This window comes from Streptomyces sp. NPDC110618 (genome assembly GCF_055657065.1).
The window spans coordinates 1-112,163 of record NZ_JBVKBN010000004.1; the positions used below are offsets into that span (position 1 = coordinate 1).

General features: G+C 70.3%; 107 protein-coding genes, 1 tRNA gene, 1 pseudogene and 1 riboswitch (1 of these 110 running past the window's edge). Of the genes and pseudogenes, 72 read left to right on the forward strand and 37 right to left on the reverse strand.

Annotation, left to right across the window (positions count from 1 at the left end):
* On the forward strand, positions 1-171 hold a 171-nt coding region (locus ACZ7L7_RS08760; protein ID WP_472075601.1), incomplete at its 5' end, for an IS3 family transposase.
* Positions 172-211: 40 nt separating this feature from the next.
* Here the strand turns inward: ACZ7L7_RS08760 and ACZ7L7_RS08765 are convergent.
* The gene (locus ACZ7L7_RS08765; RefSeq protein WP_472075372.1) at positions 212-901 is read right to left on the reverse strand and encodes a hypothetical protein; all 690 of its coding nucleotides are present in this window, start codon (positions 899-901) and stop codon (positions 212-214) included.
* Entirely contained in the window at positions 892-1,539 is a 648-nt protein-coding gene (locus tag ACZ7L7_RS08770) for a hypothetical protein (RefSeq protein ID WP_472075374.1), read from the reverse strand. Before ACZ7L7_RS08770 ends, ACZ7L7_RS08765 begins: the two co-directional genes overlap by 10 nt.
* 293 nt (positions 1,540-1,832) lie before the next feature.
* Between ACZ7L7_RS08770 and ACZ7L7_RS08775 the strand changes: the two genes are divergently transcribed.
* Positions 1,833-3,206 (forward strand): FG-GAP and VCBS repeat-containing protein, encoded by a 1,374-nt coding sequence (locus ACZ7L7_RS08775; RefSeq protein WP_285515954.1) that lies wholly within the window; start codon positions 1,833-1,835, stop codon positions 3,204-3,206.
* Here ACZ7L7_RS08775 and ACZ7L7_RS08780 read toward each other — a convergent pair.
* A complete protein-coding gene (locus ACZ7L7_RS08780; protein ID WP_453598912.1) occupies positions 3,170-3,442 on the reverse strand; it encodes a DUF397 domain-containing protein in 273 nt (90 codons plus the stop codon). The two genes, ACZ7L7_RS08775 and ACZ7L7_RS08780, sit on opposite strands and share 37 nt — an antisense overlap.
* On the reverse strand, positions 3,439-4,269 hold the full coding sequence (locus tag ACZ7L7_RS08785) for a helix-turn-helix domain-containing protein (protein ID WP_107406409.1): 831 nt from the start codon (positions 4,267-4,269) through the stop codon (positions 3,439-3,441). Before ACZ7L7_RS08785 ends, ACZ7L7_RS08780 begins: the two co-directional genes overlap by 4 nt.
* Positions 4,270-4,384: 115 nt before the next feature.
* Here ACZ7L7_RS08785 and ACZ7L7_RS08790 point away from each other — a divergent pair, with 115 nt between their 5' ends.
* Together ACZ7L7_RS08790 and kstD are read left to right on the forward strand one after the other, a co-directional pair.
* Complete coding sequence (locus tag ACZ7L7_RS08790; RefSeq protein WP_261719171.1) at positions 4,385-4,882, forward strand: ATP-binding protein; 498 nt, start codon at positions 4,385-4,387, stop codon at positions 4,880-4,882.
* On the forward strand, positions 4,879-6,639 hold the full coding sequence (kstD, locus tag ACZ7L7_RS08795) for a 3-oxosteroid 1-dehydrogenase (protein ID WP_472075376.1): 1,761 nt from the start codon (positions 4,879-4,881) through the stop codon (positions 6,637-6,639). The genes ACZ7L7_RS08790 and kstD overlap by 4 nt, the downstream gene beginning before the upstream one ends.
* A 4-nt stretch (positions 6,640-6,643) precedes the next feature.
* On the opposite strand, the gene ACZ7L7_RS08800 is transcribed toward kstD, so the two are convergent.
* Both ACZ7L7_RS08800 and ACZ7L7_RS08805 read right to left on the reverse strand, forming a co-directional pair.
* Positions 6,644-7,408 carry a DUF899 family protein gene (locus ACZ7L7_RS08800; protein WP_472075378.1) on the reverse strand — a complete coding sequence of 255 codons (765 nt, stop codon included), beginning with the start codon at positions 7,406-7,408 and terminating at the stop codon, positions 6,644-6,646.
* 180 nt (positions 7,409-7,588) lie between these two features.
* Positions 7,589-7,792 (reverse strand): cold-shock protein, encoded by a 204-nt coding sequence (locus tag ACZ7L7_RS08805; RefSeq protein WP_093718378.1) that lies wholly within the window; start codon positions 7,790-7,792, stop codon positions 7,589-7,591.
* Between the two features lie 286 nt (positions 7,793-8,078).
* Here ACZ7L7_RS08805 and ACZ7L7_RS08810 point away from each other — a divergent pair, with 286 nt between their 5' ends.
* Both ACZ7L7_RS08810 and ACZ7L7_RS08815 read left to right on the forward strand, forming a co-directional pair.
* On the forward strand, positions 8,079-8,927 hold the full coding sequence (locus ACZ7L7_RS08810; protein WP_471428444.1) for a menaquinone biosynthetic enzyme MqnA/MqnD family protein: 849 nt from the start codon (positions 8,079-8,081) through the stop codon (positions 8,925-8,927).
* A gap of 148 nt (positions 8,928-9,075) precedes the next feature.
* Positions 9,076-10,755, forward strand: coding sequence for a serine/threonine-protein kinase (locus tag ACZ7L7_RS08815; RefSeq protein WP_285515948.1), 1,680 nt, complete (start codon positions 9,076-9,078; stop codon positions 10,753-10,755).
* A gap of 12 nt (positions 10,756-10,767) precedes the next feature.
* Here ACZ7L7_RS08815 and ACZ7L7_RS08820 read toward each other — a convergent pair whose 3' ends face one another.
* On the reverse strand, positions 10,768-15,441 hold the full coding sequence (locus ACZ7L7_RS08820; protein WP_472075380.1) for an FtsK/SpoIIIE domain-containing protein: 4,674 nt from the start codon (positions 15,439-15,441) through the stop codon (positions 10,768-10,770).
* 357 nt (positions 15,442-15,798) lie between these two features.
* Between ACZ7L7_RS08820 and ACZ7L7_RS08825 the strand changes: the two genes are divergently transcribed.
* Positions 15,799-16,101, forward strand: a complete 303-nt coding sequence (locus ACZ7L7_RS08825; RefSeq protein ID WP_285515946.1) for a WXG100 family type VII secretion target — start codon at positions 15,799-15,801, stop codon at positions 16,099-16,101.
* A 76-nt stretch (positions 16,102-16,177) separates the two neighbouring features.
* On the opposite strand, the gene ACZ7L7_RS08830 is transcribed toward ACZ7L7_RS08825, so the two are convergent.
* The gene (locus ACZ7L7_RS08830) at positions 16,178-16,870 is read right to left on the reverse strand and encodes a hypothetical protein (RefSeq protein ID WP_472075382.1); all 693 of its coding nucleotides are present in this window, start codon (positions 16,868-16,870) and stop codon (positions 16,178-16,180) included.
* Positions 16,871-16,925: 55 nt separating this feature from the next.
* On the opposite strand from ACZ7L7_RS08830, the gene ACZ7L7_RS08835 reads away from it, so the two are divergent.
* On the forward strand, positions 16,926-17,720 hold the full coding sequence (locus ACZ7L7_RS08835; protein WP_472075384.1) for a hypothetical protein: 795 nt from the start codon (positions 16,926-16,928) through the stop codon (positions 17,718-17,720).
* Here ACZ7L7_RS08835 and ACZ7L7_RS08840 read toward each other — a convergent pair.
* The 6 genes from ACZ7L7_RS08840 to ACZ7L7_RS08865 form a co-directional block, all read right to left on the reverse strand.
* Positions 17,683-18,309, reverse strand: a complete 627-nt coding sequence (locus tag ACZ7L7_RS08840) for a hypothetical protein (protein WP_472075386.1) — start codon at positions 18,307-18,309, stop codon at positions 17,683-17,685. The genes ACZ7L7_RS08835 and ACZ7L7_RS08840 overlap by 38 nt on opposite strands.
* Positions 18,310-18,330: 21 nt before the next feature.
* On the reverse strand, positions 18,331-19,425 hold the full coding sequence (locus tag ACZ7L7_RS08845) for a hypothetical protein (RefSeq protein ID WP_472075388.1): 1,095 nt from the start codon (positions 19,423-19,425) through the stop codon (positions 18,331-18,333).
* Positions 19,416-20,087, reverse strand: coding sequence for a hypothetical protein (locus ACZ7L7_RS08850; protein ID WP_471591790.1), 672 nt, complete (start codon positions 20,085-20,087; stop codon positions 19,416-19,418). Before ACZ7L7_RS08850 ends, ACZ7L7_RS08845 begins: the two co-directional genes overlap by 10 nt.
* Positions 20,088-20,258: 171 nt before the next feature.
* A complete protein-coding gene (locus ACZ7L7_RS08855; protein ID WP_285515938.1) occupies positions 20,259-21,506 on the reverse strand; it encodes a hypothetical protein in 1,248 nt (415 codons plus the stop codon).
* Positions 21,496-23,529 (reverse strand): hypothetical protein, encoded by a 2,034-nt coding sequence (locus ACZ7L7_RS08860; RefSeq protein ID WP_472075390.1) that lies wholly within the window; start codon positions 23,527-23,529, stop codon positions 21,496-21,498. The genes ACZ7L7_RS08855 and ACZ7L7_RS08860 overlap by 11 nt, the downstream gene beginning before the upstream one ends.
* Positions 23,530-23,558: 29 nt before the next feature.
* Positions 23,559-23,942 (reverse strand): hypothetical protein, encoded by a 384-nt coding sequence (locus ACZ7L7_RS08865; RefSeq protein ID WP_472075392.1) that lies wholly within the window; start codon positions 23,940-23,942, stop codon positions 23,559-23,561.
* Positions 23,943-24,472: 530 nt separating this feature from the next.
* Here ACZ7L7_RS08865 and ACZ7L7_RS08870 point away from each other — a divergent pair.
* The 9 genes from ACZ7L7_RS08870 to ACZ7L7_RS08910 all read left to right on the forward strand — a co-directional run bounded on the left by ACZ7L7_RS08870 (position 24,473) and on the right by ACZ7L7_RS08910 (position 30,954).
* Positions 24,473-25,213 carry a CpaB family protein gene (locus ACZ7L7_RS08870; RefSeq protein ID WP_471591787.1) on the forward strand — a complete coding sequence of 247 codons (741 nt, stop codon included), beginning with the start codon at positions 24,473-24,475 and terminating at the stop codon, positions 25,211-25,213.
* Positions 25,214-25,232: 19 nt separating this feature from the next.
* The gene (locus ACZ7L7_RS08875; RefSeq protein WP_285516842.1) at positions 25,233-26,066 is read left to right on the forward strand and encodes a hypothetical protein; all 834 of its coding nucleotides are present in this window, start codon (positions 25,233-25,235) and stop codon (positions 26,064-26,066) included.
* Entirely contained in the window at positions 26,063-27,370 is a 1,308-nt protein-coding gene (locus tag ACZ7L7_RS08880) for a CpaF family protein (RefSeq protein ID WP_472075394.1), read from the forward strand. Before ACZ7L7_RS08875 ends, ACZ7L7_RS08880 begins: the two co-directional genes overlap by 4 nt.
* Before the next feature lie 4 nt (positions 27,371-27,374).
* Positions 27,375-28,349 carry a type II secretion system F family protein gene (locus ACZ7L7_RS08885; RefSeq protein ID WP_471428462.1) on the forward strand — a complete coding sequence of 325 codons (975 nt, stop codon included), beginning with the start codon at positions 27,375-27,377 and terminating at the stop codon, positions 28,347-28,349.
* On the forward strand, positions 28,346-29,272 hold the full coding sequence (locus tag ACZ7L7_RS08890) for a type II secretion system F family protein (RefSeq protein ID WP_471428464.1): 927 nt from the start codon (positions 28,346-28,348) through the stop codon (positions 29,270-29,272). Before ACZ7L7_RS08885 ends, ACZ7L7_RS08890 begins: the two co-directional genes overlap by 4 nt.
* Before the next feature lie 32 nt (positions 29,273-29,304).
* A complete protein-coding gene (locus ACZ7L7_RS08895) occupies positions 29,305-29,556 on the forward strand; it encodes a hypothetical protein (RefSeq protein WP_176711617.1) in 252 nt (83 codons plus the stop codon).
* 32 nt (positions 29,557-29,588) lie between these two features.
* Positions 29,589-30,035, forward strand: a complete 447-nt coding sequence (locus ACZ7L7_RS08900; RefSeq protein WP_453598962.1) for a TadE family protein — start codon at positions 29,589-29,591, stop codon at positions 30,033-30,035.
* A gap of 71 nt (positions 30,036-30,106) precedes the next feature.
* Positions 30,107-30,508, forward strand: a complete 402-nt coding sequence (locus tag ACZ7L7_RS08905; protein WP_285516844.1) for a TadE/TadG family type IV pilus assembly protein — start codon at positions 30,107-30,109, stop codon at positions 30,506-30,508.
* A 29-nt stretch (positions 30,509-30,537) separates the two neighbouring features.
* Positions 30,538-30,954 (forward strand): TadE/TadG family type IV pilus assembly protein, encoded by a 417-nt coding sequence (locus tag ACZ7L7_RS08910; protein ID WP_093718468.1) that lies wholly within the window; start codon positions 30,538-30,540, stop codon positions 30,952-30,954.
* Between the two features lie 16 nt (positions 30,955-30,970).
* Here the strand turns inward: ACZ7L7_RS08910 and ACZ7L7_RS08915 are convergent, their stop codons facing one another.
* On the reverse strand, positions 30,971-31,318 hold the full coding sequence (locus ACZ7L7_RS08915) for a hypothetical protein (RefSeq protein ID WP_471428466.1): 348 nt from the start codon (positions 31,316-31,318) through the stop codon (positions 30,971-30,973).
* Between the two features lie 72 nt (positions 31,319-31,390).
* Between ACZ7L7_RS08915 and ACZ7L7_RS08920 the strand changes: the two genes are divergently transcribed.
* From ACZ7L7_RS08920 to ACZ7L7_RS08985, 14 genes are all read left to right on the forward strand, one after another.
* Positions 31,391-32,038 carry a hypothetical protein gene (locus tag ACZ7L7_RS08920; RefSeq protein WP_471428468.1) on the forward strand — a complete coding sequence of 216 codons (648 nt, stop codon included), beginning with the start codon at positions 31,391-31,393 and terminating at the stop codon, positions 32,036-32,038.
* Between the two features lie 140 nt (positions 32,039-32,178).
* Complete coding sequence (locus tag ACZ7L7_RS08925) at positions 32,179-36,747, forward strand: RHS repeat-associated core domain-containing protein (protein WP_472075397.1); 4,569 nt, start codon at positions 32,179-32,181, stop codon at positions 36,745-36,747.
* A gap of 7 nt (positions 36,748-36,754) precedes the next feature.
* Entirely contained in the window at positions 36,755-37,300 is a 546-nt protein-coding gene (locus tag ACZ7L7_RS08930) for a barstar family protein (RefSeq protein WP_285516834.1), read from the forward strand.
* 16 nt (positions 37,301-37,316) lie between these two features.
* Positions 37,317-37,643, forward strand: coding sequence for a hypothetical protein (locus ACZ7L7_RS08935; RefSeq protein ID WP_453598972.1), 327 nt, complete (start codon positions 37,317-37,319; stop codon positions 37,641-37,643).
* Between the two features lie 21 nt (positions 37,644-37,664).
* Positions 37,665-37,847, forward strand: coding sequence for a hypothetical protein (locus tag ACZ7L7_RS08940; protein WP_453598975.1), 183 nt, complete (start codon positions 37,665-37,667; stop codon positions 37,845-37,847).
* Positions 37,844-38,458 (forward strand): hypothetical protein, encoded by a 615-nt coding sequence (locus tag ACZ7L7_RS08945; protein ID WP_285516832.1) that lies wholly within the window; start codon positions 37,844-37,846, stop codon positions 38,456-38,458. Before ACZ7L7_RS08940 ends, ACZ7L7_RS08945 begins: the two co-directional genes overlap by 4 nt.
* 115 nt (positions 38,459-38,573) lie before the next feature.
* Positions 38,574-39,023, forward strand: a complete 450-nt coding sequence (locus tag ACZ7L7_RS08950) for a hypothetical protein (protein WP_285516831.1) — start codon at positions 38,574-38,576, stop codon at positions 39,021-39,023.
* 168 nt (positions 39,024-39,191) lie between these two features.
* A complete protein-coding gene (locus ACZ7L7_RS08955) occupies positions 39,192-39,641 on the forward strand; it encodes a hypothetical protein (protein WP_285516830.1) in 450 nt (149 codons plus the stop codon).
* 23 nt (positions 39,642-39,664) lie between these two features.
* Positions 39,665-40,108: an SUKH-3 domain-containing protein gene (locus tag ACZ7L7_RS08960; RefSeq protein WP_285516829.1), complete on the forward strand. Its 444-nt coding sequence runs from the start codon at positions 39,665-39,667 to the stop codon at positions 40,106-40,108.
* 432 nt (positions 40,109-40,540) lie between these two features.
* Positions 40,541-43,483 (forward strand): BTAD domain-containing putative transcriptional regulator, encoded by a 2,943-nt coding sequence (locus ACZ7L7_RS08965; protein WP_472075401.1) that lies wholly within the window; start codon positions 40,541-40,543, stop codon positions 43,481-43,483.
* Complete coding sequence (locus ACZ7L7_RS08970) at positions 43,480-44,217, forward strand: prepilin peptidase (protein ID WP_285510704.1); 738 nt, start codon at positions 43,480-43,482, stop codon at positions 44,215-44,217. The genes ACZ7L7_RS08965 and ACZ7L7_RS08970 overlap by 4 nt, the downstream gene beginning before the upstream one ends.
* A 122-nt stretch (positions 44,218-44,339) precedes the next feature.
* Positions 44,340-45,539, forward strand: coding sequence for a cyclic dehypoxanthinyl futalosine synthase (gene mqnC / locus ACZ7L7_RS08975; protein WP_472075403.1), 1,200 nt, complete (start codon positions 44,340-44,342; stop codon positions 45,537-45,539).
* Positions 45,540-46,175 carry an imidazolonepropionase-like domain-containing protein gene (locus tag ACZ7L7_RS08980; RefSeq protein WP_472075405.1) on the forward strand — a complete coding sequence of 212 codons (636 nt, stop codon included), beginning with the start codon at positions 45,540-45,542 and terminating at the stop codon, positions 46,173-46,175.
* 41 nt (positions 46,176-46,216) lie between these two features.
* Positions 46,217-46,912 carry a demethylmenaquinone methyltransferase gene (locus ACZ7L7_RS08985; protein ID WP_453598987.1) on the forward strand — a complete coding sequence of 232 codons (696 nt, stop codon included), beginning with the start codon at positions 46,217-46,219 and terminating at the stop codon, positions 46,910-46,912.
* Between the two features lie 16 nt (positions 46,913-46,928).
* On the opposite strand, the gene ACZ7L7_RS08990 is transcribed toward ACZ7L7_RS08985, so the two are convergent.
* Positions 46,929-47,252 carry a PASTA domain-containing protein gene (locus tag ACZ7L7_RS08990; protein ID WP_285510700.1) on the reverse strand — a complete coding sequence of 108 codons (324 nt, stop codon included), beginning with the start codon at positions 47,250-47,252 and terminating at the stop codon, positions 46,929-46,931.
* A 133-nt stretch (positions 47,253-47,385) separates the two neighbouring features.
* Positions 47,386-47,907 carry a GNAT family N-acetyltransferase gene (locus ACZ7L7_RS08995; RefSeq protein WP_471428487.1) on the reverse strand — a complete coding sequence of 174 codons (522 nt, stop codon included), beginning with the start codon at positions 47,905-47,907 and terminating at the stop codon, positions 47,386-47,388.
* A gap of 46 nt (positions 47,908-47,953) precedes the next feature.
* On the opposite strand from ACZ7L7_RS08995, the gene ACZ7L7_RS09000 reads away from it, so the two are divergent.
* Positions 47,954-49,294 carry a geranylgeranyl reductase family protein gene (locus ACZ7L7_RS09000; RefSeq protein ID WP_471428489.1) on the forward strand — a complete coding sequence of 447 codons (1,341 nt, stop codon included), beginning with the start codon at positions 47,954-47,956 and terminating at the stop codon, positions 49,292-49,294.
* Positions 49,295-49,387: 93 nt separating this feature from the next.
* Here ACZ7L7_RS09000 and def read toward each other — a convergent pair whose 3' ends face one another.
* Together def and ACZ7L7_RS09010 are read right to left on the reverse strand one after the other, a co-directional pair.
* On the reverse strand, positions 49,388-50,014 hold the full coding sequence (gene def, locus ACZ7L7_RS09005; RefSeq protein ID WP_285510697.1) for a peptide deformylase: 627 nt from the start codon (positions 50,012-50,014) through the stop codon (positions 49,388-49,390).
* Between the two features lie 149 nt (positions 50,015-50,163).
* A complete protein-coding gene (locus ACZ7L7_RS09010) occupies positions 50,164-51,000 on the reverse strand; it encodes a C40 family peptidase (protein WP_285510696.1) in 837 nt (278 codons plus the stop codon).
* Between the two features lie 764 nt (positions 51,001-51,764).
* On the opposite strand from ACZ7L7_RS09010, the gene ACZ7L7_RS09015 reads away from it, so the two are divergent.
* The 14 genes from ACZ7L7_RS09015 to nuoN are packed head-to-tail and all read left to right on the forward strand — an operon-like array spanning position 51,765 to position 67,680.
* Positions 51,765-52,124 (forward strand): NADH-quinone oxidoreductase subunit A, encoded by a 360-nt coding sequence (locus ACZ7L7_RS09015; RefSeq protein WP_003974383.1) that lies wholly within the window; start codon positions 51,765-51,767, stop codon positions 52,122-52,124.
* 14 nt (positions 52,125-52,138) lie between these two features.
* Positions 52,139-52,693, forward strand: a complete 555-nt coding sequence (locus ACZ7L7_RS09020; protein ID WP_007383964.1) for a NuoB/complex I 20 kDa subunit family protein — start codon at positions 52,139-52,141, stop codon at positions 52,691-52,693.
* Entirely contained in the window at positions 52,690-53,424 is a 735-nt protein-coding gene (locus ACZ7L7_RS09025; RefSeq protein ID WP_285510695.1) for an NADH-quinone oxidoreductase subunit C, read from the forward strand. The genes ACZ7L7_RS09020 and ACZ7L7_RS09025 overlap by 4 nt, the downstream gene beginning before the upstream one ends.
* Entirely contained in the window at positions 53,421-54,743 is a 1,323-nt protein-coding gene (locus ACZ7L7_RS09030; RefSeq protein ID WP_471428492.1) for an NADH-quinone oxidoreductase subunit D, read from the forward strand. Before ACZ7L7_RS09025 ends, ACZ7L7_RS09030 begins: the two co-directional genes overlap by 4 nt.
* A complete protein-coding gene (nuoE, locus tag ACZ7L7_RS09035) occupies positions 54,740-55,612 on the forward strand; it encodes an NADH-quinone oxidoreductase subunit NuoE (RefSeq protein WP_285510694.1) in 873 nt (290 codons plus the stop codon). The genes ACZ7L7_RS09030 and nuoE overlap by 4 nt, the downstream gene beginning before the upstream one ends.
* Complete coding sequence (nuoF, locus tag ACZ7L7_RS09040) at positions 55,612-56,961, forward strand: NADH-quinone oxidoreductase subunit NuoF (RefSeq protein WP_453598999.1); 1,350 nt, start codon at positions 55,612-55,614, stop codon at positions 56,959-56,961. The genes nuoE and nuoF overlap by 1 nt, the downstream gene beginning before the upstream one ends.
* Positions 56,958-59,462 (forward strand): NADH-quinone oxidoreductase subunit G, encoded by a 2,505-nt coding sequence (locus ACZ7L7_RS09045; RefSeq protein WP_453599002.1) that lies wholly within the window; start codon positions 56,958-56,960, stop codon positions 59,460-59,462. Before nuoF ends, ACZ7L7_RS09045 begins: the two co-directional genes overlap by 4 nt.
* A complete protein-coding gene (gene nuoH, locus ACZ7L7_RS09050; RefSeq protein WP_471428499.1) occupies positions 59,459-60,823 on the forward strand; it encodes an NADH-quinone oxidoreductase subunit NuoH in 1,365 nt (454 codons plus the stop codon). Before ACZ7L7_RS09045 ends, nuoH begins: the two co-directional genes overlap by 4 nt.
* Entirely contained in the window at positions 60,816-61,418 is a 603-nt protein-coding gene (gene nuoI / locus ACZ7L7_RS09055) for an NADH-quinone oxidoreductase subunit NuoI (protein WP_285510690.1), read from the forward strand. Before nuoH ends, nuoI begins: the two co-directional genes overlap by 8 nt.
* The gene (locus tag ACZ7L7_RS09060) at positions 61,415-62,233 is read left to right on the forward strand and encodes an NADH-quinone oxidoreductase subunit J (protein WP_472075410.1); all 819 of its coding nucleotides are present in this window, start codon (positions 61,415-61,417) and stop codon (positions 62,231-62,233) included. The genes nuoI and ACZ7L7_RS09060 overlap by 4 nt, the downstream gene beginning before the upstream one ends.
* On the forward strand, positions 62,230-62,529 hold the full coding sequence (gene nuoK, locus ACZ7L7_RS09065) for an NADH-quinone oxidoreductase subunit NuoK (RefSeq protein ID WP_015658544.1): 300 nt from the start codon (positions 62,230-62,232) through the stop codon (positions 62,527-62,529). The genes ACZ7L7_RS09060 and nuoK (ACZ7L7_RS09065) overlap by 4 nt, the downstream gene beginning before the upstream one ends.
* A 14-nt stretch (positions 62,530-62,543) precedes the next feature.
* Positions 62,544-64,457, forward strand: coding sequence for an NADH-quinone oxidoreductase subunit L (nuoL, locus tag ACZ7L7_RS09070; protein ID WP_472075412.1), 1,914 nt, complete (start codon positions 62,544-62,546; stop codon positions 64,455-64,457).
* A gap of 5 nt (positions 64,458-64,462) precedes the next feature.
* A complete protein-coding gene (locus ACZ7L7_RS09075; protein WP_453599011.1) occupies positions 64,463-66,034 on the forward strand; it encodes an NADH-quinone oxidoreductase subunit M in 1,572 nt (523 codons plus the stop codon).
* Positions 66,031-67,680 (forward strand): NADH-quinone oxidoreductase subunit NuoN, encoded by a 1,650-nt coding sequence (gene nuoN, locus ACZ7L7_RS09080; protein WP_472075414.1) that lies wholly within the window; start codon positions 66,031-66,033, stop codon positions 67,678-67,680. The genes ACZ7L7_RS09075 and nuoN overlap by 4 nt, the downstream gene beginning before the upstream one ends.
* A 145-nt stretch (positions 67,681-67,825) precedes the next feature.
* Here nuoN and ACZ7L7_RS09085 read toward each other — a convergent pair whose 3' ends face one another.
* Entirely contained in the window at positions 67,826-68,308 is a 483-nt protein-coding gene (locus tag ACZ7L7_RS09085; RefSeq protein ID WP_285510685.1) for a hypothetical protein, read from the reverse strand.
* Between the two features lie 264 nt (positions 68,309-68,572).
* On the opposite strand from ACZ7L7_RS09085, the gene recQ reads away from it, so the two are divergent.
* Positions 68,573-70,555: a DNA helicase RecQ gene (recQ, locus tag ACZ7L7_RS09090; protein ID WP_285510743.1), complete on the forward strand. Its 1,983-nt coding sequence runs from the start codon at positions 68,573-68,575 to the stop codon at positions 70,553-70,555.
* Between the two features lie 374 nt (positions 70,556-70,929).
* Here recQ and ACZ7L7_RS09095 read toward each other — a convergent pair whose 3' ends face one another.
* The 3 genes from ACZ7L7_RS09095 to ACZ7L7_RS09105 form a co-directional block, all read right to left on the reverse strand.
* Positions 70,930-71,868, reverse strand: coding sequence for a M56 family metallopeptidase (locus tag ACZ7L7_RS09095; protein ID WP_285510684.1), 939 nt, complete (start codon positions 71,866-71,868; stop codon positions 70,930-70,932).
* Between the two features lie 248 nt (positions 71,869-72,116).
* The gene (fahA, locus tag ACZ7L7_RS09100) at positions 72,117-73,334 is read right to left on the reverse strand and encodes a fumarylacetoacetase (RefSeq protein ID WP_285510683.1); all 1,218 of its coding nucleotides are present in this window, start codon (positions 73,332-73,334) and stop codon (positions 72,117-72,119) included.
* 100 nt (positions 73,335-73,434) lie between these two features.
* Entirely contained in the window at positions 73,435-74,061 is a 627-nt protein-coding gene (locus ACZ7L7_RS09105; protein ID WP_471591778.1) for a hypothetical protein, read from the reverse strand.
* A 146-nt stretch (positions 74,062-74,207) separates the two neighbouring features.
* Between ACZ7L7_RS09105 and ACZ7L7_RS09110 the strand changes: the two genes are divergently transcribed.
* On the forward strand, positions 74,208-75,029 hold the full coding sequence (locus ACZ7L7_RS09110; RefSeq protein ID WP_285510681.1) for an HAD family hydrolase: 822 nt from the start codon (positions 74,208-74,210) through the stop codon (positions 75,027-75,029).
* Positions 75,030-75,047: 18 nt separating this feature from the next.
* Here the strand turns inward: ACZ7L7_RS09110 and ACZ7L7_RS09115 are convergent, their stop codons facing one another.
* Positions 75,048-75,521 (reverse strand): transglycosylase SLT domain-containing protein, encoded by a 474-nt coding sequence (locus ACZ7L7_RS09115; protein ID WP_285510680.1) that lies wholly within the window; start codon positions 75,519-75,521, stop codon positions 75,048-75,050.
* Positions 75,522-75,524: 3 nt separating this feature from the next.
* Positions 75,525-75,719: riboswitch (cyclic di-AMP (ydaO/yuaA leader) on the reverse strand.
* A 693-nt stretch (positions 75,720-76,412) separates the two neighbouring features.
* Between ACZ7L7_RS09115 and ACZ7L7_RS09120 the strand changes: the two genes are divergently transcribed.
* The 4 genes from ACZ7L7_RS09120 to ACZ7L7_RS09135 all read left to right on the forward strand — a co-directional run bounded on the left by ACZ7L7_RS09120 (position 76,413) and on the right by ACZ7L7_RS09135 (position 81,054).
* Positions 76,413-77,423, forward strand: a complete 1,011-nt coding sequence (locus tag ACZ7L7_RS09120) for a polyprenyl synthetase family protein (protein ID WP_453599026.1) — start codon at positions 76,413-76,415, stop codon at positions 77,421-77,423.
* 500 nt (positions 77,424-77,923) lie between these two features.
* A complete protein-coding gene (locus ACZ7L7_RS09125; RefSeq protein ID WP_285510678.1) occupies positions 77,924-79,132 on the forward strand; it encodes a LolA family protein in 1,209 nt (402 codons plus the stop codon).
* 10 nt (positions 79,133-79,142) lie between these two features.
* Positions 79,143-80,114: an ABC transporter ATP-binding protein gene (locus tag ACZ7L7_RS09130; protein ID WP_472075417.1), complete on the forward strand. Its 972-nt coding sequence runs from the start codon at positions 79,143-79,145 to the stop codon at positions 80,112-80,114.
* The gene (locus ACZ7L7_RS09135) at positions 80,101-81,054 is read left to right on the forward strand and encodes an ABC transporter permease (protein ID WP_472075419.1); all 954 of its coding nucleotides are present in this window, start codon (positions 80,101-80,103) and stop codon (positions 81,052-81,054) included. The genes ACZ7L7_RS09130 and ACZ7L7_RS09135 overlap by 14 nt, the downstream gene beginning before the upstream one ends.
* 27 nt (positions 81,055-81,081) lie before the next feature.
* Here the strand turns inward: ACZ7L7_RS09135 and ACZ7L7_RS09140 are convergent, their stop codons facing one another.
* Positions 81,082-81,663, reverse strand: a complete 582-nt coding sequence (locus ACZ7L7_RS09140; protein ID WP_453599036.1) for a flavodoxin family protein — start codon at positions 81,661-81,663, stop codon at positions 81,082-81,084.
* Between the two features lie 232 nt (positions 81,664-81,895).
* On the opposite strand from ACZ7L7_RS09140, the gene ACZ7L7_RS09145 reads away from it, so the two are divergent.
* Positions 81,896-82,966 carry a tetratricopeptide repeat protein gene (locus tag ACZ7L7_RS09145; RefSeq protein WP_285510674.1) on the forward strand — a complete coding sequence of 357 codons (1,071 nt, stop codon included), beginning with the start codon at positions 81,896-81,898 and terminating at the stop codon, positions 82,964-82,966.
* 35 nt (positions 82,967-83,001) lie between these two features.
* On the opposite strand, the gene ACZ7L7_RS09150 is transcribed toward ACZ7L7_RS09145, so the two are convergent.
* A complete protein-coding gene (locus ACZ7L7_RS09150; protein ID WP_453599042.1) occupies positions 83,002-83,484 on the reverse strand; it encodes a VOC family protein in 483 nt (160 codons plus the stop codon).
* Between the two features lie 164 nt (positions 83,485-83,648).
* On the opposite strand from ACZ7L7_RS09150, the pseudogene ACZ7L7_RS09155 reads away from it, so the two are divergent.
* A pseudogene (locus tag ACZ7L7_RS09155) lies at positions 83,649-84,851 on the forward strand (MFS transporter); the annotation flags it as partial.
* Positions 84,852-84,883: 32 nt separating this feature from the next.
* Here the strand turns inward: ACZ7L7_RS09155 and rarD are convergent.
* Together rarD and ACZ7L7_RS09165 are read right to left on the reverse strand one after the other, a co-directional pair.
* Positions 84,884-85,834 (reverse strand): EamA family transporter RarD, encoded by a 951-nt coding sequence (gene rarD, locus ACZ7L7_RS09160; RefSeq protein WP_453599134.1) that lies wholly within the window; start codon positions 85,832-85,834, stop codon positions 84,884-84,886.
* Positions 85,835-86,001: 167 nt separating this feature from the next.
* Positions 86,002-86,856, reverse strand: a complete 855-nt coding sequence (locus tag ACZ7L7_RS09165; protein ID WP_285510671.1) for an SDR family oxidoreductase — start codon at positions 86,854-86,856, stop codon at positions 86,002-86,004.
* A gap of 88 nt (positions 86,857-86,944) precedes the next feature.
* Here ACZ7L7_RS09165 and ACZ7L7_RS09170 point away from each other — a divergent pair, with 88 nt between their 5' ends.
* Positions 86,945-87,352: a winged helix-turn-helix transcriptional regulator gene (locus tag ACZ7L7_RS09170; protein ID WP_285510670.1), complete on the forward strand. Its 408-nt coding sequence runs from the start codon at positions 86,945-86,947 to the stop codon at positions 87,350-87,352.
* Positions 87,353-87,414: 62 nt separating this feature from the next.
* Here ACZ7L7_RS09170 and ACZ7L7_RS09175 read toward each other — a convergent pair whose 3' ends face one another.
* The 5 genes from ACZ7L7_RS09175 to ACZ7L7_RS09195 form a co-directional block, all read right to left on the reverse strand.
* The gene (locus ACZ7L7_RS09175; protein ID WP_285510669.1) at positions 87,415-88,494 is read right to left on the reverse strand and encodes a 2-oxoacid:ferredoxin oxidoreductase subunit beta; all 1,080 of its coding nucleotides are present in this window, start codon (positions 88,492-88,494) and stop codon (positions 87,415-87,417) included.
* Positions 88,487-90,415, reverse strand: a complete 1,929-nt coding sequence (locus tag ACZ7L7_RS09180; protein WP_472075422.1) for a 2-oxoacid:acceptor oxidoreductase subunit alpha — start codon at positions 90,413-90,415, stop codon at positions 88,487-88,489. The genes ACZ7L7_RS09175 and ACZ7L7_RS09180 overlap by 8 nt, the downstream gene beginning before the upstream one ends.
* Positions 90,416-90,672: 257 nt before the next feature.
* Positions 90,673-91,332 (reverse strand): response regulator transcription factor, encoded by a 660-nt coding sequence (locus ACZ7L7_RS09185; protein ID WP_285435592.1) that lies wholly within the window; start codon positions 91,330-91,332, stop codon positions 90,673-90,675.
* Between the two features lie 225 nt (positions 91,333-91,557).
* Positions 91,558-92,886 carry a sensor histidine kinase gene (locus ACZ7L7_RS09190; RefSeq protein ID WP_472075424.1) on the reverse strand — a complete coding sequence of 443 codons (1,329 nt, stop codon included), beginning with the start codon at positions 92,884-92,886 and terminating at the stop codon, positions 91,558-91,560.
* 225 nt (positions 92,887-93,111) lie between these two features.
* Complete coding sequence (locus ACZ7L7_RS09195; protein ID WP_453599052.1) at positions 93,112-94,332, reverse strand: sensor histidine kinase; 1,221 nt, start codon at positions 94,330-94,332, stop codon at positions 93,112-93,114.
* A 191-nt stretch (positions 94,333-94,523) separates the two neighbouring features.
* On the opposite strand from ACZ7L7_RS09195, the gene ACZ7L7_RS09200 reads away from it, so the two are divergent.
* From ACZ7L7_RS09200 to ACZ7L7_RS09265, 14 genes are all read left to right on the forward strand, one after another.
* The gene (locus ACZ7L7_RS09200; RefSeq protein WP_453599055.1) at positions 94,524-94,943 is read left to right on the forward strand and encodes an NADH-quinone oxidoreductase subunit A; all 420 of its coding nucleotides are present in this window, start codon (positions 94,524-94,526) and stop codon (positions 94,941-94,943) included.
* Entirely contained in the window at positions 94,934-95,536 is a 603-nt protein-coding gene (locus ACZ7L7_RS09205; RefSeq protein WP_285510664.1) for an NADH-quinone oxidoreductase subunit B, read from the forward strand. Before ACZ7L7_RS09200 ends, ACZ7L7_RS09205 begins: the two co-directional genes overlap by 10 nt.
* Positions 95,533-96,960, forward strand: coding sequence for an NADH-quinone oxidoreductase subunit C (locus ACZ7L7_RS09210; RefSeq protein ID WP_472075427.1), 1,428 nt, complete (start codon positions 95,533-95,535; stop codon positions 96,958-96,960). The genes ACZ7L7_RS09205 and ACZ7L7_RS09210 overlap by 4 nt, the downstream gene beginning before the upstream one ends.
* Complete coding sequence (locus ACZ7L7_RS09215; protein ID WP_093718458.1) at positions 96,957-97,925, forward strand: complex I subunit 1/NuoH family protein; 969 nt, start codon at positions 96,957-96,959, stop codon at positions 97,923-97,925. Before ACZ7L7_RS09210 ends, ACZ7L7_RS09215 begins: the two co-directional genes overlap by 4 nt.
* A gap of 2 nt (positions 97,926-97,927) precedes the next feature.
* Complete coding sequence (locus ACZ7L7_RS09220; protein WP_453599062.1) at positions 97,928-98,479, forward strand: NuoI/complex I 23 kDa subunit family protein; 552 nt, start codon at positions 97,928-97,930, stop codon at positions 98,477-98,479.
* The gene (locus tag ACZ7L7_RS09225; protein ID WP_453599065.1) at positions 98,476-99,084 is read left to right on the forward strand and encodes an NADH-quinone oxidoreductase subunit J family protein; all 609 of its coding nucleotides are present in this window, start codon (positions 98,476-98,478) and stop codon (positions 99,082-99,084) included. The genes ACZ7L7_RS09220 and ACZ7L7_RS09225 overlap by 4 nt, the downstream gene beginning before the upstream one ends.
* On the forward strand, positions 99,084-99,482 hold the full coding sequence (gene nuoK / locus ACZ7L7_RS09230) for an NADH-quinone oxidoreductase subunit NuoK (RefSeq protein WP_453599068.1): 399 nt from the start codon (positions 99,084-99,086) through the stop codon (positions 99,480-99,482). The genes ACZ7L7_RS09225 and nuoK (ACZ7L7_RS09230) overlap by 1 nt, the downstream gene beginning before the upstream one ends.
* Positions 99,479-101,473, forward strand: coding sequence for an NADH-quinone oxidoreductase subunit 5 family protein (locus ACZ7L7_RS09235; RefSeq protein ID WP_285510659.1), 1,995 nt, complete (start codon positions 99,479-99,481; stop codon positions 101,471-101,473). The genes nuoK (ACZ7L7_RS09230) and ACZ7L7_RS09235 overlap by 4 nt, the downstream gene beginning before the upstream one ends.
* A gap of 6 nt (positions 101,474-101,479) precedes the next feature.
* Positions 101,480-103,054 carry a complex I subunit 4 family protein gene (locus tag ACZ7L7_RS09240; protein WP_285510658.1) on the forward strand — a complete coding sequence of 525 codons (1,575 nt, stop codon included), beginning with the start codon at positions 101,480-101,482 and terminating at the stop codon, positions 103,052-103,054.
* A complete protein-coding gene (locus ACZ7L7_RS09245) occupies positions 103,051-104,568 on the forward strand; it encodes an NADH-quinone oxidoreductase subunit N (protein WP_285510657.1) in 1,518 nt (505 codons plus the stop codon). Before ACZ7L7_RS09240 ends, ACZ7L7_RS09245 begins: the two co-directional genes overlap by 4 nt.
* Before the next feature lie 111 nt (positions 104,569-104,679).
* Positions 104,680-105,795 (forward strand): hypothetical protein, encoded by a 1,116-nt coding sequence (locus ACZ7L7_RS09250; RefSeq protein WP_472075604.1) that lies wholly within the window; start codon positions 104,680-104,682, stop codon positions 105,793-105,795.
* Between the two features lie 228 nt (positions 105,796-106,023).
* Positions 106,024-106,887, forward strand: coding sequence for a zinc metalloprotease HtpX (gene htpX, locus ACZ7L7_RS09255; RefSeq protein WP_285510656.1), 864 nt, complete (start codon positions 106,024-106,026; stop codon positions 106,885-106,887).
* Positions 106,884-107,282 (forward strand): YccF domain-containing protein, encoded by a 399-nt coding sequence (locus ACZ7L7_RS09260; protein WP_285510655.1) that lies wholly within the window; start codon positions 106,884-106,886, stop codon positions 107,280-107,282. Before htpX ends, ACZ7L7_RS09260 begins: the two co-directional genes overlap by 4 nt.
* 88 nt (positions 107,283-107,370) lie before the next feature.
* A complete protein-coding gene (locus ACZ7L7_RS09265) occupies positions 107,371-107,931 on the forward strand; it encodes an SMI1/KNR4 family protein (protein ID WP_285510654.1) in 561 nt (186 codons plus the stop codon).
* Between the two features lie 10 nt (positions 107,932-107,941).
* Here ACZ7L7_RS09265 and ACZ7L7_RS09270 read toward each other — a convergent pair whose 3' ends face one another.
* Complete coding sequence (locus ACZ7L7_RS09270; protein WP_472075431.1) at positions 107,942-109,189, reverse strand: APC family permease; 1,248 nt, start codon at positions 109,187-109,189, stop codon at positions 107,942-107,944.
* A gap of 155 nt (positions 109,190-109,344) precedes the next feature.
* Between ACZ7L7_RS09270 and ACZ7L7_RS09275 the strand changes: the two genes are divergently transcribed.
* The gene (locus ACZ7L7_RS09275; protein WP_285510652.1) at positions 109,345-109,611 is read left to right on the forward strand and encodes a GlsB/YeaQ/YmgE family stress response membrane protein; all 267 of its coding nucleotides are present in this window, start codon (positions 109,345-109,347) and stop codon (positions 109,609-109,611) included.
* 97 nt (positions 109,612-109,708) lie between these two features.
* On the opposite strand, the gene ACZ7L7_RS09280 is transcribed toward ACZ7L7_RS09275, so the two are convergent.
* Positions 109,709-110,197 carry a YajQ family cyclic di-GMP-binding protein gene (locus ACZ7L7_RS09280; RefSeq protein ID WP_285510651.1) on the reverse strand — a complete coding sequence of 163 codons (489 nt, stop codon included), beginning with the start codon at positions 110,195-110,197 and terminating at the stop codon, positions 109,709-109,711.
* Positions 110,198-110,422: 225 nt separating this feature from the next.
* On the opposite strand from ACZ7L7_RS09280, the gene ACZ7L7_RS09285 reads away from it, so the two are divergent.
* Together ACZ7L7_RS09285 and ACZ7L7_RS09290 are read left to right on the forward strand one after the other, a co-directional pair.
* Positions 110,423-110,504 (forward strand) — tRNA-Tyr (locus ACZ7L7_RS09285).
* Positions 110,505-110,589: 85 nt separating this feature from the next.
* Positions 110,590-110,802 carry a hypothetical protein gene (locus ACZ7L7_RS09290; protein WP_285510634.1) on the forward strand — a complete coding sequence of 71 codons (213 nt, stop codon included), beginning with the start codon at positions 110,590-110,592 and terminating at the stop codon, positions 110,800-110,802.
* Positions 110,803-110,809: 7 nt separating this feature from the next.
* Here ACZ7L7_RS09290 and ACZ7L7_RS09295 read toward each other — a convergent pair whose 3' ends face one another.
* Together ACZ7L7_RS09295 and ACZ7L7_RS09300 are read right to left on the reverse strand one after the other, a co-directional pair.
* Complete coding sequence (locus tag ACZ7L7_RS09295) at positions 110,810-111,466, reverse strand: SDR family oxidoreductase (RefSeq protein WP_285510633.1); 657 nt, start codon at positions 111,464-111,466, stop codon at positions 110,810-110,812.
* A 441-nt stretch (positions 111,467-111,907) separates the two neighbouring features.
* Positions 111,908-112,163 carry the 3' end of an amidohydrolase family protein gene (locus ACZ7L7_RS09300; RefSeq protein WP_472075434.1) on the reverse strand. 1,001 nt of this gene lie beyond the right edge of the window, so 256 of the gene's 1,257 nt are visible here — the last part of the coding sequence; its start codon lies off the right edge, out of view; it ends in the stop codon at positions 111,908-111,910.

The window sequence follows — 112,163 nt, forward strand, 5'->3', positions numbered from 1 at the left end:
AAGAACGAGCGCGTATCGCGTGTGACTTACCTGACCCGCGAGGCGGCCCGGCAGGACATCACCCGCTACATCGAATTCTGGTACAATCGCAAACGACTCCATTCGGCCGTGGGTTACCGCCCTCCGCGCGAAGTCCACGCCGAGTACGAGAAGTTGCGAATCGCCGCATGAAATAGACGGTCAGAAGCCTGTCCGGAAAACGTGAGGCCCCTCACACCCAGGTGGGCAGGTTCACCGTGGACCGGGCCGCGGGCTTCAGCTCGACCTCGGTCGCGGGAACGTTGATCTTGTCGTAGGCGTAGGCGGCGAGGACGTCGGGGGTGGGCGCGTGATCGTCGTCGGGCAGGGTGTTGGCGTCCTGCCAGAACAGGTTGCGCTCGCAGTCGTACGACCTTGGGTCGTTCTCCCGGTCCTTGTTGATCACCCCGCGCCAGAACATGCCGCCCTGGCCCAGGTTGTAGTCCTCGTACCCCTCTCCGTCGATCTGGGCCTTGCCCTTCTCGTAGTGGTCCACCATCAGCTGCTCTCCCCAGCTGAGCGTGGGAGTGACCGGTACCAGGTCGCCGCCGGCTTTGAGCCGTTCGACGGCGTCCTTGAGATGCTGAGGCGTGGCGACGGGCTCGTACCAGCACGCCGGGGGCTCCCAGTCGGGGTCCACGGGTGCGAGCGGTTTGACGGAGTTGCCGGACTTGCCGCCGCCGACCTGAGTGACCTTGATGCGGGTGGTCGTCGCAGACGCCGTGAGGGTGCTTCCGGACGCGCTGCCTGAGGGGCCGCCGGTCGGCGGTGCCTGGCTGTCGTTGCCACCAATGGCGTGCGCCGTCGTGCAGGACAGGGCGAGGGTTGTGACGGTGGCTGCCAGGAGCGTGCATGCCTTGGCCGGGAAGCGCATCAACGGCACGCCCCGGGGACGGTCGTCAGGGAGACGGTCTTCCATACACCCTGAGCGTTCTCGTGCAGGCGGACGCGGTACTGGATCAGCGATTCGGGCTTGTCCGGTGTGCTGACGACCTTGCCGGTCTTGCGGTTCTTCGTGGAGGCCTTCCGTTCGTCGACGCAGTAGAACAGCACGCCGGAACCGGTGTCGTTGATGTGGACCTGGGCGTCGAAGACCCTCACCGTGCCGACGAGGCTATCGTCCTCATCGGTGAACTGTCTGATCCACTTGCGAGCACTGTCCAGCGTGGCGTCCGAGTTGTAGAAGGCGACCGCCTCCGACTCCGGCTTCCCCTCGATGATCGCCGCGTACTTGGAACGCAGCTCCTCACGGCCGTCGTTCAGGATGGCCTGCAGTTTGGGATCGCTCTTCGTCCACCCCTCGAACTCCGCCTGGAACTCATCGGGCAGCGTGATTTCGGGCCGCTTCGCACCCCCCTGTGCTGCCGATGCGGAAGGGCTCGCCGAGGCTGTGTTGCCGCCCTTGTCCGCTCCCTTGATGCCGTCCGAGGACGAGTCGTCGTCGCTCCCGCAGGCGGACAACGACAGAGCTGCTGCAACGGCCAGTGCGGTGGCTGACGGCAAGGTGTGGCGGCGTTTCACGGACGACTCCCGGTGGGGCGAGAATTCTCAAGTGTTGCCAACGCTATCGAGAGAAGCTTGGGTGACACCAACCGGGTTTGCGTAGAACGCGCTCTCCTGAACTGGGCGAAGCGGCAGACAAGTTGCGGGAAGTTCAGGGCTTCAGCGTGCTGTGTTTCGAATCGCAACCGATGCTGTGATCAGAGCCATACGGTCTGAAGTCACCGTGGCCTGGCGGCCTCGGACAGCCCTACAACCTTCGGCCGTCTCCGTGAGTCTCCTCCTCGCCAATCTTTGATCATCGCAGGAGACGCATGTTCACGCGCAGAACCGTGCGCCTGGCGCTCGCCACGGCCACCGCCGCTTCCCTCACCGGCGGGATGCTCGCCCTCTCTACGGGCACCGCGCAGGCGGCCACCCCGGCGAAGTACGCGGACGACTTCAACGGCGACGGGTACCGCGACTTCGCCCAGGCCTCTCCCGACGGCAAGGTCGTCGTCACGTACGGCACCTCCAAGGGGCCCGGCACCAAGACCAAGACCTTCACCCAGGCCACCGCCGGTGTCCCCGGCACCGCGGGCGACGCCGGCGGGTACGTCGACGCCTTCGGTGACGACGTCGCCGCCGCCGACTTCAACCGCGACGGTTACGCCGACCTCGCCGTCGCCGACTTCACCGAGAAGGTCAGCGGCAAGGTGTCCTCCGGCGCTGTCACCATCCTCTGGGGCTCCAAGTCCGGGCTCACCGGCACCGGTGCCGTCCGGCTCAAGGTCACCGCCGGCTCCCACCGTGCCTTCGGCAAGCAGATCGAGGCCGGTGACTTCAATGGCGACGGCAAGACCGACCTCGCCGTCGCCAACGGCAACGACACCGTCTACATCTACCGCGGCGGCTTCAGCAAGTCCGGTACCACCGGCTCGGTCACCAAGCTCACGACCCCGGCCCTCCTCGAACCGGCCGCCCTGGTCTCCGGCAAGGTCACCAAGGACAAGGCCGCCGACCTCTTCCTCGTCGGCGCGGGCTACCACAACAACAGGGCGACCTCGGACGTCTGGTTCATTCGCGGCGGCTCCACCATCAAGTCGGGCAAGGTCACCACCTTCAACAGCACCAGCCCGAACTACCGCGCTTCCGGAGTCGTCGCCGACTTCGACAAGGACGGATACGGCGACCTCGCCATCGGCGACCTGGAGTACAACAAGGCGGCCGGTTCCGTCGTCGTCTGGCGCGGCGGCAGCACCGGCCCCACCACCAAGTACCGCCTCAGCCAGTCCACTTCCGGCGTCGCCACCGCCGCCACCAAGGGCGACGGCTTCGGCTACGGCCTCTCCGCCGCCGACACCAACGGCGACGGCTACCCCGACCTCGCCGTCGGCGTCCCCTGGGAGACCGTCGGCGGCAAGGAGGCAGCCGGTGGCGTCCACATCCTCCGCGGCAGCAAGTCCGGGCTCACCGGCAGCAAGTCCCAGTGGTTCACCCGGTCCACCGCCGGTGTCCCCGGCAGTGTGACCGAGTACGGCATGTTCGGTGAGCTCGTCCGCCTCCGCGACATCGACCGCGACGGGGACAAGGACCTGCTGGTGTCGTCCAACTACTACAGCCCGAGCGTGCTGCTGCCGGGGACCAGCGGGGGCGTGACCGCGACCGGCGCCTACGAGGTCAACGTCGTGGCGTCGTTCCAGCCGTAGCCCAACTCCGAGTCCAGGAAAGCGGACCAGGCGGCGGGGGCGAGGGTGACTCGGGGGCCCGTGGGGTTCTTGGAGTCGCGGACGTGGATGTCGGTCACTCCTTGAGCGACCTCTACGCACTCGCCGCCCTCGCCGTCGCTGTAGCTGGACTTGCGCCAGGCGTAGGCGACTTCGAGGCACTCGCCGCCCTCGCCGCTGCTGTAGCTGGACTTGAACCAAGTGAGCTTGCCCGTCATAGCTCCTCCAGCTTGCTCTCGATCAACTTCCTTGTCTCCGCGGGGGAGAGTGCCATTGCTCGCATGATCCCATAGCGGTCCGCGATCTTCCTGACCTCTTCGGGATCGACGATCAACCGTGGATGCCCCTGAGTTTCGGTGTACGCCACCTGCCCGTGCCCCTTGGGCGTCAGCAGGTTGAACGCGCTGTCCAGGTTGGGGTGTTCCTCCATCGTCGTAGGCATCACTTGGATCTCAACGTTCTGCATCTGACCGACCTGGAGGATGCGCCGAAGCTGTTCCGCGTGCACACGCCGCCCGCCGATGGGCCGGTCCAGTACGTGTTCCTCAAGGACGTAGCTGACAATCGGGGCAGGCCAGCGCTCGAAGACCTGCTGCCGTGAGAGTCGGTCCGCGACCCGCTTCTCGATGGTTGCCTCATCGAGGAACGGCCGACGCTTGCCGAAGACCGTCCTCGCGTGCTCCTCGGTCTGCAACAGCCCCGGCACCCCGTTGTTGGCATAGAAGTGCAGCTCAACCGCCTCCGCCTCCAACCCCGCATAGTTCCGGTACCACTCCGGATGCCGAGTCCTCGCCTTCGACATCTCCTCCCTGACCTCGGGGACAACTTCCCTCAACAGGCCCCCGGCGTCGAGGAGTTCTTCGGCCTTCTCCAGGAGGTCGGGCTGTGGGGTCCGTACGCCGCGTTCCATCGCGGAGATGGCGTCGGGGCCGTAGTTCACCAGCGCCCCGAACTCCTTCTGCGTGAGCCCTTTCCGCTCGCGCAGGATCTTCAGTTGCTTGCCGATGACGATGAACAGTCCCGACGTGCCGTTGGTGTCGCTCATGCCGCACCCTCCCGTCCGACAACCCCGCACATGACACTCGACGCAGCCGTACGGACACGGAGCGTCGACGGTTCGCTCCTGGTCAGGGTAGGGAGAAGCCGCCACTCTCGGTGACGTGAACGCCGAAATCATCACCCCCACTGCTGAACTGGCCCGGCGGATCAGCGCCACCCCACGGGGCGCCCGGCTGGCCCGTCATCTGGCCACGCAACAGCTCGGCGTCTGGGGGTTTCCCCATGACAGCCAGGTCAGCGTGACCGTGCAGCACATCGTGGCGGAGTTGGCCGCCAATGCCGTTATTCATGGCCGGGTCCCCGGCCGCGCCTTCGAGCTGCGGCTGATGCTGCTGGCGGAGGACACGCTGCGTATCGAGGTGAGCGATGCGCGGGGCGAACGGAAACTGCGGTACGTGACCGACGTGGAGGGCGAGAACGGGCGAGGGCTGGTCATCGTGACGCTGCTCGCGCGGACCTGGGGCGTCGCGGAGCGGGACGTGGGCAAGACGGTCTGGGCCGAGGTCGGCCTTGACTTCACAAGACCGTCGCGCGACATTCCCACTTCTGACACCTCGTCAGAGTTACCTGTGCCGGGACGCTGGAGCGCCATGCCATGACCAGGAACGCCTCGCCCACCCGCAGACGGGTCCTCACCACCGCCGCCGCCACGACCGCGGCCGTCGCCCTGAGCCAACCGCGCGCCTCCGCCGCCGACTTACCCCTCCTCGGCACCTACGACGTGGTGGTCGTCGGCTCCGGTGCCGCCGGGATGACCGCCGCCCTCACCGCCGCCGGGCACGGCCTGAGCTGCGTGGTCGTGGAGAAGGCGCCGACCTTCGGCGGCTCGGCGGCCCGGTCGGGGGCCGGGATCTGGATACCCAACAACTCCGTGATCCTCGCGGCCGGGGTGCCGGACACCCCGGCGAAGGCCGCCGCCTACCTCGCCGCCGTGGTCGGGCCGGACGTCTCCGCCGAGCGGCAGGCCGCCTTCCTCGGCAACGGGCCCGCCATGCTGTCGTACGTCATGGACCGCAGTCCGCTGCGGTTCCGGTTCATGGAGGGGTACAGCGACTACTACCCGGAGCTTCCGGGGGGTCTGCCGGGCGGGCGGTCGGTCGAGCCCGATCAGCTCGACGGGAACGTCCTCGGCGCCGAACTGGCGCGGCTGAACCCGCCGTACATGCCCGTCCCGGCCGGGATGGTGGTCTTCAGCGCCGACTACAAGTGGCTGACCCTCGCCGCCGTGAACCCCAAGGGTGCCGCCGTGGCCGCCGCCTGTCTCGCGCGGGGCGTGAAGGCGGCGGCGCTGGGGCAGAAGCCGCTGACCATGGGGCAGTCCCTGGCGGCCGGGCTGCGGGCGGGGCTGGCGTCGGCCGGGGTTCCGGTGCGGCTGAACACCCCGCTCACCGACCTCCATGTCGAGGGCGGGACCGTGACCGGTGCCGTGGTCACCCGCGACGGCTCGGCACCCGGTCTCGTCCGGGCCCGCAAGGGCGTGATCATCGGCTCCGGCGGCTTCGAGCACAACGCGGCCATGCGCGCCGCGTACCAGCGCCAGCCGCTCGGCACCGAGTGGACCGTGGGCGCGAAGGAGAACACCGGGGACGGCATCCGCGCGGGCCGGCGCGTGGGCGGTTCGCTGACGCTGATGGACGACGCCTGGTGGGGGCCGGCTATACCGCTGCCCGGGGAGCCGTACTTCTGCCTCGCCGAGCGCACCCTGCCCGGCGGTCTGCTGGTCAACGCCGCGGGCGCCCGGTTCGTCAACGAGGCGGCGCCGTACAGCGACGTCGTGCACACCATGTACGACCAGCACCCGACGAACCCCGCGATCCCGGCCTGGCTGATCGTCGACCAGAACTACCGCAACCGCTACCTCTTCCGGGACGTCGCCCCGACCCTCCCCTTCCCGGACTCCTGGTACTCCTCCGGCGCCGCCCACAAGGCATGGAGCTGGGACGCCCTGGCCCGCTCGATCGGCGTGCCGCCGGCGGCCCTGCGCGCGACCGTGGACCGCTTCAACTCCCAGGCCCTGCGCGGAAAGGACCCCGACCACCACCGCGGCGACAGCGCCTACGACCACTACTACACCGACCCCGCCGTCCTCCCGAACTCCTGCCTCGCCCCGCTCTGGCTGCCCCCGTTCCACGCCTTCCGGATCGTGCCCGGCGACCTCGGCACCAAGGGCGGCCTGCGTACCGACCCTCAGGCGCGGGTGCTGCGCGAGGACGACACGCCGATCCCGGGGCTGTACGCGGCGGGCAACGCCAGCGCGGCCGTCATGGGGCACAGCTACGCGGGCGCGGGCTCCACGATCGGCCCGGCGATGACGTTCGGCTACATCGCGGCCCGGCACATAGCGGCGACCCGCTAGCGGGCTAGTGGCAGTGGCTCTGCCGCCCCAGGGTCTCCACCGGGGTCGCGCCGGGGCGGCTCCACTGCGGTACGGGGCGGCTGGTGGGGCCCCAGGTGGCGGTGCCGTCCGCGTCCGTACGCCAGGACCAGCACGGCACGTCCCCCTCGGGCCAGCCGTCCGGCTTGTCCTCCCATGCCTCGCCGCGGCCGTAGGGGGTCAGGTCGAGCAGGCCGAGGGAGCTGTTCACGCGCTCGTTGCCGCGGCCGGTCGTGGAGTAGGTGACGAAGGCGCGGTCGCCGTCACGCAGGAAGCAGGAGAGGTAGCCCATCTCGCCGCCGACCGGCGGGGGCACGTCCCGTACCGAGTACCAGGGCTGGGTGTAGCCCATGAAGTCGGCGTACGCGGCCACCTCCGGCCACGGGCCGGTGGTCAGGAAGGCGAAGGAGACACCCCGGGCGTTGAGGTACACGGCGTCCTTCAGGTGCCAGGCGGTGGTGGTGCAGCCCTCGCACTGGCCCTGCGGCGGGGCGCCGTCGTACCACATGTGCTGGTAGACGACGAGCTCGTCGCGCCCCTGGAAGAGGTCCAGGAACGGCACCGGCCCCTCGGCCCCGGTCACCTCCACGGTCGCGTCGAACTCCACCATCGGCAGCCGGCGCCGGGCCGCCGCGATCGCGTCGCCCTCACGGGTGTGGGCCTTCTCCCGGACCAGCAGCTCCTCCCGGGCGGCCCGCCAGGTGTCCAGGTCGACGACGGGCGGACGGCCGGGCTGCGGGGTGGTCGTCATGGTGTCCTCCGGGCGGTCTCGTCACGTGGGGCGCCGGTCGCGTGTCGCCCCGGGAGTACAGACCCGGCCGCCCGGCGAAACTCATTGCCGCACGTCGTGAGAGAAAGGCAGGAGCCCCGCCGCCTTGCGGCGCGGGGCTCCTTGGGTACTGCTCTCAGGTCCGGATCAGAGACGGTTGTCTCAGAGCGCGGTGACGTTCTCCGCCTGCGGGCCCTTCGGGCCCTGGGTCACGTCGAAGGAGACCGCCTGGTTCTCCTCCAGCGAACGGAAGCCGTTCGCGTTGATCGCGGAGTAGTGGACGAAGACGTCGGGGCCGCCGCCCTCCTGGGCGATGAAGCCAAAGCCCTTTTCGGCGTTGAACCACTTAACGGTTCCGGTAGCCATAAGCCCTCCTTGGGCTCAAAAGGGTTGCCCTGCTCCAGAACCTGCAAGTGTGAAAGCTAACGCCGCACTGCATACGTCTGAAAACGACTAGAGCCCGCGGTCACATGCTCCGCAGGCTCTGTACTGCAAGGGAAACCAAACTGCAACTTGCGGCGAGCCTAGCACGCAGGCAGCCGAAAGCAATAGAGGTCAAGATCACGTCACCCGGATGTTTGAAGATCCAGAAAATCGGGTTGACGCCGGGGTCGGAGTCTGCAGCGTACTCCTCAGGGTCTAGCCTCGCGATGTGGACAATTCTCGCACCCGGCCGCGCGTCGGCCACATCCAGTTCCTGAACTGCCTGCCCCTGTACTGGGGGCTCGCGAGAACGGGCACGCTCCTCGACTTCGAGCTGACGAAGGACACCCCGGAGAAGCTCAGCGAACAGCTGGTGCAGGGAGATCTCGACATCGGGCCCATCACCCTGGTCGAGTTCCTCAAGAACGCCGACGACCTTGTCGCCTTTCCCGACATCGCTGTCGGCTGCGACGGCCCGGTCATGTCGTGCGTGATCGTCTCGCAGGTCCCGCTGGAGCGGCTGGACGGCGCCCGTGTCGCCCTCGGCTCCACCTCCCGCACCTCCGTGCGCCTGGCCCAGCTCCTGCTGGCCGACCGCTTCGGGGTACGGCCGGACTACTACACGTGTCCGCCCGACCTCAGCCTGATGATGCAGGAGGCGGACGCGGCCGTACTGATCGGTGACGCGGCGCTGCGGGCGAACCTGCACGACGGCCCCCGGTTCGGCCTCCAGGTGCACGACCTCGGCGCGCTGTGGAAGGAGTGGACGGGCCTGCCGTTCGTCTTCGCCGTCTGGGCCGCCCGCCGGGACTACCTGGAGCGCGAGCCGCTGATCACCCGCCAGGTGCACGAGGCGTTCCTCGCCTCCCGCAACCTCTCCCTGGAGGAGGTCGGCAAGGTCGCCGAGCAGGCGGCCCGCTGGGAGGCCTTCGACGAGGCGGTTCTGGAGCGCTACTTCACCACGCTCGACTTCCGCTTCGGGGCGCCGCAACTGGAGGCGGTCGCGGAGTTCGCGCGCCGGGTGGGGCCCACGACGGGTTTCGCGGCGGACGTGAAGGTGGACCTGCTCCAGCCGTAGAGGCTCCGGGTGTGAGCGGGCCGCCGCTTCGGATGCGGACGCCTCGGCCGCAGACGCTCCGGCCGTGAGCGGGCAGCTTTCCGCTGTGAGCGTGCCCAGGCCGTAGTCTGCTAGCAGTCGTACGGGGGAGTACGGGGAGGGGGACGCGATGCAGCCGCTCGGAGTCGACGAACCCACGGTTGTGGGGCCGTACCGGCTGCTCGGCCGGCTCGGCTCGGGCGGTATGGGCCGGGTCTACCTGGGCCGCAGCGCGGGCGGGCGGACGGTCGCCGTCAAGATCGTGCACCCGCACTTCGCGCTGGACGAGGAGTTCCGGGCCCGGTTCCGGCGCGAGGTCGAGGCCGCCCGCCGGGTCGGCGGCGCCTGGACGGCGCCGGTCCTGGACGCGGACCCGGAGGCATCGGTGCCGTGGGTCGCCACCGCGTACGCGGCGGGCCCGTCCCTGACCACGGCCGTGACCGACACGGGCGCACTGCCCGCGCACACGGTACGGGTCCTCGGTGCCGGTCTCGCGGAGGCGCTGTCGGCCGTGCACGGGCTGGGTCTGGTGCACCGGGACGTGAAGCCCTCCAACGTCCTGCTCACCCTCGACGGACCGCTGCTGATCGACTTCGGTATCGCCCGCGCCACGGACGGCACCGCCTCCCTCACCTCCACCGGCGTCTCCATCGGCTCGCCCGGCTACATGTCCCCCGAGCAGATCCTCGGCAAGGGCGTCACCGGCGCGGCCGACGTCTTCTCCCTGGGCGCGGTCCTGGCGTACGCGGCGACCGGGGCGCAGCCCTTCCCCGGCGACTCCTCGGCGGCGCTGCTGTACAAGGTCGTGCACGAGGAGCCCGAGCTGGGCGCGCTGGACGGGGAGCTGCGGGAGGTCGTGGAGGCCTGCCTGAGCAAGACGCCCGCCGACCGGCCCACGCCCGCCGAGCTGGCCTGGCGGCTCGCCCCGAAAGGCGCGGCGACCCTGGTCGCGGAGGGGTGGCTGCCGGGGCCGCTGGTGGAGCGGGTGAGCCGGAGCGCGGTACAGGTGCTGAACCTGGAGGCGACGGGCGGGGACCAGGCGTCGGGGGTGGTGGGGTTCAGCAGTCCTTCGGTGGAGGCGACGGGCAGTACTACGGGCGCAGGCGGGACGGGGGCCGGCGGTACGGGGGCCCTGGGTGTGTTCGGGCCGCCGCCGGTGATGACGCCCACGCCCGCTTTTCCCCAGCCCCGGGACGCCGGGCCGGAGGACCAGGCGAGGCCCGGCAAGGTTTCGGTGTCCGTCGCGGCGACCTCGGCGCCGGGCACCGACGGCAAGGGCCGCCGGATGAGCTGCACGGTGGCGCTGGCGGTGGCCGGGGCGCTGGCGGCGGTGACGGTGGGCTCGGTGTTCGTGCTGGACCTGCTGCCCAAGGGCGGCGGCGGCCATGCCGACGCCGGTGCGGGCGCCGACTCGCCCTCCTCCGGGGCCCCGAGCGCCACGAACGCCCCGGGAGGGGGCGGCGCCCTCTCCGCCTACCTGGGCACCTGGGAGGGCCAGGCCACGGCCCTCAACGGCAAACTCCCGATCGGCACCTTCCGCCTCACCGTCAAGGAGACGGAGAAGGGCGGGAAACTCGGCACCCTGCGCCAGACGGACGCCATCGGCAACGTCTGCGACGACATCCTCACCCTGAAGTCGGTCACCGCCAAGAAGCTCGTGGCCAGTTCGACGGGCGCCCCCACCAACCACGGCGGCTGCAACCCGGCGACCACGACGGTCACCCTCACCCCCGTGGGCGACGACCTCGACTACGCCAACGACAGCCCGGAGTCGGGGAACCCGACAGCCCGGCTGTCGAAGGTGGAGTAGCCGGTCCGGCGCTCAGCCCGGCACCACGACCGTCCGCAGCTCCCCGTCGCCCAGGTGCAGCATGCCCTTGCCGGGGACGGCCTGGCCGCCGACCATGCTCCGGTTGAGGCGGACGCCGATGAGGTCCCCGCTGGAGGACTCCTGCGGGGAGAGCAGGATGCCGCGGCGGGCCTTCTTGGCGTCGACCTGCCAGCCGGAGAAGCCGCTGCAGACGTCCTCCTCGTCACCGGCGATGACGAGGGCGAGACCGCGCTCCGCACCACGGGAGACGATCTTCTTCATCTGGCTCTCGGCGTCGCAGTCCTCCAGGATCTCGCCGTCGTCGACGAGCACCACGACCGGGTTCTCGACCGACGGCTCGGCGCCGTCGATCAGCTCCTCGAACTCCTCCTCGTCGATGTCGTCACCGGTGAAGACCTTCAGCACGCCTTCCACGCCGTCGAGTTGGCGGACCGGCGACTGGCGCGGGGCGGCCACGACCAGCCGTACGCCCTGCTTCAGGAAGGACTGCGCGAAGTTCATCAGGACCGTCGAACGGCCCGACTTCGCCGGACCAGCGATCACGAACGACGGCACGCCCTGCGCGAGGTCGGGGCCGAAGCCGACGATCTCGTCGCCGCCGATACCGGCCAGCGCGTACAGCCTGGAGCGCGAGACCTCCGGGTCGCGCAGCTCCCACGCCTCGTCGAAGGAGATCCGGCTGGGCAGGCTGTCCACCCGGAACGGCCGCTTGGTGCGCGGCACTTCGGCGTCGCGCGCGGTCGCCGCCTCTCCGATCGCGGCCAGCGCCGCGGCCTGCCCCTGACCGGTGGTGTCCTCGGCCAGCAGCGCGAACTGCGTCTCCGTACCGGCCTCGTTCTTGAAGGCACGCCCCGGCGGGATCTCCTCCGGCACCTTGCGGGACGGAATCCCGAGCGTGGAGAAGTCGCTGCGGTCCGACAGTCGCAGACCGTACTTGTCCTCGGTGAGCGTGGCGATACGGCCCACCAGCAGCGTCCGGTCACCGGTCAGCACCAGGTGGATGCCGAGGCTCGCGCCCTCGCGCATCATCGTCTGCAGTTCGTCGGTCAGCGCGCCGTGGTCCACCTCGCCGAGGGTGGGCACCCAGCCCTCCCACCGGTCCAGCAGGACCACGATGTGCGGCAGCCGCTCGTCCTCGGAGACCGCGGCCCGCTGCTCGCCGATGTCCGCGAACCCCTTGTCGGCGAGCAGGTTCTGGCGGCGGTCCATCTCGCCCTTGAGCCGGTTGATGAGCCGCACGACCCGCTCGGTCTGGTTACGGCCGACGACCGCGCCGACGTGCGGCAGCCGGGTCAGTGCGTTGAGCGCGCCGTTGCCGCAGTCGATGCCGTACATGTGCACATCGGCCGTGGAGTGCGTACGGGCCAGCGAACCGGCGATCGTACGCAGTACCTGCGAGCGTCCGCTGCGCGGGGCGCCGCCGATCATGAGATGGCCGAAGCTCGCGAAGTCGATGGCCACCGGGCGGCGGGACTGCATCGCGGGCAGGTCCTCCACACCGTAGGCCGCGGGCGCCAACCTGCCTGGCGCCGGGGTGAATTCGGGCTGCGGGATCTCGTCGAGGAGCAACTGCTCGTCCAGCGCGGGCAGCCAGGGGCTGTGCTGCGGCGGGATGCCGAGCGACCGGTTGGCGTCCCGGATGGTGTCCACCAGCACCTTGAGGTCGGTGATCTCCTCGTCCTCGCGCGACTCGGCCTTCGGCTTGGTCAGCGCGGCCCGCCCCAGGTCCTCCCAGGCCAGCGGCCCGACCCAGGGCTTGAGGACGGCGGGGTCCGCGGCGCCGGGCCGGCGGCCACCCACGCGCCCGGACTGGAACGGCACCAGCGAGGCGTGCCCGAGCCGTACGTACGCCCGGCCCGGGGTGTTCTTGGAGATGTGCCCGGCCTCGGGGGAGTCGATGACGTCCGTCGACTCGCCGCCGTCGGTCACGCGCAGCGCGATCCGCAGGTTGGTGTTGGCGCGGATCTCCGGGGAGACCACACCGGAGGGCCGCTGCGTGGCGAGCAGCAGGTGGATGCCGAGGGAACGACCGCGCTGGGCGATGTTGACCAGACCCGTCACGAAGTCCGGCAGGTCGCGCACCATCGAGGCGAACTCGTCGATGACGATGAGGAGTCGGGGCACCGGCTGGTGCGACGGGTCGCGCCGCACCAGGTCCTGGTAGTCCTCGATGTCCTTGGCGTCGGCGGCGGCCAGGATGTGCTCGCGGCGGTGCAGCTCGGCGCCCAGCGACTCCAGCGCGCGCTCCACGAGGTGCGCGTCGAGGTCGGTCACCATGCCGACGGTGTGCGGGAGATGGACACAGTCCTTGAACGCCGCGCCACCCTTGTAGTCGACGAGCACGAAGGTCATGTTCTCCGGCGTGTTCGCCACGGCGAGCGCCGCGACGATCGTCTGGAGCAGCTCCGACTTACCGGAACCCGTCGTACCGGCGATCAGACCGTGCGGGCCGTCCTTGCGGATGTCGATGCCGAAGGGACCGTCGTAGGACTCACCGATGACGGCCAGCGTCGACTGCCCGCCCATCCGCCAGCGGGCCACGACGGCGTCGGCGGTGGGGGGTTCGAGCTGCAGCACGTCGAGGAGCCGGCTGGAGCTGGGCAGCGCCGAGTCCTCGGTCTCCCCGCTGATGTCACGCAGGGAGGAGAGGGACCGGGCGAGCCGCAGGCACCAGGACGGCGAGACGAAGTCGGGCCGCACGTCCTTGCGCCGCTCGGCCCCGGCCTCCTCGACCCGCAGCCGCAGCTTGTCGGCCTGCTGGGCGTGGGAGGGCTCGGGGGAGGCGTTCTGGTGCCAGGCCTGGAAGGACGGGAACCCGCCGGGGGCCTGCGCCTGCTGTTGCGCCTGCTGCTGGGGCCGGGGAGCCTCCTCGACCTTCGGCTCGGCCACGACGTACGCCTGGCACTCGCCCGGCAGGAACCGCTCCTCGGCGTCCAAGCAGATGGCGTACATGGAGACGGACGGCCCCTCGCGCAGCAGCCGCACGACCCCGGGAAGGGAACGCAGGCGGCGCGAGCCGTCCCACACGACCACCATGTCGGGGTCGCTGAAGGTGGAGCCCTGGGCGCGGTTCTGCTCGGCGGCCTTCTTGCGGGCGTCCAGGATCTGGGTCAGCTCACCGATCCGGGCGCCGACGGTCTCGGCGTCGGTGCCGATGAGCACGTTCACGTCTTGCCCGCCGGAGGGCTTGGCATGCGGCAGCCATCGCACCCAGTCCCAACTCTCCTGCGCGGCCTGCTCGCTGAGCACATAGAACTGCACGTCCATCGGGCTGTGCAGCGCGGCGGTCTGCGCCACGGCCCAACGCCCCATGGCCCGCGCCGAGTCACCGGGCCCGGCCATGCCGACGACCCCGAGCCCGCGCAGGTTCAGGGCGACCGGAGCGTCCTCGATCTTCCAGGTGACCTCGCGCTTGTGGTCGTCCTGCTCCGGGTCGTCGAGGACGACCTCGGAAGGCAGTTGCCCGGTGCCGACCCGCAGCAGCAAGTGATCCCGGTCGGTCCGCCGCCGCTCCCAGAGCCGGGTACGGGGCCCGGTGCCCAGGGAGAGCACGGTCGCCGGGTCCGGAATGGCCTGCCGCCGGTCGTTCCGCTCGGCGACCAGGGCGTCCTGCGCGTCCTGCTCGATCCGGGCCTTCTGCTCCTCGTACTCCTTGACCTGCTTCGCGTGCGACTTACGGCCGTGCTTCTTGTCGTTGTAGTAGTTCGCGAACAGCAGGATCGGGCTCAGGCCCGCCATGATCAGGTAGTACCAGCGCTGGAAGATCAGCACGGCGACGACGGCACCGACGAGCGGCGTCAGCGCCATCAGCCAGGGCAGCGGCCGGGCCTCGTACTCCCGCGGCTTGGACGGCAGCCGGAACCGGGTCTGCCGCTCGGGCGGCCGGAGCCGGGGCGGCCGGTTGTAGTCGAGGCCGGTACCGTCCTCGGACCACTTGAGGGCGGCGTTCGGGGGCGAGTAGCGGGTGAGCTCGACGAGGGTGTTGCCGAGGGCGATCTGACCGCCGAGGGGCCAGATGTCGGGGTCGGGGGGTGGGGTTTCGCTGTCGCCGCCCTCGCTGCTTTCCTCCTGTTTTTTCTTCTTCCGCTTCTTTTTCTTCTTCTCCTCTTTCTTGTCCTCTTTGGGGTTGAGGATTTCCTCAATGGGAGTGCCGTCGAGGAAGGCGGCCTCGGTGTCACCGTGGACCTTGAAGCGGCAGGTTCCGTCGGTGGAGACGGAGAGGGTGAGGGCGCGGGCGTCGATCTCGGGGTCGTCGATACGGATGTGGCTGGCGGGGCCGCTGCCTATGTCGTAGCGGCCGACGCCGAGCCGGTGCACGTAACCGGCGACGGGCCCGCCGACGATACGCAGCTCCACGAGCCCGGAGGGCTCACCGGGCAGGCAGCCGGAGGGGTCCTGGAGGCTGACGACGGCGCCTTCGCGCAGGGGCGAGTTGAGGATGGTGGCGGACGGGTCGACGGCGTACCCGTCGACGTAGAGGAGCGGGGCGTTGCCGCTGGGGAGCGGGTGCTGCTGCCCGATGGGGATGACCTGAGCGCCACTGTGACCGACCTGCTTGGCCAGTTCCTGGGCGATGTCACCCATCGTGGACTCAGGATCGGCGTCGAGTACGACGTCGGCGGTGCCGCCGCCGAACGGATCGACGACGGTCAGAGTCAGGCGCACGTGTCTTGTCCTCCCCGTTGCCCCTGTGACCGCTTCCGCAACGCGGGTCACAGTTCCAGGCGACGATATCTGTTGGGGTGGGGAGGGACACAGGGGGTGCGGTGGGGGAGCTCGGTGGGGAAATGTGGTGCGAGTTCCCAAAGGCAACGGTGTGCACGCGAGGTTGTGACGGCTCTACGACGTGTTGTTCACAACGCCGGGATGTGACACCTCTGGCCTCCCCCGTAAGCTGCTGCCTCAAGAGCGGACGATCACACCGGCAGTCACACGCGAGTTGACGCCCACCGGTGACTGTCGGACCGCAAACAGGGAGCCACGGGGGTTGGCCCTGCGGCGTTTTGAAGAGGGAGCGGCTTCATGGCCAAGGACCTTGACATCACATATCAGGACATGCGGGACGCGGCCAAGCATGTCGTGAAGGAGAAGGAAAGGCTCCAGGACAAGCTCGACGGCCTCCGCAAGTACATCGCCAACCTGGTCGAGTCGGGCTACGTGACCAAGAGCTCGTCCAAGGCCTTCGACGAGAACTTCGAGGAGTTCGTCAAGGGCTCCAAGGACACGCTGGACGGCCTCGACGGCATGGGTGACTACCTGACCATGGCTGCCGACAAGTTCGAGCAGATCGACGAGGAGCTGGCGAAGCAGGCTCGCAGCAAGTGAGTTCACGCTCACGCTGACGCGTCGGGTGGGGCGGTGCGGGAGTGCCGCCCCTCCGGCGTGTTCGGTCAGTTGTCGGTCAGTTGTCGGGGGCGGGCTGCCGCAGCAGGTGCATGTGGAGTTCGCTGCGGGCTTCCTCCGTGTCGACGCGGATCCAGGACCCGTCACGGAACCGGATGAGCAGCAGCCTGCTCTCGAACTCGCCGGCGAACGGATCGACCAGCGTCGCCTCGGCGGCGGGTATGCGGGCGACGACCCGCAGCCGCTTCTCCCTTCCCACGCTGACGCGTTGGGGCGGGGCGGCGAGAACGATGCCGTCGTCGGTGGCGACGAGCAGCCGCTCGTGGTGGGTGGAGTGGCTGTACCAGCGGAGCAGGAACTGACCTGCGCTGCCGTGCCAGTCGCCGTCGAAGACACGGTCGAGGCCGAGGTCGATGACGGCGGCGTCGCGACGCTCGTCGGCGTCCTTCCTGGCCCGCCGACTCTCTTTCTCCTCCTTGGTGTCGAGGGCGCGCTTGAGGGCTTCCTCCCCTTGGGCGAGGAGCCAGAGCAGCAGGATGAGGGGGGCGAAGGGGGCGGCGAGTACGACACGGAGGATGCCCAGGGGCGGTAGCCGGGCGGGGCGCAGGCGGGGGAGGCCTGCGGCATGGAGCACGTCGGTCGGGGGCTGGGGGATGTCGTCTGTCCAGCACCATGCGGCGGCGTGGACTTGGAGGCCGCCGAGGCGGTCGCTGAGCAGGCGGTGCTTCTTTTGGTTGCTGTTGCGGGTCATGTGAGGGGGCTCCTGCGTGGAGGTGTGGGGGAGGCGGGCTCGGCACCCCGTGTGGATGGCGGTCGGTCTCGGCGGCTACGTGCTCGCCGTGATCGTAGGGATGTACGCGCTGGCGGACGACGCCGGGCTCGGGGTGCGGGTCCCGCTGTGGATGCTGCACGGAGTGCTGCTGATCGTGGGCATCCGGAAGCTGGGGGCGAGGGAGTCCAGCACGTACGCGGCACTCTTCGTCGTGGCCGTGTCCGTGATGGCGGTGGGCGTGGCGGACCTGGCCCGGGACGACCTCACGTTGCAGCGGCGGGGCGAGACGGTGGTCGCCACGGTGGTGAGCGAGCGGCTCGATACGGCGCAGGGGCGCAAGGCGCGTGACTCGTACTACGTGTTGGAGCACGAGGACGGGACGCGTGTTCCGGGCCCCGAGATGCGGACGACGTCGGACGTCTACGACGTGGGTGACGTACTGACGGTCATCGAGGACCCGGAGGCCGACCTCCGCCCGCAGACGCCGGGCCAGGCGGACGCGACGGGCGACGCCCTGGGGGCGGCGGGGTTCGCGGTCGCGGGGCTGAGTGCGGTCGGGTGGATGGCGTGGCGGGGGTCGAAGACGGCGGAGAGGTCGCGGGAGGCCGAGGCCTTCGCGCGGCAGGAGTCGAGGTTGCGGGAGGCGCTGCGGACGTGTCCGCCTGACGAGCACGGCTACGTCAAGGTCTCCCCCGGGGTGTACCCGGCCCTTTCGCACGGCCGGGCCGCGAGGATCGCCTGGGAGAGGGGGCTGAAGGCGGAGGCGGTGGGGAATCAGGGGGCTTGGCGGTTCAGGGAGACGGTTGTTGAGGAAGTTCCTTTTGAGTGACGGGGGTTGTGCATTGGTGATTTGGGCGGTGCTTGGCATACAGGTACGCGGCTGACCCGAATACGGCAACGGTTACAAGGGTGGAGACCAGACCGACGGCCCACAGCCACGGGTAGTTGCTGAACACCCAACTGGGCTCCGTGTCCTTGCCCTTGCCCCACTTGCCGCTGTCCTGTGCGTTGAAGACGAGGACTACGTATGCCACGAGTGCGGCTACGGAGACGGCGATGGTGACCGTCAGAGCAGCGGCGCGGTCAAGACGCCGCCGCAACGACTTCCTGCTCAGTCCGTACGCGCACGCCCCGAGTACCACGAGGAGACTTGGCCCGAGGAAGCCCAGGAAACCCGCGAACCCGTAGGCGCCTCCTGGCCAGGACTCGGCCGCCCACTGCCAGGTGTCGTCTCCCCAGAAGAGGTCGAGAAGAGCGAGCCCGACGACGATACTCACGGCCGTGAACGCCGCGAGACACCCGAAGGCGGTGTCCTTCTTGCTCCGCGTCCTGCCCTGCTGGGGCCTCCTGGGCTGCCGTTCGTACCACAGCGCGGGGGCGGCCGCCCTACGCCGACGCGGCTTGGCCGACCCGCCCACGTGCTGCTCCTTCCTCCTACGTCACCGGTTGATGGCTTGGATTTCCTGGACGGTGACGGCCTGGTCGTTGCCGAAGGTGCCGTCGGGGAGGTCGCCGCCGGCGCCGCCGGTGCCGGTCCACTCGATCTCCCAGGTGATGGTGGCCTGGAGCTTGTAGGTGCCGTCACCGGACGAACGGAGGTACTTCAGACCACAGGGCGGGGTCTTGTCGGCCTTGCCCTTGGCGTAGGGCTCGCCGATGGAACCGTCGTCGTTGATGAGGCATTCGCCGGAGGCGGGGTAGGTCTCGGCGTCCGGGGTGCCGGGTTCGAGCTTGAGGGCGACCGGCTTGGCGGTGGTGGTGGCCTGGATGTTGAAGCCGGGGACGTCGAGGGCGGCGGTCGCCTGGACCTCGTCGAACACGGCCTTGTCGAGCCAGGCCCAGGTCGGCAGGTTCACCTTGGTGACGTTCTCGGGGGCGAGGGTGACCTTGGTGTCGGGCAGCTGCATGTGCTGGTAGGCGAGGGCCGCGAGTATCCCGGGGGTGATGGCTTCCTCGTACTGGGGCGGCGGGGCCTCGCCGTTGTCGACCCAGAAGGGCAGGTCGTTGCAGGAGCTGCGCTTGAGTACGTCCGGCTCGTTCGGGTTCTCGACGGCGGCCCAGAACATGCCTTCGCCGTCCTTGTCGACGTTGTAGTCCTTGTAGCCCGGGGTGTCGGTCCAGCCGTACTCGTCCTCGTAGTGCCGCTGAAGCTCACTGAGCGCGGCGCCGGCGTGGCCGCCCATGCCCGGGGCGTTCATCTGGCGCTCGATGTCCTTGGACATCCTCTCCTTGAACTCCTTGGCACCGAGGAAGGGGGCGTACCAGCAGGGCGGAGGCGTCCAGTTGACGTCGGCGGACTTCACGTTGCCGGTGCCGCCGTTCTTGGCGACGGAGCCGGAGTAGGTGATTCGGGCGGTGGCGTAGATGCCGGAGTTGTTGGAGCCGCCGCTCGTTTCGGCGGATTCATCGCCCTTGCCGAAGTCCACTGGGTCCGCTCCGGCTTCTGGGGCCGCGACGAGGAGCGCGCTGATTGCGAGGGCAAGTGCGGCCGAGCCGGAGCCGAGAACGGTACGCCGCGATCGGTTCACTGGCACTGTGTCGCCTCCGTCTCGACGAAGACCTTGGATGCCTGCCACAGGCTGTCGCTCGTAGGCAACTTGACCATGATGATCTTGTAGTAGCCGAAGTCCTTGGGGCTCGGGTCGGTCTTCAGGACCTTCCCGGTCTTGACGTCCTTGCCGTAGAACTTCCCTGTGTCCGCACAGAACGCGACCTCAACGGAGTCGCCGTTCCCCGCGGAACGTGTGGTCGCGTCGTAGTGGCGGCGGGTACCGGTGCCGGTCCAGCCACCCTTGATCCACTCGTTGATCTGCACTTCGCCGTAATGCAGCGCACCGCCCGTCGCGTAGGTCGTCAGGGCCGCGTCCTTGGTCGTGCGCTTGTCGACGCCTCGGTAGATGGCGCGGAGGAAGTTCGCCGCGTCCTCCATCGCCGCCGCCTCGTTGGCCTTCTTCGGCTTGTCCCAGTCGAAGACGAGGTTCATGTCCTTGGGCAGGGACAGGTCGACGCCGTCCGGCTTGTCCTCGTCCGGCGCGCCGGAGGCCTCCTTCGACGGCTCCGGCTTGGAGGACTGCTGGTCGGCGCCCGCGATCTTGTCATTGCCGCTGGCGTCGTCGTCCCCGCTGCCGCAGGCTGTCAGCAGGAGTGCCGCTGTCGCGGTGAGTGCGACGGCGGTGGGCAAGGTGCGGCGCTTCACAGTGAACTCCCCGTGAGACTTGAGGTCAGTCAAGAGCACAAACGGTATCCGTGGGGTTCTGGGTTCGCCAGTGCGAACCAGCCTGAGAAGCAGGGCAATTGTGGATGTTTGGCATGGGTGTGCTGGAGCTCGCATGGCGACGACTGTGGTGATCCGGTTCGGAGATCGTCGTCATGTGGATGCCTGCCGACCCCCGTCCGCAACGCCCCGCGTGAACTCCCCCCGCGCCACCCGGCTCGCCATCCCGTCCCCGGGGAGGGAGCCGTAGCCCGTGGCTGCCCAGATGCTTTGGCCCTCGTAGTACGGGATCAGGCGGCCGTCCTCGGTGAGTTCCGTCAGGGAGTCCGGGGTGCGGTGAGTGGCGAGGGTTGTGGTGCAGGTGGGGCAGGTGGCGACCGTGACGCTCTCGCGGTGGCCCAGGCGGCGCCATGTCGTGCGGGTGGTGGCCTGACCGTGGAGGGGGTTGAAGTAGCAGAGGGGGAGTGAGGGGTGGGGTGCCAGGGCGGCTCGGCCCTCCGCTGCCAGGGCCAGGGCTCCTGCCAGGTCCGTCAGGTCCCTCGCCTCGTCCAGTACCTTGCCCGCCGCCGCGTACGCGTCCAGCGCGCGGGACAGGTCCGGTGTTGTCGCCGCGTCCGCCGTACGGACCGCCTCGCCGAGCGCCACGACCTCCGCCTCCGCTCTGTGCCGTACCTCCGCCTCCTCGGCGGCGCGAGCCGCGCCAAGGGCGGGGGTCATCGCGGGTGTCCTACGGCGATGGCGGCGGCGGTATGCGACGAGGGCCGCTGTTGTCAGGACTGCCAGCGCCAGGCCTATGGCCGCCGCCACCTGCGGCCATGCGCTTCCTTCAGGCTTCTCCGCCGGCTTCGGTTGGTCCCGCTGCTCCCCCAAGTCCTCCGTCGCCTCCTCGTACACCTCCGTCCCGTTTCCCTCCGCCACCAGCTCCACCGCCTTCGACGTCAGGTCCGCCAGGCCCGCGTCGCGCATCTCGTCCAGGAAGCCGGTCGCGGCGACCGCGTCGCGGGTCTGGTGGGTGTCGGCCGGCCACTCGTAGCCGTTGAGGGAGTCCGTGAAGACGCCGTCCGTGGTGATGAGGATCAGCTCGCGCTGCGGGAGGCGGTCGTGGAGGACGGAGGCGAGGGTGTCGGCGTCGCCATTGAAGGGGTCGCCCTTGGTCAGGGGGGTGAGCACCACCTTGATCGGCAGGCCGGTCTCCTTGATCTGTTGCGTCAACTCCCGTTGGCGGGACGGTGGTACCGCGTCTGCGTATGCCCTGTCCACGTACACCGGTTCGTCGCGCAACTCGTTCGCGATGCGTTCGCCCGCGCTCGGGGCGTCGGCCGCCTGCGATCCCGTCGCGGGGAACACGGTCAGGAGCGCGGTCAGTGCCGCCGCCGTCAGTACCGCTCGGTTACGCGACATGTGTCATCTCCCTCACCTTCTCGATCAGGCGGCGGATGCCGTCGGGGACGACGTCCAGGGGCTCGGCTTCCAAGTAGGGGACGGGAGGGTCGGGGAGGGCCAGTACGCGGGTGGGCATGGTGGAGGCATCTGACGTGGCCTTTTCCCGGCAGGCGCCGCAGATGTGGACGTGGCGGCGTTCCTTGCGCTCGGCGGAGAGGCGTACCTGGTGGCGGGTGACGGCCGGACCGTGCAGGGGGTTCACCGCGCAGCAGCGGTTGTAGCCCTTGCGGTCGAGGGCGGCGCGGCCCGCGCGGGAGAGGACGATGACCGCGACCAGGGCCGCGGAGTCGGTCTCCGGGTTGTCGATACGGGCCGGGTCGCCGTCCAGCAACAGCAGCGCCGCGTCCAGGCAGTCGCCGGGGCGGGGGTCGGTGGACGGGGGTGCCGCCTCGAAGTCCGTTTTCAGCGCGCGGAGTTCGGCGTGGGCCGTGCGGCGCAGGTACGACGTCGTCGGCTTCGTCGGAGACGCGTCGGGCAGCGCGGACGTCGGCAACGGCCCTTTGCTGCGGCGCCGGAGCACGGCGATCGCGATCGCGGCAAGGGCCTCCAGCAGGCCGTACGCCAGACCGGCGACGAGCAGGCCCAGGAACAGTCCGCCCCAGAAGTCGTCGCCGAAGAGCGGCGGGAGGTCGTCCTCGGTAACGGGGTTGGTGACCGGGTTCGGGTCGCCGGGGGTGTCGGGCGTGTCCGTGCGGGGGGCCTCGTCCAGGTAGGTCATCAGGGCGTCGAGGCGTTCGCCGAGGAGATAGTCGTCGGCGTCGCGTGCCTTGCCGTCGCCCAGGGTGATGGAGTCCGGAAGGTCGAGGAGCAGGTCCAGACTGTCCAGCCGCAGGCCGTGGTTGAAGGCGTCGATGCCGCCGTAGAGCGGGTCGGCGACGATGTACACCCCGTCCTGGCCGACCTTGTCGTGCAGCGCGTACGCGAAGTTCTCCTCGTCGCCCTCCGACTCGTCCTCGGAGATCTGCGGGACGACGGCGACGAAGACGGGGCCGCCGCCCTCGGAGCGTTCGAACTTCTCGATACGGCTGTGCAGACGGGCGAGTTGCTTCTCGTCCAGGACGCGGGGGCTCTCGGGGTCGGTGTACACCGGGTCCTCGGCGAGCCCTTCGGCCACCCGGTCCAGGCGGACGTTCAGGTCCATCGCGCGGGGGCGGGGGGAGGAGCTGGACCTGGTCTGGTCGAAGGCGGCGTTGGCGGTGAGGAGTACGGCGGCGCAGGCGGCGACAGCCGTGGCGGTGGGGGCGATCCAGCGACGGGGGGAAGACTTTCCGCCCTTCTTCTTGCCCTGCCTGGCCTTGCCGGGCCTACCGCCCTTCAGCTTCCGCCGCCAGCGCCGTACGGCGGGGAAGAGCAGCAGGATGACCGTGGGTACCGCCGTGGTCAGGACGCCGGTGAGGACCGACTGGTCCTCGCGGTCGGACGGGCCGATGTACATCGACTCCGGCCCGTCGGCGTCGTACTTGTCCCGCGCGGCCTGCGCCCGCTGCGCCGCCTTCTCCGGCCCCTGGGCGATGACCTCGGCGAAGAGCTTGAACTCGTCCAAGGGGTGGGTGTCGTAGGGGAGTTCGTAGATACAGACCGTGAGGGCGTCGTCCGCGGGGGCGCGGACGCCGAACGCCTCGGCGTACGACACCGACGAGTCGTCGACGATCACGAACAGCCCGTCCTTGCCGAGCCGGTCATGTACCGCGCCGAGCAGGCCGTCATCGTTCACGGCGCCGCTCGGCAGGACCATGACGTACGTCGGTACCCCGGTCCGCTTCGCCACCTCGGCGAAGTCCGGCGCCATCGACTTCGGCACCTCGCGCGGGAGCTGGTCCGACACGTACACCGGGTTCTCGCGCAGCCGGTCCGCCAAGTAGGCGGCCTGCGTATCGGCGGCCCGCGCCGGAGTCGCTGCGGCAAAGGCCGCGAACAGGGCCGTCAGGACGCCGAGTACGAAGAACGCCCGTACCCGTACCAAAAGATTCCCCGCGCCCAACGTCGCCTCCCCCGTACCAGGCCCGCAGTTCAACGAGGCACTCTACTCAGGCCTTCACTGCTGCGAAACGAAGGCCCGGGGAGGCGGGGGTGCTTCAGGCTTCGGGGCCGGCTTCGGTTTCGGGAGCTGTCTCCGTACAGGTCGTCGGCTGAGCGCACCGTCAGGGCCCGGGTGAGCCAGCCGCGGAGTTCGTCCAGGTCTGTGGAGGAGGTGATGCGCTCGCGCGCCGCCTCGGTGACCTCGACGCCCCGCGTATCGAGGATCAGCAGAATGTCCTCGATCCGCCCCTTGGCCAGTCCTTCGTCTCGCAGGCGCTGTGAGGTGTCTGAGCGGAAGAAGGAGAGGTCCACGGACATCAATTGCCTCCATGTCTCGGCGGCCGTGGCAGTGCCGAGGCCGAGTTCGGTATTCATGTCCTGGCACATGACGAGGAGAACGGGAGGGATGCCGTACTTCTCTTGCAGATGTGCGACGTAATAGGCCCAGCTGGTGGGCTCTGACCATGCGTCGAAGTGTGGTCCCGGTCCCCCGAACGGGTCTGGCATATGCCTCCGGTTCATCCGATCGGGGGAGCCGAGCCCCCCCGGCTCTCCTCGTGTGCGAAACGTGCAGGGCTCATGGGCGCCCCGTGAGGGACGGGCCCCACCCCCGTAGCTCTTCGCGCCCGCACAGCAGCACCCTGTTCGTGCGCGCCGCGACAACTGGGTGACCTGCGCTTCCAGTTGCGGATGAGTAACAGAACTGTCCCCGCTCCGCACGGGGCCGGGCGCGCCTTGAGGGGCTTATGGGCGGCTGATACGGTGCGATGGCTTGACACTCACCCCAGCCGCTGGGTACCGCACAGGGCGCGAGAACAGCCCAGGTGGGCGGGTGAAGTGTCCGGAATTGCAGAGTATTTGACAGTCTTGGCAGACAATTTCTTGGGTGTACGGGGAGCGGTTGCGTGAAGATCCAAGAGCGTACGGGGGCGGGCGCGGGACGTTCCGCCGCTCCGGCTCAGCCTTCGGTCGGTGACCGGCTTCCCACCCCTCCTCGCGAGCGCAAACCCGCCCTTGCCGCGCTGGCCGTGCTGCTCATCCTGGTCGGCGCCCTCGGCGCCACCATGCTCGTGCTGCAGGCCGGTGACCGTGTTGAGGTCGTCAAGGTGACCAAGGAGATACAGGCGGGCCAGTCGGTGACCGACAGCGACGTCACCTCCGTGCTGGTCGCCAAGGACGACAGCATCCGCTACGTCAAGTGGACCCAGCTCAAGTCCCTCAAGGAACTCAAGGCCAAGTCCACCATCTACGCCGGCACCGTCGTCATCGGCGACATGTTCACCGACGAGGTCCGCGTCAGCGAGGGCAAGGCCACCGTCGGTCTCTCCCTCAAGGCCGGTCAGTACCCGACCGGTCTGAAGGCCGGTGACACCGTCGCCGCCTACCGTGTGGGCGCCAACGCGAGCCGCAACAACAACGCGGACAACGAGGACGGCGCCGCCGCCGGCTCCGGCAACAGCCTCATCGTCGACCAGGCCACCGTCGCCTCCGTGCCCAGGGGGAAGGACGAGGGCGACCTCGTCGGCAGCTCCAACCTCGCCCTCACGCTGACCGTGGACGCCGACCAGGCCGCCCCGCTCGCCCAGGCCGCCTCCAACGGCGAAGTGGCGCTCGTGCTGGTGCCGGGCAACAACGGCAGTAATTAAGAAGAGGCGGCACATCCCCATGGCGCTCATCGCTCTCGCCGCCGACAAGGGTTCCCCCGGCGTCACCACCGCGGCCGTCGCCCTCTCGGCGGTCTGGCCGCGCCGCGTCCTGCTCGCCGAGACCGACCCGGCGGGCGGCGACCTGGTGTACCGCAGCGCCGCCGCGCACGGCGGACCGCTCAACCCCAACACCGGCATGCTGTCCATAGCCGCCACCGCGCGGCGCGGACTCGTACCCGATCAACTCTGGGACCACGTACAGCCGTTGAGCGGCGGGCTTGAGGTTCTCGTCGGACTCGGTATCGCCGAGCAGGCCGCCGGGCTCGCCGGGCTGTGGCCCACCCTCGGCCGGGCCTTCGCCTCCCTCGCCGACTCGCCCAACGCGCCCGCCGACGTCATCGCCGACTGCGGACGGATCAGCGGGGACACCCCGGCCGTGGAACTCTTCCCGCACGCCGCCCTCGTCCTGCTGATCAGCCGTACCGAGCCGGAGGCCATCGCCCGCGTCCGCGACCGCGCCGCCGCCCTCGCCACCAAGCTGCACGGCGGCCCGCGCGGCGCCGCCAGCCTCGCCACCCCGCTGATCGGGGTCGTCCTGGTCGCCGACCCGGGCGCGGCGTCCAAGATCTCCGGCCAGGTCAACGACATGCTCGTGCACGCCCAGACCGGCGCCCGAGTTGTCGGCACCATCGCCGACGACCCCACCGGCGCCGACCAGCTGGCGGGACGCAAGCGCGGACGCCTGGACAAGTCGCTGCTGATCCGCTCGGCGCGCAAGGTCGCCGCCGACATCTACCAGCAGTACGGCGCCGCCTGGGCGCACCAGGCCCAGATGAACGGGCAGCCGCGATGAGCGCTGTCGACCACCAGCTGGTCAAGCGGTTCCGGCAGGAGGCCGGTGACCGCATCGCCGAACAGCGCCGCCTGGACCAGGTCAGCGGCGTCACTCCGATGTCCAGCGAGGACGAGCGGCAGTACGCCCGTGCCGTCATCGCGCAGATACTGGAGGAGTACGCCCGTACCGAGATCAACGCCGGGCGTACTCCGCTGGACGCGGAGACCGAGGAGCAGTACGCGGCCGCCGTGCACGCCGCGCTCTTCGGCGTCGGCCGGCTCCAGCCGCTGCTGGACAACCCCGAGGTCGAGAACATCGACATCAACGGGTGCGACCAGGTCTTCGTCGGCTACAGCGACGGGCGGGAGGTCAAGGGCGACCCCGTCGCGGAGTCCGACGAGGAGCTCATCGAGCTGATCCAGGTGCTCGGCGCCTACTCCGGGCTTTCGTCGCGGCCCTTCGACTCCGCCAATCCACAGCTCGACCTGCGGCTGCCCGACGGGTCCCGACTGTCGGCCGTCATGGACGTCGCGCGGCGCCCCGCGCTCTCCATCCGCCGCGCCCGTATGGGCAAGGTGTTCATCTCCGACCTCGTCGGCAACGGCACGCTGACCCCCGAGGTCGGCCACTTCCTCGCCTGCGCGGTCCGCGCCCGCAAGAACATCATGATCGCGGGCGCCACCAACGCCGGTAAGACCACGCTGCTGCGCGCCCTCGCCAACGAGATCCCCGCGCACGAACGGCTCATCACCGTCGAGCGCGCCCTGGAGCTGGGGCTCGACACCTTCCCCGAACTCCACCCGAACGTCGTGGCGTTCGAGGAGCGGCTGCCCAACTCCGAGGGCCAGGGCGCCATCAGCATGGCGGAGCTGGTGCGACGCTCGCTGCGTATGAACCCCTCCCGCGTCATCGTCGGTGAGGTGCTCGGCGACGAGATCGTGACCATGCTCAACGCGATGTCGCAGGGCAACGACGGCTCGCTGTCCACGATCCACGCCAACAGCTCCAGCGAGGTCTTCAACCGTATTTCGACCTACGCGCTCCAGGCCACCGAACGGCTGCCCATCGAGGCCAGCCAGATGCTGATCGCGGGCGCGGTGAACTTCGTCGTCTTCATCCAGCGGCGCAACGACTTCCAGAACGGCGGGCGGCTCCAGCGCATGGTCACCTCCATCCGCGAGGTCAACGGCGTCGACGGGCGCGTACTGTCCAGCGAGATCTTCGCCGAGACGCCCGACGGGCGCGTCGTGCCGCACGCGCCGATCGGCTGCCTGGAGGACCTGATCGCGCACGGCTACCGGCCCGCCGGAACCTGGGGGTGAGCACATGACCGGACTCGGCTCCATGGGCGGCCTGTTCTCCACGACCGTCCTGTACGCCCTCGCCTGCGGCGTCGCCGTCGGCGGCGGACTTGCGCTGCTCGTCGTCGCCGTACGCGGACTGCCCGCCAAGCCCGAGCACGAGAAGCAGAAGGCCAGTGAACGGGCCAACGAACTGATCCGGTTCGCCGGTCAGCGCGGGTCGCTTGCCGCCGTCGTGGGACTGGCCGTGCTGCTGCTCACCCGGTGGGCGGTGCTCGGTATCGCGGCCGGCGTCCTCGTCTTCTTCTGGGACCGGCTCTTCGGCGGGGCCGCCGAGGAGCGGGCCGCCATGAAGCGGGTCGAGGCGCTCGCCTCCTGGACGGAGTCGCTGCGCGACACCATCGCCGGCGCCGTCGGCCTGGAGCAGGCCATCCCCGCCTCCGCGCGGGCCGCCGCCCCGGTGCTGCGGCCCCACCTGGACGCCCTGGTGGACCGGTTGCGGGCGCGCACCCCGCTGCCGGAGGCGCTGCAGCAGCTCGCCGACGAGATCGACGACGCCTCCGCCGACATCATCGTCGCCGCCCTCATCCTCAACGCCCGGCTGCGCGGCCCCGGTCTGCGCCAGGTGCTCGGCGCGCTCGCCAAGTCGGCCCGTGAGGAGGTCGACATGCGCCAGCGCGTGATGGCCCAACGCGCCTCCACCCGGCGCTCGGTGCAGATCGTCGTCGCGGTGTCGGTGGCCTTCGTACTCGGACTGTCCATCTTCAACCGGGAGTTCGTCGAGCCGTACGGCGACCCGGTCGGCCAGCTCGTCCTCGCCTGCGTCTGCGGTCTGTTCGCGCTCGGCTTCCTGTGGCTGCGCAAGCTGTCCACCATCGAGACGCCCGAACGCTTCCTGGTCCGCGACGAGTCGTCGGTCCAGTTCGTACGGCCGCGTACCCCCGCGGCGGGCGAGCCGCAGCAGTCGCCGTTCCAGCCGGAGGAGGGGGCGCGTCGATGAGTGACGTGACTCTGCCGATCGTCGTCGGCGCCGTCTTCGGCCTCGGCGTCTACGTCCTGGTCCGCGCCCTGATGCCGACCAAGCGCAGCGCGGTCTCCCAGGTCGCCCGGATCGACGCGATGCGTGCCCGGGGCGCCGCCTACGAGTCGGCGCGCACCACGCAGGAGCACACCGGCCGGTTCGCCTCCACGCGAGCCGAAGTCGGCCGCCGGGTCGCCGAGTTGTACCTCCAGCAGGGCTGGGAGCAGCGCTCGCTGCGCGCCGACCTGGCCGTGCTGGAGCGCAGCTGGGAGAAGTTCCTGGCGACCAAGGTGCTGCTCGGGGTCGCCGGACTGTTCTTCGGGCCGTTCCTGTTCGCCGTCGTCTGGACGCTCGGCTTCGGCAGCAGCCCGATCATCCCGGTCTGGCTGGCCCTGCTCTTCGCGGTCCTGTTCTTCTTCCTCCCGGATGTGGAGGTACGGCGGGACGCCGCCGAGAAGCGGCGCGACCTGCGCCGGGTGATCGGCGCCTACCTGGATCTGGTGTCGATGAGCCTGGCCGGCGGACGCGGTCTGCCGGAGGCCCTGATGGCGGCGGCGGACGTCTCGGACGGCTGGGCCAACCAGCGCATCCGCAACGCCCTCGCCGACGCCCGGATCACCGGTATCAGCCAGTGGCAGGCGCTGGGCTCGCTCGGTGAGGAGCTGGGCGTGGAGGAGCTGAAGGACCTCTCCGCCTCCCTCGCCCTGGTCGCCGACGACGGCGCCAAGGTCCGCGAGTCCCTGGCCTCCCGCGCCGAGACCATGCGCCACCGCGAACTCGCCGAGATCGAGGGCAGCGCGGGCGAGAAGTCCCAGTCGATGCTCGTCGCGCAGCTGCTGCTGTGCGCCGGGTTCCTGGTGTTCCTGATCTATCCGGCCGCCATGCGTGTGTTCCAGGTCTGACGCCGACCTACCCTTCGAAAGGACAACTGATCATGACCGAACGGAACTTCCGCACCGGGATCCCGGCGGTGGACTTCCTCGTCACCTTCCTCCAGGGCCGCGTCCAGCGCGCCCGCTCCGGCGAGCTCGACCGCGGTGCCTCGGCCGTGGAGTGGGTCATCATCTCCGCTGTCGTGGTGGCCATCGTCGGCGTGGTCGCCGCGATCATCAACCGTGCGCTGGAGTCCGGCGCGGAGAACGTGGAGGACTGCATCGAGGGCGCCACCGCGTCCGGCACCTGCTGAGGCCGGGTTCGGGTACGGGGGTGCAGCGACGTATGCGCAGATGGGCGCGGAGCCGATGGCGGGCGGTCCGGGACGGGGCCGGCGCCCGCGGTGACTCCGGCATGACCGCGATCGAGTTCGTGCTGCTCACCCCCGTGCTGTTCTTCATGATCTTCGCCACGGTGCAGTTCGCGCTGTACTTCTTCGCCGACCACGTCGCCCAGGCTGCCGCCCAGGCCGGGGCGCGCAAGGCCCGCGCCACGGCGGACGCCCAGCCGGGCGCGTGGCGCGGGGAGGCCCGTACGGTCGTCGACAGCTACATCGACCAGCTCGGCCCGTCCCTGGTGCTCTCGCCCGACGTGACCATGCTCCAGCCGGAGCAGAACACGGTCGGCGTGGAGATCACGGCACGGGTGCCGTCGGTCTTCCCCGGACTGAACCTCACCGTGCACGCGCAGTCGGCGGGGCCGGTGGAGCGGTTCGTGCCGGAGGAGGGGTGATGGAGGACGCCGTTCGTACGGCCGACGACCGAGGCCTGTCGACTGTGGAGGACAACCGGGGTCTGCCGGCTATGGAGGGCGACCGGGGCCTGTCGACCGTGGAAGTGGTCATCCTGGCCCCGGTGATGATGCTGTTCATCCTGGTGCTGGTGGCCTTCGGTCAACTGGTCGACGGACGCGGCGCCCTGGACGGCGCCGCCCGGGACGCGGCCCGCGCGGGCTCCATCCAGAAGGACCACGCCACGGCGATGGCCGAGGCCCGCAAGGCGGCGGCCGCGAGCCTGGAGGGCGTGTGCTCGGGTCCGGTCACCGTGACGCAGACCAGCACGGGCTTCGACCCGGAGGTGGACCCCATGTTCAGCGTGCAGGTCAGCTGCCGGGTACGCGGTCTGGCCACGCTGGGCCTGGACATCGACCCGACGATGGACGCGACGTTCAGCTCGCCGCTGGACCCGTTCCGGAGGTCCGCGTGAAGGTGTGGCTCCGGGGCCTTCGGTCCCGTATGGACGACCGGGGCTCGGGCGCCGGCGCGGTGATCATCTTCGCGCTGGTCTTCCTCTCCCTCTCCGCCTTCGTGATCGACGGCGGCCTGTCCATCTCCAAGCGCGAACGCGCCGCGGACATCGCCGAACAGGCGGCCCGTTACGCCGCCCAGGACATCGACAAGGAAGCCCTCTACGACAACGAGGGCGGTCCCGCGCCGATCAACTTCCAAAACTGCGACGCGCGGGTCAAGGAGTTCGCGGCCGAGATGGACATGAACGGCCCGGACATCGCGGCGACGCACTGCGTGACGGCGGACGTGAACCAGGTGCAGGTGGAGGTCCAGCTGACGTACTCGCCGGTGTTCACGGGGATGTTCTTCGGCGGGGACGTGGTGGTGAAGGGGCAGGCGGTGGCGGAGAACGAGGTGGGGTGAGCCTTGTTGGTTCCCCTCAGGCCTTGTTGCCCCCACCCTCCTTCTTCCCCCGCTTGTCCTCGGTCTTCATGGCGTCGTTGACCTGCTTGGCCAGTTCGTCGTCGAGCTTCTTGAACTCGCGGACCACGGCGTCGGACATGCTCGAGAGGGCGTCGAGCTGCTGTCCGATGTCCTCGCGGCCGTCCTCCCAGTTGGACTCGAAGTCGGAGAGGGCGCTGTTGACGGTGCCGTCGCCGATGTCGTCCTCGTAGGACTCGAACATCTTCTTGGTGTGGTTCATCCGCGTCTTGATGGACCGCAGGCGCCGCCCGTAGTCCTCCAGCTCGGTCAGCGGCAGTGAGAGATCGCTCTTGCCCTTGCCCATGTGTCCGTCCCCCGACTGTTGCTCGTAGGCTGATCGGCACGGTACCTCGGACGAAGGGGCAAGGTCGACGTCATGGCCCGCTACATGGAGGCGCTCACCATTGAGCGCGGCGGCTTCCGGATCAACGTTCCGGAGTCGTGGTGGGAGTTCGACGTACGCCCCGAGTCCCGGGACGACTCGATCCGCCGCATGGTGAACGAACGCATACAGGCGCACCCCGAGCTGGCCAAGTACCGCGACGCGTACCTGGACTTCCTGCGCAAGGCGGCGGCGGACGCGTGGAAGTCGGGTGCGCTGTACTGCGGTTGCATGGCGGAGAGCTTCGGCGGTGACACCCCGATCACGGGCTCGGTGACGGTGTCGCTGGTCTCGGGCCGCTCGTCCTCCGGGGAGCCGCTGTCGACGGACCCGATGGTGATGGCCGGCCAACTCGCCGTGAAGGAGGCGAAGAAGGAGGGCGACTCCTGGCGGAAGGTGACCACGGTCGACATTCCGGGCGTGGGGCCGGCGGCGCGGACGTACGGCATCGAGGACATCGCGATCCCGGACGACGCGCTGAAGCGGACGGTCCGGGCGGTGCTGATGCAGACGTTCATCCCGGTGCCGGGCCAGGCGGGCAAGGTGGCGCTGGTGGCCGGAAGCAGCCAGGTGCTGGACCTGGCGGACTCGTTCTTCGACATCTTCGACGCGATCACGTCGACGTTCCGCTTCACGGGGTAGGACGTTCCGCTTCACGGGGTAACGGAGCAATGGCGTAGCGAAGTACCGGGAGCCGATTTCCCGAACCACCGTTCGCACGCTGGTAAGTTCGCGTGTGCATACGCAGTTGTTCTTGGTGCACACGTGACGGGGGTTGCGGTATGGCGGGGCATCGGCCCACGGACTGGCATGTGCTGGATCTGGACAAGGACCCGGTGCCGGGTGACCCGCAACAGGTGCGCCAACTGGCCAAGAAACTGCACGACTTCGCTGACGACGTCTCCGACGCGCTGCGCATCGTCAAGGGGATGGCGGGGGAGTCGACGCTCGCGGAGTGGGCGGGCAAGTCGGCGGACGTGTTCAAGGAGGACTTCGCCGATGTCCCCAAGAACCTGAAGAAGCTCAAGAAGTCCTACGAGATGTGCGGCGACGCGCTGGCGGACTACTGGCCGAAACTGGAGCGCGCCCAGGCACTGGCGGACCGCGCGCTGGCCCGGGGCCGGGAGGCGCAGGCGGATCTGTCGGCAGCCAAGTCCCGTCTGGTGAAGGCGGATTCGTGGGTGGGGCGGGCCACGAAGGAGGCCGACAAGTACAAGGACGACCCCACGGGCAGCAAGTCCACCGACAAGCCCGACGAGGCGAAGGTCCGCGCCGCCACCCGTGACGTCCAGCACGCCGAGACCGCCCGGTCCAACGCCCGCGGCGACGTCTCCGACGCCCAGGACGCCCTGGACGCGGCGAAGAAGATGGCCGAGGACGCCCGCAAGATGCGCCAGGAGGCCGCCCGCACGGCGAAGTCGAAGATCGACGAGGCGTCGGACGCGGGCATCCAGAACCGGTCGTGGTGGGAGGAGGTCGGCGACTGGTTCGTCGACAACTGGGACACCATCGTCGCGGTCTGCAAGGTCGTCGTCGCCGTGGTCGGTGTGATCGCGATGATCATCGGCGGGCCGATCCTGGGTGCGATCGTGCTGATCGCGGCCCTCGTGGTCCTCGCGGACACGCTCTACAAATACTCCCAGGGGCGGGCGTCCCTATGGGACGTCGCCTTCGCCGCGCTCGGCTGCATACCCGCGTTCAAGGGCCTGACCACCCTCGGCGGCCTGGCCAGGGGCCTCAAGGGCGGCATGGCGGCCGTGAAGGGAATCCGCGGCGGGCTGAAGGGCATGGGGCTGGCGCTGCGCGGGCTGGGGAAGAACGCGCGTACGGCGGTGACCGACGGGGCCAAGGGCGCGTACAACCGGGCCAAGAACCTGGTGAAGTCCAAGGGGAGTGACCCCGTGGACATGGCTTCCGGCGCGATGTACCTGGCGCAGACCGACGTGGAGCTTCCGGGGCTGCTGTCGCTGGTCTTCACTCGCCGTGTCGCCTCGGACTACCGCTGTGGCTGGTGGTTCGGTCCCACGTGGGCCTCCACCATCGACCAGCGTCTCGAAGTCGACGAGCAGGGCGTCGTATTCGTCACCGAGGACGGACTGCTCCTCACCTACCCCCACCCCTTGGCCCCGGGCATTCCCGCCCTGCCGGAGTCGGGTCCTCGGCGGCCGCTGACCCGCCTGGAGGACGGCGGGTACCGGATCGACGACCCGCTCAGCGGCCTCAGTCACCATTTCGGCCGCCCCAACGCCGACGGCATCGCCCTGCTGCACCGTATCGCCGACGGCAACGAGCACACGATCACGTTCGACTACGACGCCTACGGAACTCCTCTGGGGATCCGTCACTCCGGTGGCTACCACCTCAAGCTCGACACGGAGGACGGGCGTGTCACCTGCCTGAGCCTGGCAGGAGCGGCCGAGGACGGCACCGACACAGTCGTCAGGCGGTACGACTACGACGACGGCAAGCTCGTCGGCGTCACCAATTCGTCAGGCCTGCCGCTCCGGTTCACCTACGACGAACGCCTGCGCGTCGCGTCCTGGGAGGACACGAACAACAGGCGGTACCTGTACTCGTACGACGACCGGGACCGCTGCGTCGCCGAGGGCGGCGAGGCCGGGCACATCGCGATCACCATCGATTACGACGGTACTGACCCCGCCTGGCCCGGCTGTCGCGTCACCATGCTCACCACGGCCGACGGCGCTGTATCCCGCTTTGTCGTCGACGACCGGTGCCTGGTTGTCGCCGAGACCGATGCGCTGGGCGCCACGGTCTCCACCGTCTACGACGACCGCCAGAACGTCGTCGAGACAACGGACCAGCTCGGACACCGCACGACCTTCGCGTACAACGAGGTGGGGCAGCCGGTCGAGGTGACTCGCCCCGACGGTTCCATGGTGCTTGCCGGTTACGACGACCGGCATCGCCTCACCGCCGTCGTGCTGCCGGACGGTTCCTCGTGGCGATACACCAACGACGTGCACGGCAACGTCACGGCGGTCACCGACCCCACCGGCGCGACCACCGACTTCGTGCGCGCGGCCGATGGCAGCATCGTCGGGGTCAGGGACGCCGCCGGCCGTACGAGTGCCTACACGAACAACGCCGCGGGCCTGCCGCTCACCGTCACCGACGGCATCGGCAACACGACGTACTACAGGTACAACGCCTTCGGCCAGATCATCGCGGTCACCGACGCCCTCGGCCACGAGACCCGCTTCGAGCGCACCGTCGAGGGTCTCCCCACCAGGCGTATCGAACCGGACGGGTCGTACGAGACATGGGAGTACGACGGGGAGGGCAACTGCGTCCGCCACGTGGACGCGGCCGGGCAGGAAAGCCGCTTCGAGTACACCCACTTCGACCGGCTCAGTGCCCGCATCGGGCCGGGGGGCGAGCGCTTCACGTTCACCCATGACGCCGGCCTGCGTCTCACGGCGGTGACCAATCCGCAGGGTCTGACCTGGAACTACACGTACGACGCGGTCGGTCAACTGCTGGCCGAGTCCGACTTCGACGGCCGGACCACGCACTACGCCTACGACGCCGCCGGTCGGCTCACCGCTCGGACGAACGCGCTCGGACAGACGATCCGCTACCAGCGGGACGCGCTCGGGCAGATCATCGCCAAGGACGCCGACGGCGTCACCACCGCGTACAGCTACACGCCGAACGGCTTCCTGGACAGAGCGGTCGGCCCGGACAGCACTCTGCACGTGGAACTCGACGGTGCGGGGCGGCGGATCAAGGAGACTGTCGACGGCCGCACCATGGCCTTCGCCTACGACGCCGCCGGCAACCGGACGCTGCGCGTCACCCCGTCGGGTGCCCGCAGCACCTGGGAGTACGACGCCGCGGGACGTGCCCTTCGGCTGACCACGGCGGGCCACACCATCGACTTCGCGCACGACGCGGCCGACCGCGAGACCGCTCGCCGAATAGACGGCGCACTCACGCTCGCGCGTGGTTACGACGCTCTCGACCGCCTGATCGGGCAGTCGGTCACGGCCGCCGGTGACACGCGGTTCATCGAGCGTTCCTACTCCTACCGGCCGGACGGTCACCTCATAGGTCTTGAGGACGCTCGTACCGGGACCCGACGCTTCGATCTCGATGCCCATGGTCGTGTCACGGCCGTCAACGCCGTCGGCTGGAACGAGCGCTACGCCTACGACACCGCGGGCAACCAGACCGAAGCCGAATGGCCCGCGAGCCATCCCGGCCGTGAGGCCGTCGGAACCCGTGACTACGCGGGCACACGGCTGACACGGGCCGGGAGCATCCACTACGAGCACGACTCCCAGGGCCGTGTGGTCGTACGACGCAAGACGCGACTGTCCCGCAAGCCCGATGTATGGCACTACGAATGGGACGCCGAGGACCGGCTCACCACCGTCACCACGCCGGACGGCAGCCGCTGGCGCTACACCTACGACCCCCTGGGCCGGAGGACCGCGAAGCTCCGGCTGGCCGCCGACGGGGAGACCGTCCTGGAACGCACCCTCTTCACCTGGGACGGCAACACGCTCTGCGAGCAGACCACCGAGCACGGGGACACGGGCGGAAACACGACGCTCACCTGGGACCACGACGGACTCGCCCCGCTGAGCCAGGCCGAGCGCATCTGGGCCGCGGAGGCGCCGCAGGAGACCATCGACGAACGGTTCTTCGCCATCGTCACCGACCTCGTCGGAACCCCGACCGAACTGGTCACGGCGGACGGGGAGATCGCCTGGTACACGCGATCCACCCTCTGGGGGAACACGGTCTGGAACCGCGGTGCCACCGCTTACACGCCGCTTCGCTTCCCCGGGCAGTACCACGACCCGGAGACCGGGCTTCACTACAACCATCACCGCCACTACGACCCGGAGACGGCCAGGTACACCAGCCCCGACCCGCTCGGCCTGCTCCCGGCGCCGAACCCTGTCACGTACGTCCACAACCCGCACACGTGGTCGGACCCCCTGGGACTCGCCCCCCTGTGCCAGCAGCACGGCGGTGCCCACGGCAGTCCGGACGGCCCCGGCCTGCTTCCCGGGCCCGCACCCCAGAAGGCGGTGGACATGCTGAACAAGGTGAATGCGCGGCCCGGAGGTATCGGAAAGGTCGACGGCTACCATGGCAACGCCAACTGGGGTAACAACAAGGGCCAGCTGCCCGGAGGAAAGTACAAGGAATGGGACGTCAACGCCAAGGTCGACCTGCCTAACTGCAGTGCCCCCGGCTGCGGCAAGGAAATCCGAGGCACCGAGCGGTTGTTGACCCCCAAGGACGGCCCCGGTCCCGCGTATTACACGCCGGACCACTATGGAACCTTCTACTACGTCGGTGAATTCACAGGGTGATCCAGGAATGACCGGTTTCGACATCACGGGGACCTCGGAGCCCTGGGCTGTCTTCGTGCCCAGCGGAGACGCCGAAATTCGCGTGCAGCTGTCACAGCTGGAGGCAAAGGGCGGCCAGGTCCACCGCCTGTCCTCTCACGAGCTCATGACCGAGCAGGGTGTGTACGCGGCGTTCGCACGGGCGCTTCAGTTCCCCGGTTATTTCGGGCGGAACTGGGATGCGATGGTGGACTGCCTGGACGATCTGTGCGGCGCCGTGACCGGCGGCGGCGTGGGAATCGCCGTCGTCATCGAGGATGCCGACCGACTGCTGGACACGGAGCATTTTCCCCTTTTCGTATCGGTCCTCTGCCAGGGGGCGGACCGTGCGAACTCGGCGGTCGACCTGGATGGATTTCCACTGGACAGACCTGCCATCGCCGAGCACTTCGTTCTTGAGTTCCGTGACTTCGACGCGGAACGAATCGTACGCAGGGTGAGTCAGCAGGACCTTACGGTCACCTCGGGCGCAGGTTTCGTCGGTGCCGCGCTCAACCCCGAGGAATGGCACTGAGGCAGCGGGAGCGGGATTGATCATTCTGCCGAGGCTGCTCGGCGACTTGCTCGCCCAGGTCGACGAACGTCGGGGAGCCGAGCTGGGGCTCGACTTCGCGGATCACGCCGTGGATTTCAGAGCCGAGCCGATGACCAACCCCACGCGCGTCGTGTCCGAGGAGTACATGGCCGCCGCCCGCCAGGCGCTCCGGCTCGGCCGGGCGGACGACCGGTTGCTCCGTGCCCACGAGGCCTTCGTCCAAGAGGGCTGGCGGAGCCCTGGTGACTCGGAGGCCGTGAACCTCCTGGACTCCGCCGTACGGCTGGCCTGCCAGGACATGCTGATCGAGGCAGGGGTCTAGGGCAGGCCAGGGCGCGTCCCCTTGACCCCGCAGGACATCGCGAAGTCGGCCCAGTCCGTCGTGGGCCGCCGGTACTCCGAGCGGGCCGCTGAGGGCGAGGACGTCCAGGAAGTGAACCGCCGCGCCCGCTGGGAGGAGGCCCGCTGGCAGGTGCAGCGCGTGATCGCCACGGAACCCGTGCCGGGCGGCGGAACCGGGCGATGACCTCGGAGAGAGGGCTCGCGTACGACGTCTTCGGGCCGTTGTGGGGGGTCGTGGAGCTGGCGGCGGTGGCCGCGTCCGGGTCCCTGAGGGATGCGTCGCTGGTGGATTTCGTGGCCGACCGTCGGGGCGAGGTGGACGGCATCCTCGAATCGGTGCGGGCTGTCGGGGACTTCTCCGGCGACGCCATGTCCGTCTTCGAGCGGCAGGGCGGGTGGAACGAGGGCCGCGAAGTGACGGCCGAGTATCCGCTGATGTACTCGGGCTGCGTTGAGAACTATCCGCCGAACGCTGATGATCCCGCCGTGCTGCGGCGCGTGGTGCGCATGGGCGGCGATCTGCAATTGACGGCCTTGACGGACGCGTTGGTGGGCACCGCCACGGTGCGGGGGCCGGGCTTGGCCGAGGCACCCCCATTGATCGTCGGTGCCGTGGGCGGGGCGGGCGTGCTGCTCGGTCGGGACGGCGAACAGTCGGTCCGGGATGCCTTCCGGATGTGGCGGGTCGCCCATCTGCCGAGCGTCCTGTGGCCGGACTCCCCGACGCCGGCGCAGGCCAAGAAGAAGCTCCGGGCCTACGCCCACGCCCTGGAGGCCCTGGTGCTCGATGGCTGACGGCACGCGTGGGTGGGACCGGGAGACCGGCGAGGGCGGTCGCACGACGGGAACCACATCATCACCTTCTTCCCGGTGGGCAGAAGCGCGCAGTAGCACGGAGGTGAGCGATTCCATGGAGTTCACGTTCTCCGTGGCTGACGACCAGCAGCCGCCGCCCAGCGGATTCGACCTGGGGCACATGGATGTGCGTGGCAGCGAAGGCGAGGCGAGTTCACGGGACCGGACGCCGGATCAGGCGATGATGATCTATCTGTCATTGACGCTGCTGCTGGACGGTCTGCGGCAATTCCTGACGGGCCGAGATCGGACGTATGAGTCCGCCGCCGTCGACTCGTCCTTCTCGCTCCACTTCGCCCGGCGCGGCGATGGTCTCGTCGAAACGAGCCACGCCGGTGAAGTCGTGGACCGATCGACGGAGAAGGAACTGGCCGGATCCGTCTTCCGGGCGGCCGAACAATTCGGGCGGACCCATCTGCCCGGGCTTCCTCCCGATGACGCCGGCCGAGAGGACCTTGAGGCTTCGCCGGCTCAGTTCGCGAGCACCTTGGCACGGTTGGGATGAACGAGAGGACAGCGTGGGTGGGACTGGCCCTGCCCCGGCTGCTGCACGCCCCCTTGGCCAAGGCCGGTGAACGACGTGCCATCGTGCTGGGGCCCGACTGCGCGGAGCACACGTCGGGGGGTTCATGGTCGAGACCGCTGGGAGGGGCCCCTTGGGGAGTGGTGCGCGATGACTGACGACCGGGCATGGGACTGGGAGACCGGCGAGGGCCTGCTGGCCATCGACGATCCCGCCGAGGTCGACGCGGCGTTCGAGCGCGGTGAGCGGGCGTTGGGCGCGGCGGTGATCGGGTTGGCGCTCCAGTGCTCTCCCGAGGTGGCCTCGCCGCGGATCGTGCGGGCGCTGGATGTGCTGGACCGCTCACGACGGGACTTCCCGTTCACGGCCGCGGCGCATGTGGCCCGCCTCAACGGCCGCCTGACACCTGAGCTTTACGCCGCCCTGCGCACGGAGGGCATGGGTGGCTTCGCCGACCACGCGATCCGGGACACGCTGGCGTACGTGCCGTTCCGGGACCTTCCGCCGTGGTTCAAGTGGCAGTGGGTCCGGACGACGGTGGCGGACCGGCTGGACGTGTGGCGGATAACGGCCGCGGACCTGCTGCGACGCCGCTCGTGAAGGGCGGCGGAGGGATCGCGGGGATGGCTCACCGGCACGAGCGGCGCTGGTCCGCGGAGACGGAGCGTGTGCTGCGGGCAGCCGGTTGGCACCCGGGACGGACGGTCCTCACAGCGACCTGGGAGGCCACGCTCCGCGAGCGCGGCGGCTTCCGAATCAGCGAGGCGGCCCGCCGCTTCCTCGCCGAGTTCGGTGGGCTGGCGAGCACGGAGCGGGGGCCGGGGAAGACGATGGCTCGGATGGGGTTCACCCTCGACCCGACAGTCGCCGAGTGGGACGACGAGATTTTCGACGCGCTCAGCGAGGCGGCAGGGGTGGAGCTGTACCCGATCGGGGAGGCCGACCGCCGCAATCTGTATCTGGGAATGGACCCGAACGGTGCCGTCCATGTCGGCATGGACAGTGCCGTGCGGCTGGCGGACACGGGCGATGCGGCGCTGGAGAAGTTGGTCGAGGGAGTCCGGTAGGAGCTGGGTGACGAGCTCTACTTCGTCTTCGAGTTCGAGGAGTTCGACGCGGAGAGGATCGCTCGGAGCGTGGAGCAGCCCGACCTGACGGTCACGAAGGGCGACGGGTATGTGGCCGTCGCCCTCGACCCCGAGGTGTGGCACCAGTGCTAGTGGTTGAGGCGTCGAAGCCTTCAAGGGTGAGTGGAGAGCGACCCTGATCAGCGGCGGGGGGATTGTGTGGGGAATGTGAGGAGTGTGGCGGGAGTCCGCCAATACGCCGGTCAAGTCGGGCTTTTCGGGCCGCCGGTGGTTGCCTGAGCCGGGCTCCCCGCCCCTCTCCCGCTCCATCCTTCGACTGGCCTGCAGACACTTCATAAGATCTCTGTAGTCTCAGTACTTCCACCCCACCCCCGACGAAGCCGACGGCCCACACACCTCAGGACATCTCCCATGGCGCGACGCTCAAGCTCGACGGGAAGCCCGGCCACCCCGCGGAACCGGACCCCGCAGCCCGTGCGGCTGCCCCGGCGTACGTTCGGGGACTTCGTCAAGGCGTTCCTCGCGTTCGTCGCCCTGGTCGTGCTGGTCGTCGGAGTGCCGGGCGCGCTGGCCATGTACCTCGGCTGGCCCGTGCCCAGCACCTGGGATCCCCAGGAGTGGCTGACCAGCGAGCTGAGCGTCGGGACCTTCCTGGGCATCCTCACCTTCTTCGTCTGGCTGGCCTGGGCCCAGTTCACCGCCTGCGTGATCGTCGAGATGAAGGCCGCGCTGTCCGGCGTGGGCGTGCCGGGGCGCGTGCCCGGAGCCGGGCCCAGCCAGTTGCTCGCCCGGCAGCTCGTCGCCGCGCTGCTGCTGGTCGGCGCCACCGCGGCCAGCCTCACGCCGGGGCTGTCCCAGTTCGGGCAGAACCTGGAGGGCAACCAGCGCGGCACCGTCGCCGCCGCCGAGCAGACCCCGGGCGCCGGGCTGTTCGCGCAGCAGCAGGAGCAGGCCGCCGCCTCCGCGAGCGCGCTCGCCGAGCAGGCCGCGCACGCCGAGGCCGCCGCGCCGAGCACCGCCAAGGACGGGGACACGAAGTACTACCGGATCCAGCCCCCAGAGGGCCGCCACCACGACTCCCTGTGGGAGATAGCGGAACGGCACCTCGGCGACGGCCGCCGGTACAAGGAGATCTACGAGCTCAACAAGGACCGCGTGCAGCCCGACGGCTCGCGTCTGTCCGAGGCCAGCCTCATCCGGCCGGGCTGGATCATGGAGATGCCCGGCGACGCCCGCGGCGGCGAACTCGTCGAGATGCCCGACGAGGCCCCGGGCGTCTCCCCCGAACTCCAGCAGCAGATCCACGACTACGCCAAGACCGGCGACGGCGCGCAGGAGCAGGGCGGCCAGCAGGGCGGTCAGGAACAGGGCGGCGGCAACGCCCACATCTCCGTCCCCGAGCAGCGCCCCGCCCCTGACCACCGGACCCCCAGCGCAAGCGCACCGCAGGCCACCGACTCCGAGTCCTCCTTCGGCCTCCCCGAAGCCCTCCTCACCGCCCCCCTCCTCGCCGCCGGTCTCCTCGGCGCCCTCGGCCGCCGGCGTCGGCAGGCCCTGTGGCAGTCGGCGCTCGGTTCCGTCGGCGGGCGGCGCGGTATGGAGCCGCCGACCCCGACCGGCGACGCCGCCGACGTCCACGACGCCCTCCTGGTCGGCGCGGACCCCGACGGCGTACGCCTGCTGGACCGTTCCCTGCGCGGGCTCGCCGCCTCCCTCGCCGAGGAGTCCCGGCCGCTGCCCACCGTGTACGCGGCCTGGCTCACCAACGGCGACCTGCACCTCCAGCTCGCCCAGCCCGCGGGCAAGCCGCCCGCGCCCTGGCAGCTCGGCCAGGACCAGACGTTCTGGATGCTGGCCCGCGCCGACGCCGAGAGCTACGAGGACACCGACACCGCCGCCCCGTACCCCGGCCTGGTCAGCCTCGGCACCATGGACGACTCCCGGCTGCTGCTGAACCTGGAGTCCGTGCCCGGCATCGTCTCCCTGTCCGGCCGCGAGGCCGACCGGGCGGCCGTGTTCGCCTCGGTCGCCGCCGAACTCGCCACCAACGGCTGGTCGGACCGGATGACCATCACCCTCGTCGGCTTCGGCCAGGACCTCACCCCGCTCGCCCCGAACCGGCTGCGCCACCTCGACGGCATCGACGACCTGATCGAGACCATGGAGGCCGAGACCCGGCAGCGGCGCGGCGCGCTCGGGGCCGCCGGTCACGACTCGGTGCTGACCGGCCGTACCGGACCCGCCCAGCACACCCGTTGGGCCCCGCACCTCGTCCTGCTCGCCGCCGAACCCTCCGCCGAGGACGCCACCAGGCTCGCCGAACTCGCCGCCGACGCCAGCCGTCTCGGCATCGGCTACCTCGTCGGCACCGAGACCGGCGATCTGCCCGGCGCCGCCTGGGAGATGGAGATCACCGGCGAGGGCAAGCTGCTCGCCCCGCTGCTCGGGCTCGAACTTGAGGCCCAGCTCCTGCCGGTCCAGCAACAGCAGGCCGTCGTCGAGCTGTTCGTGCAGGCCGACCCCGACCAGGACCCGGACGGGCCGACCACGACCCCGCCGTTCCTCGTCGACGTCAGCGAGCAGGGGCGGCCCGCGGTCTACGCCCGGCTCGTCGGCCCGTACGAGATCATCGGCCTCGACACCCCGGACGGCGAGCGCAGCGCCTTGCTGCACGAGGCGCTCGCGCTGCTCCTGCTGCACCGCGAGGGCGTGCACCCGCGAGTGCTGTCCTCCGCGCTGTGGCCGCGCGGGGTCACCGCGGACGTGCGCGACGCGCTGCTGGAGCGGCTGCGCGCCTGGCTCGGCACCGACCCGGACGGCAGCCCGCGACTGCGCACCGACTCGACCGGGCGGCTCACGCTCGCCAAGTCCGTCGTCTCCGATCTCGACGTGCTGCGCTCGCTGTACCACGAGGCCACCCAGGGCCGGGGCGTCAACAGCCGTGCCGTGCGCGGGCGTCTGCTCACCGACGCGCTGGTCCTGGTGCGCGGTCCGCTGCTCGCCGACCGGCCCGAGGGCCGCTACCGCTGGCTCACCCACGAGATCGTCGACGCCCAACTCCCGCTGCTGGTCGCCGACATCGGGCTCGCGCTGTCCGCGTTCCACCTGGAGAAGGACCGCGCGGAGAAGGCCATCGAGGCGCTGAACGCGGCCCTGAACTCCGCGCCCGCCGACGAGCGGCTCTGGCACGAACTGCTGCGCGCCACCCACTCCACCGGCGACACCGCCCGCCTCCAGGCCCTGGCCGCCGATCTCGTCCACCGCAGCGGCGCGCGCGGTCTGCCGCCGCGCACCGAGGCGCTCCTCGACGAACTGCTGCCGGCCTGGCGCGACGGCGCGGTCGCCGCGGGATGACCGATCTGCTCCCCGTTCTCGTCGTTCTCGCCGCCGCACTGTGGGGTGCGGCGGTGGGCGCGTACCTGCCCCGGGCCGCCTACCGCTTCTCCGCCCCCGCCGGTGAGCCCTGGCGCACCGCCTGCCCGCAGGGGCATCCGGTACGCGGCTGGCTCGGCCGCGCGCACTGCCCGGCCTGCGACACCGGCTCCTACGGCCCAGGCGTCGTCCCCCTCTCCCTCGCCACCGCCCTGGTCTGCGCCGCCCTCGCCGCGGCCACCGGCACCCGCCCCGAACTGGGCGTCTGGCTGCTCCTCGCCCCCGTCGGCGTGCTGCTCGCGTACGTCGACTTCCGCGTCCACCGCCTCCCGGACCCGCTGACCCTGCCGCTCGCGGCCGCCGCCCTCGCCCTGCTCGGCGTGGTCGCGCTGGTCCCGGAGCACGCGGGGGAGTGGCGGACCGCGCTGTACGGCGCGCTCGCCCTCGGCGGCGGCTACTTCGTGCTCTTCCTGATCAACCCCTCCGGCATGGGCTTCGGCGACGTCAAACTCGCCCTCGGCCTGGGCGCGGCCCTCGGCTGGTACGGCTGGTCCACGCTGATGCTCGGCACCTTCGCGGGCTTCCTGCTGGGGGCGCTGTACGGGGGCGCGCTGGTCGTCGTACGCAAGGCGGGCCGCAAGACGGCGATCCCGTTCGGGCCGTTCCTGATCTCCGGGGCGTTCCTGGGGCTGCTGATCGGGGCGTACACGGCCTGACGTCGGTCCGTACACATGCCTGGCGTAGGCTGGATCAGTCCGCCCACCCGTCTCCCACCACCATCCTTATAGAGAGCGCTACGCGCGCACCCCTCGATTCCTTGACGAAAGGGACGCCGCCGGTGACCGAGAAGGCCGACCTCCAGTCCGTCCTCGACCGTGCCGCCGCGGGCGGGCGCATCACGCCGGAGGAGGCGCTCGACCTCTACCGCGACGCCCCGCTGCACGCGCTGGGCGCCGCCGCCGACGCCGTACGCCGCCGCCGCTACGCGGGCATCGAGCACATCGCGACGTACATCATCGAGCGGAACATCAACTACACGAACGTCTGCGTGACGGCGTGCAAGTTCTGCGCCTTCTACGCCCCGCCGAAGGACACGGCCAAGGGCTGGACCCGGGACCTGGACGACATCCTGCGCCGCTGCGCGGAGACCGTCGAACTCGGCGGCACCCAGATCATGTTCCAGGGCGGACACCACCCGGACTACGGCGTGGAGTACTACGAGAAGCACTTCGCGGCCATCAAGAAGGAGTTCCCGCAGCTCGTCATCCACAGCCTGGGGGCGAGCGAGGTCGAGCACATGGCGCGGATCTCCAAGGTCAGCGTCGAGGAGGCCATCCAGCGCATCCACGCCGCTGGCCTCGACTCCTTCGCGGGAGCGGGCGCCGAACTGCTGCCGGAGCGGCCCCGCAAGGCCATCGCGCCGCTGAAGGAGTCCGGCGAGCGCTGGCTGGAGATCATGGAGACCGCCCACAACCTGGGTGTGGAGTCCACCTCCACCATGCTGATGGGCACCGGCGAGACCAACGCCGAGCGGATCGAGCACCTGCGGATGATCCGGGAGGTGCAGGACCGCACGGGCGGCTTCCGGGCCTTCATCCCGTACCTGTACCAGCCCATGAACAACCACCTGAAGGGCCGCACGCAGGCCACGATCTTCGAGTACCTGCGGATGATCGCGATCTCCCGGCTCTTCATGGACAACATCGCCCACATCCAGGGCTCCTGGCTGACCACCGGCCAGGACGCGGGCCAGCTGACGCTGCACTACGGCGCCGACGACCTCGGCTCGGTCATGCTGGAGGAGAACGTCGTCTCGGCGGCCGGTGCCAAGCACCGCTCCAACCTCCAGGAAATGATCGACATGATCCGTTCCGCGGGGCGGGTCCCGGCGCAGCGCTCGACGACGTACGAGCACCTCGTGGTGCACGACGACCCGGCGAACGACCCCGTCGACACCCGCGTGATGTCCCACATCTCCTCGACGGCGATCGAGGGCGGCACGGCCCACCCCGAGCTGAAGATCCTCGCCACCAATTAGATGCTCACGCTGCACACGGCGCCCCTGGTGCTGACCATCGGCGCGGAGCCCGTGCCCGACGGGGCGGTTCTGGTGGACGGCGACCGCGTCACCGCCCTCGGGCCGTACGAGGAGCTGGCCGCCGCCCACCCCGGTGCCCGTACGCGCCGCTGGCCCGGCGTGCTCACCCCCGGGCTGCGGCAGCCGAACGGGCGGTGGCTGCTGACCCGCTGCTACCACCCCGACCCGCGCGAGGCCGACGAGCTGGGCACCGAGCCCATCAGCGGCCCCGCGCTCGACGAACTCGCCCCGGACGCCGCCCGGATGGCGGGCAGCGTGCGCCGCGGCCTGCAACGGATGCTCGCCCACGGCACCACCCACGTCGCTGGCCCCTTCCCGGACGCGGTACGGCAGTCCGTCGTACGGTCCGGGCTGCGCGAGGTGCCCGCGGAACCGTCGACGGCGGACCGGGCGCATCTGGACCCCTTCGCCGAGGGCCACGACCTTCCCGGCACCGTCCACGGCCCGCTCACCGTGGGCGCCCCGGCCGACCTCGCCGTCTTCGACGTGCCCGACGCCGACGGGCTCACCGCCAAGGGCGCGGGCACGTGCGTGGCCACCGTGCTGGGCGGGCGGCTGGTGTACCGGCGCCGGTAGGCCCTGCGGTGCCGGGCTGGGCGTACTGCAAGAATGGGCGCGTGACCCGCGCTTCCCTGAACAAGCAGCCGCACGAAGTCGCCTCGATGTTCGACGACGTCGCGGAACGGTACGACCTGACCAATGACGTGCTGTCGCTCGGCCAGGACCGGGTGTGGCGCAAGGAGGTCGCCAAGGCGGTCGACGCCCGCCCCGCGCAGAAGGTCCTCGACCTCGCCGCGGGCACCGCCACCTCCTCCCTGCCCTTCGCGCGCACCGGCGCCTATGTCGTCCCCTGCGACTTCTCGCTCGGCATGCTCCAGGTCGGCAAGCGCAAGCACCCCTGGCTGCCGCTGACGGCCGGGGACGCCACGAAACTGCCGTTCCGCGACGACACCTTCGACGCCGTCACCATCTCCTTCGGCCTGCGCAACGTGCAGGACTTCGACGCGGCCCTGCGCGAGATGCACCGGGTGACCAAGCCCGGCGGCCGGGTGGTCATCTGCGAGTTCTCGCACCCGACCTGGGCGCCCTTCCGGACCGTCTACACCGAGTACCTGATGCGGGCCCTGCCGCCGGTGGCCCGCGCGGTGTCCTCCAACCCGGAGGCGTACGTCTACCTCGCCGAGTCCATCCGCGCCTGGCCCGACCAGCCCGCGCTGGCCGAGCACCTGAAGAAGGCCGGCTGGTCGAAGGTGGCCTGGCGCAACCTGACCGGCGGTGTGGTCGCCCTGCACCGGGGCTTCAAGGAGAGCTGAGGCCCGGTCTCGGGGTTCAGCGGGTGCCGAACCCCACGAAGGCCGCGTACGCATGCCCTCCGGGCTCGTCGAGTTCCCGTTGCAGCCCCCCACGCGGGGGCCGCGTCGGACGTGGCTCGCGTACCCCTCCGCCGCCCTCGCCCTCCCCGAAGTCGAACCAGACGGTGACCACGGCCCCGCGCGGGACCTCGACGCCGGGCGGGGGGTACTGCCGTACGACGTAGTCGACGACGGCGAGATGGAAGTCCGGGCGGTCGGGAGAGGCCAGCAGTACGCCCTGTGCCTCGGCCGACTGGCGCGCGTCCACCGCCATCAGCCCCACGAGCCGTGGCACACGCACGTGTGAATTCTTGGGCGGTTTGTACACAGACGTCACCCCCAGCGGTACCGGCAGAGTAACCCCCACCGGGTACCGCTCGGAAGCGTCAAGTGTCTTTCTGTGACAGTCCGTTACTGTCCGTAGTGCAAGTGGTTCACGCTGCTCCGCTTGTCAGGTCCAGCCGGTAGCAGTGCCCCTCCCGCTCGGTTGTCGGGGTCGTGAAGACCTCCGCGAGCCGCATGCCCAGGCGCTGGGTCACCGCGATCGAGCGGCTGTTGCGCGCGTCCACCATGGCCACGACCTCCGGCACCCCCGCCGCCCGCACCCGCTCCAGCGTCATGCGCGCCGCCGCCGTCACGTACCCCTTGCCCCAGTGCGCCCGCGCCAGCCGCCAGCCGATCTCTATCTCGCCCGTGGGACCCCAGTCCCGCTCCCACGGCTGGGCGCCGGTGAAGCCGATGACCTCGCCGGACTCGTCGAGCACGGACCACAGGCAGAACCCGCGCTCGGCGTCGTGGCGCCGCTGGCGGGCGGTGAGCTCCTCGTAGACGGACAGCTCCGCGGCCTTGCCGCCGTGGAACTCCATGACATCCGGGTCGTCGAAGATTCGGTGCCAGACCACCGCGTCCTCGTCGGTGGGTACGCGCAGCCGTACTGCGGGGAGAGCTCGGTTCACGGGGCAGCCCTTCAGCCGGTGATCACTACTGCCTCATAGACTGCCCATGTCCTGTGCCGGTCGGCACGCAGATTTCGAACTCTGGGGAGATCCCGCCGTGACCGAGCCCCTCCTCTCCGACAACACCGCCGATGTGATCGTCGTGGGCGCGGGGCCAGCCGGCTCCACCACCGCGTACCACCTGGCCAAGGCCGGGCTCGACGTGCTTCTGCTGGAGAAGACCGAGTTCCCGCGGGAGAAGGTGTGCGGTGACGGCCTCACCCCCCGCGCGGTCAAGCAGCTCGTCGCGATGGGCATCGACATCTCCGAGGAGGCCGGCTGGCTGCGCAACAAGGGCCTGAGGATCATCGGCGGCGGTGTCCGGCTCCAGCTCGACTGGCCCGACCTCGCCTCTTTCCCCGACTACGGCCTGGTCCGCAAGCGCGACGACTTCGACGAGCAACTCGCCCGCCAGGCCCAGAAGGCGGGCGCCCGCCTCCACGAGCGCTGCAACGTCGGCGCCCCGATCGTCGACGAGCGCACCGGCCGTATCACCGGCGTCCACGCCAAGCTCGGCGAGGACAAGCGCGAGGTCACCTTCCACGCGCCGCTCGTGGTCGCCGCCGACGGCAACTCCTCGCGGCTGTCCCTGGCGATGGGCCTGCACCGCCGGGAGGATCGCCCGATGGGCGTCGCCGTGCGCACCTACTTCGAGTCCCCGCGCCACGACGACGACTACCTGGAGTCCTGGCTGGAGCTGTGGGACCGGCGCGGCCCGGGCGAGGACCGGCTGCTGCCCGGCTACGGCTGGATCTTCGGTATGGGCGACGGCACCTCCAACGTGGGCCTCGGCGTGCTCAACACCTCCGACTCCTTCAAGGAGCTGGACTGGCGCGAGGTGCTCAAGGCGTGGTGCGCCTCGATGCCGGAGGAGTGGGGCTACACCCCCGAGCACATGACCGGCCCGATCCGCGGCGCCGCCCTCCCCATGGCCTTCAACCGCCAGCCCCACTACACCAAGGGCCTGCTGCTGGTCGGTGACGCCGGCGGCCTGGTGAACCCCTTCAACGGCGAGGGCATCGCCTACGCCATGGAGTCCGGCCAGATCGCCGCCGACGTCATCGTCCAGGCGCACGCGCGGCCGACGCCCGCGAGCCGCGAACTGGCCCTGCAGCGCTACCCGCGCGTGCTCAAGGACACCTACGGCGGCTACTACACGCTGGGCCGCGCCTTCGTGAAGCTCATCGGCAACCCGAAGGTCATGAAGATCGCGACCCAGCGCGGCCTCACCCACCCGCTGCTGATGAAGTTCACCCTCAAGCTCCTGGCGAACCTCACCGATCCGACCGGCGGCGATGCCATGGACCGGATCATCAACGGGCTGAGCAAGGTGGCCCCGAAAGCCTGATCATGCGGGGCCACCTGCAACTCGGTCTTACCAAGGTGGCCCCGAAGGCCTGAAACGGCCCGAGCAGGAACCGGCTTGTCTCCGGACTCCTGCTCAGGCGCTCAGCGCCCGGATGTTGGCGGCCCGGCGGGCGAGCACGTCCTCCCGCCGGTCGTCGACCTGCCGCAGCGCGTCCCTTCTGTCCCGCTTGGAGAGCCGGTCCAGGTACACCTGCCCGGTGGTGTGATCGGTCTCGTGCGCCAGACAGCGGGCGAAGTACCCGGTGCCCTCGATGACGAGCGGGGCGCCGTCCTTGTCCACGCCCCGCACCACGGCGCGGTCAGGGCGCGGTACGGGCATGACGGCGCCCGGGACCGACAGACACCCCTCACCCTCGTCCAGCAGCCGCCTGTGGGGCGCCTCAAGCCGTTCCAGCACCGGATTCACGATGTGCCCGACGTGCCGGGCACCGTCGTCGTCCGGACAGTCATAGACGAACAGCCGCAAATCGACCCCGACCTGATTGGCCGCGAGCCCGCAGCCGTCGGCGATGTACATCGTGAGGAACATGTCGTCGATGAGCGCGGCGAGGTCGGGCCCGAACTCGGTGACGTCACGGCAGGGCTTGTGCAGCACCTCCTCGCCGACCTCGGTGATGCGCCGCACCGAGCCGCGCCGGGCCTCGGGCGCGAGCGGCGGGTACGAGTCGACGGGCCTGCCGTGCAGGAAGACACTGGGCATCGCGAACTCCCTTTCTGGGTGCACTGGATGTGTCGCCTGTCATGACAACAGATCACACCCGGCGCGTTCAGGAGAACGCCGGACGGGGCCGCTGCCCCCGAGCGGCTGCGGCCCCGTCCGTACGGTTTGTGCCCGTTATGGGCCGTGCGTCAGAGTACGCGCACGGCGCCCGTGGCGGGATAGCCGGAAAGGTCCTGAATGACCACGCCCTTGGACGGGTTGGCGGCGTCCAGGTACTGGCCGTTCCCGACGTACACCCCCACGTGGTACGCCGAGCCCTTGGCACCCCAGTAGAGGATGTCGCCGACCTGGAGGTTGGACAGCGAGACCTCGGTGCCGGCCATCGACTGGTCCTGGGAGACGCGCGGGAGGTCCACGCCGACCTGCTTGAAGGCGGCCTGCACCAGGGAGGAGCAGTCCCACGCGTTGGGGCCGGTGGCGCCCATGACGTAGGCGTCGCCCAGCTGGGCCTTGAGGAAGGCGATGACCGTGCCGACGCTGCCGCTCGCGGGGGCGGTCGTGGTGGTCGAGGCGGTCGTGCTGGTGGTGGAGAGGGTGGCCCGCTCCGCGGTCCGGGTGGCGCGCTCGGCGGCCTCCTTGCGGGCCTCCTCGGCGGCCTTCTTCTTGGCCTCCGCCTTCTTCTTGGCCTCGGCGAGATCCGCCTTGGCCTCCTTGGCCGCGGCCGCGGCGGCGGCGTCGCGCTCGGCCTGGAGCTCGTAGCCGGCCGCGGCCTGCTGCGTGGCGTCCGCCGACTCCGCGATCTGAGCGGCCAGGTCGGCCGTCAGGGTGGGCAGTTCGATGGTCTGAGTCACCGGCTCGGCCGCGTTCGCCGTAGCCGACGCACCCGCCGCTGCCATGCTGAGGACGCCACCGGCAACTCCAGCGCGCATCGCGAGGGTCGTGGACCCGGTGCGGCGGGGCTTCCGGTGGCTGCGTATGTGAGCGGTGTGGGACATGAGAACAACCGGTATCAGGGGCTCCTCCATACCTTCAAGAAACGTGTCCTGCGCCACAGTTGTTCAATCGGCCCCTCGAATCCCTCGCGTCTCGGCCTTTATTGACGCCATAACGGACATTGCGGACGCGGGCCAACCCGCCCGTGATCACGGGCTTTCATCGGTTCGCCCGAATTGCCCCGCGCCTACCACTGGTTGGGTCAGGTGGCCAAGCCCGCTTCTCATCGGCCTCTCATGGATGTGGCGGAGGTCACGCAACGGTTACGGGAACGGCCGCGTCCCGCGCGGGTGAACCGATGCGTCCCATTCGTGCGGACGGTCGTGTGGACGGCTGTACGGAGAGGCCCGTGCCGCTCGTGAACGCGTGCACGCGTCCACATCGCGTCCCCGGTCTCCCCCTGATGTGTGAACGCGGCTCACTAGCAGGGCCCCGCGTCCATCTCCAATTTGCATGCAGAGGAAGTCTCTTGATATTGAGACGACCCCTCCGAGCTGCGGTGACGAGCGGAAATGTCACCTGTGGTGATCACTTGGATGCCTCGCGTACGAAGATCACCACTCATCCGACTTCATGATCCTTCGTCAGGTGGTGGAGATCACAAAGCTTGTGCAATACCCCGTGTCGCAGATCACAGAGCGGCGGGCATAAGATGCGAGGCAGTTGGGCTTGTGACCTGCTTCACATGTTCTCGATCTTGGTCGGGACGAGCTGGATCCGAAGGACGGGTGGGACGCAGGTGGCGAGTCCGACGCAACCGCCAGCAGTCAGTGCCGACTGAGAGGAGCGAGGAGCGGTGAACGCGTATGCGCCCATCCTCGTACTGGGAGCCCTCGGGGCAGGCTTTGCGATCTTCTCCGTGGTCATGGCCACGCTGATCGGTCCGAAGCGGTACAACCGGGCCAAGCTCGAAGCCTATGAATGCGGAATCGAGCCGACCCCCACGCCGGCCGGCGGCGGGCGCTTCCCCATCAAGTACTACCTGACGGCGATGCTCTTCATCATCTTCGATATCGAGATCGTCTTCCTCTACCCCTGGGCCGTCACCTTCGACGCCCTGGGGATTTTCGGGCTCGTGGAGATGCTGCTCTTCGTGCTCACCGTCTTCGTCGCGTACGCGTACGTATGGCGGCGCGGCGGCCTGGAATGGGACTGAGGGGCCTTTAACTCATGGGACTCGAAGAAAAGCTGCCGAGCGGCTTCCTGCTGACCACCGTCGAGCAGGCCGCGGGCTGGGTGCGCAAGGCGTCGGTCTTCCCCGCCACCTTCGGCCTCGCCTGCTGTGCCATCGAGATGATGACCACCGGCGCCGGCCGCTACGACCTGGCGCGCTTCGGCATGGAGGTCTTCCGCGGCTCACCGCGGCAGGCGGACCTCATGATCGTCGCCGGCCGGGTCAGCCAGAAGATGGCGCCGGTGCTGCGGCAGGTCTACGACCAGATGCCGAACCCGAAGTGGGTGATCTCCATGGGGGTCTGCGCCTCCTCGGGCGGCATGTTCAACAACTACGCCATCGTCCAGGGCGTCGACCACATCGTCCCGGTCGACATCTATCTGCCCGGCTGCCCGCCCCGCCCCGAGATGCTGATGGACGCGATCCTCAAGCTCCACCAGAAGATCCAGTCCTCCAAGCTCGGCGTGAACGCGGAGGAAGCGGCCCGTGAGGCGGAGGAAGCGGCGCTCAAGGCCCTGCCCACCATCGAGATGAAGGGGCTGCTGCGGTGAGCGACGCCAACGGGGTCAACCCCGAGAAGGACCTCGCGGCCTCCAACCTCCCCGGCCAGCGCGGCGAGGGAGGCGAGGAGATCCGCGTCCAGCGCGGCATGTTCGGCGCCAACAACGGCGGCGACACCTCCGGCTACGGCGGCCTCGTCCGCTCGGTCCGGCTCCCGGGACCGGCGAGCCGCCCCTACGGCGGCTGGTTCGACGAGGTCGCCGACGAACTGGAGGGCGCCCTGGAGGAGCAGGGACTCCTCCCCGAGAACGCCATCGAGAAGACGGTCGTCGACCGCGGCGAACTCACCTTCCACATCGAGCGCGAGCACCTGGTCCGCGTCGCCCGCACCCTGCGCGACGACCCGGCCCTGCGCTTCGAGCTGTGCACCGGGGTGAGCGGCGTCCACTACCTCCACGACAAGGGCCGTGAGCTGCACGCCGTCTACCACCTGCGCTCGATCACCCACAACCGGCTGATCCGGCTGGAGGTCAGCGCCCCCGACAGCGACCGCCGCATCCCGTCGCTGGTCTCCGTGTACCCGACCAACGACTGGCACGAGCGTGAGACCTACGACTTCTTCGGGATCGTCTTCGACGGTCACCCGGCCCTGACGCGGATCATGATGCCGGACGACTGGCAGGGCCATCCGCAGCGCAAGGACTACCCCCTCGGCGGCATCCCCGTCGAGTACAAGGGCGCCCAGATCCCGGCTCCGGACCAGCGGAGGTCGTACTCATGAGCACGCAGCACGCCACGGGGCGCGAGACCACCGAGGGCACCGTCTACACGGTCACCGGCGGCGACTGGGACGAGGTCGTCCAGTCCGCGGCCCGCGCCGACGACGAGCGCATCGTCGTCAACATGGGCCCGCAGCACCCCTCCACCCACGGGGTGCTCCGGCTCATCCTGGAGATCGAGGGCGAGACGGTCACCGAGGCCCGCTGCGGCATCGGCTACCTGCACACCGGTATCGAGAAGAACCTCGAATTCCGCACCTGGACGCAGGGCACCACGTTCGTGACGCGCATGGACTACCTGACGTCCTTCTTCAACGAGACCGCCTACTGTCTCGCCGTCGAGAAGCTCCTCGGCATCGAGGACCAGGTCCCCGACCGCGCCACCCTCATCCGGGTGCTCCTGATGGAGCTGAACCGCCTCTCCTCGCACCTGGTGTGCATCGCCACCGGCGGCATGGAGCTCGGCGCGACCACGATCATGATCTACGGATTCCGTGATCGTGAAATGATTCTCGACATCTACGAGCTGGTCACGGGCCTCAGGATGAACCACGCGTACATCCGGCCCGGCGGACTCGCCCAGGACCTGCCGCCCGGCGCGGTGGACCAGATCCGCGAGTTCGTGAAGAAGATGAAGAAGAACCTCCCGGAGTACGACAAGCTCGCCACCGGGAACCCCATCTTCAAGGCCCGTATGCAGGACATCGGCTACCTCGACCTGGCCGGCTGCATGGCCCTCGGCGCGACCGGCCCGATCCTGCGCTCCACCGGCCTGCCGCACGACCTGCGCAAGAGCTCGCCCTACTGCGGGTACGAGACCTTCGACTTCGACATCCCGACCGCCGACACCTGCGACGCCTACGGCCGCTTCCTGATCCGCCTGGAGGAGATGCGCCAGTCGCTCAGGATCGTCGAGCAGTGCCTGGACCGGCTGCAGCCCGGACCGGTCATGGTCGCCGACAAGAAGATCGCCTGGCCCGCCCAGCTCGCGCTCGGCCCCGACGGCCTCGGCAACTCCCTCGACCACATCAAGAAGATCATGGGCACCTCCATGGAGGCCCTGATCCACCACTTCAAGCTGGTCACCGAGGGCTTCCGCGTCCCGCCGGGACAGGCGTACGCGGCGGTCGAGTCCCCCAAGGGAGAACTCGGCGTGCACGCCGTGTCCGACGGCGGCACCCGCCCCTACCGGGTCCACTTCCGCGACCCGTCCTTCACCAACCTTCAGGCCATGGCGGCGATGTGCGAGGGCGGCCAGGTCGCCGACGTCATCGTCGCCGTCGCGTCCATCGACCCCGTGATGGGAGGCGTCGACCGGTGACCACCAGTTCTTCGGAGCAGGGCGTCAGCCTGGGCATGCCCCAACTGCCCGCGCCCGACTACCCGGACGACGTACGAGCCCGGCTGGAGCGGGACGCGCGCGAGATCATCGCCCGCTACCCCGACTCCCGGTCCGCGCTCCTTCCGATGCTGCACCTGGTGCAGTCCGAGGAGGGCCATGTCACGCGCACCGGAATGCAGTTCTGCGCGGACATGCTGAACCTGACCACGGCCGAGGTCACCGCCGTCGCCACCTTCTACACGATGTACCGGCGGCGGCCGAGCGGCGACTACCAGGTCGGCGTCTGCACCAACACCCTCTGCGCGGTGATGGGCGGCGACGCGATCTTCGAGGCGCTCCAGGAGCACCTCGGGGTCGGCAACGGCGAGACCACCGACGACGGCAAGGTCACCCTGGAGCACATCGAGTGCAACGCGGCCTGCGACTTCGCGCCGGTCGTGATGGTCAACTGGGAGTTCTTCGACAACCAGACCGTGCAGAGCGCCAAGCGCCTGGTCGACGACCTCCGCGCGGGAGAGCAGGTGACTCCCACGCGCGGGGCGCCGCTGTGCACCTTCAAGGAGACGGCCCGGATCCTGGCGGGCTTTCCCGACGAGCGGGACGGGGCAGTCGAGGCCACCGGAAGCGCGGGACCCGCTTCGCTGGTGGGCCTCAAGCTGGCCAAGGGGGAGACCGCTCCCGCGCGGGTGGTGCACCCACGCGACGGCGGACCTCATGAGGAGCCGCAGGACAGGGCGGTGCCCGAGCCGTCACCGACGGAGCACGCGAGCTCGCACGACGCGCCGCAGGACACATCGGCCTCCGACCCGGCACACCCGGCCGGGCCCGCCGCCGAGGAGGGGGAGTGATGACCTTGGCACCCGAGCTGAAAGACACCAGCCCCGAGAAGCTGCTCGCACCCGTGCTGTCGGCCTTCTGGGACGAGGACAGGTCCTGGACGCTGGACGTCTACCGAAGGCACGAGGGGTACGAGGGACTTCGCAAGGCGCTCGCCATGTCGCCGGACGACCTCATCGCCTATGTGAAGGACTCCGGTCTGCGCGGGCGCGGCGGCGCGGGATTCCCCACCGGAATGAAGTGGCAGTTCATTCCCCAGGGAGATGGAAAACCGCACTATCTAGTTGTCAACGCCGACGAATCGGAGCCCGGGACGTGCAAGGACATCCCGCTCCTGTTCGCGAACCCGCATAGCCTCATCGAGGGCATTGTCATCGCGTGTTATGCCATCAGGTCTTCGCATGCCTTCATCTATCTGCGTGGTGAAGTCGTCCCTGTGCTGCGGCGGTTGCACTCGGCCGTGAGCGAGGCCTACGCGGCCGGCTACCTCGGCAAGAACATTCTGGGCAGCGGCCTCGATCTCGAACTCACCGTGCACGCCGGCGCCGGGGCGTACATCTGCGGTGAGGAGACCGCACTTCTCGACTCGCTCGAAGGCCGCCGTGGACAACCGCGGCTCCGTCCTCCTTTCCCTGCTGTCGCGGGCCTCTACGCCTGCCCGACTGTGGTGAACAACGTCGAATCGATCGCGTCGGTTCCCGCGATCCTGAATCGGGGCAAGGACTGGTTCCGGTCGATGGGCAGCGAGAAGTCCCCGGGCTTCACGCTCTACTCGCTCAGCGGCCATGTCGCCAGCCCCGGCCAGTACGAGGCCCCGCTCGGCATCACCCTGCGCCAGCTGCTCGACATGAGCGGCGGGATGCGCCCCGGCCACCGGCTGAAGTTCTGGACGCCGGGCGGCTCCTCCACGCCGATGTTCACCGACGAGCACCTCGACGTCCCGCTCGACTACGAAGGAGTCGGCGCCGCCGGCTCCATGCTCGGCACCAAGGCGCTGCAGTGCTTCGACGAGACGACCTGCGTGGTGCGCGCCGTCACCCGGTGGACCGAGTTCTACGCCCACGAGTCCTGCGGCAAGTGCACACCCTGCCGTGAAGGCACCTACTGGCTGGTGCAGTTGATGCGGGACATCGAGGCCGGCAAGGGCACGATGAACGACCTCGACAAGCTCTACGACATCGCCGACAACATCAACGGCAAGTCCTTCTGCGCCCTCGGCGACGGTGCCGCCTCGCCGATCTTCTCCTCGCTGAAGTTCTTCCGCGAGGAGTACGAGCAGCACATCACGGGCCGCGGCTGCCCCTTCGACCCGGCCAAGTCCACGGCCTGGGCGGACAAGCACACGGAGGTGAACGCATGACGGTGACCACCAGCGCTCCCTCCGGAGGCGGCGAGGCGGCGGTCCCGCCGGAAGATCTCGTCACGCTGACCATCGACGGCGTGGAGATCAGCGTGCCCAAGGGCACCCTGGTCATCCGGGCCGCCGAGCAGCTCGGCATCGAGATCCCCCGCTTCTGCGACCACCCGCTCCTCGACCCGGCCGGCGCCTGCCGCCAGTGCATCGTCGAGGTCGAGGGCCAGCGCAAGCCGATGGCGTCCTGCACCATCACCTGCACCGACGGCATGGTCGTCAAGACCCATCTGACCTCCCCGGTCGCGGAGAAGGCGCAGAAGGGTGTGATGGAGCTCCTCCTCATCAACCACCCGCTGGACTGCCCGGTCTGCGACAAGGGCGGCGAGTGCCCGCTGCAGAACCAGGCGATGTCGCACGGCCAGGCCGAGTCCCGCTTCGACGGACGCAAGCGGACCTACGAGAAGCCCGTGCCGATCTCCACGCAGGTGCTGCTCGACCGCGAGCGGTGCGTGCTGTGCGCCCGCTGCACCCGCTTCTCCAACCAGGTCGCGGGCGACCCGATGATCGAGCTGGTCGAGCGGGGCGCGCTCCAGCAGGTCGGCACCGGTGAGGGCGACCCCTTCGAGTCGTACTTCTCCGGCAACACCATCCAGATCTGCCCGGTCGGCGCGCTCACCTCGGCCGCGTACCGGTTCCGCTCCCGCCCCTTCGACCTGGTGTCCTCGCCGAGCGTGTGCGAGCACTGCTCCGGCGGCTGCGCCACCCGCACCGACCACCGGCGCGGCAAGGTCATGCGCCGCCTCGCGGCCAACGACCCGCAGGTCAACGAGGAGTGGATCTGCGACAAGGGCCGCTTCGCCTTCCGGTACGCCCAGATGCGCGACCGGCTGGAGACGCCGCTGGTGCGCAACCCCGAGGGCGAGCTGGTCCCGGCGTCCTGGCCGGAGGCCCTGCAGATCGCCGCGCAGGGACTGCTCGCCTCGCGCGGCCGGGCCGCGGTCCTCACCGGCGGCCGTCTCACCGTCGAGGACGCCTACGCGTACAGCAAGTTCGCGCGTGTGGCGCTCGACTCCAACGACATCGACTTCCGCGCGCGCGTGCACAGCGGCGAGGAAGCCGACTTCCTGGCCGCCCGGGTCGCCGGACGCGGACGCGACCTGGACGGCACGGGCGTCACCTACACCGCCCTGGAGAAGGCGCCCGCGGTCCTGCTCGCCGGGTTCGAGGCCGAGGAGGAGGCGCCCGGCGTCTTCCTGCGGCTGCGCAAGGCGTGGCGCAAGCACGGCCAGAAGGTCTTCTCACTGGCCACGCACGCCACACGCGGGCTTGAGAAAGCGGGCGGCACCCTGCTCCCCGCCGCCCCCGGCACCGAGACCGAGTGGCTGGACGCCCTCGCCAGCGGTGTCGGCCTGGAGGAGGACGGCGCGCGGGCCGCGGAGGCGCTGCGCGCCGAGGGCGCGGTCATCGTCGTGGGCGAGCGGCTGGCCGCGGTGGCCGGCGGTCTCACCGCGGCTGTGCGGGCCGCGTCCGCGACCGGCGCCCAGCTGGTGTGGATCCCGCGCCGGGCCGGGGAGCGCGGCGCCATCGAGGCGGGCGCGCTGCCCTCGCTGCTTCCGGGCGGCCGTCCCGCCACCGATCCACGCGCGCGTGAGGAGGTCGCCGCCGCCTGGGGCGTCGCCGAACTCCCGCACCGCTATGGCCGGGACACCAGCCAGATCGTGGAGGCCGCCGCCAACGGCGAGATCCAGGCCCTGGTGGTCGCCGGAGTGGAGATCGCCGACCTGCCCGACCCGGCACGCGCGCGTGAGGCGCTCACCGAGGCCGGGTTCCTGGTCTCGCTGGAGCTGCGGCCCAGCGAGGTCACCGAACTCGCCGACGTGGTCCTGCCGGTCGCCGCGGTCGTGGAGAAGGCGGGCGCCTTCCTCAACTGGGAGGGCAGGCTGCGCCCCTTCGAGGCCGCGCTCAAGCCCGAGCAGATGACCCGCCGGCTGCCCCCGACCGACGCCCGCGTCCTGCAGATGCTGGCCGACGCCATGGACGTACACCTGGGCCTGCCGGATCTGCGCACGCTGCGCGCGGAGCTGGACCGGCTCGGCGCCTGGGACGGTCCGCGGGCCGGTGAACCCCTGGAGACCGCGGTGCCGTTGCCGCGGCCCGCCGCCGGGGAGGCCGTACTGGCCGGGCACCGTCTGCTGCTCGACCAAGGCCGCCTCCAGGACGGCGAGGACGCGCTCGCCGGGACCCGGCACGCCGCCCACGCGCGTGTGTCGGCCGCCACCGCCGCCGAGGCGGGCGTGAAGGACGGCGACGTCCTCGCGGTCACCGGCAGCGCCGGGACGGTCGAACTCCCGCTGCAGATCACCGCGATGCCCGACCGGGTGGTGTGGCTCCCGCTGAACTCCACCGGCGCCGGCGTCGCCTCCGACACCGGGGCGCGGCCCGGCACCCTCGTCCGCATCGGCCCGGCGACGCCCACGTCCGAGGCCCCGAAGGAGGTGGAGGCATGAGTCGGTACCTCGCCGCTGAAGACCTCTCGATGTTCGGCCAGGACCCCTGGTGGCTGGTCGTCATCAAGGCGGTGTTCTGCTTCGCCTTCCTGATGGTGACCGTGCTGTTCTCCATCGTGTGGGAGCGCAAGGTCGTCGCCTGGATGCAGCTGCGCATCGGCCCCAACCGGCACGGCCCCTGGGGCATGCTCCAGTCGCTCGCCGACGGCATCAAGCTGATGCTGAAGGAAGACGTCATCGTCAAGCGCGCGGACAAGGTGGTCTACATCCTCGCGCCGATTGTCGCGGCCATCCCGGCCTTCATGGCGATCGCGGTGATCCCCTTCGGGCCTGCCGGCAACGAGGTCTCGATCTTCGGCCAGCGCACCACGATGCAGCTCACCGACCTGCCGATCGCGATGCTCTACATCCTCGCGGTCGCCTCGGTCGGCATCTACGGCATCGTGCTGGCGGGCTGGAGCTCCGGCTCGACCTACCCGCTGCTCGGCGGTCTGCGCTCCTGCGCGCAGATGATCTCCTACGAGATCGCCATGGGCGCCGCCTTCGCCTCGGTCTTCCTCTACTCCGGCTCGATGTCGACCTCGGCGATCGTCGAGGCGCAGCAGGACCGCTGGTACATCATCCTGCTGCCGGTCTCCTTCATCATCTACGTCGTCACGATGGTCGGCGAGACCAACCGCGCCCCGTTCGACATGCCGGAGTCCGAGGGCGACCTGGTCGGCGGCTTCAACACCGAGTACTCGTCGATCAAGTTCGCGATGTTCATGCTCGCCGAGTACGTGAACATGGTGACGGTCTCGGCGGTGTCGGTGACGCTCTTCCTCGGCGGCTGGCGGGCCCCCTGGCCCGTCTCCACCTTCTGGGAGGGCGCGAACCACGGCTGGTGGCCGCTGCTCTGGTTCACGATCAAGGTCCAACTGCTGCTGTTCTTCTTCATCTGGCTGCGCGGCACCCTGCCCCGGGTCCGCTACGACCAGCTGATGAAGCTCGGCTGGAAGGTCCTCATCCCGGTCTCCGTGGTCTGGCTGATGCTCGTGGCGACCGTGCGGACACTGCGCAACGAGAACTACGACTTCGCCGACATCGCCCTCTACATCGGCGGCGGCGTCCTGGTACTGCTGCTCCTCTCCTTCGTCGTGGACATGTTCCGCGGCAAGCCGAAGGAGGAGGAGAAGGCCGCTCAGGCCGCCGACTTCGACCCGATGGCGGGCGGATTCCCCGTACCACCTCTGCCCGGACAGGAGCTTCCACCGGTTCCCAGGCGCAGTTCGCGCCGGGAGCGGGAGCTCATTGTCAGTGGCGGGGTGAATACTCAGAGTGACGACGGATCTCTGGATGGAAAGGAGGCGTCCGATGGCTGAGGAGCCCAAGGAGACCAAGCCCGGTTTCCAGAACCCGGTGGCCGGCTTCGGCGTGACCTTCAAGGCCATGTTCAAGAAGCGGCTGACCGAGCAGTACCCGGAACAGCAGAAGACCACCGCTCCGCGCTTCCACGGACGGCACCAGCTCAATCGCCATCCGGACGGTCTGGAGAAGTGCGTCGGCTGTGAACTGTGCGCCTGGGCCTGCCCCGCCGACGCGATCTACGTCGAGGGCGCGGACAACACCGACGAGGAGCGCTACTCGCCCGGCGAGCGGTACGGCCGCGTCTACCAGATCAACTACGCCCGCTGCATCCTGTGCGGCCTGTGCATCGAGGCGTGCCCCACGCGCGCGCTCACGATGACCAACGAGTTCGAACTGGCCGACTCCAGCCGCGCCAACCTCATCTACACCAAGGAGCAACTGCTCGCCGGTCTTGAGGACGGCATGGTGGACACGCCGCACGCGATCTACCCCGGCACCGACGAGCAGGACTACTACCGGGGCCTGGTGACCGAGGCGGCGCCCGGCACCGAGCGCCAAGTGGCCGTCTCCAAGGGCGAGAAGCCAGAGGAAGAGGAGGTGCAGGCATGAGCGCGCAGCTCGCCGCCTACTCCACCTCCACCGGAGAGGCGTTCCAGTTCTGGGTCCTCGGCACGATCGCGGTGATCGGCGCCCTGTGCACCGTCTTCATGAAGAAGGCCGTGCACAGCGCCCTCTGCCTCGCCGGGACCATGATCATCCTGGCGGTGTTCTACCTCGCCAACGGCGCCTACTTCCTGGGCATCGTGCAGATCGTCGTCTACACCGGCGCGATCATGATGCTGTTCCTGTTCGTGGTGATGCTGGTCGGCGTGACCGCGGCGGACTCCCTGAGGGAGACCATCAAGGGCCAGCGCTGGCTGGCCCTGCTGTGCGGCCTCGGCTTCGCGGTCCTGCTGTTCGCCGGGATCGGCAACGCCTCCCTGTCGGAGTTCAACGGCCTCGCCCAGGCCAACGCGAACGGCAATGTCGAGGGCCTGGCCGCCCTGTTGTTCACCAAGTACGTCTTCGCCTTCGAGATCACCGGCGCCCTGCTCATCACCGCCGCCGTCGGCGCGATGGTGCTCACCCACCGGGAGCGCACCGAGCGCGCCAAGACCCAGCGCGAGCTGGCCGAGGAGCGGGTGCGCAAGGGCACGCACCTGCCGCCGCTCCCGGCGCCCGGTGTGTACGCCCGGCACAACGCCGTGGACATCGCTGGCCTGCTGCCCGACGGCACCCCGTCGGAGCTCACCGTCAGCAAGACCCTGCGGGAGCGCGGCCAGATCCGGGACGTGTCCACCGAGGCGATCAACGACCTCAAGGCCCTGGAGCAGCGCGCCGAGGAACGCCTGCAGCGCACCAACAGTGGGGAGGCGGCCAAGTGAACCCGGTCAACTACCTCTATCTCGCGGCCCTGTTGTTCACGATCGGCGCCACCGGCGTACTGATCAGGCGCAACGCGATCGTGGTGTTCATGTGCATCGAGCTGATGCTCAACGCCTGCAACCTCTCGCTGGTCGCCTTCTCCCGGATGCACGGCAACCTCGACGGCCAGATCATCGCCTTCTTCACGATGGTCGTCGCCGCCGCGGAGGTCGTGGTCGGACTCGCGATCATCGTGTCGCTGTTCCGTTCCCGCCACTCGGCCTCGGTCGACGACGCCAGCCTGATGAAGCTGTAAGGGGTCGCTGAATCGTGGAGAACCTGATTGCGCTGCTCATCGCGGCGCCCCTGCTCGGAGCGGCGGTCCTGCTGTGCGGCGGCCGGCGCCTGGACGCCGTCGGGCACTGGATCGGCACGCTGCTGGCGTCCCTGTCCTTCGTGTTCGGCGCGGTCCTCTTCTTCGACCTGCTCGGCAAGGACGCCGCCGACCGGACGCTGACCCAGCACCTGTTCAGCTGGATCCCGGTGGAGGGCTTCCAGGCGGACATCGCCTTCCGCCTCGACCAGCTGTCGATGACGTTCGTCCTGCTGATCACCGGCGTCGGCTCGCTGATCCACCTGTACTCGATCGGGTACATGGAGCACGACGAGCGCCGCCGCCGTTTCTTCGGCTATCTCAACCTGTTCCTCGCGGCGATGCTCCTGCTGGTCCTCGCCGACAACTACCTGCTGCTGTACGTCGGCTGGGAGGGCGTCGGTCTCGCCTCCTACCTGCTGATCGGCTTCTGGCAGCACAAGCCGAGCGCCGCCACCGCGGCGAAGAAGGCGTTCCTGGTCAACCGCGTCGGCGACATGGGTCTGTCGATCGCGATCATGATCATGTTCACCACCTTCGGGACCTTCGCCTTCGGCCCGCTCCTCGGCAGCGAGGAGACGCCCGGAGTGGCGGGCGACGCCTCCGAGGGCACGCTCACCGCGATCGCCCTGATGCTGCTGCTCGCCGCCTGCGGCAAGTCCGCCCAGGTGCCGCTGCAGTCCTGGCTCGGGGACGCGATGGAGGGCCCGACCCCGGTCTCGGCCCTGATCCACGCGGCCACCATGGTGACGGCGGGCGTCTACCTGATCGTCCGCTCCGGCGCGATCTTCGACGCCGCCCCGGACGCGCAACTGGTCGTCACCATCGTCGGCGCGGTCACGCTCCTGTTCGGTGCGATCGTCGGTTGCGCGAAGGACGACATCAAGAAGGCGCTGGCCGGTTCGACCATGTCGCAGATCGGCTACATGATCCTCGCCGCGGGCCTCGGCCCCATCGGCTACGCCTTCGCGATCATGCATCTGGTGACCCACGGCTTCTTCAAGGCCGGGCTCTTCCTCGGCGCCGGTTCGGTCATGCACGGCATGAACGACGAGGTCGACATGAGGAAGTACGGCGGCCTGCGCAGGTACATGCCGATCACCTTCATCACCTTCGGCCTCGGCTACCTCGCCATCATCGGCTTCCCGGGCCTGTCCGGCTTCTTCTCCAAGGACAAGATCATCGAGGCGGCGTTCGCCAAGGGCGGCACCGAGGGCTGGATCCTCGGCGGCTGCGCCCTGCTGGGCGCCGCGATCACCGCGTACTACATGACGCGCGTGATGCTGATGACCTTCTTCGGCGAGAAGCGCTGGCAGCCCGACGAGCAGGGCAACGAGCCGCACCCGCACGAGTCGCCCAGCTCCATGACCATCCCGATGATCGTGCTGGCCTTCGGCTCGGTCTTCGCGGGCGCCCTGTTCAGCATCGGCGACCGCTTCGTGAACTGGCTGGAGCCCGTCACTGGCTTCGAGCACGGCCACTCCCCGCTCAGCGCGGCCGCGGTCACCTCCTCCACGGTGGCCGTCATGGTCCTCGGCGTGGCCGTCGCGTACCTCCAGTACGGGCGCCGTCCCGTGCCGGTCGTCGCCCCGCGCGGGTCGCTGCTCACCCGGGCCGCCCGGCGCGACCTGCTCCAGGACGACTTCAACCACGTCGTCCTGGTCCGCGGCGGCGAGCACCTCACCCGCTCCCTGGTCTACGTCGACCACACCCTGGTCGACGGCGTCGTCAACGGCACGGCGGCCTCGGTCGGCGGCCTCTCCGGACGGCTGCGCAAGCTCCAGAACGGCTACGCGCGGTCGTACGCGGTCTCGATGTTCGGCGGTGCGGCACTCCTGGTCGCCGCGACCCTGCTGATGAGGGCGGTCTGATACCGATGTCCTTTCCCCTGCTGACAGCGACGGCGGCGCTCCCCGCGATCGGGGCGGTCGCCACGGCCGCCGTGCCGGCCGCGCGGCGCACCGCCGCCAAGTGGCTGGCGCTGCTCTTCTCCCTCGCCACGCTCGCGCTCGCCGTCGTGATCATGGTCCGTTTCGACCCGGACGGCGACCGCTACCAGCTCACCGAGTCCCATGCCTGGATCAGTGAGTTCGGGGTCCGCTACGACCTCGGCGTGGACGGCATCGGGGTCGCCCTGATCGCGCTGACCGCGGTGCTGATGCCGTTCGTCATCCTCGCGGGCTGGCACGACGCCGACCCGCTGGAGACCGGCAGCAAGAGGTGGCGGCCGACGCAGGGCTTCTTCGCCCTGATCCTGGCCGTCGAGGCGATGGTGATCCTCTCCTTCGAGGCCACCGACGTCTTCCTCTTCTACATCTTCTTCGAGGCCATGCTCATCCCGATGTACTTCCTCATCGGAGGCTTCGGGGACCGGGCCCACGAGCACGGCGAGGAGGTGGCCTCCACCCAGCGCTCCTACGCCGCGGTGAAGTTCCTCCTCTACAACCTGGTCGGCGGTCTGATCATGCTGGCCGCGGTGATCGGCCTGTACGTGGTCGCGGGGAACTTCTCGCTCCCCGAGATCGCCGAGGCCCGCGCCAACGGCTCGCTGGACATGGCCACCAGCACCGAACGCTGGCTGTTCCTGGGCTTCTTCTTCGCCTTCGCGGTGAAGGCGCCCCTGTGGCCGCTGCACACCTGGCTGCCCAATGCCATGGGCGAGGCCACCGCCCCGGTCGCCGTGCTGATCACAGCGGTCGTGGACAAGGTCGGCACGTTCGCGATGCTCCGCTTCTGCCTCGGGCTGTTCCCGGAGGCGTCGAAGTGGGCGACGCCCGCCATCCTGGTCCTCGCGCTGATCAGCATCATCTACGGCGCCCTGCTGGCGGTCGGCCAGCGCGACATCAAGCGCCTGGTGGCGTACGCGTCGATCTCGCACTTCGGCTTCATCATCATGGGCATCTTCGCGATGACCAGCCAGGGCCAGTCGGGCGCGACGCTGTACATGGTCAACCACGGCCTGTCCACGGCCGCGCTGATGCTGGTGGCCGGCTTCCTGATCTCCCGGCGCGGCTCGCGGCTCATCGCGGACTACGGCGGGGTCCAGAAGGTCGCCCCGGTGCTCGCCGGCACCTTCCTGATCGGCGGCCTGGCGACGCTGTCGCTGCCCGGACTCGCCCCGTTCGTCAGTGAGTTCCTGGTGCTGGTGGGCACGTACACGCGGTATCCCGTGGTCGGCATCATCGCCACCTTCGGCATCGTGCTCGCCGCCCTCTACACCCTGGTGCTGTACCAGCGCACGATGACGGGCCCGGTCAAGCCCGAGGTCTCGGCGATGCCCGACCTCAGGGTGCGGGAGCTGGCGGTCGTCGCACCGCTGGTCGTGCTGCTGCTGTTCCTGGGCGTCTACCCGAAGCCCGTCACGGACATCGTCAACCCCGCGGTGGAGCAGACCATGTCCGACGTACAGAAGAAGGACCCCCAGCCCGAGGTGGAGGCGGCCAAGTGAGCGCATCAGCCGTCCACAGCCTGTGGACAACCGCGGCCGATCCGATCTCGAAGATCGACGCGCCGAAGATCGAATACGGACAGCTGTCGCCCACGCTGATCATCGTCGGCGCGGCGGTGGCGGGCGTGCTGATCGAGGCGCTCGTCCCGCGCAAGTCCCGTTACTACGCCCAGGTGTTCGTCTCCGCCGTGGCGCTCGTCGCCGCCTTCGCCGCAGTGGTCGCGCTCGCGGCCGACGGGTACGGCACCACGAAGGCGGGCATCGCGGCGATGGGCGCCATCGCCGTCGACGGCCCCGCCCTCTTCCTCCAGGGCACGATCCTGCTGGCCGGGCTCGTGGGCCTGTTCACCTTCGCCGAGCGGCGGCTGGATCCGGCCGCGCACGGCAACCGGGTCGACTCCTTCGCCGCGCAGGCCGCTTCCGTGCCGGGCAGCGACAGCGAGAAGGCCGCGGTGAAGGCCGGGTTCACCACCACCGAGGTGTTCCCGCTGCTGCTCTTCGCGGTCGCGGGCATGCTGGTCTTCCCGGCGGCCAACGACCTGCTGACGCTGTTCATCGCGCTGGAGGTCTTCTCCCTGCCGCTGTACCTGATGTGCGCGCTGGCCCGCCGCAAGCGGCTGATGTCGCAGGAAGCGGCCGTGAAGTACTTCCTGCTCGGGGCGTTCGCCTCCGCGTTCACCCTGTTTGGCATCGCGCTGCTGTACGGCTACGCGGGCTCGGTGTCCTACGCGACCATCGCGCAGGTCGTCGACGGCACCCTGACCAGCGTCGACCCGGCGCTCGCGGACACCATGGGCAATGACGCGCTGCTCCTGATCGGCACGGCCATGCTGGTCATGGGCCTGCTGTTCAAGGTCGGCGCGGTGCCCTTCCACATGTGGACGCCGGACGTGTACCAGGGCGCGCCGACCCCGGTGACCGGCTTCATGGCGGCGGCGACCAAGGTGGCCGCGTTCGGCGCGCTGCTGCGGGTGCTGTACGTGGTGCTGCCCGGCCTGCGCTGGGACTGGCGGCCGGTCATGTGGGCCGTCGCGATCATCACCATGCTGGGCGGCGCCATCGTCGCGATCACGCAGACCGACATCAAGCGGCTGCTGGCGTACTCGTCGATCGCGCACGCGGGCTTCATCCTCGCCGGTGTCATCGCCACCACGCCGGACGGCATCTCCTCCGTCCTCTTCTACCTGGCCGCGTACTCGTTCGTGACCATCGGCGCCTTCGCGGTCGTCACACTGGTCCGGGACGCGGGCGGCGAGGCGACCCACCTGTCGAAGTGGGCGGGGCTCGGGCGGCGTTCGCCGCTGGTGGCGGCCGTGTTCGCGGTGTTCCTGCTGGCCTTCGCGGGCATCCCGCTGACCTCCGGGTTCGCGGGCAAGTTCGCGGTGTTCAAGGCGGCGGCGGAGGGCGGTGCGGCCCCGCTGGTCGTGGTCGGTGTGATCTCGTCGGCGATCGCTGCGTTCTTCTACATCCGCGTCATCGTGCTGATGTTCTTCAGCGAGCCGCGGCCCGAGGGCCCGACGGTGGCGGTGCCGTCGCCGCTGACGATGACCGCGATCGGCGTCGGCGTGGCGGTCACGCTGGTGCTCGGTGTGGCGCCGCAGTACTTCCTGGAGCTCGCGAGCGACGCAGGGGTGTTCGTGCGCTGACGCGAGCGGGTCGCACCAGGGCCCCGGTTCCCGAGAGGGGAGCCGGGGCCCTCGTGCGTGTCCGGCCAGGTCTTCGGACGGTCAGTCCTTCGGACGGTCAGTCCTTCGGATGGTCAGTCCTTCGGACGGTCAGGCCTTGGGGCCGTCACGCCTTGGGGCACTTCACCTTGGGGTTGAAGCCCTCCAGCAGCCCGTCCGGGTTGTGCTTGTAGATCCAGGCGTGCAGCGTGAAATGACCCGGCAGCTGACCCTCGTCGAACTTCCGCCCGAACAGTTCGGGGGTCGCCTGGCCCTTGTCCTCCACGACCCACTCCACCGCGATCAGTTCCCTGCCGTGCTTGCCGTCCTCGTACAGCAGCGCCGCGGGCTTCGCCGGATCGAGGGAATTGAGGTACTTCGGGTTGACGTAGTGGTAGCCCATGTTCGGCACGCACTCGTCCGTCCACTGGTATCCGCCCTTCGCCGCGAACGGCTCGTAGCCGTACTTCCCGGTCGCCGTGTACGTCGGGGTCAGGTCCGTCCAGACGGACGGATCGGGCGCCGCGGCGGCCTGCGCGGGGACGGCGGCCAGCGCGACGGACGCGGTCAGCGCGGCGGTGAGGACGGCCTTGAGGGAGCGAGAGGCCATGCTGTGACTCCTTGAGGGGGACGGGCGCGCCCGAACGGCACGCCCCGTACGAAGAGGGCGGGAACCGGGCGGGCCTCCCCTGCCTGCCGGTGCGTGTCCCGCTCGCCGAGCATGTCCCGGCCACCGGGGCGCTGCCAGATGACAGCAGCCATTGGCATGACTACCGAACGTGATTCCACGAGCCTGTGGATAACTCCGGCGCTGTCGGTGCGGACCCCTATCGTGGACCCAGTGGTCGAGGAGCGACGTACGGGGGGCACGACGATGGGCGGGACGGGCGGGATCGGTGCAATGACAGCGACAGCCGGGAGCGAGGCACTGACCACGCTCCACAAGGTCTTCGGCTACGAGACCTTCCGGGGGGAGCAGGAAGCGGTCATCGAGCATGTGGTGGCCGGCGGGGACGCCGTCGTCCTCATGCCGACCGGCGGCGGCAAGTCGCTGTGTTACCAGATCCCGGCCCTGGTCAGACCCGGCACGGGCATCGTGGTCTCCCCGCTGATCGCGCTCATGCAGGACCAGGTGGACGCGCTGCGGGCGCTCGGGGTGCGGGCCGGGTTCGTCAACTCCACGCAGGACTTCGACGAACGGCGGGTGGTGGAGGCCGAGTTCCTCGCCGGGGAACTGGACCTGCTCTACCTCGCGCCGGAGCGGCTGCGCCTGGACACCACCCTGGACCTGCTCTCGCGCGGCAAGATCTCGGTGTTCGCGATCGACGAGGCGCACTGCGTCTCCCAGTGGGGCCACGACTTCCGCCCCGACTACCTGATGCTGTCGGTGCTCGGCGAGCGCTGGCCGGACGTCCCGAGGATCGCGCTCACCGCGACCGCCACCCGGGCCACGCACCAGGAGATCACCCAGCGGCTGAACATGCCGTCGGCCCGGCACTTCGTGGCGAGCTTCGACCGGCCCAACATCCAGTACCGGATCGTGCCGAAGGCCGACCCGAAGAAGCAGCTGCTGGCCTTCCTGCGCGAGGAGCACGCCGGGGACGCGGGCATCGTCTACTGCCTGTCGCGCAACTCGGTTGAGAAGACGGCGGAGTTCCTCAGCCGCAACGGCGTCGAGGCGGTGCCGTACCACGCGGGCCTGGACGCCGGGACCCGCGCCGCGCACCAGTCCCGGTTCCTGCGCGAGGACGGACTGGTCGTGGTGGCGACGATCGCCTTCGGCATGGGCATCGACAAGCCGGACGTGCGGTTCGTCGCCCACCTCGACCTGCCGAAGTCGGTCGAGGGCTACTACCAGGAGACCGGCCGCGCCGGCCGCGACGGGCTGCCGTCCACGGCGTGGATGGCCTACGGCCTCAACGACGTCATACAGCAGCGCAAGCTGATCCAGTCCGGCGAGGGCGACGAGGCGTTCCGGCGCCGCGCCGCCGCCCACCTCGACGCGATGCTCGCGCTGTGCGAGACGGCCCAGTGCCGACGCGGCCAACTCCTCGCCTACTTCGGCCAGGACCCCGACCCCACCGGCTGCGGCAACTGCGACACCTGCCTCACCCCGCCCGAGACCTGGGACGGCACCGTCGCGGCGCAGAAGGTGCTGTCGACGGTCGTACGGCTGCAGCGCGAGCGCGGGCAGAAGTTCGGGGCGGTCCAGATCGTCGACATCCTCCTCGGCAAGCGCACCGCGAAGGTGATCCAGTTCGACCACGACCAGCTCTCCGTCTTCGGTATCGGTGAGGAGCTGACCGAGGGCGAATGGCGGGGCGTGATCAGGCAGTTGCTGGCGCAGGGCCTGCTGGCGGTCGAGGGCGACTACGGCACCCTGGTGCTGACCGAGGGCAGCGGGGCCGTGCTGCGGCGCGAGCGGGAGGTGCCGCTGCGCAAGGAGCCGCCCAAGCCGGTGGCGTCCCGGTCCGCGTCCTCCGGTTCCGCCGGCAAGAGCAAGGCGAAGACCGCCGCCGCGGAGCTGCCGGAGGCGCTGGTGCCGGCCTTCGAGGCATTGCGCGCCTGGCGCGCGGAGCAGGCGCGGGAACAGGGCGTACCGGCCTATGTGATCTTCCACGACGCCACGCTGAGAGAGATCGTGACCGTGTGGCCCTCCACCGTGCGCGAGCTGGGCGGCATCAGCGGAGTGGGCGAGAAGAAGCTGGCGACGTACGGCGAGGGCGTGATCGGGGTCCTGGCGGGACTGACCGGCACCGCGACGTCGGCCACCGACGCGGCCGAGCCCTCGGACGACCCGGGGGAGTGGCCGGAGGATGAGCCGGACCTGGAACCGGAGCCGGACGACTGGGCGTAGGCCACAGCCACCCGGCTTCCCGCCGAGCCCCGTGCGGTCAGCCGCCCGAGCCGGGCGGGGCCGGCCTCCGCCGCGTACGGGCACAGGGCTCGGGGCCCAGGGCTCGGGGCCGGAGTGGGGCGTTGGGCATAGTCCTGCGTCGGCGGCGGCCCCTCGGTCGGGCCGAGCCCGTCAGCGTGCGGCTCGCCTGCTGAACCCAGTGCGGCCGGCTGCCCGGCTCGCCCGCTCTGCACTCGCGCGGCCGGCCTCCGCGCGTACGGGCCCGGAGCCGCCAGAGCGGGGAGCACCCGCAGGCAGCCGCCCTCGGTCGCTGCCTGCGCCGTCAGCCGCGCTCCTCGGCCCGCCTGCCCCGGTGCCGTGGGCCGCCCCTCGGTCTACCCCAGCGCCGTCAGCCCCGGTGCGAAGGTGATCAGCAGGGGTACCAGCGGGGTCAGTGCCGCGAGGGCCGTGGTCATCGCTCTGCGGTGCCGGGTCAGGCGGGGCGGGGGTGCCAGGAGGCGGTCGACGCGCTCGCCGAGGAGGCGGTGGCTGGAGGAACAGGAGAGCACGCCTCGGTGCTGGTTCAGCTCGATCAGGGCCAGCGCCGTGGTCAGGTGGCCGCAGCGGCGGGAGGCCGTGTCGTCGGCGGCCAGTTCGACCAGGCGGTGGGTCTGGTCGCAGAAGTGAGCGAACAGCGGGATTCGGGGGAAACCGGTGGCCAGTGCGGTGGAGAGGTGCAGCAGCCAGTCGTGGCGGGCTCGGGCGTGGCCGCGCTCATGGGTGAGGACGGCGTCCAGCTGGTGGTCGGTCAGACGGTGCAGGGCACCCGTGGTGACGATCAGCTGGGGCGGGCTGCCGGGCATCCACCAGGCGTCCGGGTACTCGTCCTCCAGCACCAGCAGCGGGCCCCGCGCGGCAGGCAGGCCCGCGGGCAGCTCCGGGGCGCGCTCGCGCAGGTGGGCGCGGGCCTGGCCGCGGCTGCGGCGGGCCTCGACCAGTTCGCGGGCGAGCATCGCCGTCGTCCAGGCGGCGCCGCAGGCCAGCAGCACGGTGAGGACGACGGCCCAGACCGGGGCCGCGGACAGGTCGTACGCGGCGGTCACGGCCGGCGGCGCGGGAGCGAAGACATGGTCGCGCACCGTGTGGAAGACGGCGGCGGCGCCCAGGACCAGCGCGGTCAGACAGGACAGCAGGACCGTCGCGACCAGGCACTGCCACACCCACAGCGCGACCACCGGTTCCCGCTCGGGCCAGACCGCCCGGGTCAGGGACCGCGGCACCGGCACGGCGGCGGTCACGGCGACGACGCTCAGCAGGAGCAGGCAGAAGGTCATGCCATGGGCTCCGGATCCTGGTCGGGACAACGGCGGGCGCGGGGCGTGCTGGGCACGGGCGGTCCGGAGCGCGCGCCGGGCGCACCGTCCGCCGCACAGTATGACGGCGACGGGCGGCGCGCGGCAGATGTCTGCGGCCGTTGAACTCCGCACGGGTCCCTGGATCTTGACCCGCCGCACCGATGGGTGCCGCGCCCCAGTGACCCGCCGCACCGACGGGTGCCGCGCCCCAGGAACCCCGGTGGACCTCAGCCCGCCACGATCCGCCCGGATACCTCGCCCAGCCCAACCCGGGCGCCGTCCGCCCCAGGGGCCCACGCCGTCATGGTGACGGTGTCGCCGTCCTCCAGGAAGGTGCGCTTGCCGTCGGGGAGTTCCAGGGCGTCGCGGCCGTTCCAGGTGAGCTCCAGCAGGGAACCGCGTTCGCGTTCCGTCGGCCCGCTGACCGTGCCGGAGCCGTAGAGGTCGCCGGTGCGCAGGGAGGCGCCGTTGACCGTCATGTGGGCCAGCTGCTGGGCGGCGGTCCAGTACATCGTCGAGAAGGGGGGCTCGGAGATCACATGACCGTTGAGGGAGACGGAGATGCGCAGGTCGTAGCCGCCGGGCTCGTCGTCCGTGTCGTCCAGGTAGGGAAGCAGCGGGTGGGTGCGCTCCGGGGGTGCCACCCGGGCCGCGTCCAGGGCGTCCAGCGGGGTGATCCAGGCCGACACCGAGGTGGCGAAGGACTTGCCGAGGAAGGGGCCGAGCGGGACGTACTCCCAGGCCTGGAGGTCGCGCGCGGACCAGTCGTTGAGCAGGCAGAGGCCGAAGACGTGCTCCCGGAAGTCGGCGAGCGCGACCGGGCCGCCCATCCGGGTCGGCACGCCCACCACGAAGCCGACCTCGGCCTCGATGTCCAGCCGCGCGGAGGGGCCGAACACGGGGGCCGGGTCGGAGGGCGCCTTGCGCTGGCCGGAAGGCCGTACAACGTCCGTACCGGAGACGACGACCGTGCCCGAGCGGCCGTGGTAGCCGATCGGGAGGTGCTTCCAGTTCGGGGTGAGGGAGTCCTCCGCGTCGGGTCGGAAGATCCGGCCGACGTTCCGGGCGTGGTTCTCGGAGGCGTAGAAGTCGACGTAGTCGGCGACCTCGAAGGGCAGGTGCAGGGTCACCGCGGACAGGGGGTGGAAGAAGGGCTCGATCGCCTCGCGGTGGGACGGCACCGTGACCCAGGCGGTCAGCGCACGGCGCACGTCGGACCAGGCGGTGAGGCCCGCCGCCAGCAGCGGGTTCAGCGTGGGCTTGGCGAGCAGGGAGGCGTAGGGGGAGCCCAGTGCCAGCGCCGCCGCGCCCGCGTCGAGGACGTGGTCACCGAGCCGTACGCCGACCCTGCGGGCGCCGTCGTCCTCGCCGGGGACGGAGAAGACGCCGTAGGGGAGGTTGTGCGAGCCGAAGGGGTCGCCCTCGGGGACATCAAAGGGGGGCATGGGTGCTGCCTCGCTCTCGTGCGTGCCACGGGTCCGTGTCGTCGCCCCTCACGTTACGGGCGTGTTGCCCGTCCTGGGCAGTGCGCACGAAGTGCGGTGATCACGCGTCGGGGTCCTCCTGGGCCCGCTGCCAGGCGAGGAAGTCCGCGATCAGTTCGGGCGGGTTGGCCGCCGCGGTGGCCTCGACCTCCCAGCCCGGCCGGTACATGTCGAAGATCACGACGGGCAGCGGACGGCCGAGGACGGACCCGATGGCGCCGCTCGCGTGGAGGTGCCGGGCGAGGCCGAGGACGGCGTCGTCGAAGTGGAGCTGGAGCAACTCGCGCTTGACCTCGACCTCCGTGTCCTCGTGGTCCTCCTGGTCTTCCTGGTCCTCCTGGTCTTCTTCGAACCACAGCCCCAGCCGTCTGACCTCGGCCTCGTACAGCGGACCGCCCACGGGATCCTCCGGTGCGCTCCCCAGCGTCTCGAAGCCGTCCAGGAGCCAGCAGGCGTAGTTCCAGCGGGCCTCGCCGGGGTCCTCCGGCCGCCGCTCACGCTCGTACTGGGACTCGGTGTTGTAGCCGATCGCGACGTACGGGCGGCGATCGTCGTCGTCGACCCGCCAGATACGGAAGGAGAGCGCGTAGATCTCGGGAACCAGCCGCTCGGGAAAGCGACGGAGAACACCCGCTGCCGCGCCCCGGAGATATTCCGAGAAGTCCCCGTCCCGGCCCGCCAACACCATCGCCCCCGTCCGTCCCTGCAATGTCCTCATTTCACCAGATGCCGGTGCGGGAAAGGGAGTTGGAGGGGCGCGCGGGGCTTGTGCGGGCGCCGGGGACGTCCGGTTCGCGCTGAGTCGGCGGGGCGTGGTGTCCGTATTCTCTGATCATGGCCGCACCCCTCGCATATTCACTCATCGCCACCGACCTGGACGGCACGCTGCTCCGAGGCGACGACACGCTCTCCGACCGGACGCTGGCCGCGCTTTCGAGGGTGGCGGCCGCCGGAGCCCGGCACCTGGTGGTGACCGGCCGACCGGCGCCCAGGGTGCGCCCGCTCCTCGACGACCTGGGCAGCGGGGGGCTCGCGGTGTGCGGACAGGGCGCGCAGGTGTACGACGCCGGCGCGGACCGTCTGCTGTGGTCGGTCACCCTGGACCGGGAGCTGGCCGAGACGGCGCTCGGCAAGATCGAGGCCGAGGTGGGGGAGGTGTACGCGGCAGTCGACCAGGACGGCGTCGACGGGCTCACGCTGATCGAGCCGGGGTACCTGATGCCGCACCCCACACTGCCCGCGGTGCGGGTGGGACGGCGTGACGACCTGTGGTGCGAGCCGATCAGCAAGGTGCTGCTGCGCCATCCCGAGCTGTCCGACGACGAGTTGGCGGCGACGGCGCGCTCGGTGGTCGGTTCGCTGGCGAACGTCACGATGTCGGGGCCGGGGACCGTCGAACTCCAGCCATGCGGCATCACCAAGGCGACGGGGCTCGCCCTGGCCGCGGACTACCTCGGCCTGGGCCCGGAGCGGACGATCGCCTTCGGTGACATGCCGAACGACATCCCGATGTTCGACTGGGCCGCGCACGGCGTCGCGATGGCCAACGCGCACCCCGAACTCAAGGCGGTGGCCGACGAGATCACCCTGTCGAACGAGGACGACGGCATCGCCGTCGTCCTCGAAAGACTGCTCAGGGAAGGGGCCGCGGCCTAGCGGGCGCCCCCCGGGCTGCTAGTACGCGCCCCACACGTTGTCGATCGAACCGTAGCGCTTGGCCGCGTAGTTGCAGGCGGCGGTGATGTTCGCGACCGGGTCGTACGGGTCGTAGGAGGTGCCCGGCACGTGGTACGCCATGAAGGTCGGGTCGATCACCTGGAGCAGGCCCTTGGAGGGGGTGCCGGCGGCGGCGTTGGAATCCCAGTTGTTGATCGCGTACTGGTTTCCGGAGGACTCCCGGATGATGTTGCGGTAGATGCCGTTGTAGCTGCCGGGGATCCCGTGGTCCGCCATGACCTGCAGGGACGCGCGGATCCAGCCGTCGAGGTTGTTGGCGTACCCCAGCGAGGCGGCGGTGGTGGCGGTCGGGGTGGCCGCGGAGGCGGTGGTGGCGCCGAGCAGCGGGAGGGCCAGTACGGCGGCTCCGGTGCCGAGGACGGCGAGCTTGCGGGCGATACGGCGGGGGCGGCGCTGAGCGGCAGCGGGCATGGCGAAGTTCCTCTCCGGCGCCTGCGAGGTGAGCTGTCGGGTTCGGGCGGGAGCTGCCCGGCCGCACGCCCCTCAAGGCGCGCGACTTCACCCCGAGCCGTTCCGGCACGTCCGCAGACGCCCGGCCCGGCGACTTACCTGGGTCCCCCGCTCCTGCCGTACGAAGTTCTCTCGGGTGAAGCCGGGCGGCGGCAGGATTCGGCGTCCGCCCGACAGGCCGGGAACGTATGCGAGAGCACATGTCCGAAACAAGTACCGGATTCACATATTCACGGATTTGATCTTCGTCCAGGAGGTTTGCGGCGGGCTGCGATTTGCGTATGCCAAGGGTCAACTCGCCGACAGGGAAAGGGTTTCGGCCCGCTTCGGAGTGCCGCCCGCTGGGGTGCCCGCGTGAGTCACGTCACCCCGAATCGCAAGAGTGAGCAAAACGGGCAATAGGCCTAAGGAGCCTCAATAGGGCTGTATTGGTGGGTCGTTCGCGGAACTGCCTCCGTGGAGCCGCTTTCGCGGAACCTCTGCGGTGGTGCGCGTCGTTGTCATGGTGATCGTCTGTGGGGCGGGCCGCAGCGATCGCCTTGAGTGACCCGGGGGCCAGGGTCGCGGTGCGGTGCGGAGGGAGTCGCAGCCACCCCGGGCGAAGCCGTGTCGACCCCGGTTCGAGACGCGCTCCACTACTGCCGAGTAAATCGATTTCCACGTAAATCGATGAATATCAGTCCTTATCAGGTGATCAAAAACATAACCGGCGTGATCCCATACCGCCCGTCGTGGACGGGCGGGCGGCATCGGTGATCGAAACCTGACCGGATACGCTGACTTGAGTGAAGGCAGCGACCTATCGACAAACCGCGTAATCACCGGTAGACACCAGCAGACAGGAGACCCCTCGTGACCGTCGTCGGGCCGTTCGGGCTGAGCGTGCGGGACCAGGCTCTGGAAGCCGATGTCCAGGCCGGATTGGCGGCTGTCGAGGAGGGTCTTCTCGAAGCCACCAAGAGCGAGGTCCCCTTCATCACGGAGGCCGCCCAGCACCTCGTGCGCGCGGGCGGGAAGCGGTTCCGGCCGCTGCTCGTGATGCTCGCGGCACAGTTCGGGGACCAGTACGCGCCGGGCATCGTGCCATCGGCCGTGGTGGTGGAGCTCACCCACCTGGCGACGCTGTACCACGACGACGTGATGGACGAGGCCGAGGTCAGGCGCGGGGTGGCCAGCGCCAACACCCGCTGGGGCAACTCCGTCGCCGTCCTCACGGGTGACTTCCTCTTCGCCCGCGCCTCCCACATCCTCGCCGACCTCGGTCCGGAGGCGGTCCGGGTCCAGGCCGAAGCCTTCGAGCGGCTGGTCACCGGGCAGATCCTGGAGACGGCGGGCCCGCAGGACGGGCGCGACCCGGTGGAGCACTACCTCGACGTGCTGGCCGGCAAGACGGGCTCCCTGGTCGCCGTGTCCTGCCGCTTCGGCGCGATGATGTCCGGCGCCGACGAGACCGTGGTGGACGTGCTCACGCAGTACGGCGAGCGGCTCGGGGTCGCCTTCCAGCTCGCGGACGACGTGCTGGACATCGCCTCCGACTCGCACGAGTCCGGCAAGACCCCGGGCACCGACCTGCGCGAGGGCATCCCCACCCTGCCGGTGCTGCGGCTGCGCGAGCGGGCCGAGCGGCTCGGCCTCGCGGAGGACATCGCCCTGTGCGAGCTGCTCGACTCCGACCTGAGCGACGACACGCGGCACGCGGAGGCGCTCGCCTCGCTGCGCGCCCACCCGGCCCTGGAGCAGGCCCGGCGCGACACCGTGCGCTACGCGCAGGACGCCCGCGCCTCGCTCGCCCCGCTGCCCGAGTGCGACGCGAAGGCCGCGCTGATGGAGCTGTGCGACGCGGTGGTGCACCGGGCGGGCTGACGTGATGCGTCCGGCGGGCGGACGGGTGCACCGGGCGGGCTGACGTGATGCACCCGGCGGGCGGACGGGTGCACCGGGCGGGCTGACGTGATGCACCCGGGCGGGCTGACGTGATGCGCCCGGCTGTCGGCGTGCCGCTCGCCCGGCGGCTGCCGCCGGCGGACGTGGTGCACCACCCGGGCCGACTCCCGTGCCGCACCACCCGGGCCGACCCCCGTGCCGCAGCGCCGGGCCGACCCCCGTGCCGCAGCACCGATGAGGACCGATGAGGGCGGTGTCTCCGTCGCAACCCCTACGGGTCGGGGGAGACACCGCCCTTCCGTGTCATACCGCAGGTGTACACGGAGTTGAGCCCGCGGTCTGACGATTCACGGCCGCCGATTTGGTCAGATGGTGACAACGGAAAACACCACTCCTCACCGATTCGGGTGAGAATGGCGGCTACGGGCTGGACGCACGGGAGTTGGCAGGCCGCCGCCGACGACGGAGGTAAGGCACACATGGCACCGTACGGATCCGACGACACCACCACCGCGGACGAGAACGACGACCTGCGCTCCGGACGGCGCAAGGCCGCGCGGTACGTCGTGCCGGTCGCGGTGGTGGGGGTGGCGGCGGCGACCATCGGTCTCGTCCCCGCCCTCGCCAGCTCCGGTGACCCCGACCTGCCGGAGATCAGCGCAGAACAACTCATCCAGAAGATCGCCGAGTCCGACGTACAGCAGCTGTCCGGGACCGTGAAGATCAGCACCGATCTGGGGCTGCCGGACCTCGGCGGGCTGGAGAGCGCGCTGACGTCCGGGGCGATGGGATCCGGGGAGGGCGGTTCGTCCGCCGACCCGTCCACGAAGCTCACCGAGCTGGTCAGCGGCTCGCACACCCTCAGGGTCGCCGCCGACGGCCCCGACCGGCAGAAGATCTCGCTGCTCGGCAAGGCCAGCGAGTACAGCCTCATCCACAACGGCAAGGACGTCTGGGGCTACGACAGCGAGACCAACGAGGTCTTCCACGGCACCGCCGAAGAGAGCGGCAAGCACGAGGAGGAGGTCCCGGCCACGCCCAAGGACTTCGCCGAGGAGGCCCTGAAGGCGGTCGACGACACCACGTCCGTCACCGTCGACGGCACCGCGCACGTCGCGGGCCGGGACGCCTACCGCCTGCTGATCGAGCCCAAGCAGTCCGGCACCACGGTCGGCGCGATCACCGTGGCGGTGGACGCCAAGACCGGTACGCCGCTGAAGTTCACGCTCACCCCCTCCAGCGGCGGCGCCGCCGTGATCGACGCCGGCTTCACCCAGGTCAGCTTCGCCAAGCCGAACGCCTCGACCTTCGACTTCACGCCGCCCAAGGGCGCGAAGGTCACGGAGGAGGACGAGGCCGTCAAGGAGGAGCGCGCCGGGAGGGCCCCCGGGAAGACGTCCGAGCACGACGTGCCCGAGGGCGAGCCGCGGGTGATCGGCGAGGGCTGGAACTCCGTCGCCGTCCTGGAGACCGGCGGCGAGGGCATCCCGTCCGGCGACGAGCTCGAAGGTGACCTCGGCCAGTTCGGCGACTTCATCGACTCCTTCGGCGACAAGGCCAAGGGCGAGTTCGGCGAGGGCCGGGTCTTCTCGACCCGCCTGGTCAATGCCCTGATCACCGACGACGGCAAGGTCTACGTCGGCGCCGTCACCAAGGACGCGCTGGTGAAGGCCGCCAACGCCGGGTAATAAGGCACGCATGACCGACACGTCCGCCGCGGAGCGGGAATCCGAGCCGGGTGACGGCGCGATCGTCACCCGAGGGCTCACCAAGCGCTACCGCGGCGGACAACTCGCCGTGGACGGCCTCGATCTGACCGTCCCGGCGGGCAGCGTCTTCGGCTTCCTCGGGCCCAACGGCTCCGGCAAGACCACCACCATCCGCATGCTGATGGGCCTGATCGAACCCACCTCCGGCACCGCCCGGATACTCGGCCGCCCCATGCCGCGCGCCACCCGCGCCGTCCTCCCGCACGTCGGCGCCCTGATCGAGGGCCCCGCGCTCTACGGCTTCCTCTCCGGCCGCGACAACCTCCTGCGCTACGACGCCGCCGACCCGACCGCCGACCCGCGCACCCGGCGTGCCCGCGTCGCCGCCGCACTGGACCGGGTGGGCCTGACGGCCGCCGCGGGCAAGGAGGCCAAGGCGTACTCGCTCGGCATGAAACAGCGGCTCGGCCTCGCGGCGGCACTGCTCCAGCCGCGTCGGCTGCTGGTGCTGGACGAGCCGACCAACGGCCTCGACCCGCAGGGGATGCGCGAGATCCGGTCCCTGATACGGGAGCTGGCCTCCGACGGCACGACCGTCTTCCTCTCCTCCCACCTCCTCGACGAGATCGAGCAGGTGTGCACCCACGCGGCCGTGATGGCGCAGGGCAGGCTCGTCACCCAGGGCGCGGTCGGCGACCTCGCGGCCGGAACCCGGGGCCGCCTCGTGGTGACGACCCCGGATCCGGCGGACGCGGCCCGCGTGCTGAAGGAACAGGGCGCGGCGGACGTCGTCGTCATCGAGGACGGGGTGACCGCCGAACCACCGGAGCGCGACCTCGCCGAGGTGAACGCCGCCCTGGTGACCGCGGGTGTCCGCGTCCGGGGGTTCGGCGTGGAAAGGGCCTCGCTGGAGGAGGCGTTCGTGGCGCTGACGGGGGAGGGCTTCGATGTCGCGGGCTGACCTGGACCCGGCTCGGGAGCGCACCGGGAGCACCAGGAGGACGGCTCAGGAGACCACTGGGCGCACGGCTCAAGAGGGCACCGGCCAGCGCATCCCCCTCCACCGCCACGGCTCTCTCCTCCTCAACGAACTCCGCACCACCCTCCGCCGCTGGCGCACCCTGGCCCTCCTCGGCGTCCTCGCGGCGGTCCCCGTCCTCGTCGGCATCGCCGTACGGATCGAGACCGGCGACGGCGGCTCGACGGGCGGCGGTGGCGGTGCGGGCGAAGGCCCCGCGTTCATCTCGCAGATCACCAACAACGGCCTGTTCCTGGTGTTCACCGCGCTCGCCGCGACCTTGCCGTTCTTCCTGCCGATGGCCGTCGGTGTCATCGCGGGCGACGCCATCGCCGGCGAGGCGGGCGCGGGCACCCTGCGCTACCTCCTGGTCGCCCCCGCGGGCCGCACCCGGCTGCTGCTCACCAAGTACGCGACCACCTTGGCCTTCTGCCTGCTGGCCACGCTGGTGGTCGCGGTCTCGGCGCTCACGGTCGGCGCGCTGCTGTTCCCGCTGGGCGAGCTGACGACGATCTCCGGCACCCGGATCAGCTTCACCGAGGGCCTGGGCCGCGCGCTGCTGATCGCCCTGGTCGTCGCCGCGTCCCTGACTGGGGTGGCGGCACTGGGCCTGTTCGTCTCCACCCTCACCAACAGCGGCATCGCGGCGATGGCGACGACGGTCGGCCTGCTGATCACGGTCCAGATCCTCGACCAGATCCCCCAGTTGGACGCGATCCATCCGTACTTGTTCTCGCACCACTGGCTGTCCTTCGCCGACCTGATGCGCGAGCCGGTGTACTGGGACGACCTGGTCAAGAACCTCGGCCTGCAGGCCCTCTACGCGGCCGTGTTCGGGTCGGCGGCCTGGGCCCGCTTCACGACGAAGGACATCACCGCCTGAGCGGCCAGAGCCCCGCGCAGGCCACGGTCACCCCTCGTACGGGAACCGCGCGAGCGGAGCCTCCCCCTGGAAGAAGGTCTTCGCCCGGGTCAGCGCCCCGGTGTCGTTCAGTACGTCGCCGGGCTTGCTGCCGTTGCCGAGCAGCACCCCGCCGAAGCGCATGCCCATGTACGCGGCGGAGTTGTTCAGCGCCCCGATCAGCGGGTCGGCGACCGACGGCTCGTGATCGGAGAGCGCGGTGACGCCCCACAGGGTGCGCCCGGCCATCGTCTTCTTGAAGTCGACGCCGGGAGTGCGCAGCCAGCCGGACCAGTAGTCGAGGTAGCGCTTGGCGGGCGCGGAGAGCGTGTACCAGTACAGCGGGGAGGCGATCACGACGTCGGTCGCCGCGATGGTGGCGTCGAACAGCAGCCCGACATCGCCCTCGGTGGGCCGGACGTGGTCGCTGTCGTGGCGCAGGTCCTCGAAGTCCGGCAGCGGATGTGCGGACAGGTCGATCCACTGCTGCTCGACGTCCTCCGGGAGCTGCTCGGCGGCGCGGCGGGCGAGCAGTTCGGTGTTGCCGTCGGAGCGGCTGCTGCCCAGGACGAACAGGAAGCGGCGGGTCATGGGTCCCCCAGGATCGCGGACGGTCGCAGGCCCACCATTGCAGGCGTGCGCGAACAAACTGCACATGCATTATATGCGTACGCAATAAATTGTCGAGCGCATGTACCGGGGGTTGTGCCCGCACGTGGCCGGACCGCAGGCTGGAACGAGCCTGTGACGTCGCGGTGACGTGTGTACGGGTGGCCTGCGGAGAGACTCGTCGTAGGTGGTGTTGCCAGCCAGTGAGGAAGCGATGTCTCGACTCAGCCGCGCGCAGAATCCGGTACAGCAGGCTGGGCCGTCGGCGGCCCCGATCCAGGTCCATGTCCCCGCCGCCGGCCAGGGCGGCGCCTCGGTCGGCGGTGTCACGGTCACGGCGGCCCCGGGCCAGGAGATCCAGCAGGCCGTCCTCAACCACCTCCATCGCATCGCCCTCGCCGGGGGCCACCCCGTCCACGCCACGATCCGGGACGACCGGATCGGCTACGCCGTACCGCTGCAGATCAACCTGGACGGCTCCAGCACACTGACGGGACAGCCGTGGGAGGTGACCACCGAGCCGACCCCGGTCGCCTCTGAGCCGGCACCCCTCGCTCCCACCCCGCCCCTCTGCGTCGTCGACCCCCACCCGATCCCCTTGGGCACCGTCTCCCCGCCCACCGGCGTCTTCGGCCCCCCGCCCGTGATGGCCCCGCAGCCCACGCCCGCGGCGGACACGCCCCCGCCCACCCCCCAGCCGGGGCCGAAGCCGAAGCCCCACCCCTTCCTCCAGGCCACCGCCCTCCCCCCGGAACCGGCCCCCAAGACCCCCACCCGCGCCCGCGGCTTCGACGCCGTCGCCGAAGCCGTACTGGGAGACGAGCCGTCCCCCGCGGGGCCCCTGGCCGAACCCGTCGCCGCGATCAACGAGGCCGTACGGGAGGGCCGTACCGAGGACGCCGCGCGGCTCGCCGAGCACGCCGTCGCCGAGGCGTCCCGGGCCCTCGGCCCGGAGCACCCGGAGGTGCTGCGGCTGCGCGAACTGGCCGCCTACATCGCCTACCTGGCCGGAGAACCGGCCACGGCGTTCGCGCTCGCCCTGGAGGTGGCCGGCATCCACCACCGCGCCCACGACCGCGAGGCCGCCTACGGCAATGTCCTGAGCGCGGCCACGGCCTGGCGTGCCGTACGCGACCCGGAGCTGGGCCTGCGCCTGGGCGACGAACTGATCGCCCTGTGGTCGGCCCTCGCCGAGGACGGCGGCCCGGCGGCGGAGGAACCCGGGCGCCTGGAGTCGGCCCGCACCCGGATGAACCGCCTTACCGAACGCGCCGCCCGCCTCTGACCGCCTCCGCCCCTTAACGGAGGCGAACCAGCCCCCTACTGGACGCAGAACTCGTTCCCTTCCGGGTCCTCCATGACCGTCCACTGCCCGGAGGGCTCCTTCACCTCCCGCTGTACCCGAGCCCCGAGCGCCCGCAACCGCTCCACCTCGGCCTCCCGCCGCCCCTCGGGGGCGTGCAGGTCGAGATGGAGCCGGTTCTTCACGGTCTTCTCCTCAGGCACCCGCTGGAACAGCAGCCGCCGCCCGAGCCCGGTCCCGCTGTCGGGGTCGTAGGGGTCCGCGGGATGCCGTACGGCGACCAGGTCCCGGAAGGCGAGGCGGGCGTGGAACTCGACGACCGCCTCGCGCGGCAGCGCCCCGAGTTCCAGCAGCCGTTCGATGAGCGCGTTGTTGTCCTCGACCTCGTAGTGCAGGGCGGCGGCCCAGAAGTCGGCCTGCGCCTGCGGGTTCGAGCAGTCGACGACGAGCTTCCAGTGCAGCGGGACGGGAGCCGACGAAGATTCGGGAGTCTGTGTCATGGGGTCACTCATAGCCCGCGAGTAGGACAGGGAATGTCCTATATGCGCCTCGGGAGTGTCAGTGGCCCTGTCCAGGAACCGCCATCCCTGGCAGGCTCGTAAGTGTCCCATCGGAGGGAGCCGGCCTGATCGCGTGACCACCCCTCTTCCCCTGGAGTGTGCTCATGGGCACCCGCGCCTGGGCGCTGTTGCTGGTCCTCTGCGGAACGATCTTCCTGGAGGGCATCGACGTCGCCATGATGGCCGTCGCGATCCCGTCGATCAGAGCCGATCTGGGGCTCTCCACCGGAACCGCGGCCTGGGTCATGAGCGGGTACGTGCTCGGATACGCCGGATTCACCCTGCTCGGCGGACGGGCGGCCGATCTGCTCGGCCGGCGCCGGATGCTCCTGCTCTGGCTCACCGTCTTCCTGGGCTTCTCCGGGCTCGGCGGACTGGCCACCGGGGGCTGGATGCTGGTCCTCGCCCGATTCGTCACCGGCGTCGCCGCCGCCTTCATGACCCCGGCCGCGATGTCCCTGATCACCACGTCCTACGAGGAGGGCCCGCCGCGCAACAAGGCCCTGCTGGTCTTCGCCGGCACGGGCGCGGGCGGCTTCTCCCTCGGCCTGGTGGCCGGAGGACTGCTCACCGAACTGCACTGGCGGTGGGTGTTCTTCGCACCGGTGCTGCTGACCGCGCTCCTGCTGTTCGCGGCGGTACGGCTGGTGCCCCGGCAGGAGGGTCAGCGTGAGCGCGGGCGCGGTTTCGACCTGCCCGGCGCGATCCTCGTCGCGAGCGCCATGCTGGTGGCCGCCTACGCCGTCGTACGCCTGGAGCACGGACTGGACGGCTGGCCGCTCACCTCGGCGGCGGCGGTCGCGGCGGTGCTGCTCGGCACCGGGTTCGTGCTCGTCGAACGGCGCAGCGCCGATCCGCTGGTCCGGCTGGGCATCCTGCGCGTGGGGCCGGTCGCACGGGCCGACCTGGGCGCGCTGCTCTTCCTCGGCGCCTTCTTCGGCTTCCAGTTCGTGGTGACCCTGTATCTGCAGGAGCTGCGCGGCTGGTCCGCGCTGCAGACCGCGCTCGCCCTGATCGTCATGGGCTGCGACGCCGTCCTCGCGCCGACCCTCACCCCGAGGCTGGTCGCCAAGTGGGGCAACGCCCGGGTGATCGTCGGCGGCTTCGCGCTCGCCGTCGTGGCCTACGGCCTGTTCCTGCCGGTCGGCATGGACTGGCCGTACCTGCTCATGCTGCCGACGCTGTTCGTCGCGGGCGCCGCGTTCGCGCTGGCCTACGGGCCGCTGACGATCGCGGCGACCGGCGGTGTCGCCGAGGAGGAGCAGGGGCTGGCGAGCGGGCTGCTGACCACCTCGACCCAGTTCGGCGCCGCGATCGGGATCTCCGCGGTGACCGCCGTCTACGGCCTGGCGTCCACCGGATCGGGCCCCGAGGACACACTGTCGGCGTTCCGTACGGCGCTGGTGGTGCCGGTGGTGATGGTGACGCTCGGCCTGCTGGTCTCGGCCCGCAGCGCCAGGGCGGAGCGGCGCGCGGCACGCCAGGCGTCGGCGGTCAGCAGCGTCAGCGCCAGCCAGACCAGCGCGAAACCGGCCCAGCGCTCGGGCGGCATCGCCTCGCGGAAGTAGAGGACACCGAGCAGGAACTGGAAGACCGGCGCCATGTACTGCAGCAGGCCCAGGGTGGACAGCGGCACGCGGATGGCGGCCGCGCCGAAGCAGACCAGCGGCAGCGCGGTGACGATGCCGGTGGCCGCGAGGAGCGCGGCGTGTCCCGGGCCCTCGGTGGTGAGGGTGGAGTCGCCCTGCGTGGTGAGCCACAGCAGGTAGCCGAGTGCGGGCAGGAACTGGATGGCGGTCTCGGCGGCCAGCGACTCGATGCCGCCGAGGTTGACCTTCTTCTTCACCAGACCGTAGGTGGCGAAGGAGAAGGCGAGGATGAGGGAGATCCACGGCGGACGGCCGTAGCCGATGGTCAGCACGACGACGGCGGCGCAGGCCACGCCCACCGCCACCCACTGCACGGGCCGCAGCTGCTCCTTCAGGATCAGCACGCCCATGGCGATGGTGACCAGCGGGTTGATGAAGTACCCGAGCGAGGCCTCGACCACATGGCCGGAGTTCACGGACCAGATGTACAGGCCCCAGTTGACGGTGATGACACCCGCGGCCACGGCGACCAGACCCAGCTTCCGCGGCTGCCGCAGCAGCTCACCGGCCCAGGCCCAGCGGCGTACGACGATCAGGGCCGCGGCGACGAAGACCAGCGACCAGGCCATCCGGTGGGCCAGGATCTCCACCGCCCCGGCGGGCTCCAGAAGGGGCCAGAACAGCGGAACGAGCCCCCACATCCCGTAAGCCGCGAAGCCGTTCAGCAGTCCTATGTGCCGCTCGCCCCTCGGCTTCCCGTTCACGGGCCCTCCCTCTGGTCGTACTCGCCTGGAAGAAGGTAGCGCCGAAGACCCCCGGCTGTCATGCCCGTATCGCTATACGGTCATGACAGTCGGGAAGTCCCAGGTCAGCCCTTGAGCGCGGCGGCCACGGCGTCGGCGAGGGGTGTGGTCGGGCGGCCGATGAGCCTGGACAGCTCGCCGCCCGGGACCACCAGCTCGCCCTTGGCCGTGGCGGCGTCGACGCCCACCAGCAGCTCGGCGAACGGCTCCGGCATCCCCGAACCGGTCAGGATGTCCTTCATCACCTCGCCGGTCACGGCGTTGTAGCCGATCTCCCGGCCGGTCTGCCGGCTCAGCTCGGCCGCGAACTGGGCGAAGCTCCACGCCTCGTCGCCGCCCAGCTCGTACGTCTTGTTCTCGTGCCCCTCGCCGGTCAGGACCGCGACCGCGGCGGCGGCGTAGTCGGCGCGCGCGGCGGCGGAGATACGGCCGTCGCCCGCGGCGGCCACCACGGCGTTGTGCTCCAGCACCGGGCCGAGGTTCTCGGTGTAGACCTCGTGGTACCAGCCGTTGCGCAGCAGCACGTACGGCACTCCGGAGGCGGTCAGCGCCTCCTCGGTGCCGCGGTGGTCGGCGGCGAGTGGGGCGGTGAGACTGCCGATGGTGCTGGTGTAGGCGAGGAGGGCGACCCCGGCGGCCTTCGCCGCGTCGATGACCACCCTGTGCTGGGCGACCCGGCCCTTGTCGAACTCGTTTCCGGAGATCAGCAGCACCTTGTCGCCGGCGGAGAAGAGGCCGTCGAAGGTCTCCGGCGCGTTGTAGTCGGCGACCGCGATCCGCACCCCGCGTTCGGCGAGGTCGGCCGCCTTCTCGGGGGTGCGCGCGACGGCGGTGATCCGGTCGGCCGGGACCTTCTCCAGCAGCTGCTCCACCACGTGGTGGCCGAGGTGTCCGGTGGCTCCGGTGACGACGATGCTCATGAAACGACTCCTTGTGGGGTGATCTGCGATCGACCCTAGAAGGAGCGCTAACTATTGGAAAGTACCCACTTTGAAGTAAGGTACTGCCATGAAGGTTAGTGACGCCGGGCCGGGCAGCGACGCGATGTGCCCGTACCGGCTGGTCCTGGAGCACGTCACCAGCCGCTGGGGCGTTCTCGTCCTGATCAACCTCCTGGACCGGCCCTACCGGTTCAGCGAGCTGCGCCGCGCGATCGGCGAGGTCCGCCCGGTCAGCGAGAAGATGCTGACCCAGACCCTCCAGACCCTGGAACGCGACGGCATGATCCACCGCGACGCCCAGCCGGTCATCCCGCCCCGCGTCGACTACTCCCTCACCGCCCTCGGCCGCGAGGCGGCGGAGCGGGTGCGCGAGCTGGCGGAGTGGACGCGCGAGCGGATGGACCGCGTGTCGGAGGCCCGGGAGGCCTACGACGCCGCCAAGGCCCGGGAGTCCGGGGTACGGAAAGGGGCCTGAGCACCGGGCATGTGCGCAGGCCCCCTACTTCCGGTCCGACGGCTCGGCCGGACGGCCGGACGTCAGCCGACGACCGTCCAGGTGTCGCCCCCGGCCAGCAGCGCGGCGAGGTCGCCCTTGCCGTACTGCTCGACCGCCGTTTCCAGCTGGTCGCTCATCTGGGTGTCGTAGACGGGCCGCTCGACGCTGCGGAAGACGCCGATCGGCGTGTGGTGCAGGGTGTCGGGGTCGGCCAGGCGGGACAGCGCGAAGGCCGTGGTGGGGGAGTGCGCGTGCGCGTCGTGCACGAGGATGTCGGCCTCGTTCTCCGGAGTCACCTCGACCACCTTCAGATCACCGGTCGCCCGGTCCCGTACGACGCCCCGGCCCCCGTCGGTGCCGAAGCGGATCGGCTCGCCGTGCTGCAGGCGGATGACCGCCTCCTCGGCCTGCTGCTTGTCCTTGAGGACCTCGAAGGCGCCGTCGTTGAAGATGTTGCAGTTCTGGTAGATCTCCACCAGCGCGGTGCCCGGGTGGGCCGCCGCCTGGCGCAGCACCTCCGTGAGGTGCTTGCGGTCGGAGTCCACCGTGCGGGCCACGAAGGACGCCTCCGCGCCGATCGCCAGCGACACCGGGTTGAAGGGCGCGTCCAGCGAGCCCATCGGCGTCGACTTGGTGATCTTGCCGAGTTCCGAAGTGGGGCTGTACTGGCCCTTGGTGAGCCCGTAGATGCGGTTGTTGAACAGCAGGATCTTCAGGTTCACGTTCCGCCGCAGGGCGTGGATGAGGTGGTTGCCGCCGATGGACAGCGCGTCGCCGTCACCCGTGACCACCCACACCGACAGGTCGCGCCGGGACGTCGCGAGCCCCGTCGCGATGGCGGGGGCGCGGCCGTGGATGGAGTGCATGCCGTACGTGTTCATGTAGTACGGGAAGCGCGAGGAGCAGCCGATGCCCGAGACGAACACGATGTTCTCGCGTGCCAGGCCGAGTTCGGGCATGAAGCCCTGCACGGCGGCGAGGATCGCGTAGTCACCGCAGCCGGGGCACCAGCGCACTTCCTGATCGGACTTGAAGTCCTTCATGGACTGCCTGGCCTCGGCCTTGGGGACGAGCGAGAGTGCCTCGATCGTGCCCGTGCCTTCCCTGGACGTCTCAGCCATCGATGGCCTCCTTCAGAGCCGTTGCGAGCTGTTCGGCCTTGAACGGCATTCCGTTGACCTGGTTGTACGAGTGGGCGTCCACCAGGTACTTCGCCCGGATGAGCGTGGCGAGCTGCCCGAGGTTCATCTCGGGGACCACGACCCGGTCGTAGCGCTTCAGCACCTCGCCGAGGTTCTTCGGGAACGGGTTGAGGTGGCGCAGGTGCGCCTGCGCGACGGGCCTGCCCGCGGTGCGCAGCCGGCGCACGGCCGCGGTGATCGGGCCGTAGGTCGAGCCCCAGCCCAGCACCAGCGTGCTCGCGCCGTGCGGGTCGTCGACCTCCACGTCCGGCACGTCGATGCCGTCGATCTTCGCCTGCCGGGTCCGCACCATGAAGTCGTGGTTGGCCGGGTCGTAGGAGATGTTGCCCGTGCCGTCCTGTTTCTCGATGCCGCCGATGCGGTGTTCGAGCCCCGGCGTGCCCGGGATCGCCCACGGCCGGGCCAGCGTCAGCGGGTCCCGCTTGTACGGCCAGAAGACCTCGGTGCCGTCCTCCGTCGTGTGGTTCGGGCCCTGCGCGAACTGCACCCGCAGGTCCGGGAGTTCGTCCAGCTCCGGAATCCGCCACGGCTCCGAGCCGTTGGCCAGGTAGCCGTCGGAGAGCAGGAACACCGGTGTGCGGTACGTCAGCGCGATCCGCGCCGCTTCCAGGGCCGCGTCGAAGCAGTCGGCCGGGGTGCACGGGGCGACGATCGGCACCGGCGCCTCGCCGTTGCGGCCGTACATCGCCTGGAGCAGGTCCGCCTGTTCCGTCTTGGTCGGCAGACCCGTCGACGGGCCGCCGCGCTGGATGTCCACCACCAGCAGCGGCAGTTCCAGCGACACAGCCAGGCCGATGGTCTCGCTCTTGAGCGCCACACCCGGCCCGGACGTCGTGGTCACCGCCAGCGAGCCGCCGAACGCCGCCCCCAGCGCCGCCCCGATTCCGGCGATCTCGTCCTCCGCCTGGAAGGTGCGCACACCGAAGTTCTTGTGCTTCGACAGCTCGTGCAGGATGTCGGAGGCCGGCGTGATCGGGTAGGAGCCCAGGAAGAGCGGCAGGTCCGCCTGGCGGGACGCCGCGACCAGCCCGTAGGACAGGGCGAGGTTGCCGGAGATGTTGCGGTAGGTGCCGACGGGGAAGGCCTTCGCCGCCGGAGCCACCTCGTAGGAGACCGCGAAGTCCTCCGTCGTCTCACCGAAGTTCCAGCCCGCGCGGAACGCCGCGATGTTCGCCGCCGCGATCTCGGGCTTCTTGGCGAACTTCGACTTCAGGAACTTCTCCGTGCCCTCGGTGGGCCGGTGGTACATCCACGACAGCAGGCCCAGCGCGAACATGTTCTTGCTGCGCTCGGCCTCCTTGCGGGAGAGGTCGAACTCCTTGAGCGCCTCCACCGTCAGCGTGGTCAGCGGCACCGGATGCAGGTGGTAGCCGTCCAGCGAGCCGTCCTCCAGCGGAGAGGACTCGTAGCCCACCTTCTGCATGGCCCGGCGCGTGAACTCGTCCGTGTTGACGATGATCTCCGCGCCACGCGGCAGGTCGCCCACATTCGCCTTCAGGGCCGCCGGGTTCATCGCCACCAGCACATTCGGCGCGTCGCCCGGCGTGAGGATGTCGTGGTCGGCGAAGTGCAGCTGGAAGGAGGAGACACCAGGCAGGGTCCCGGCGGGAGCGCGGATCTCGGCGGGGAAGTTCGGCAGCGTCGACAGGTCGTTGCCGAAGGACGCCGTCTCCGAGGTGAACCGGTCACCGGTGAGCTGCATACCGTCACCGGAATCCCCCGCGAACCGGATGATCACCCGGTCCAGCCGGCGCACGCCCTTCACCGTCGCCGGATTGCGCTGCTCTCCCACTACTGCTTCGTCGGCCTGCTCCGCTGGGCTACTGACCTGGCTGGTCACTGAACTGGACCTCCCTAGAGGCGGCTGTCGGGGAGGGGCCCTCCCACAGGCCCTCCCACAGGATCAACCCTACGTCCGCAAGGGTCGCCTTCCCCGGGCCATTCGCATGATGGACACGGTTCTGAGACGCTGCGCCACCCTGACTTGTCATGATTTACGCGCCCCCCGGCGCTTCTTTAGAAGACGCTCCCCGCTCCCTGTCCGGTTCTCCGGCCCAGCGGAGGCCGGCCGCCTTTTGTTGACACGGTGTCAGGCCGTCAGGAGTTCAGATAGGTCAGGACCGCCAGAACGCGACGGTGATCCCCGTCGCTCTGGGACAGCCCCAGCTTGAGGAAAATGTTGCTGACGTGCTTCTCCACGGCTCCGTCGCTGACCACCAGCTGGCGCGCGATGGCGGAGTTGGTGCGCCCCTCGGCCATCAGCCCCAGGACCTCCCGCTCCCGCGGGGTCAGTCCCGCGAGGACGTCCTGCTTGCGGCTGCGTCCGAGCAGCTGTGCGACCACTTCCGGGTCCAGGGCCGTGCCGCCCTGGGCCACCCGCACCACCGCGTCCACGAACTCCCGGACCTCGGCCACCCGGTCCTTGAGCAGGTATCCCACCCCACGGCTGGAACCGGCCAGAAGTTCGGTGGCGTACCTTTCCTCCACGTACTGTGACAGGACGAGCACCCCGAGTCCCGGATGCGCCTTGCGCAGCTGCACGGCCGCCCGCACACCCTCGTCCGTGTGCGTGGGCGGCATCCGTACGTCCGCGACCACGACGTCCGGCAGCGAGCCCTGCGCGTCCAGCTCCGTGATGGTCTTGATCAGCGCTTCCCCGTCGCCCACACCGGCCACGACCTCGTGCCCGCGGTCGGTCAGCAACCGGGTCAGGCCCTCCCTGAGCAGCACTGAGTCCTCGGCGATGACCACCCGCACCTTGTCCTCCACGACCTTCGGCCCCCCGAGCCCTGTTGCGTCCGGCCGGATGTCGCCCGACCTCGTTCCACGGCCTCAGTATTCCGCGATATGCCGAATCGCGGCGGGCCTGTGGATAACCTGCCGCGCACTCCCACGAGCAGGGTCGGGTTTTGGACACAGGCCCGCCTCCGGTGCGGGGGACACCGGAGGCGGACGCGGAAGGGACTCAGAAGCGCCGCGGTGTCACACCGTGCGCCAGGGCAGCTCCGCGGTGATCCGGGTCGGGCCGCCGACGGGGGAGTCCACCACCAGGATTCCGTCGACCGCGTCGAGCCGTTCGGTGAGCCCGGCCAGACCCGAGCCCGCGGTGGTGTCGGCGCCGCCGACGCCGTTGTCGACGACCTGGAGCATCAGCCGGTTCTCCACCCGCCACACGTCCACGGCCGCCCAGGTGGCCCGGGAGTGCTTGCTGATGTTCTGCAGCAGCTCCGAGACGGTGAAGTAGGCGATGCCCTCGATCGCCGGTACCGGCCGCTCCTCCAAATCGACCTGCACCTCCACCGGGACCGTGCAGCGGGAGGCGACCGAGGAGAGCGCGGCGTCCAGACCGCGGTCGGTCAGCACCGCCGGGTGGATGCCCCGGGCCAGGTCGCGCAGCTCCTGAAGGGCGATCTTCACCTCGCCGTGGGCCTCGTCCACCATGCGGGCCGCGGCCTGCGGATCCTCCGCGAGCTTCTCCTTCGCCAGGCCCAGATCCATCGCCAGCGCCACCAGCCGGGCCTGGGCGCCGTCGTGCAGATCGCGCTCGATGCGCCGCAGATCGGCCGCCGCCGTGTCGACCACGACCCCGCGGTCCGACTCCAGCTCCACCACACGCGTGGCCAGCCGCGACGGACCCAGCAGCCCGTGCACCAGCAGCCGGTCGACCGTCGTCAGCGCCCGCACGATCCACGGCGTGGCCAGCGTGAAGAGCAGCCCCACCAGCGCCGTCACCGTGATCTCGAACGCGTTGTCGAGGTAGACGCTGTGCGTCTCGTCGCCGTAGAGCTGCATGCCGTCCTGTCCGCCGTACAGCGGGAACAGCCAGAACCACAGGGGGTACGTCAGCAGACCCCAGCCGATCGACCAGAAGGTCACCGCGACGGTGAAGGAGAACGTCGCCCACGGCAGGTGCAGCACCGAGTACAGCAGGGCGCGCCAGGAGGCGCCGCTCTTGAGGACCGCGCCCATCCAGGCCAGGAAGCCCTGCTTGCGGATGCGCAGCGGCTCGGGGTCGGCGACCTCCAGGTCCAGCAGCCCACGCGCGCGTGCCCGCTCCAGCGCCCCGAAACCGCGGCAGCCGGCCAGGCCCGCCGCCATGACCGGGATACCGAGGAAGGTCACCAGCAGACCGGCGCCCAGGGAGACCATGGTGACCGAGTAGGTGAAGAGCACAATGCTGATCGGCAGACCGATCAGCACGTAGATCAGCTCCCGCCAGTGCCGCGCCTCGAAAGGTGCCCGCAGTCCGGCGGGCAGCCGGTGCCTCTCGGGGACATCGAGTCCGTAACCCTGCCCGTACTCCATGGCCATCGGCGTCGTCCGTTTCTCTTCCGTGCGTCCGGGGTGTTGTGCGTACCTCCACCCTCCTGCGCCGCAGGTCCGCGGACCATGGAGTCCATCGGCGTCTTTGAAGGGGGGTTTTCCCTACCCCCCGGCTCCGGACTTGGCCCCGCTCCGGCCCCTACCGCCCGGCTCCGGACTTGGCCCCGCCCCGGCCCCTACCGCCCGGCTCCGGACTTGGCCCCGCCCCGGCCCCTACCCCCGCTCCGGAACCCGGTCCCGCCAGGGCAGCTCGGCCGTGACCGTGGTGGGCCCGCCCTCCGGGGAGTCGATGACGAACAGCCCGTCCACCGCGCCGAGCCGCTCGGCGAGCCCCTGCATCCCCGTACCGCCGTCCAGCCGGGCCCCGCCGCGGCCGTCGTCCCACACCTGGAGCAGCAGCCGGTCGTTCGCCCGCCACACGTCCACCGAGGCCGAGCGGGCCATGCTGTGCTTGCTGACGTTCTGCAGCAGCTCGGAGACCGTGAAGTAGGCGATGCCCTCGATCGCCGCGGCCGGCCGCTCGTCCAGGTCCACGGTCACCTTCACCGGGACCGTGCAGCGGGAGGCGACCGAGGAGAGCGCGGCGTCCAGACCGCGGTCGGTCAGCACCGCCGGGTGGATCCCGCGCGCCAGGTCCCGCAGCTCCTGGAGGGCCAGCTTCACCTCGCCGTGCGCCTCCTCGACCATCGCCGCCGCGTACTCGGGGTCCTCCAGCAGCTTCTCCTTGGCCAGACCGAGCCCCATCGCCAGATTGACCAGCCGGGCCTGCGCGCCGTCGTGCAGATCGCGCTCGATGCGCCGCAGATCGGCCGCCGCCGTGTCGACCACGACCCCGCGGTCGGACTCCAGTTCGGCGATCCGGCGCTCCAGGTCGTCCGACGGCGACAGCAGCCCCCGCACCATCGCCCGGTCCAGGCTCGCCATGCCCCGCGCGAGGAACGGCAGCACCGGCCACAGCACGAACAGCGACACCAGCGTCACGGTGAAGGTGAGGATGCCCCAGGGCAGCCGGATGAACTCGTACAGCACCGTCCGCCAGCCCACCGGGTCCTTCAACAGCAGCCACAACTGCGGGAAGAAACCGTTCCGGCTGCCCCGCAGCCTGAGCGGGCTCGGCTCGTCCACCCGCACCCCGAGCAGCCGCCGGGCCCGCTTGCGCTCCAGCTTGCCGAGCTGCCGCGCGCCCATCAGCCCGAGCGCCAGCAACGGGAAGCCGACCACCGTCACCGTCAACCCCGCGCCGACGGACAGCAGCGTCACGACGTAGGTGAAGCCAAACAGCGACACCGGGAGATTCAGCAGGAGGTGCAGGATCTCCTTCCAGGTGTGCCGGTCGTAGGCGAAACGCGCCGGCGGCAGCGGCTCCTCCTCGTCGTAGGGGGCGGCTCCGGCGGCTCTCGTGGCGCGGTGGGAAGACGGCTGGCGATCGGTCATATGGGCTAGCGTGCCGGTCGAGCGGCGCTCGCGCCATGAGGCGGACCGCCCAGCTCCCCTGGGGAAAACCCCACTGCCGCGCACGAAGCTGTGACGGGCTGCTTACGCTCGCTTTAGCAGGGCCTAGACTCCCGTGCGTACTAGATCGTCGAACGGCTGTGTTCACTGAGGTCAGGGAGCGAGGGACGGACGTGCCGGAAACGACCGTCGTCGTCGCGGCGGACAAGGGTGTCGTCGTCTCGGCGGAGTACTTCCAGTCCTACTCCGTCGTCGGACTGCTCGCCGTGGTCGGCGTGCTGTTCGTCGCGGTCGCCTTCGGGGCCGGTCGCCTGCTGCGGCCCGTGGTCCCGACGCCCGAGAAACTGCTGACGTACGAGTGCGGAGTCGACCCCGTCGGCGAGGGCTGGGCCCACACCCAGGTCCGCTACTACGTCTACGCCTTCCTGTACGTGATCTTCGCGGTCGACTCGATCTTCCTGTTCCCCTGGGCGACGGTCTTCGCCGCCCCCGGCTACGGGGCCACCACCCTCGTCGAGATGTTCGTCTTCCTCGGCTTCCTTGCCGTCGGTCTGCTGTACGCATACAAGAAGGGCGTCCTGGCATGGACGTGACCCCCACCTCGTCCGAGCCGGTGCCGCTGCCGGAGCCCAAGCGGCTCGGCGCGCTCGCCCGCCTGGCGCCCGAGCCGATGAAGGTGGTCCTCAACTGGGGCCGCCGCTACTCGCTCTGGGTCTTCAACTTCGGCCTCGCCTGCTGCGCGATCGAGTTCATCGCCGCGTCCATGGCCCGCCACGACTTCATCCGCCTCGGCGTGATCCCCTTCGCGCCCGGCCCGCGCCAGGCCGACCTGATGGTCGTCTCCGGCACGGTCACCGACAAGATGGCGCCCGCGGTCAAGCGGCTGTACGAGCAGATGCCCGAGCCGAAGTACGTCATCTCCTTCGGCGCCTGCAGCAACTGCGGCGGCCCGTACTGGGACTCGTACTCGGTCACCAAGGGCGTCGACCAGATCATCCCGGTGGACGTGTACGTCCCCGGCTGCCCGCCCCGCCCGGAGGCGCTGCTCCAGGGAATCCTGAAGCTCCAGGAGAAGATCGCCAGGGAGTCGCTGGGGGAGCGGTACGGAGCGGTGCGGCCCTCGGCGGCGGCACTGCAGAGCGGGCTGGTCGCCGCGCCGACCCCGCCTTCCGGGGAGGGCCGATGAGCACCGTCGGCTGGCTGCCCGCCCCCGTCGAGGAACTCTTCGGCACGGAGGCCACCGCCGAGGAGTCCTACGAGGTCCTGACCGTCGACGTACCGCCGGCGAGCTGGACCTCCGCCCTTCGTACCGCCCGTGACGAGCTGGGCTGCACCTTCTTCGACTGGCTGAGCGCGGTCGACGAACCCGGCACCGGGTTCCGCGTCGCCGCCCACGTGGCCGCCCTGGCTCCGGTACGCCGGCTGCTGCTGCGCACGACCGTCCCGCACGCGTCCGCGGTCCTGGAGTCCGCGGTCACCGTCTACGCGGGCGCGGCCTGGCACGAACGCGAGACCCACGAGATGTTCGGCGTCACCTTCGAGGGCCACCCGGGGCTGGAGCACCTCCTCCTCCCGGAGACCTTCGAGGGCCACCCCCTGCGCAAGGACTTCGTCCTCGCCGCCCGCGTCGCCAAGGCCTGGCCCGGTGCCAAGGAACCGGGCGAGTCCGACCACGGCGGCCCCAAGCGCCGCCAGATGCTCCCGCCCGGCGTACCCGACCCGAACGAGTGGGGCCCGCTGAAGGGCCAGCTCCCGGCCGCCCCGGCCCGCCCGGCACGCCGCGCCGCGGCAGGCGCCGCCGCGGGGGAGCGCCCGGTACGACGCGCCCGGTCCGTCTCGGAGGGCTCGGCAAGCCAGCAGGCGGCAGCCGCCGGTACGGCGGGCCCGACCCCGCGCCGCGCCCGCAGCGCCGGTGAGGGTTCGGCTTCCCAGCGGACCCAGCCTCCGGCGGCGGAGGGCACGACGGCCGAGGGCACGACAAAGGGCGTGACGGCTGAGGGCACGACAGTCGAGGGCACGACGGCCGAGGGCACAGCGGCGCCCACCCCGCGCCGCGCCCGGTCGGCCTCGGAGGGCTCGGCGAGCCAGCAGGCGGCAGCCGCCGGTACGGCGGGCGCGACCCCGCGCCGCGCCCGCAGCGCGACCGAGGGCTCGGCCTCCCAGCGCACCCAGCCCCCGGCGGCCGACGGCACGGCGACCCCCACCCAGCCCCCGGCGGTCGAGGGCACGGCGACCCCCACCCCGCCCAGGACCCCGCGCAGCGCGGACGCCCCCTGGCACCACGCCCGCCCGGCCTTCGAGGACGCGCCGGCACCGAAGGGCGCGCCGACTTCGGCTCCGGCGAGCGAGGAGGCCACGGAGACCGCGCCCGCGCCAGCGGGCGAGGCGCCTCCGAAGGACACGGCGGCCCCGGCAGGCGAGGAGCTCGCGAAGCCCGCGTCCGCGCCGCAGCCCGATGCCGCGCGGCCGGACGAACCGACCCCGGCCGATGACCAGTCCCCGACGGACAACCAGCTCCCGGTCGACGACCCCGCCCCCGCCGAGGACCCTGCCCCAACCGAACAGCCAGCCCCCGAAGACCCGGACACCCCCGCAGGAGGCCCGCAGTGAACGACGCGCTCGACGTCACCCTGCGACTCCTCGTCGTCTTCGTCGTCTTCCTGACCTTCCCCCTGCTCATCGGCCAGACCGAGCACAAGGTGATGGCGCACATGCAGGGCCGCCTCGGCCCCATGTACGCGGGCGGCTTCCACGGCTGGGCCCAGCTCGTCGCCGACGGTGTGAAGTTCGCGCAGAAGGAGGACGTGGTCCCGGCCGGCGCGGACCGCCGTATCTTCCAGCTCGCCCCCGCCGTGGCGCTGCTGCCGTACCTGCTCGTGCTGCTCGCCATCCCGATCGGCCCCGAGGAGGGCGCCGTCGGCGAGGTCATCGACGCAGGCGTCTTCTTCGTACTGGCGGTCATGGGCGTCGGCGTCCTCGGCGCGCTGATGGCCGGGTGGGCCTCCGCCAACAAGTTCTCCCTCCTCGGCGGCCTGCGCACCGCCGCCCAGCTCCTCGCCTACGAACTCCCGATGCTGCTGGCCGCCGCCTCCGTCGCCATGGCGGCCGGCACGGTCTCGCTGCCCGGCATCCTCAACGCGTTCGAGTGGTGGTGGCTGCCCTGGCAGATCGTCGGCGCGATCGTCTTCTTCGTCGCCGGCCTCGCCGAACTCCAGCGCCCGCCCTTCGACATGCCGGTCGCCGACTCGGAGATCATCTTCGGCGCGTACACCGAGTACACGGGCCTGCGTTTCGCGCTGTTCCTGCTCGCCGAGTACGCCGGAATCGTCGTCCTGTGCGGACTGACCACCGTCCTCTTCCTCGGCGGCTGGCACGGCCCCTGGGGCGCCGACGGCCTCGGCTGGGTGTGGACCCTGCTGAAGACGGCCGTCCTCGCCTTCATCGTGATCTGGCTCCGCGTCACCTACCCCCGGCTGCGCGAGGACCAACTCCAGAAGCTCTCCTGGACCCTCCTCGTGCCCCTCGCCCTCGCCCAGATCGCCCTCACCGGCATCGTCAAGGTGGTGATCGAGTAACCATGGCCCCCATCCCCGGCAGCGGCCTCGCCAAGGGCCTGGCCGTCACCCTCCGCACCATGACGCGCAAGTCGGTCACCAAGCAGTACCCCGACGCCCAGCCCGACCTCCCGCCCCGCACCCGCGGCGTGATCGGCCTGTTCGAGGAGAACTGCACGGTCTGCATGCTGTGCGCCCGCGAGTGCCCCGACTGGTGCATCTACATCGACTCCCACAAGGAGACGATCCCGGCGGCGACCCCCGGCGGCCGCGAGCGCAGCCGCAACGTCCTCGACCGCTTCGCCATCGACTTCTCCCTGTGCATGTACTGCGGTATCTGCATCGAGGTCTGTCCTTTCGACGCCCTGTTCTGGTCCCCGGAGTTCGAGTACGCCGAGACCGACATCCGCGACCTCACCCACGAGCGCGACAAGCTCCGCGAGTGGATGTGGACGGTCCCCGAGCCGCCCGCCCTGGACCCCGCCGCCGAGGAGCCCAAGGAGATCGCCGCGGCGCGCAAGACGGCGGAGAAGCTGGCCGCCGCCCAGGCCGAACCCGGGGAGGGAGAGTCGTGAACCTCGCCGCAGACACGCACGGCTTCCTCTCCCCGACCGGCGTCGAGATCGCCTTCCTCCTCGTCGGCCTGGTCACCTTCGGCGCGGCCCTGATCACCGTCACCACCCGGCAGCTCGTCCACGCCGCCCTGTGGCTGGTGGTCGCCCTCGGCGGCCTCGCCGTCGAATACCTCCTGCTCACCGCCGAGTTCATCGCCTGGGTGCAGGTCCTCATCTACGTCGGTTCCGTCGTCGTCCTCCTCCTCTTCGGGCTGATGCTCACCCGCGCCCCCATCGGCCGATCCCCGGACGCCGACTCCGGCAACCGCTGGGTCGCCCTCACGGTGGCCGTCGTCGCCGCCGTCGCCCTGGTCTGGGTGGTCGTCGACGCCTTCCGCACCACCTGGATCGACCTCGACGGCGCCCCGTCCGGCTCCACCGACGTCACCGGCCAGGCCCTCTTCCAGAACTGGGTCCTCCCCTTCGAGGCCCTCTCCGTCCTCCTCCTCGCCGCCCTGGTCGGCGCGATCGTCCTGTCCCGCAAGGCGAAGGCCGACGCGGCGACCGCGACCGGCGGCCCCGCCGGACCGGCAGCCGCCGGTGCCGACAAGGAAGGCGCCCGCTGATGCACCTCGCGTATCCCGCCGTGCTCTCCGCCCTCCTGTTCTGCACGGGCCTGTACGGCGTCCTTGCCCGCCGCAACGCGATCCTGGTCCTGATGTCGGTCGAGCTGATGCTCAACGCCGTCAACCTCAACCTGGTCGCCTTCGACGTCTGGCTCAGCCGCGCCGCCGAGGAGACCCTGCACTCCGGGCAGGCCCTGACCCTGTTCACCATCGCCATCGCCGCCGCCGAGATCGGCATCGGCCTGGCGATCGTGCTCGCCGTCTACCGCAACCGCGGCACCGCGGACATCGACAAGCTCCGCGACACCGCCGAGAGCCGCCACGGCGACGAGGAACCCGACGCGCCGGACGACCGGGCACCCGCCACTGCCGAGGAGAAGGCTGAGGCCACCGCGTGACCACGACCACCCTCGCCGTCCTCGTCCCCCTCCTGCCGTTCCTGGGCGCCGCCGCCGGACTGCTCCTCGGCCGCACGGCACCGGGCTACGTCCGCCCGCTCGCCGTCCTGCCCACGCTCACCTCCCTCGTCCTCGCCGTCCTCGTCGCCGTCGACCAGGGCGGCGGCCGGGCCGTCACGGCCTCCACCGAGCTGACCCCCACTGGGTCCGTCCCGATCGACCTCGCGCTGTACATCGACGGCTTCGCCGCCCTCGTGGCCGTCCTGGTCGGCCTGGTCGCCTCCTGCGTGCAGATCTACTCCACCGGCTACCTGCGCGAGGACCCGCGCTACCCCTCCTACGCCGCGCTGGTCTCCCTGTTCACCTCCGCCATGCTGCTCGTCGTCTACTCCGGCGACCTGATGGTGCTGCTGGTCGGCTGGGAGATCATGGGCATCTGCTCGTACTTCCTGGTCGGCCACTACTGGGAGACCCCTCAGGCGCGCGCCGCCTCCCTGAAGGCCTTCCTGGTGACCAAGCTCGGCGACGTCCCCTTCCTGATCGGCCTGTTCGCGCTGGCCACCGACGCCGGCTCGTTCCGCATCACGAAGATCCTCGGCACCGTCGCCGGCGGCGGCCTCGACCACCCGACGCTGATCGCGCTGCTGCTCCTGGCGGGCGTGGCGGGCAAGTCGGCGCAGTTCCCGCTGCACACCTGGCTCCCCGACGCGATGGCGGGCCCGACGCCCGTCTCCGCGCTGATCCACGCCGCGACGATGGTCGCCGCCGGTGTCTACTTCGTCGCCCGTCTCCTCCCGGTGTTCGAGGCCTCCCAGGCCGCGATGGTCGTCCTCGCCGTGATGGCCGCCGTCACGATGATCGGCTCCGGCCTCGCCGCGCTCGCCCAGGACGACATCAAGCGGGTCCTCGCCTACTCGACCATCGGCCAGCTCGGCTACATGGCCGGCGCCCTCGCCGTCGCCGACCGCGGCGCCGCCGTCTTCCACCTCCTGTCCCACGGCGCCTTCAAGGCGCTGCTGTTCCTCGCGGCCGGCGTGATCATCCACGCCGCAGGCACCAACTCGCTCGCCGCCATGTCCCGCATGGGCCATCTGCGCGACCGCGTCCCGGACGCGTACTGGACGATGACCGTGGCGCTGCTCGCGCTCGCCGCGATCCCGCCCTTCAGCGGCTTCTTCTCCAAGGAGTCCGTCCTCGGCGCCGCCGAGCACGTCGCCACCGGCCACACCGAGCACGCCCCCGGCGCCGCGGGCTGGACCGTCCTGCTCGCCGCCCTGCTCACGGCCCTGCTCACCGCCGCGTACGCGACCCGCCTGTGGCTGCTGGCCTTCCGCGGCCGCGGGACCGAGGCCCCGGACCACGGCCGCCAGCCGCTCACCATGACCGTGGTGCTCTGGGTGCTGGCCGTGCCCTCACTCGCCTTCGGCGGCTTCGCCTACGGCACGCTGCCCGACTGGTTCGACGGCCAGGACCTGGCCCCGACCCTCACCACCTCGGTCCTCGGCACCGGTGTCGCCCTGGTCGGCGGCATCGTCACCTACGCGGCCTGGCGCCACACCACCGCCCTCGCGGCCCGCGTCCCGATGGGTGCGGTCGCGGCCCACCCGGAGGGCGACGCGGGACAGGTCGAGTCGGAGGCCATCGCGAGCCACGCACCGGCCTACGGGGATGTGGCCTCGGCACCGGACCCGGCGGACCCCGGCAGGCTCCTGCTCGGCCCGCTGCACCGGCACGCGGCGGTCGGCTTCCACCTGGACGCCGTGTACTCGGCCCTCTTCGTCCGCCCGGTCCAGGCCGGCGCGAGTCTCGTCCGGTTCCTCGACCGCGAGGTCGTCGACACCTACGTCCGCGGGGCGGGCGCGCTGCCCCGCTGGCTCGGCATCGCCGTCCGGCGGGCCCAGACCGGCAATGTGCAGACCTATGTGAGCGCGCTGCTCGCCGGAACCGTCGTCCTGGCGGTCGCCGCCGTCCTCGTCGCCACGGGAGCGTGAGCAGGCGTGATCGATATCAACGAGTCCGTGATGCAGTTCCTTCTGGCATTGATCGTCGTCGGCCCGCTCCTCGGAGCCGTCGCAGCCCTGCTGCCCGCCCCGCCCGGACTGAAGGGGAAGTCACCCGAGCAGGCCGTGCTCCGGCACGGCGTGACGGTCACCGGCGCGATCCTCATCGCCGCGATCGTCCTCGCGCTCGGCTTCGACCACGACCAGCCGTCGAGGATGCAGGCCACGACCGACATCAGCTGGATCCCGGCACTCGACGTGCGCATCCACCTCGGCGTCGACGGCATCTCCCTCCCCCTTCTGGTCCTGACCGCGCTGCTGACCTTCCTGTGCGCGCTCTACTCGTATTTCAAGATGCCCTCGGGCCCGTCCCCGAAGGCGTTCGTCGCCCTGCTGCTCGTCCTGGAGTCCGGCACCCTCGCCACCTTCGCCGTCCTCGACCTGCTGCTGTTCTTCCTCGCCTTCGAGACCGTCCTGATCCCGATGTACTTCCTCATCGCCCGCTGGGGCGGCGAGGGCCGGGCCCAGGCCGCCTGGAAGTTCATCCTCTACACACTGCTCGGCTCGGTCGTCATGCTGCTCGGCCTGCTTCTGATCGGGCTCGAAGCGGGCACATTCGACATGGTGGCACTCGCCACTGACAACGGTCGGTCGCTGACCGCGTCCGTGCAGGTCATCGCCGTTCTGGCGATCGGTCTCGGGCTCGCGGTCAAGACCCCGATGTGGCCGCTGCACAGCTGGCTTCCCGACGCCCACACCGCCGCCCCGACCGTCGGCTCGGTCCTGCTGGCCGGCGTCCTGCTGAAGATGGGCACGTACGGTTTCGTCCGGATCCTGCTGCCGGTGGCGCCCGACGGCTTCGCCGACTTCGCGCCCTACCTCGCGGCCTTCGCGGTCGTCGGAATCATCTACGGATCGCTGGCCTGCCTGGCCCTGGCCAAGCAGGGCGCGAAGGGCGACCTGAAGCGGCTCATCGCCTACTCCTCCGTCGGCCACATGGGCTTCGTCCTGCTCGGCATCGCGACCATGACCCCGACCGGCGTCAACGGCGCCCTGTTCGCCAACATCGCCCACGGCCTGATCACCGGCCTGCTCTTCTTCCTGGTCGGCGCGCTGAAGGACCGCACGGGCACCACCGACCTCGACACCCTCGCCGAGGAGACGGGAGCGGCGCTGTACGGCAAGGCCCCGCGCCTGGGCGGTCTGCTCGCCTTCGCCGCCGTCGCCTCGCTCGGGCTGCCCGGACTCGCCGGGTTCTGGGGCGAGATGCTCGCCCTGTTCGGCGCGTTCGAGCCCGCCGAGCAGCTCAGCCGCCCGGCGTTCCTCACCTTCATGACGATCGGCGCCTTCGGCACCCTGCTCACCGCGGCCTATCTGCTGATCGTGGTCCGCCGGGTCTGCATGGGCGCCGTACCGCAGCAGGCCCCCAAGCTCGCCGACGTACAGACGTACGAGTTCGCGGCCTGGACCCCGCTCGTCGCCCTCACCGTCGTCGCCGGACTGTGGCCCAAGACCCTCCTCGGCCTGACCGACCCGGCCGTGCAGCAGCTTCTCGCAGGAGGCACCCGATGAGCTCCCCGGCCCAGCCGCTGGCCGCGTCCCTCGTCCAGGACGTCGACTGGCTCGCCATCGCACCGCCCACCATCGCGGCGGTCGTCGGACTCGTCGTCCTGGTCGCCGACCTCTTCGTCGCCCGCAAGGCGCTCCTCGGCTGGATCTCGGTCGCGGGCCTGGCCGCCGCCACGCTGATGCTGCTGCCCCTCCTGGACGGCGACCGGTCCACCTTCTGCCTCAACGGCGCCCCCGACACCTGCAGCTACACCGCCGACCGGTTCACGCTCGTCCTGCAACTGCTGGTTCTCGGCGGCGCCCTCCTGGCCGCCCTGCTGTCGGTCACCGCGCTGAAGGACGACGCCAAGCGGCTCCCCGAGGGCGAGTTCTGGTTCCTGCTGCTGTCCTCCGCCGCGGGCGCCGCCCTCCTGCCCGCCTCCCGGGACCTCGCGACCCTCGTCGTGGCCCTGGAGGTCGCCTCCCTGCCCGCGTTTGCCCTGGTCGGTCTGCGCCACGGCGACCGCAGGTCCTCCGAGGCGGCCCTGAAGTTCTTCCTGTCCTCGGTCACCGCGACCGCGGTCAGCCTGATGGGCATCAGCTTCGTGTACGCCACCACCGGCACCCTCCACCTCACGCGGATCGCCGAGCGCATCCAGAACGTCGACGGCCAGTTCGACACCCTCGCCCAGGTGGGCGTGGTCCTCACCCTCGTCGGCTTCGCCTTCAAGACGGCCGCCGTCCCCTTCCACTTCTGGGTCCCCGACACCTACGTCGGCGCGCCTCTTCCCATCGCCGCCTACCTCTCGGTCGTCGGCAAGGCCGTCGGCTTCTCCGGCCTGATCCTGGTTACCGTCATCGCCCTGCCGTCCTACGCCGACGTCTGGGGCCCGGCGCTCGCCGCGCTGGCCGCCCTCACCATGACCATCGGCAACGTCGGCGCCCTGCGCCAGCAGCCCACGCGCGCGTACAGCGCGGTACGCCTGCTGGCCTGGTCCTCCGTCGGACAGGCCGGCTACCTCCTCGTACCGATCGCCGCCGCCGCGTACTCCGACGACCCCGAGCGCTCCATCGGCTCCACGCTCGCGTACGCCCTCATGTACGGCGCCGTGAACCTTGGCGCCTTCGCCGTGGCCGCCCTGGTGGGCCGTACCCACGCCCGCAACCGCCTCGCCGACTACCGCGGCCTCTATGCCAAGAACCCGCTCTCGGCCCTGGTCCTGGCCTTCTTCCTGCTCTGCCTCGCCGGACTCCCGCCGGGCATCATCGGCCTGTTCGCCAAGGTCACCGTCTTCTCGGCGGCCGTGGACGCGGGCCTGGGCTGGCTGGCCGTGGTCATGGCCGCCAACGTCGTGATCGCGCTGTTCTACTACCTCCAGTGGACGGCCCTGCTCTTCCGCGCCCCCGAGGGCGAGCCCGTACGCCACCGCGGACCCGCCCCCGTCACGGCGGCCATCGCCCTCACCGCAGTCCTGGGCGTCGCCCTGTCCGGAGCCCCCCAACTGGTGCTGCGCTTCACCGACACCGGCCTGTTCTGATCCCGCGGATGTCCTCATGCGGCCCTGTGGCAGGATTCGGCCATCCGATCACCGGATGGCCTGATCAATACTTGGCACTGCCTGATCCTTTGGGGGGATTCCTTGGCACGAGTGCGACGTACGGCGCTGCTCCTCGCGGCCGCCACAGCGGGGGGACTGCTGCTGGCACCGCAGGCGCAAGCCGCGTACTACGACACCGCCTTCAAGAGCGTCACGATCAACGGGGGCAAGCCCATCGTGGTGGGCGGCAAGGACCCGGTGACCGTGCCGGTCACCGCCCAGATCGAGGAGGACTCGGGCGGCCTCGCCACCATCGACGCGAAGCTCGTCATTGGTGGCCACTTCTTCTTCCTGGAGGGCGAAGTCGGCCACAACATGAGCTGCGAGCAGACCACCGCGACCGTGAGCACCTGCACCGGAACCGCGGTGATCCTGCCCCAGCAGCTCGTCAACGCCTCCGCGGGACCGGTCTACCTGGGCATCTCCGGATACGCGTTCGACGGCGTCCAGTACCTCGAATACAGCAGCTACCTCGAATACGAGGACCTGCCCGGCCGCAGCGTCCCGCTGCTGAAGCAGACCACGCTGACGGGGGACGCCACCCCTGAGCCCGTGCGCAAGGACGGCACACTCACCGTCACCGGCGAGCTCACCCGGCCGGACTGGCAGCACTGGGACGTGGAGAACAACGCGTTCCCCGCCGGATACGCGGGGCAGAAGCTGCGACTGCAGTTCAAGAAGACCGGCGGTACCTCCTACAGCACCGTGAAGACGGCCACCACCGACGCCGACGGCAAGGTGAAGACGACCGTCAAGGCGACCACCTCCGGCGCCTGGCGCTGGGCGTTCACGCAGGACAGCACCTCCACCGCCGCCGTCTCCCGGGGCGACGGCGTCACCCTGCTGAAGGTGTCGAAGCTGACCGTGAACGCGTCCCCCGAGCCCGTCGCCAAGGGCGGCAAACTCACCGTGACGGGCCGCCTCACCCGCGCCACCAGCGACGCGGCCACCACCTTCACCGGCTACGCCGGACAGAAGGTCAAGCTCCAGTTCCGCAAGTCCGGCTCCAGCACCTACACGACCGTGAAGACGGTCACCACGGACTCGGCCGGCTACCTGTCGACGACCACCACCGCCTCGGCCTCCGGGTACTGGCGGTGGGCGTACGCGGGGAACTCGACGGTCGCCTCGGTGAAGGCGGCCGGCGACGGCGTCGCCCTGAAGTAGCGGCCCCGACGTGGAGGGGGCAGGCCCGGCGCCTGTCCCCTCCACGGAACGGCACCGCCCTCACCCGTACGGCCCAGCGGCCCGGCCGCGCCCACCAGGGAACCCCAGCCCTCCGCCTGGCGTTGACCAGTACGGGAGGGTCCACTGGACCTGTCACCACGACACCAGTGGCACATCGGAGACCGACCAGCAAAGGGTTCCCCTGCCGCACCACTTGGAGGGCGTACCGTGCACCGCCGGCACAACGGGCTCAGGACCGCAGTACTCCTCGGGGGACTGTCCGCACTCATCATCGTCATCGGCAGTTTCTTCGGCCGCATGGGGCTCGTCGTCGCCGTCGTGATCGCCCTGGGCACGAACGCCTACGCGTACTGGAACAGCGACAAGCTCGCCCTCCGCGCGATGCGCGCCCGCCCGGTCAGCGAGTTCGAGGCCCCGGCGCTGTACCGCATGGTCCGTGAACTCTCCACGCAGGCCCGCCAGCCCATGCCCCGGCTGTACATCTCCCCGACGGAGGCCCCCAACGCCTTCGCCACCGGCCGCAACCCGCGCAACGCCGCCGTGTGCTGCACGGAGGGCATCCTGCGCCTGCTCGACGAGCGCGAACTGCGCGGCGTCATCGGCCACGAGCTCAGCCACGTCTACAACCGGGACATATTGATCTCGTCGGTGGCCGGCGCCCTCGCCTCCGTGATCATGTTCCTGGTCAACTTCGCCTGGCTGATCCCGATCGGCCGCTCCGACGACGATGACGGACCCGGTCTGCTGGGCATGCTCCTCATCATGATCCTCGGCCCGCTCGCCGCCAGCCTCATCCAGCTGGCGATCAGCCGCTCCAGGGAGTACGAGGCGGACGCCTCCGGCGCCCAGCTGACCGGCGACCCACTGGCACTCGCCGGCGCCCTGCGCAAACTGGAAGTGGGCACCAAGCAGCTTCCGCTGCCCCCCGAGCCTCGCATCGAGACGGCGAGCCACATGATGATCGCGAACCCGTTCCGGCCCGGTCAGGGCCTGTCCAAGATGTTCTCGACCCACCCACCGATGGCCGAGCGGATCGCCCGGCTGGAGAAGATGGCAGGTCCCCACCGGTGAAGACAATCCTGAACGTCATCTGGCTCCTGCTCAGCGGCCTCTGGCTGTTCCTGGGCTACCTGCTCGCGGGCGTGCTGCTGTGCATCACGATCATCGGCATCCCCTTCGGCATCGCCGCCTTCCGCATCGGCGTCTACGCCCTGTGGCCCTTCGGGTACACCACGGTCGAACGGCGTGACGCGGGCGCTGCCTCCTGCGTCGGCAACGTCCTGTGGCTGCTCCTCGCGGGCTGGTGGCTGGCCCTCGGCCACATCGCCACCGGAATCGTCCTGTGCCTGACGATCATCGGCATCCCGCTGGGCATCGCCAACTTCAAGCTGATCCCGGTGTCGCTGCTGCCACTGGGCCGCGAGATCGTGCGGACGGACGAGGCGTTCGCGAACACGCGCTGGTAGCAGAGTTCCCGAGCCCGGGAGTTGTCCACAGCCCGCCGGTTGTCCACAGGCCCGCTCGATTGTCAGTGGCGGCTTGCATCATGAACCCATGACCGACACCGAGCAGTTGCTGGCACGGGTGGCGTCCAAGGCGCACACCACCCGACCGTGGGGCTGGCCCTCCCTCCCCGCACCCGTGGACGCCGGCGCCGTGGCCCGCGCCGAGGCCGCCCTGGGCTTCTCCCTGCCGCCGCTGCTCGCCGAGCTGTACCTGCGCATAGGAGACGGCGGATTCGGCCCGGAGTACGGCCTGTTGCCCCTGCTCGACAGCCCACCGTCCGGCGAGCCCGCCGCGGTCCCGCAGTACCTCAGCAACCGGGAGAGCGGCCGGAAGGACCCCGACTGGCCCTGGCCCGAGGGAGTCCTGCCGATATCCCACTGGGGCTGCGCGATGTACGCGTGCGTGGACTGCCTGGCCCCCGGGGCCCCGGTCCTGCTCTTCGAACCGAACGCCGACACCAGCGACCACGCCTGGTACGTGGACGCCCCCAGCCTCGAACTCTGGCTGCACGCCTGGGTCGAGGGCACCGGCTGGTACGAGGAGGCGAACGACGACACGGACCTGGCCCCGTGGACCGACTTCGCCGTACGGACTACCCGGGCCTCGTAGCCGGTACGGCCTACCCGGCCGCGCGCGCCCTTCGCCGTACGGCATACGCCACGACCCCCACCAGCAGCACTCCCGCGCCCACGGCCACCGACACCCCGGGCAGCGCGAACGCCAGAACCAGACAGCCGAGCAGACCCGCCGCCGGGACCGCCCGCGCCGACAGTCCCGAACCGAGCGTCCAGGCAGAGGCGTTCGCCACCGCGTAGTACGCCAGCACACCGAAGGAGGAGAACCCGATGGCCCCGCGCACATCCACCATGGCGGCCAGCACCGCGACCACCGCACCCACGGCGAGCTCAGCCCGGTGCGGTACCCGGAACCGCGGGTGCACGGCCGACAGCGCGACGGGCAGATGCCGGTCCCGCGCCATGGCCAGCGTTGTCCGGGAGACGCCCAGGATCAGGGCGAGCAGCGAGCCCAGCGCGGCCACCGCGGCACCGCCCCGGACGACCGGCGCCAGACCCGGTACGCCGGCCGCGCGCACCGCGTCGGCCAGCGGCGCCTCGGCGGCCCCGAGCCCTTCGGCGCCCAGCACGGACAGGGCGGCGACCGCGACGAACCCGTACACGGCCAGGGCGATACCCAGGGCGATCGGGATCGCGCGCGGGATGGTGCGCGCGGGGTCCCGCACCTCCTCGCCGAGCGTCGCGATCCGCGCGTACCCGGCGAAGGCGAAGAACAGCAACCCGGCCGCCTGAAGCACCCCGCCCGGGCCGCCGGAGACGCCGACGTTCAGCCGCCCGGCGTCCGCCTCGTCCGACGTCAGGCACACGACCACCACGGCGGCGAGGACCGCCAGCACGACCGCCACAATCGCCCGCGTCAGCCAGGCGGACTTCTGGACGCCGCCGTAGTTCACCGCGGTCAGCGCCACGACCGCCGCGACCGCCACGGCATGCGCCTGGTCCGGCCAGACGTACGCGCCCACGGTGAGCGCCATCGCCGCACAGGAGGCCGTCTTCCCGGTCACGAACGCCCAGCCCGCGAGATATCCCCAGAACTCACCGAGCCGCTCACGGCCGTACACGTAGGTGCCGCCGGAGGCGGGGTACAGCGCGGCCAGCCGCGCGGAGGAGGTGGCATTGCAGTAGGCGACCACCGCGGCCACCGCGAGCCCGATCAGCAGCCCGGTGCCGGCCGCGTGGGCGGCGGGCGCCAGGGCGGCGAAGATGCCCGCCCCGACCATGGCGCCGAGCCCGATGACCACGGCGTCGCCGACCCCGAGGGTGCGCCGGAGCCCGGCGGCAGGCTGTGTCATGGACCGCACCCTACTGAGCGCCGCAACCGCCGGGCGGTGCGGTGACGTCCTCGTCAGCAACAGGTGGTGAACAGGAGCGGAACGCAGGCAGGCGCAGGACGAAGATCACAGTGCCGGGGCAGTGCTCGCACGGCGCGGAAGGGCAGGTTCACGGCATGGGCATCATCAGTTGGATCATTCTGGGACTGCTGGCCGGAGCCATCGCCAAGTTCCTGCTGCCGGGCCGGGACCCGGGCGGCTTCATCGGTACGACCGTCATCGGCATCACGGGAGCGTTCCTCGGCGGCTGGATCTCCGCCCGCTGGCTGGACCACCCGATCACCAAGGACTTCTACGACGGGGCCACCTGGGCGGCCGCGATCGGCGGTTCGCTGGTGCTGCTGATCGCCTACCGCATCCTGTTCGGCCACTCGCGCAACTGAGCACCTCCTCCTGACCGCAGCCAGCAGCGGGAAGGGTGGGCACCCGCCAGGTGCCCACCCTTTTCGCGTTACGCGGAGGCTTCGCCCCGGTCCGGGACTACCGGTAGTTCACGAACTGGAGGGCGAAGTCGAAGTCCTTGCCCTTCAGCAGGGCGATGACGGTCTGCAGGTCGTCCCGGCTCTTGGAGCTCACGCGCAGCTCGTCGCCCTGGACCTGGGCCTTCACGCCCTTGGGGCCCTCGTCGCGGATGATCTTCGCCACCTTCTTGGCGTTCTCCTGGGAGATGCCCTCCTGGATCGTCGCGAAGATCTTGTACTCCTTGCCGGAGAGCTGGGGCTCGCCCGCGTCCAGTGCCTTGAGCGAGATGCCGCGCTTGATCAGCTTGGACTGGAAGACGTCGAGGACAGCCTTCACCCGGTCCTCGGAGTTGGCCTCCATGAGGATCTTGTCACCCGACCATGAGATCGAGGCGCCCACGCCCTTGAAGTCGTAGCGCTGCGAGATCTCCTTGGCGGTCTGGTTGAGGGCGTTGTCGACCTCCTGCCGCTCGACCTTCGAGACGATGTCGAAACTGGAGTCGGCCATGTCCTGTGGCTCCTTGTATCGGGGTCCTGTCGGGTGCGTATCGGCGTGCGTGGGGGCGAGCGCCGAGCCCGGCGTAGGTCCCGGGCCGCATCCGGATAAGCCTAGCCATCCACGGACCCCGTGGCGGAGATCAATCGAGTGGCGAAGCACCCCTCCGCATCGGGTATTGTTTACGTCGTTGCCAGGGAGCACCGCCGAAAGGCCGTTCGATTGGCAGCAAACCCCGGCGGTGTGCCCGAGCGGCCAAAGGGAGCAGACTGTAAATCTGCCGGCTCAGCCTTCCCAGGTTCGAATCCTGGCGCCGCCACTTTGGGGAAGACCCCCTCGGCTCTGTGGAAACACAGGGGCGAGGGGGTCTCTTCGTTGTCAGTGGTGCCGGACACACTGGGGCCATGTCCACGCGTCGCAGGAACTGCCCCGAGTGCCGCCGGGAGATCGCTGTGGTGGCCGGGCGGTTCGCCCGGCACGATCCGCCCGGCGCGCGGGTGAGCGGGATGCTCGTGTCGTGCCCCGGGTCGCGTCGGCTCGCCGAACTCGGGGCCGCGCAGCTGTCGTTGGACGGGTACGTCGTGCCCGACATGCCCGGTCAGCTGTCGCTGTTCTGAGGCGGCCTCAGTTGCCCGCGACCGACTTCACGGCCACCGCCACCGGGGACGGGCCGCTGATCACTTCCAGGGTCAGGCCGGCCGTGGCCGGGGTGTCGACCAGCTCCGCCAGGGTGGCGGCCACGTCGTCGCGGGGGATGGGGCCGCGGCCCGTGTGGGCCTCCAGACGGACCAGGCCGGTGCCCGCGTCGTTCGTCAGCATGCCGGGGCGCAGGATCGTCCAGTCCAGGCCGTCCAGGCCGCGGACGTACTCGTCCGCCTCGCCCTTGGCCCGCAGGTAGACGTCGAAGACCTCGCTGCCCTCGTGCTCGGGGTTCGCGCCCATCGACGAGACGACCAGGTACCGGCGCACTCCGGCCCGCAGCGCCGCGTCCGCGAACAGGATCGCCGCGTCCTTGTCCACCGTCTCCTTGCGGTCGACTCCGCTGCCCGGTCCGGCGCCCGCCGCGAACACCGCCGCGTCCGCGCCCTCCAGACTCGCCGCGACCTCCTCGACCGACGCCGACTCCAGGTCCAGCAGCACCGGTTCTGCGCCCGCCTCCCGCAGATCGTCGCCCTGTTCCGCGCGGCGGATGATGCCCGCGACCTCGTCCCCGCGCGCGGACAGCAGCCGCTCCAGCCGCAGCGCGATCTGACCATGACCACCAGCGATGACAATGCGCATGCCTCCGACCGTACGCCCGGGTGCCCGCACCCGCCGCACGAGACCTGCGGGGCGGCGCGTGGCCGAGCAAGGGGCGTGCGTTGCGTTGTACGCGCGGGGCGTGCGGTGTTTGGTATGCGCGGGGCGTGAAGCGTGCGACCGGAGCGCGCGAAGCCCGTCGTGCGCGGGGCGCGGCGAAGAGAGCAAGCGCCAGGCGCGGGGCGAGTGGGCGTGCGCGGGTCGTGCGGGGCGCGCTGGCGGCCCCGGAAGTCGCGATGCGCGGGGCGCAAGGCAGTTGCCGCACGCGGGGCGCGAAATGCCTACCCGGGGCGCGGGGAACCGCACACGCGCCAGGCGCGGACAAATCGCCCTACGCCAGCCAATCGCCGTACGCCAGGCACGAAGCGCAAGTCCGGGGCGCGCGCCTCTCCCACCTCGGCCACAGCACACCCCCGCGCCCCCTCAGGAAACCTCCCCCCGCCCCTGCCGAGGCAGCCCCAACTCCACCGCCGCCGCCGAGTTGCAGTACTCCCGCACCGCGCTCGTGCGGGCCACCACACGTCCCCGGTGGATGACGATCCGGCTGTACGCCAGGGACAGCGCGCCCGGGAGGCTGTCGCCGCGCACGGCGAGGAGGTCCGCGGGGAAGCCCGCCTCGACACGGATCCCGGGGAGGCCGAGGACGGTGCGCGCGGCCGAACTCACCGCGGCGTAGGCG

Excerpts from the sequence above, each read along its gene's own strand:
- ACZ7L7_RS09115 (WP_285510680.1), bottom strand. The coding sequence starts at position 75,521 with ATGCCCGCTGCCGCTCAGCGCCGCCCCCGCCGTATCGCCCGCAAGCTC.
- ACZ7L7_RS09030 (WP_471428492.1), top strand. The coding sequence starts at position 53,421 with ATGAGCACGCAGCACGCCACGGGGCGCGAGACCACCGAGGGCACCGTC.
- ACZ7L7_RS08830 (WP_472075382.1), bottom strand. The coding sequence starts at position 16,870 with ATGACCCGCAACAGCAACCAAAAGAAGCACCGCCTGCTCAGCGACCGC.
- ACZ7L7_RS08880 (WP_472075394.1), top strand. The coding sequence starts at position 26,063 with ATGAGCGCTGTCGACCACCAGCTGGTCAAGCGGTTCCGGCAGGAGGCC.
- ACZ7L7_RS08875 (WP_285516842.1), top strand. The coding sequence starts at position 25,233 with ATGGCGCTCATCGCTCTCGCCGCCGACAAGGGTTCCCCCGGCGTCACC.
- ACZ7L7_RS09295 (WP_285510633.1), bottom strand. The coding sequence starts at position 111,466 with ATGCGCATTGTCATCGCTGGTGGTCATGGTCAGATCGCGCTGCGGCTG.
- ACZ7L7_RS08910 (WP_093718468.1), top strand. The coding sequence starts at position 30,538 with ATGGACGACCGGGGCTCGGGCGCCGGCGCGGTGATCATCTTCGCGCTG.
- ACZ7L7_RS08970 (WP_285510704.1), top strand. The coding sequence starts at position 43,480 with ATGACCGATCTGCTCCCCGTTCTCGTCGTTCTCGCCGCCGCACTGTGG.
- ACZ7L7_RS09140 (WP_453599036.1), bottom strand. The coding sequence starts at position 81,663 with ATGACCCGCCGCTTCCTGTTCGTCCTGGGCAGCAGCCGCTCCGACGGC.
- ACZ7L7_RS08805 (WP_093718378.1), bottom strand. The coding sequence starts at position 7,792 with ATGGCTACCGGAACCGTTAAGTGGTTCAACGCCGAAAAGGGCTTTGGC.
- ACZ7L7_RS09170 (WP_285510670.1), top strand. The coding sequence starts at position 86,945 with ATGAAGGTTAGTGACGCCGGGCCGGGCAGCGACGCGATGTGCCCGTAC.
- nuoK (WP_453599068.1), top strand. The coding sequence starts at position 99,084 with ATGCACCTCGCGTATCCCGCCGTGCTCTCCGCCCTCCTGTTCTGCACG.
- ACZ7L7_RS09220 (WP_453599062.1), top strand. The coding sequence starts at position 97,928 with ATGGCCCCCATCCCCGGCAGCGGCCTCGCCAAGGGCCTGGCCGTCACC.
- ACZ7L7_RS08980 (WP_472075405.1), top strand. The coding sequence starts at position 45,540 with ATGCTCACGCTGCACACGGCGCCCCTGGTGCTGACCATCGGCGCGGAG.
- ACZ7L7_RS09125 (WP_285510678.1), top strand. The coding sequence starts at position 77,924 with ATGGCACCGTACGGATCCGACGACACCACCACCGCGGACGAGAACGAC.
- recQ (WP_285510743.1), top strand. The coding sequence starts at position 68,573 with ATGGGCGGGACGGGCGGGATCGGTGCAATGACAGCGACAGCCGGGAGC.
- ACZ7L7_RS09280 (WP_285510651.1), bottom strand. The coding sequence starts at position 110,197 with ATGGCCGACTCCAGTTTCGACATCGTCTCGAAGGTCGAGCGGCAGGAG.
- ACZ7L7_RS08915 (WP_471428466.1), bottom strand. The coding sequence starts at position 31,318 with ATGGGCAAGGGCAAGAGCGATCTCTCACTGCCGCTGACCGAGCTGGAG.
- ACZ7L7_RS08865 (WP_472075392.1), bottom strand. The coding sequence starts at position 23,942 with ATGAATACCGAACTCGGCCTCGGCACTGCCACGGCCGCCGAGACATGG.
- fahA (WP_285510683.1), bottom strand. The coding sequence starts at position 73,334 with ATGCCCCCCTTTGATGTCCCCGAGGGCGACCCCTTCGGCTCGCACAAC.
- ACZ7L7_RS09085 (WP_285510685.1), bottom strand. The coding sequence starts at position 68,308 with ATGGCCTCTCGCTCCCTCAAGGCCGTCCTCACCGCCGCGCTGACCGCG.
- ACZ7L7_RS09150 (WP_453599042.1), bottom strand. The coding sequence starts at position 83,484 with ATGACACAGACTCCCGAATCTTCGTCGGCTCCCGTCCCGCTGCACTGG.
- ACZ7L7_RS09290 (WP_285510634.1), top strand. The coding sequence starts at position 110,590 with ATGTCCACGCGTCGCAGGAACTGCCCCGAGTGCCGCCGGGAGATCGCT.
- ACZ7L7_RS09265 (WP_285510654.1), top strand. The coding sequence starts at position 107,371 with ATGACCGACACCGAGCAGTTGCTGGCACGGGTGGCGTCCAAGGCGCAC.
- ACZ7L7_RS08780 (WP_453598912.1), bottom strand. The coding sequence starts at position 3,442 with ATGACGGGCAAGCTCACTTGGTTCAAGTCCAGCTACAGCAGCGGCGAG.
- ACZ7L7_RS09275 (WP_285510652.1), top strand. The coding sequence starts at position 109,345 with ATGGGCATCATCAGTTGGATCATTCTGGGACTGCTGGCCGGAGCCATC.
- ACZ7L7_RS09045 (WP_453599002.1), top strand. The coding sequence starts at position 56,958 with ATGACGGTGACCACCAGCGCTCCCTCCGGAGGCGGCGAGGCGGCGGTC.
- ACZ7L7_RS09105 (WP_471591778.1), bottom strand. The coding sequence starts at position 74,061 with ATGGTGTTGGCGGGCCGGGACGGGGACTTCTCGGAATATCTCCGGGGC.
- ACZ7L7_RS09020 (WP_007383964.1), top strand. The coding sequence starts at position 52,139 with ATGGGACTCGAAGAAAAGCTGCCGAGCGGCTTCCTGCTGACCACCGTC.
- ACZ7L7_RS08950 (WP_285516831.1), top strand. The coding sequence starts at position 38,574 with ATGGAGTTCACGTTCTCCGTGGCTGACGACCAGCAGCCGCCGCCCAGC.
- ACZ7L7_RS09195 (WP_453599052.1), bottom strand. The coding sequence starts at position 94,332 with ATGACCGATCGCCAGCCGTCTTCCCACCGCGCCACGAGAGCCGCCGGA.
- ACZ7L7_RS08925 (WP_472075397.1), top strand. The coding sequence starts at position 32,179 with ATGGCGGGGCATCGGCCCACGGACTGGCATGTGCTGGATCTGGACAAG.
- ACZ7L7_RS08800 (WP_472075378.1), bottom strand. The coding sequence starts at position 7,408 with ATGACGACCACCCCGCAGCCCGGCCGTCCGCCCGTCGTCGACCTGGAC.
- ACZ7L7_RS09010 (WP_285510696.1), bottom strand. The coding sequence starts at position 51,000 with ATGGAGGAGCCCCTGATACCGGTTGTTCTCATGTCCCACACCGCTCAC.
- nuoF (WP_453598999.1), top strand. The coding sequence starts at position 55,612 with ATGACCTTGGCACCCGAGCTGAAAGACACCAGCCCCGAGAAGCTGCTC.
- ACZ7L7_RS08825 (WP_285515946.1), top strand. The coding sequence starts at position 15,799 with ATGGCCAAGGACCTTGACATCACATATCAGGACATGCGGGACGCGGCC.
- ACZ7L7_RS08945 (WP_285516832.1), top strand. The coding sequence starts at position 37,844 with ATGACCTCGGAGAGAGGGCTCGCGTACGACGTCTTCGGGCCGTTGTGG.
- ACZ7L7_RS09210 (WP_472075427.1), top strand. The coding sequence starts at position 95,533 with ATGAGCACCGTCGGCTGGCTGCCCGCCCCCGTCGAGGAACTCTTCGGC.
- ACZ7L7_RS08775 (WP_285515954.1), top strand. The coding sequence starts at position 1,833 with ATGTTCACGCGCAGAACCGTGCGCCTGGCGCTCGCCACGGCCACCGCC.
- ACZ7L7_RS09135 (WP_472075419.1), top strand. The coding sequence starts at position 80,101 with ATGTCGCGGGCTGACCTGGACCCGGCTCGGGAGCGCACCGGGAGCACC.
- ACZ7L7_RS08855 (WP_285515938.1), bottom strand. The coding sequence starts at position 21,506 with ATGTCGCGTAACCGAGCGGTACTGACGGCGGCGGCACTGACCGCGCTC.
- ACZ7L7_RS08815 (WP_285515948.1), top strand. The coding sequence starts at position 9,076 with ATGCAGCCGCTCGGAGTCGACGAACCCACGGTTGTGGGGCCGTACCGG.
- ACZ7L7_RS09000 (WP_471428489.1), top strand. The coding sequence starts at position 47,954 with ATGTCCTGTGCCGGTCGGCACGCAGATTTCGAACTCTGGGGAGATCCC.
- ACZ7L7_RS09145 (WP_285510674.1), top strand. The coding sequence starts at position 81,896 with ATGTCTCGACTCAGCCGCGCGCAGAATCCGGTACAGCAGGCTGGGCCG.
- ACZ7L7_RS08890 (WP_471428464.1), top strand. The coding sequence starts at position 28,346 with ATGAGTGACGTGACTCTGCCGATCGTCGTCGGCGCCGTCTTCGGCCTC.
- ACZ7L7_RS09075 (WP_453599011.1), top strand. The coding sequence starts at position 64,463 with ATGTCCTTTCCCCTGCTGACAGCGACGGCGGCGCTCCCCGCGATCGGG.
- ACZ7L7_RS09190 (WP_472075424.1), bottom strand. The coding sequence starts at position 92,886 with ATGGCCATGGAGTACGGGCAGGGTTACGGACTCGATGTCCCCGAGAGG.
- ACZ7L7_RS09270 (WP_472075431.1), bottom strand. The coding sequence starts at position 109,189 with ATGACACAGCCTGCCGCCGGGCTCCGGCGCACCCTCGGGGTCGGCGAC.
- nuoH (WP_471428499.1), top strand. The coding sequence starts at position 59,459 with ATGAGTCGGTACCTCGCCGCTGAAGACCTCTCGATGTTCGGCCAGGAC.
- ACZ7L7_RS08960 (WP_285516829.1), top strand. The coding sequence starts at position 39,665 with ATGGCTCACCGGCACGAGCGGCGCTGGTCCGCGGAGACGGAGCGTGTG.
- ACZ7L7_RS08955 (WP_285516830.1), top strand. The coding sequence starts at position 39,192 with ATGACTGACGACCGGGCATGGGACTGGGAGACCGGCGAGGGCCTGCTG.
- ACZ7L7_RS08785 (WP_107406409.1), bottom strand. The coding sequence starts at position 4,269 with ATGAGCGACACCAACGGCACGTCGGGACTGTTCATCGTCATCGGCAAG.
- ACZ7L7_RS09165 (WP_285510671.1), bottom strand. The coding sequence starts at position 86,856 with ATGAGCATCGTCGTCACCGGAGCCACCGGACACCTCGGCCACCACGTG.
- def (WP_285510697.1), bottom strand. The coding sequence starts at position 50,014 with ATGCCCAGTGTCTTCCTGCACGGCAGGCCCGTCGACTCGTACCCGCCG.
- ACZ7L7_RS09130 (WP_472075417.1), top strand. The coding sequence starts at position 79,143 with ATGACCGACACGTCCGCCGCGGAGCGGGAATCCGAGCCGGGTGACGGC.
- ACZ7L7_RS09110 (WP_285510681.1), top strand. The coding sequence starts at position 74,208 with ATGGCCGCACCCCTCGCATATTCACTCATCGCCACCGACCTGGACGGC.
- nuoI (WP_285510690.1), top strand. The coding sequence starts at position 60,816 with ATGGCTGAGGAGCCCAAGGAGACCAAGCCCGGTTTCCAGAACCCGGTG.
- rarD (WP_453599134.1), bottom strand. The coding sequence starts at position 85,834 with ATGTGGGGGCTCGTTCCGCTGTTCTGGCCCCTTCTGGAGCCCGCCGGG.
- ACZ7L7_RS09175 (WP_285510669.1), bottom strand. The coding sequence starts at position 88,494 with ATGGCTGAGACGTCCAGGGAAGGCACGGGCACGATCGAGGCACTCTCG.
- ACZ7L7_RS09245 (WP_285510657.1), top strand. The coding sequence starts at position 103,051 with ATGAGCTCCCCGGCCCAGCCGCTGGCCGCGTCCCTCGTCCAGGACGTC.
- ACZ7L7_RS08895 (WP_176711617.1), top strand. The coding sequence starts at position 29,305 with ATGACCGAACGGAACTTCCGCACCGGGATCCCGGCGGTGGACTTCCTC.
- ACZ7L7_RS08930 (WP_285516834.1), top strand. The coding sequence starts at position 36,755 with ATGACCGGTTTCGACATCACGGGGACCTCGGAGCCCTGGGCTGTCTTC.
- ACZ7L7_RS09095 (WP_285510684.1), bottom strand. The coding sequence starts at position 71,868 with ATGACCTTCTGCCTGCTCCTGCTGAGCGTCGTCGCCGTGACCGCCGCC.
- ACZ7L7_RS08885 (WP_471428462.1), top strand. The coding sequence starts at position 27,375 with ATGACCGGACTCGGCTCCATGGGCGGCCTGTTCTCCACGACCGTCCTG.
- ACZ7L7_RS08835 (WP_472075384.1), top strand. The coding sequence starts at position 16,926 with ATGGCGGTCGGTCTCGGCGGCTACGTGCTCGCCGTGATCGTAGGGATG.
- ACZ7L7_RS08965 (WP_472075401.1), top strand. The coding sequence starts at position 40,541 with ATGGCGCGACGCTCAAGCTCGACGGGAAGCCCGGCCACCCCGCGGAAC.
- ACZ7L7_RS09060 (WP_472075410.1), top strand. The coding sequence starts at position 61,415 with ATGAGCGCGCAGCTCGCCGCCTACTCCACCTCCACCGGAGAGGCGTTC.
- kstD (WP_472075376.1), top strand. The coding sequence starts at position 4,879 with ATGACCAGGAACGCCTCGCCCACCCGCAGACGGGTCCTCACCACCGCC.
- ACZ7L7_RS08900 (WP_453598962.1), top strand. The coding sequence starts at position 29,589 with ATGCGCAGATGGGCGCGGAGCCGATGGCGGGCGGTCCGGGACGGGGCC.
- ACZ7L7_RS08920 (WP_471428468.1), top strand. The coding sequence starts at position 31,391 with ATGGCCCGCTACATGGAGGCGCTCACCATTGAGCGCGGCGGCTTCCGG.
- ACZ7L7_RS08905 (WP_285516844.1), top strand. The coding sequence starts at position 30,107 with ATGGAGGGCGACCGGGGCCTGTCGACCGTGGAAGTGGTCATCCTGGCC.
- ACZ7L7_RS09205 (WP_285510664.1), top strand. The coding sequence starts at position 94,934 with ATGGACGTGACCCCCACCTCGTCCGAGCCGGTGCCGCTGCCGGAGCCC.